Source organism: Rhodococcus sp. APC 3903 (assembly GCF_030407755.1).
In the GTDB taxonomy this organism is placed as follows: Bacteria; Actinomycetota; Actinomycetes; order Mycobacteriales; family Mycobacteriaceae; genus Rhodococcus_F; species Rhodococcus_F erythropolis.
The window spans coordinates 1-112,152 of record NZ_JASDCV010000001.1; the positions used below are offsets into that span (position 1 = coordinate 1).

The 112,152-nt window shown below is 62.7% G+C and carries 115 protein-coding genes, 4 tRNA genes, 2 pseudogenes and 1 riboswitch (1 of these 122 only partly in view); of the genes and pseudogenes, 70 read left to right on the forward strand and 51 right to left on the reverse strand.

Going from position 1 to position 112,152, the window contains the following annotated elements; genetic code table 11:
- Window positions 1-176, forward strand: a pseudogene (locus QMA15_RS00005) (HNH endonuclease); the annotation flags it as partial.
- Between the two features lie 91 nt (window positions 177-267).
- On the opposite strand, the gene QMA15_RS00010 reads toward QMA15_RS00005, so the two are convergent.
- Window positions 268-1,023, reverse strand: coding sequence for a GGDEF domain-containing protein (locus tag QMA15_RS00010; protein WP_290283525.1), 756 nt, complete (start codon window positions 1,021-1,023; stop codon window positions 268-270).
- A 384-nt stretch (window positions 1,024-1,407) separates the two neighbouring features.
- Between QMA15_RS00010 and QMA15_RS00015 the strand changes: the two genes are divergently transcribed.
- Window positions 1,408-2,676, forward strand: coding sequence for a VWA domain-containing protein (locus QMA15_RS00015; RefSeq protein WP_020970652.1), 1,269 nt, complete (start codon window positions 1,408-1,410; stop codon window positions 2,674-2,676).
- A 1-nt stretch (window position 2,677) separates the two neighbouring features.
- Here QMA15_RS00015 and QMA15_RS00020 read toward each other — a convergent pair whose 3' ends face one another.
- The 4 genes from QMA15_RS00020 to QMA15_RS00035 form a co-directional block, all read right to left on the reverse strand.
- Window positions 2,678-3,769 carry an alpha/beta fold hydrolase gene (locus tag QMA15_RS00020; RefSeq protein WP_256063084.1) on the reverse strand — a complete coding sequence of 364 codons (1,092 nt, stop codon included), beginning with the start codon at window positions 3,767-3,769 and terminating at the stop codon, window positions 2,678-2,680.
- A 156-nt stretch (window positions 3,770-3,925) separates the two neighbouring features.
- Entirely contained in the window at window positions 3,926-4,552 is a 627-nt protein-coding gene (locus tag QMA15_RS00025; protein ID WP_042952832.1) for a superoxide dismutase, read from the reverse strand.
- Window positions 4,545-5,117 carry a flavin reductase gene (locus tag QMA15_RS00030; protein ID WP_070795745.1) on the reverse strand — a complete coding sequence of 191 codons (573 nt, stop codon included), beginning with the start codon at window positions 5,115-5,117 and terminating at the stop codon, window positions 4,545-4,547. Before QMA15_RS00030 ends, QMA15_RS00025 begins: the two co-directional genes overlap by 8 nt.
- A 105-nt stretch (window positions 5,118-5,222) precedes the next feature.
- Window positions 5,223-6,068, reverse strand: a complete 846-nt coding sequence (locus tag QMA15_RS00035; protein ID WP_290283528.1) for an LLM class F420-dependent oxidoreductase — start codon at window positions 6,066-6,068, stop codon at window positions 5,223-5,225.
- A gap of 88 nt (window positions 6,069-6,156) precedes the next feature.
- Here QMA15_RS00035 and QMA15_RS00040 point away from each other — a divergent pair, with 88 nt between their 5' ends.
- From QMA15_RS00040 to QMA15_RS00060, 5 genes are all read left to right on the forward strand, one after another.
- Window positions 6,157-7,068 carry a class I SAM-dependent methyltransferase gene (locus tag QMA15_RS00040; protein WP_290283530.1) on the forward strand — a complete coding sequence of 304 codons (912 nt, stop codon included), beginning with the start codon at window positions 6,157-6,159 and terminating at the stop codon, window positions 7,066-7,068.
- 244 nt (window positions 7,069-7,312) lie between these two features.
- Window positions 7,313-8,170 carry an ABC transporter permease gene (locus QMA15_RS00045; RefSeq protein ID WP_290283531.1) on the forward strand — a complete coding sequence of 286 codons (858 nt, stop codon included), beginning with the start codon at window positions 7,313-7,315 and terminating at the stop codon, window positions 8,168-8,170.
- Window positions 8,167-9,282, forward strand: coding sequence for an aliphatic sulfonate ABC transporter substrate-binding protein (locus tag QMA15_RS00050; protein WP_290283532.1), 1,116 nt, complete (start codon window positions 8,167-8,169; stop codon window positions 9,280-9,282). Before QMA15_RS00045 ends, QMA15_RS00050 begins: the two co-directional genes overlap by 4 nt.
- Window positions 9,266-10,093, forward strand: coding sequence for an ABC transporter ATP-binding protein (locus QMA15_RS00055; RefSeq protein ID WP_019745131.1), 828 nt, complete (start codon window positions 9,266-9,268; stop codon window positions 10,091-10,093). Before QMA15_RS00050 ends, QMA15_RS00055 begins: the two co-directional genes overlap by 17 nt.
- A gap of 81 nt (window positions 10,094-10,174) precedes the next feature.
- Window positions 10,175-10,402: a hypothetical protein gene (locus QMA15_RS00060; RefSeq protein ID WP_021345436.1), complete on the forward strand. Its 228-nt coding sequence runs from the start codon at window positions 10,175-10,177 to the stop codon at window positions 10,400-10,402.
- A 23-nt stretch (window positions 10,403-10,425) separates the two neighbouring features.
- Here the strand turns inward: QMA15_RS00060 and QMA15_RS00065 are convergent, their stop codons facing one another.
- From QMA15_RS00065 to QMA15_RS00090, 6 genes are all read right to left on the reverse strand, one after another.
- Window positions 10,426-10,614 (reverse strand): helix-turn-helix transcriptional regulator, encoded by a 189-nt coding sequence (locus QMA15_RS00065; RefSeq protein WP_019745129.1) that lies wholly within the window; start codon window positions 10,612-10,614, stop codon window positions 10,426-10,428.
- Window positions 10,614-11,024 (reverse strand): hypothetical protein, encoded by a 411-nt coding sequence (locus QMA15_RS00070; protein WP_290283534.1) that lies wholly within the window; start codon window positions 11,022-11,024, stop codon window positions 10,614-10,616. The genes QMA15_RS00065 and QMA15_RS00070 overlap by 1 nt, the downstream gene beginning before the upstream one ends.
- Window positions 11,025-11,114: 90 nt before the next feature.
- The gene (locus tag QMA15_RS00075) at window positions 11,115-11,633 is read right to left on the reverse strand and encodes an N-acetyltransferase (protein WP_020908958.1); all 519 of its coding nucleotides are present in this window, start codon (window positions 11,631-11,633) and stop codon (window positions 11,115-11,117) included.
- Window positions 11,634-11,652: 19 nt separating this feature from the next.
- Window positions 11,653-12,531, reverse strand: coding sequence for an SDR family oxidoreductase (locus QMA15_RS00080; protein ID WP_070795747.1), 879 nt, complete (start codon window positions 12,529-12,531; stop codon window positions 11,653-11,655).
- Complete coding sequence (locus tag QMA15_RS00085) at window positions 12,528-14,069, reverse strand: NAD(P)/FAD-dependent oxidoreductase (RefSeq protein ID WP_070795748.1); 1,542 nt, start codon at window positions 14,067-14,069, stop codon at window positions 12,528-12,530. The genes QMA15_RS00080 and QMA15_RS00085 overlap by 4 nt, the downstream gene beginning before the upstream one ends.
- A gap of 13 nt (window positions 14,070-14,082) precedes the next feature.
- On the reverse strand, window positions 14,083-15,078 hold the full coding sequence (locus QMA15_RS00090; RefSeq protein ID WP_047889620.1) for a patatin-like phospholipase family protein: 996 nt from the start codon (window positions 15,076-15,078) through the stop codon (window positions 14,083-14,085).
- A 129-nt stretch (window positions 15,079-15,207) separates the two neighbouring features.
- Here QMA15_RS00090 and QMA15_RS00095 point away from each other — a divergent pair, with 129 nt between their 5' ends.
- The gene (locus QMA15_RS00095; protein WP_019745124.1) at window positions 15,208-15,798 is read left to right on the forward strand and encodes a TetR/AcrR family transcriptional regulator; all 591 of its coding nucleotides are present in this window, start codon (window positions 15,208-15,210) and stop codon (window positions 15,796-15,798) included.
- Here the strand turns inward: QMA15_RS00095 and QMA15_RS00100 are convergent.
- A complete protein-coding gene (locus QMA15_RS00100) occupies window positions 15,734-16,858 on the reverse strand; it encodes an alpha/beta hydrolase (RefSeq protein ID WP_279164413.1) in 1,125 nt (374 codons plus the stop codon). The two genes, QMA15_RS00095 and QMA15_RS00100, sit on opposite strands and share 65 nt — an antisense overlap.
- 19 nt (window positions 16,859-16,877) lie before the next feature.
- Between QMA15_RS00100 and QMA15_RS00105 the strand changes: the two genes are divergently transcribed.
- From QMA15_RS00105 to QMA15_RS00115, 3 genes are read left to right on the forward strand one after another with little or no spacing between them, the layout of a single operon-like run.
- Window positions 16,878-17,642 carry an MBL fold metallo-hydrolase gene (locus QMA15_RS00105; protein WP_290283535.1) on the forward strand — a complete coding sequence of 255 codons (765 nt, stop codon included), beginning with the start codon at window positions 16,878-16,880 and terminating at the stop codon, window positions 17,640-17,642.
- Complete coding sequence (locus tag QMA15_RS00110) at window positions 17,639-18,286, forward strand: alpha/beta fold hydrolase (protein ID WP_279164411.1); 648 nt, start codon at window positions 17,639-17,641, stop codon at window positions 18,284-18,286. Before QMA15_RS00105 ends, QMA15_RS00110 begins: the two co-directional genes overlap by 4 nt.
- A gap of 50 nt (window positions 18,287-18,336) precedes the next feature.
- Window positions 18,337-18,888, forward strand: coding sequence for an SRPBCC family protein (locus QMA15_RS00115; RefSeq protein WP_020970638.1), 552 nt, complete (start codon window positions 18,337-18,339; stop codon window positions 18,886-18,888).
- A gap of 4 nt (window positions 18,889-18,892) precedes the next feature.
- Here the strand turns inward: QMA15_RS00115 and QMA15_RS00120 are convergent, their stop codons facing one another.
- Entirely contained in the window at window positions 18,893-19,963 is a 1,071-nt protein-coding gene (locus tag QMA15_RS00120; protein ID WP_290283536.1) for a LacI family DNA-binding transcriptional regulator, read from the reverse strand.
- A gap of 159 nt (window positions 19,964-20,122) precedes the next feature.
- Here QMA15_RS00120 and QMA15_RS00125 point away from each other — a divergent pair, with 159 nt between their 5' ends.
- On the forward strand, window positions 20,123-21,295 hold the full coding sequence (locus QMA15_RS00125; protein WP_029256136.1) for an acyl-CoA dehydrogenase family protein: 1,173 nt from the start codon (window positions 20,123-20,125) through the stop codon (window positions 21,293-21,295).
- Window positions 21,292-22,440 (forward strand): CoA transferase, encoded by a 1,149-nt coding sequence (locus QMA15_RS00130; protein ID WP_020908949.1) that lies wholly within the window; start codon window positions 21,292-21,294, stop codon window positions 22,438-22,440. Before QMA15_RS00125 ends, QMA15_RS00130 begins: the two co-directional genes overlap by 4 nt.
- A gap of 54 nt (window positions 22,441-22,494) precedes the next feature.
- On the opposite strand, the gene QMA15_RS00135 is transcribed toward QMA15_RS00130, so the two are convergent.
- Entirely contained in the window at window positions 22,495-23,496 is a 1,002-nt protein-coding gene (locus QMA15_RS00135) for an NADP-dependent oxidoreductase (RefSeq protein WP_290283537.1), read from the reverse strand.
- A 111-nt stretch (window positions 23,497-23,607) separates the two neighbouring features.
- Here QMA15_RS00135 and QMA15_RS00140 point away from each other — a divergent pair, with 111 nt between their 5' ends.
- Together QMA15_RS00140 and QMA15_RS00145 are read left to right on the forward strand one after the other, a co-directional pair.
- Window positions 23,608-24,531 carry an alpha/beta hydrolase gene (locus QMA15_RS00140; protein ID WP_019745115.1) on the forward strand — a complete coding sequence of 308 codons (924 nt, stop codon included), beginning with the start codon at window positions 23,608-23,610 and terminating at the stop codon, window positions 24,529-24,531.
- A complete protein-coding gene (locus QMA15_RS00145) occupies window positions 24,528-24,959 on the forward strand; it encodes a nuclear transport factor 2 family protein (RefSeq protein WP_290283538.1) in 432 nt (143 codons plus the stop codon). Before QMA15_RS00140 ends, QMA15_RS00145 begins: the two co-directional genes overlap by 4 nt.
- Before the next feature lie 31 nt (window positions 24,960-24,990).
- On the opposite strand, the gene QMA15_RS00150 is transcribed toward QMA15_RS00145, so the two are convergent.
- Window positions 24,991-25,764, reverse strand: a complete 774-nt coding sequence (locus QMA15_RS00150) for an SDR family oxidoreductase (protein WP_279163546.1) — start codon at window positions 25,762-25,764, stop codon at window positions 24,991-24,993.
- Between the two features lie 213 nt (window positions 25,765-25,977).
- On the opposite strand from QMA15_RS00150, the gene QMA15_RS00155 reads away from it, so the two are divergent.
- Window positions 25,978-26,904 carry a hypothetical protein gene (locus QMA15_RS00155; RefSeq protein ID WP_197941596.1) on the forward strand — a complete coding sequence of 309 codons (927 nt, stop codon included), beginning with the start codon at window positions 25,978-25,980 and terminating at the stop codon, window positions 26,902-26,904.
- On the opposite strand, the gene QMA15_RS00160 is transcribed toward QMA15_RS00155, so the two are convergent.
- Window positions 26,892-27,503 (reverse strand): phosphoribosylanthranilate isomerase, encoded by a 612-nt coding sequence (locus QMA15_RS00160; RefSeq protein ID WP_031330853.1) that lies wholly within the window; start codon window positions 27,501-27,503, stop codon window positions 26,892-26,894. The two genes, QMA15_RS00155 and QMA15_RS00160, sit on opposite strands and share 13 nt — an antisense overlap.
- A gap of 86 nt (window positions 27,504-27,589) precedes the next feature.
- Here QMA15_RS00160 and QMA15_RS00165 point away from each other — a divergent pair, with 86 nt between their 5' ends.
- The 3 genes from QMA15_RS00165 to QMA15_RS00175 all read left to right on the forward strand — a co-directional run bounded on the left by QMA15_RS00165 (window position 27,590) and on the right by QMA15_RS00175 (window position 30,935).
- Window positions 27,590-28,891, forward strand: a complete 1,302-nt coding sequence (locus QMA15_RS00165) for an alpha/beta hydrolase-fold protein (RefSeq protein ID WP_279163547.1) — start codon at window positions 27,590-27,592, stop codon at window positions 28,889-28,891.
- A gap of 91 nt (window positions 28,892-28,982) precedes the next feature.
- A complete protein-coding gene (locus tag QMA15_RS00170) occupies window positions 28,983-30,212 on the forward strand; it encodes an acyl-CoA dehydrogenase family protein (protein ID WP_007733810.1) in 1,230 nt (409 codons plus the stop codon).
- Window positions 30,213-30,338: 126 nt separating this feature from the next.
- Window positions 30,339-30,935, forward strand: a complete 597-nt coding sequence (locus QMA15_RS00175; protein ID WP_279163548.1) for a CatB-related O-acetyltransferase — start codon at window positions 30,339-30,341, stop codon at window positions 30,933-30,935.
- A gap of 12 nt (window positions 30,936-30,947) precedes the next feature.
- Here the strand turns inward: QMA15_RS00175 and QMA15_RS00180 are convergent, their stop codons facing one another.
- Window positions 30,948-31,307 carry a hypothetical protein gene (locus QMA15_RS00180; protein ID WP_290283540.1) on the reverse strand — a complete coding sequence of 120 codons (360 nt, stop codon included), beginning with the start codon at window positions 31,305-31,307 and terminating at the stop codon, window positions 30,948-30,950.
- Window positions 31,256-31,552 carry a hypothetical protein gene (locus QMA15_RS00185; protein WP_290283541.1) on the reverse strand — a complete coding sequence of 99 codons (297 nt, stop codon included), beginning with the start codon at window positions 31,550-31,552 and terminating at the stop codon, window positions 31,256-31,258. Before QMA15_RS00185 ends, QMA15_RS00180 begins: the two co-directional genes overlap by 52 nt.
- 67 nt (window positions 31,553-31,619) lie before the next feature.
- Between QMA15_RS00185 and QMA15_RS00190 the strand changes: the two genes are divergently transcribed.
- Window positions 31,620-31,973, forward strand: coding sequence for a VOC family protein (locus tag QMA15_RS00190; protein ID WP_020970627.1), 354 nt, complete (start codon window positions 31,620-31,622; stop codon window positions 31,971-31,973).
- 88 nt (window positions 31,974-32,061) lie between these two features.
- Window positions 32,062-33,354 (forward strand): M18 family aminopeptidase, encoded by a 1,293-nt coding sequence (locus QMA15_RS00195; RefSeq protein WP_211919098.1) that lies wholly within the window; start codon window positions 32,062-32,064, stop codon window positions 33,352-33,354.
- Window positions 33,355-33,365: 11 nt separating this feature from the next.
- On the opposite strand, the gene QMA15_RS00200 is transcribed toward QMA15_RS00195, so the two are convergent.
- Window positions 33,366-34,343, reverse strand: a complete 978-nt coding sequence (locus QMA15_RS00200; protein WP_019745105.1) for a Dyp-type peroxidase — start codon at window positions 34,341-34,343, stop codon at window positions 33,366-33,368.
- A 250-nt stretch (window positions 34,344-34,593) separates the two neighbouring features.
- On the opposite strand from QMA15_RS00200, the gene purL reads away from it, so the two are divergent.
- The 9 genes from purL (at window position 34,594) to purM (ending at window position 44,906) form a co-directional block, all read left to right on the forward strand.
- Window positions 34,594-36,882 carry a phosphoribosylformylglycinamidine synthase subunit PurL gene (gene purL, locus QMA15_RS00205; protein WP_019745104.1) on the forward strand — a complete coding sequence of 763 codons (2,289 nt, stop codon included), beginning with the start codon at window positions 34,594-34,596 and terminating at the stop codon, window positions 36,880-36,882.
- Between the two features lie 3 nt (window positions 36,883-36,885).
- On the forward strand, window positions 36,886-38,670 hold the full coding sequence (locus QMA15_RS00210) for an alpha/beta hydrolase (RefSeq protein ID WP_070795754.1): 1,785 nt from the start codon (window positions 36,886-36,888) through the stop codon (window positions 38,668-38,670).
- Complete coding sequence (locus tag QMA15_RS00215; protein WP_019745102.1) at window positions 38,667-39,323, forward strand: CPBP family intramembrane glutamic endopeptidase; 657 nt, start codon at window positions 38,667-38,669, stop codon at window positions 39,321-39,323. The genes QMA15_RS00210 and QMA15_RS00215 overlap by 4 nt, the downstream gene beginning before the upstream one ends.
- A complete protein-coding gene (locus QMA15_RS00220) occupies window positions 39,323-39,712 on the forward strand; it encodes a sterol carrier family protein (RefSeq protein ID WP_003939745.1) in 390 nt (129 codons plus the stop codon). Before QMA15_RS00215 ends, QMA15_RS00220 begins: the two co-directional genes overlap by 1 nt.
- 126 nt (window positions 39,713-39,838) lie before the next feature.
- The gene (gene purF, locus QMA15_RS00225) at window positions 39,839-41,416 is read left to right on the forward strand and encodes an amidophosphoribosyltransferase (protein ID WP_003940541.1); all 1,578 of its coding nucleotides are present in this window, start codon (window positions 39,839-39,841) and stop codon (window positions 41,414-41,416) included.
- Window positions 41,417-41,569: 153 nt separating this feature from the next.
- Window positions 41,570-42,178 (forward strand): AIM24 family protein, encoded by a 609-nt coding sequence (locus QMA15_RS00230; protein WP_020970622.1) that lies wholly within the window; start codon window positions 41,570-41,572, stop codon window positions 42,176-42,178.
- Window positions 42,179-42,181: 3 nt separating this feature from the next.
- Window positions 42,182-42,859 carry an AIM24 family protein gene (locus QMA15_RS00235; RefSeq protein WP_003939918.1) on the forward strand — a complete coding sequence of 226 codons (678 nt, stop codon included), beginning with the start codon at window positions 42,182-42,184 and terminating at the stop codon, window positions 42,857-42,859.
- A gap of 13 nt (window positions 42,860-42,872) precedes the next feature.
- Window positions 42,873-43,619: an AIM24 family protein gene (locus tag QMA15_RS00240; protein WP_019745100.1), complete on the forward strand. Its 747-nt coding sequence runs from the start codon at window positions 42,873-42,875 to the stop codon at window positions 43,617-43,619.
- A 207-nt stretch (window positions 43,620-43,826) separates the two neighbouring features.
- Window positions 43,827-44,906, forward strand: coding sequence for a phosphoribosylformylglycinamidine cyclo-ligase (purM, locus tag QMA15_RS00245; protein WP_003940225.1), 1,080 nt, complete (start codon window positions 43,827-43,829; stop codon window positions 44,904-44,906).
- Window positions 44,907-45,056: 150 nt separating this feature from the next.
- On the opposite strand, the gene QMA15_RS00250 is transcribed toward purM, so the two are convergent.
- The 4 genes from QMA15_RS00250 to QMA15_RS00265 form a co-directional block, all read right to left on the reverse strand.
- Complete coding sequence (locus QMA15_RS00250; RefSeq protein WP_003940337.1) at window positions 45,057-45,260, reverse strand: DUF3073 domain-containing protein; 204 nt, start codon at window positions 45,258-45,260, stop codon at window positions 45,057-45,059.
- Between the two features lie 202 nt (window positions 45,261-45,462).
- Window positions 45,463-46,416, reverse strand: a complete 954-nt coding sequence (locus tag QMA15_RS00255; protein ID WP_003940365.1) for an asparaginase — start codon at window positions 46,414-46,416, stop codon at window positions 45,463-45,465.
- A complete protein-coding gene (locus QMA15_RS00260) occupies window positions 46,413-47,072 on the reverse strand; it encodes an MOSC domain-containing protein (protein WP_031330855.1) in 660 nt (219 codons plus the stop codon). Before QMA15_RS00260 ends, QMA15_RS00255 begins: the two co-directional genes overlap by 4 nt.
- Before the next feature lie 5 nt (window positions 47,073-47,077).
- Window positions 47,078-48,199: a folate-binding protein YgfZ gene (locus tag QMA15_RS00265; protein WP_020970619.1), complete on the reverse strand. Its 1,122-nt coding sequence runs from the start codon at window positions 48,197-48,199 to the stop codon at window positions 47,078-47,080.
- 79 nt (window positions 48,200-48,278) lie between these two features.
- On the opposite strand from QMA15_RS00265, the gene QMA15_RS00270 reads away from it, so the two are divergent.
- The 5 genes from QMA15_RS00270 to cydC all read left to right on the forward strand — a co-directional run bounded on the left by QMA15_RS00270 (window position 48,279) and on the right by cydC (window position 55,274).
- Window positions 48,279-49,142 (forward strand): aminodeoxychorismate lyase, encoded by an 864-nt coding sequence (locus QMA15_RS00270; protein ID WP_019745097.1) that lies wholly within the window; start codon window positions 48,279-48,281, stop codon window positions 49,140-49,142.
- 154 nt (window positions 49,143-49,296) lie between these two features.
- Window positions 49,297-50,796 (forward strand): cytochrome ubiquinol oxidase subunit I, encoded by a 1,500-nt coding sequence (locus QMA15_RS00275; RefSeq protein WP_020970618.1) that lies wholly within the window; start codon window positions 49,297-49,299, stop codon window positions 50,794-50,796.
- Window positions 50,797-50,805: 9 nt separating this feature from the next.
- Window positions 50,806-51,849, forward strand: coding sequence for a cytochrome d ubiquinol oxidase subunit II (gene cydB / locus QMA15_RS00280; protein WP_003939727.1), 1,044 nt, complete (start codon window positions 50,806-50,808; stop codon window positions 51,847-51,849).
- Between the two features lie 58 nt (window positions 51,850-51,907).
- Window positions 51,908-53,596, forward strand: coding sequence for a thiol reductant ABC exporter subunit CydD (gene cydD, locus QMA15_RS00285; RefSeq protein ID WP_279163550.1), 1,689 nt, complete (start codon window positions 51,908-51,910; stop codon window positions 53,594-53,596).
- Window positions 53,586-55,274 (forward strand): thiol reductant ABC exporter subunit CydC, encoded by a 1,689-nt coding sequence (gene cydC, locus QMA15_RS00290; RefSeq protein WP_279163551.1) that lies wholly within the window; start codon window positions 53,586-53,588, stop codon window positions 55,272-55,274. Before cydD ends, cydC begins: the two co-directional genes overlap by 11 nt.
- A gap of 233 nt (window positions 55,275-55,507) precedes the next feature.
- Here cydC and QMA15_RS00295 read toward each other — a convergent pair whose 3' ends face one another.
- From QMA15_RS00295 to QMA15_RS00325, 8 genes are all read right to left on the reverse strand, one after another.
- A complete protein-coding gene (locus QMA15_RS00295) occupies window positions 55,508-56,548 on the reverse strand; it encodes a type IV toxin-antitoxin system AbiEi family antitoxin domain-containing protein (protein ID WP_279163552.1) in 1,041 nt (346 codons plus the stop codon).
- Between the two features lie 144 nt (window positions 56,549-56,692).
- Window positions 56,693-57,298, reverse strand: coding sequence for an FABP family protein (locus QMA15_RS00300; RefSeq protein WP_170320401.1), 606 nt, complete (start codon window positions 57,296-57,298; stop codon window positions 56,693-56,695).
- A 291-nt stretch (window positions 57,299-57,589) separates the two neighbouring features.
- Complete coding sequence (locus QMA15_RS00305) at window positions 57,590-57,895, reverse strand: DUF1416 domain-containing protein (RefSeq protein WP_003939797.1); 306 nt, start codon at window positions 57,893-57,895, stop codon at window positions 57,590-57,592.
- A gap of 2 nt (window positions 57,896-57,897) precedes the next feature.
- Window positions 57,898-58,731 carry a sulfurtransferase gene (locus tag QMA15_RS00310; RefSeq protein WP_020908929.1) on the reverse strand — a complete coding sequence of 278 codons (834 nt, stop codon included), beginning with the start codon at window positions 58,729-58,731 and terminating at the stop codon, window positions 57,898-57,900.
- Window positions 58,732-58,805: 74 nt separating this feature from the next.
- Entirely contained in the window at window positions 58,806-59,276 is a 471-nt protein-coding gene (locus tag QMA15_RS00315) for a DUF4395 domain-containing protein (protein WP_020970613.1), read from the reverse strand.
- 130 nt (window positions 59,277-59,406) lie between these two features.
- Window positions 59,407-59,493: a putative leader peptide gene (locus tag QMA15_RS32740; RefSeq protein WP_350318872.1), complete on the reverse strand. Its 87-nt coding sequence runs from the start codon at window positions 59,491-59,493 to the stop codon at window positions 59,407-59,409.
- Window positions 59,494-59,503: 10 nt separating this feature from the next.
- Window positions 59,504-59,980: a thioredoxin family protein gene (locus QMA15_RS00320; protein ID WP_020970612.1), complete on the reverse strand. Its 477-nt coding sequence runs from the start codon at window positions 59,978-59,980 to the stop codon at window positions 59,504-59,506.
- Entirely contained in the window at window positions 59,977-60,756 is a 780-nt protein-coding gene (locus QMA15_RS00325) for an LmeA family phospholipid-binding protein (protein WP_003939847.1), read from the reverse strand. Before QMA15_RS00325 ends, QMA15_RS00320 begins: the two co-directional genes overlap by 4 nt.
- A gap of 141 nt (window positions 60,757-60,897) precedes the next feature.
- On the opposite strand from QMA15_RS00325, the gene QMA15_RS00330 reads away from it, so the two are divergent.
- The 13 genes and pseudogenes from QMA15_RS00330 to QMA15_RS00390 all read left to right on the forward strand — a co-directional run bounded on the left by QMA15_RS00330 (window position 60,898) and on the right by QMA15_RS00390 (window position 72,528).
- The gene (locus QMA15_RS00330; protein WP_003939728.1) at window positions 60,898-61,650 is read left to right on the forward strand and encodes a response regulator transcription factor; all 753 of its coding nucleotides are present in this window, start codon (window positions 60,898-60,900) and stop codon (window positions 61,648-61,650) included.
- 1 nt (window position 61,651) lies between these two features.
- Window positions 61,652-62,551 (forward strand): mycothiol synthase, encoded by a 900-nt coding sequence (gene mshD / locus QMA15_RS00335; RefSeq protein ID WP_021345410.1) that lies wholly within the window; start codon window positions 61,652-61,654, stop codon window positions 62,549-62,551.
- A gap of 193 nt (window positions 62,552-62,744) precedes the next feature.
- A complete protein-coding gene (gene pstS, locus QMA15_RS00340; protein ID WP_019745088.1) occupies window positions 62,745-63,863 on the forward strand; it encodes a phosphate ABC transporter substrate-binding protein PstS in 1,119 nt (372 codons plus the stop codon).
- A gap of 62 nt (window positions 63,864-63,925) precedes the next feature.
- Complete coding sequence (gene pstC / locus QMA15_RS00345) at window positions 63,926-65,017, forward strand: phosphate ABC transporter permease subunit PstC (RefSeq protein WP_007733846.1); 1,092 nt, start codon at window positions 63,926-63,928, stop codon at window positions 65,015-65,017.
- A 3-nt stretch (window positions 65,018-65,020) separates the two neighbouring features.
- Complete coding sequence (pstA, locus tag QMA15_RS00350) at window positions 65,021-65,929, forward strand: phosphate ABC transporter permease PstA (protein WP_003940100.1); 909 nt, start codon at window positions 65,021-65,023, stop codon at window positions 65,927-65,929.
- Window positions 65,930-65,987: 58 nt separating this feature from the next.
- Window positions 65,988-66,764, forward strand: a complete 777-nt coding sequence (gene pstB / locus QMA15_RS00355) for a phosphate ABC transporter ATP-binding protein PstB (protein ID WP_019745087.1) — start codon at window positions 65,988-65,990, stop codon at window positions 66,762-66,764.
- 281 nt (window positions 66,765-67,045) lie between these two features.
- Window positions 67,046-67,348 carry an urease subunit gamma gene (ureA, locus tag QMA15_RS00360; RefSeq protein ID WP_003939800.1) on the forward strand — a complete coding sequence of 101 codons (303 nt, stop codon included), beginning with the start codon at window positions 67,046-67,048 and terminating at the stop codon, window positions 67,346-67,348.
- Window positions 67,345-67,629 (forward strand): annotated as a pseudogene (gene ureB / locus QMA15_RS00365) (urease subunit beta); the annotation flags it as partial. The gene ureA and the pseudogene ureB, both read left to right, overlap by 4 nt.
- A 182-nt stretch (window positions 67,630-67,811) precedes the next feature.
- Window positions 67,812-69,521 (forward strand): urease subunit alpha, encoded by a 1,710-nt coding sequence (locus tag QMA15_RS00370; RefSeq protein WP_290283542.1) that lies wholly within the window; start codon window positions 67,812-67,814, stop codon window positions 69,519-69,521.
- A 4-nt stretch (window positions 69,522-69,525) separates the two neighbouring features.
- Complete coding sequence (locus QMA15_RS00375; protein WP_279163553.1) at window positions 69,526-70,215, forward strand: urease accessory UreF family protein; 690 nt, start codon at window positions 69,526-69,528, stop codon at window positions 70,213-70,215.
- Complete coding sequence (gene ureG, locus QMA15_RS00380) at window positions 70,208-70,954, forward strand: urease accessory protein UreG (RefSeq protein ID WP_279163554.1); 747 nt, start codon at window positions 70,208-70,210, stop codon at window positions 70,952-70,954. The genes QMA15_RS00375 and ureG overlap by 8 nt, the downstream gene beginning before the upstream one ends.
- Entirely contained in the window at window positions 70,954-71,691 is a 738-nt protein-coding gene (locus QMA15_RS00385; protein WP_020970608.1) for an urease accessory protein UreD, read from the forward strand. The genes ureG and QMA15_RS00385 overlap by 1 nt, the downstream gene beginning before the upstream one ends.
- 90 nt (window positions 71,692-71,781) lie before the next feature.
- Complete coding sequence (locus QMA15_RS00390; RefSeq protein WP_256063130.1) at window positions 71,782-72,528, forward strand: SDR family oxidoreductase; 747 nt, start codon at window positions 71,782-71,784, stop codon at window positions 72,526-72,528.
- Window positions 72,529-72,586: 58 nt separating this feature from the next.
- Here QMA15_RS00390 and phoU read toward each other — a convergent pair whose 3' ends face one another.
- Together phoU and QMA15_RS00400 are read right to left on the reverse strand one after the other, a co-directional pair.
- The gene (gene phoU, locus QMA15_RS00395; RefSeq protein ID WP_003940130.1) at window positions 72,587-73,282 is read right to left on the reverse strand and encodes a phosphate signaling complex protein PhoU; all 696 of its coding nucleotides are present in this window, start codon (window positions 73,280-73,282) and stop codon (window positions 72,587-72,589) included.
- Between the two features lie 72 nt (window positions 73,283-73,354).
- Complete coding sequence (locus tag QMA15_RS00400) at window positions 73,355-74,947, reverse strand: LCP family protein (RefSeq protein ID WP_019745079.1); 1,593 nt, start codon at window positions 74,945-74,947, stop codon at window positions 73,355-73,357.
- 25 nt (window positions 74,948-74,972) lie between these two features.
- Here QMA15_RS00400 and QMA15_RS00405 point away from each other — a divergent pair, with 25 nt between their 5' ends.
- Window positions 74,973-75,392 (forward strand): hypothetical protein, encoded by a 420-nt coding sequence (locus QMA15_RS00405; protein WP_128636558.1) that lies wholly within the window; start codon window positions 74,973-74,975, stop codon window positions 75,390-75,392.
- Between the two features lie 161 nt (window positions 75,393-75,553).
- Here the strand turns inward: QMA15_RS00405 and dusB are convergent, their stop codons facing one another.
- The 3 genes from dusB to QMA15_RS00420 all read right to left on the reverse strand — a co-directional run bounded on the left by dusB (window position 75,554) and on the right by QMA15_RS00420 (window position 78,744).
- Entirely contained in the window at window positions 75,554-76,696 is a 1,143-nt protein-coding gene (gene dusB / locus QMA15_RS00410; protein ID WP_003939756.1) for a tRNA dihydrouridine synthase DusB, read from the reverse strand.
- 81 nt (window positions 76,697-76,777) lie between these two features.
- The gene (locus tag QMA15_RS00415) at window positions 76,778-77,737 is read right to left on the reverse strand and encodes an acyl-ACP desaturase (RefSeq protein WP_003940492.1); all 960 of its coding nucleotides are present in this window, start codon (window positions 77,735-77,737) and stop codon (window positions 76,778-76,780) included.
- A gap of 128 nt (window positions 77,738-77,865) precedes the next feature.
- Window positions 77,866-78,744: a LysR family transcriptional regulator gene (locus QMA15_RS00420; RefSeq protein WP_019745078.1), complete on the reverse strand. Its 879-nt coding sequence runs from the start codon at window positions 78,742-78,744 to the stop codon at window positions 77,866-77,868.
- A gap of 114 nt (window positions 78,745-78,858) precedes the next feature.
- On the opposite strand from QMA15_RS00420, the gene QMA15_RS00425 reads away from it, so the two are divergent.
- A complete protein-coding gene (locus QMA15_RS00425; protein WP_182262436.1) occupies window positions 78,859-80,076 on the forward strand; it encodes an MFS transporter in 1,218 nt (405 codons plus the stop codon).
- Between the two features lie 56 nt (window positions 80,077-80,132).
- Here QMA15_RS00425 and QMA15_RS00430 read toward each other — a convergent pair whose 3' ends face one another.
- Together QMA15_RS00430 and QMA15_RS00435 are read right to left on the reverse strand one after the other, a co-directional pair.
- Entirely contained in the window at window positions 80,133-80,723 is a 591-nt protein-coding gene (locus tag QMA15_RS00430; protein WP_153211715.1) for a DUF937 domain-containing protein, read from the reverse strand.
- 99 nt (window positions 80,724-80,822) lie between these two features.
- Window positions 80,823-81,269, reverse strand: coding sequence for a hypothetical protein (locus tag QMA15_RS00435; RefSeq protein ID WP_020970602.1), 447 nt, complete (start codon window positions 81,267-81,269; stop codon window positions 80,823-80,825).
- 99 nt (window positions 81,270-81,368) lie between these two features.
- On the opposite strand from QMA15_RS00435, the gene QMA15_RS00440 reads away from it, so the two are divergent.
- Together QMA15_RS00440 and QMA15_RS00445 are read left to right on the forward strand one after the other, a co-directional pair.
- Window positions 81,369-81,746 carry an MmcQ/YjbR family DNA-binding protein gene (locus QMA15_RS00440; RefSeq protein WP_007733864.1) on the forward strand — a complete coding sequence of 126 codons (378 nt, stop codon included), beginning with the start codon at window positions 81,369-81,371 and terminating at the stop codon, window positions 81,744-81,746.
- A 45-nt stretch (window positions 81,747-81,791) separates the two neighbouring features.
- Window positions 81,792-82,376: a hypothetical protein gene (locus QMA15_RS00445; RefSeq protein ID WP_021345398.1), complete on the forward strand. Its 585-nt coding sequence runs from the start codon at window positions 81,792-81,794 to the stop codon at window positions 82,374-82,376.
- 1 nt (window position 82,377) lies between these two features.
- Here the strand turns inward: QMA15_RS00445 and QMA15_RS00450 are convergent, their stop codons facing one another.
- From QMA15_RS00450 to QMA15_RS00460, 3 genes are all read right to left on the reverse strand, one after another.
- Window positions 82,378-83,577, reverse strand: a complete 1,200-nt coding sequence (locus QMA15_RS00450) for a low temperature requirement protein A (protein WP_081671573.1) — start codon at window positions 83,575-83,577, stop codon at window positions 82,378-82,380.
- An 84-nt stretch (window positions 83,578-83,661) separates the two neighbouring features.
- Window positions 83,662-84,750 (reverse strand): NAD(P)-dependent alcohol dehydrogenase, encoded by a 1,089-nt coding sequence (locus tag QMA15_RS00455; protein ID WP_031333781.1) that lies wholly within the window; start codon window positions 84,748-84,750, stop codon window positions 83,662-83,664.
- A gap of 29 nt (window positions 84,751-84,779) precedes the next feature.
- The gene (locus QMA15_RS00460) at window positions 84,780-85,253 is read right to left on the reverse strand and encodes a DUF4334 domain-containing protein (protein WP_019745072.1); all 474 of its coding nucleotides are present in this window, start codon (window positions 85,251-85,253) and stop codon (window positions 84,780-84,782) included.
- A 120-nt stretch (window positions 85,254-85,373) separates the two neighbouring features.
- Here QMA15_RS00460 and QMA15_RS00465 point away from each other — a divergent pair, with 120 nt between their 5' ends.
- Window positions 85,374-85,916, forward strand: a complete 543-nt coding sequence (locus QMA15_RS00465) for a TetR family transcriptional regulator (RefSeq protein ID WP_029256113.1) — start codon at window positions 85,374-85,376, stop codon at window positions 85,914-85,916.
- A gap of 94 nt (window positions 85,917-86,010) precedes the next feature.
- Here the strand turns inward: QMA15_RS00465 and QMA15_RS00470 are convergent, their stop codons facing one another.
- Both QMA15_RS00470 and QMA15_RS00475 read right to left on the reverse strand, forming a co-directional pair.
- Window positions 86,011-87,204 carry a PrsW family intramembrane metalloprotease gene (locus QMA15_RS00470; protein WP_279163559.1) on the reverse strand — a complete coding sequence of 398 codons (1,194 nt, stop codon included), beginning with the start codon at window positions 87,202-87,204 and terminating at the stop codon, window positions 86,011-86,013.
- Entirely contained in the window at window positions 87,204-87,875 is a 672-nt protein-coding gene (locus tag QMA15_RS00475; RefSeq protein ID WP_046379179.1) for a hypothetical protein, read from the reverse strand. Before QMA15_RS00475 ends, QMA15_RS00470 begins: the two co-directional genes overlap by 1 nt.
- A 424-nt stretch (window positions 87,876-88,299) precedes the next feature.
- Between QMA15_RS00475 and QMA15_RS00480 the strand changes: the two genes are divergently transcribed.
- Window positions 88,300-88,566 carry a hypothetical protein gene (locus QMA15_RS00480; protein ID WP_279163560.1) on the forward strand — a complete coding sequence of 89 codons (267 nt, stop codon included), beginning with the start codon at window positions 88,300-88,302 and terminating at the stop codon, window positions 88,564-88,566.
- A gap of 62 nt (window positions 88,567-88,628) precedes the next feature.
- Window positions 88,629-89,480 (forward strand): alpha/beta fold hydrolase, encoded by an 852-nt coding sequence (locus QMA15_RS00485; protein ID WP_134999847.1) that lies wholly within the window; start codon window positions 88,629-88,631, stop codon window positions 89,478-89,480.
- Window positions 89,481-89,568: 88 nt separating this feature from the next.
- On the opposite strand, the gene QMA15_RS00490 is transcribed toward QMA15_RS00485, so the two are convergent.
- From QMA15_RS00490 to QMA15_RS00500, 3 genes are all read right to left on the reverse strand, one after another.
- Window positions 89,569-89,641, reverse strand: a tRNA-Lys gene (locus tag QMA15_RS00490).
- Window positions 89,642-89,653: 12 nt separating this feature from the next.
- Complete coding sequence (locus tag QMA15_RS00495) at window positions 89,654-91,045, reverse strand: MFS transporter (RefSeq protein ID WP_279163561.1); 1,392 nt, start codon at window positions 91,043-91,045, stop codon at window positions 89,654-89,656.
- On the reverse strand, window positions 91,042-91,533 hold the full coding sequence (locus QMA15_RS00500; protein WP_021345391.1) for a MarR family transcriptional regulator: 492 nt from the start codon (window positions 91,531-91,533) through the stop codon (window positions 91,042-91,044). The genes QMA15_RS00495 and QMA15_RS00500 overlap by 4 nt, the downstream gene beginning before the upstream one ends.
- Before the next feature lie 405 nt (window positions 91,534-91,938).
- Between QMA15_RS00500 and QMA15_RS00505 the strand changes: the two genes are divergently transcribed.
- The 10 genes from QMA15_RS00505 to QMA15_RS00550 all read left to right on the forward strand — a co-directional run bounded on the left by QMA15_RS00505 (window position 91,939) and on the right by QMA15_RS00550 (window position 101,564).
- Window positions 91,939-92,592, forward strand: a complete 654-nt coding sequence (locus tag QMA15_RS00505) for a TetR family transcriptional regulator (RefSeq protein ID WP_019745065.1) — start codon at window positions 91,939-91,941, stop codon at window positions 92,590-92,592.
- 111 nt (window positions 92,593-92,703) lie between these two features.
- Window positions 92,704-92,776 (forward strand) — tRNA-Glu (locus tag QMA15_RS00510).
- A 135-nt stretch (window positions 92,777-92,911) separates the two neighbouring features.
- A tRNA-Asp gene (locus tag QMA15_RS00515) sits at window positions 92,912-92,985 on the forward strand.
- A 70-nt stretch (window positions 92,986-93,055) separates the two neighbouring features.
- A tRNA-Phe gene (locus QMA15_RS00520) sits at window positions 93,056-93,132 on the forward strand.
- 241 nt (window positions 93,133-93,373) lie between these two features.
- Complete coding sequence (locus QMA15_RS00525) at window positions 93,374-95,002, forward strand: ABC transporter substrate-binding protein (protein WP_019745064.1); 1,629 nt, start codon at window positions 93,374-93,376, stop codon at window positions 95,000-95,002.
- A 179-nt stretch (window positions 95,003-95,181) separates the two neighbouring features.
- Window positions 95,182-95,277: riboswitch (SAM riboswitch) on the forward strand.
- Between the two features lie 4 nt (window positions 95,278-95,281).
- Entirely contained in the window at window positions 95,282-96,361 is a 1,080-nt protein-coding gene (locus QMA15_RS00530) for an LLM class flavin-dependent oxidoreductase (protein ID WP_279163562.1), read from the forward strand.
- A gap of 29 nt (window positions 96,362-96,390) precedes the next feature.
- Entirely contained in the window at window positions 96,391-97,785 is a 1,395-nt protein-coding gene (locus QMA15_RS00535; protein ID WP_021345386.1) for an NtaA/DmoA family FMN-dependent monooxygenase, read from the forward strand.
- 69 nt (window positions 97,786-97,854) lie between these two features.
- Complete coding sequence (locus QMA15_RS00540) at window positions 97,855-99,216, forward strand: MFS transporter (RefSeq protein WP_290283634.1); 1,362 nt, start codon at window positions 97,855-97,857, stop codon at window positions 99,214-99,216.
- Window positions 99,217-99,440: 224 nt separating this feature from the next.
- Window positions 99,441-100,817 carry a putative lipid II flippase FtsW gene (ftsW, locus tag QMA15_RS00545; protein WP_020908900.1) on the forward strand — a complete coding sequence of 459 codons (1,377 nt, stop codon included), beginning with the start codon at window positions 99,441-99,443 and terminating at the stop codon, window positions 100,815-100,817.
- Window positions 100,818-100,925: 108 nt separating this feature from the next.
- Window positions 100,926-101,564, forward strand: a complete 639-nt coding sequence (locus QMA15_RS00550) for a TetR family transcriptional regulator (protein ID WP_020723603.1) — start codon at window positions 100,926-100,928, stop codon at window positions 101,562-101,564.
- A 3-nt stretch (window positions 101,565-101,567) separates the two neighbouring features.
- Here QMA15_RS00550 and QMA15_RS00555 read toward each other — a convergent pair whose 3' ends face one another.
- Window positions 101,568-102,353, reverse strand: a complete 786-nt coding sequence (locus QMA15_RS00555; protein ID WP_020908898.1) for an SDR family oxidoreductase — start codon at window positions 102,351-102,353, stop codon at window positions 101,568-101,570.
- 104 nt (window positions 102,354-102,457) lie between these two features.
- Here QMA15_RS00555 and QMA15_RS00560 point away from each other — a divergent pair, with 104 nt between their 5' ends.
- On the forward strand, window positions 102,458-103,198 hold the full coding sequence (locus tag QMA15_RS00560) for a VIT family protein (protein WP_019745057.1): 741 nt from the start codon (window positions 102,458-102,460) through the stop codon (window positions 103,196-103,198).
- A gap of 54 nt (window positions 103,199-103,252) precedes the next feature.
- Here the strand turns inward: QMA15_RS00560 and QMA15_RS00565 are convergent, their stop codons facing one another.
- The 3 genes from QMA15_RS00565 to QMA15_RS00575 form a co-directional block, all read right to left on the reverse strand.
- Window positions 103,253-104,143, reverse strand: coding sequence for a universal stress protein (locus QMA15_RS00565; protein WP_019745056.1), 891 nt, complete (start codon window positions 104,141-104,143; stop codon window positions 103,253-103,255).
- 48 nt (window positions 104,144-104,191) lie between these two features.
- Entirely contained in the window at window positions 104,192-105,727 is a 1,536-nt protein-coding gene (locus QMA15_RS00570; protein ID WP_019745055.1) for a CYTH and CHAD domain-containing protein, read from the reverse strand.
- A 75-nt stretch (window positions 105,728-105,802) separates the two neighbouring features.
- A complete protein-coding gene (locus QMA15_RS00575) occupies window positions 105,803-106,726 on the reverse strand; it encodes a pseudouridine synthase (RefSeq protein WP_279163563.1) in 924 nt (307 codons plus the stop codon).
- Window positions 106,727-106,866: 140 nt separating this feature from the next.
- On the opposite strand from QMA15_RS00575, the gene QMA15_RS00580 reads away from it, so the two are divergent.
- The 4 genes from QMA15_RS00580 (at window position 106,867) to puuE (ending at window position 112,137) form a co-directional block, all read left to right on the forward strand.
- Complete coding sequence (locus tag QMA15_RS00580) at window positions 106,867-108,894, forward strand: CocE/NonD family hydrolase (protein ID WP_024487284.1); 2,028 nt, start codon at window positions 106,867-106,869, stop codon at window positions 108,892-108,894.
- 62 nt (window positions 108,895-108,956) lie between these two features.
- Entirely contained in the window at window positions 108,957-110,201 is a 1,245-nt protein-coding gene (locus QMA15_RS00585; RefSeq protein WP_279163564.1) for an aldolase/citrate lyase family protein, read from the forward strand.
- A gap of 3 nt (window positions 110,202-110,204) precedes the next feature.
- Entirely contained in the window at window positions 110,205-111,191 is a 987-nt protein-coding gene (gene alc / locus QMA15_RS00590; protein WP_060938101.1) for an allantoicase, read from the forward strand.
- A gap of 16 nt (window positions 111,192-111,207) precedes the next feature.
- Window positions 111,208-112,137, forward strand: a complete 930-nt coding sequence (puuE, locus tag QMA15_RS00595; protein ID WP_020908892.1) for an allantoinase PuuE — start codon at window positions 111,208-111,210, stop codon at window positions 112,135-112,137.
- A 7-nt stretch (window positions 112,138-112,144) separates the two neighbouring features.
- On the opposite strand, the gene QMA15_RS00600 is transcribed toward puuE, so the two are convergent.
- Window positions 112,145-112,152, reverse strand: the 3' end of a protein-coding gene (locus tag QMA15_RS00600) for a class I SAM-dependent methyltransferase (RefSeq protein WP_019745049.1). 769 nt of this gene lie beyond the right edge of the window; 8 of the gene's 777 nt are visible here — the last part of the coding sequence; its start codon lies beyond the right edge, outside the window — the gene reads right to left on this strand; it ends in the stop codon at window positions 112,145-112,147.

Consider the following 112,152-nt stretch of genomic DNA (forward strand, 5'->3'; position numbering starts at 1 on the left):
TGAACAACCTTGTCCTGCTGTGCCGTTCACATCACCGGCTGATGCACCGGAAATCGGGTTTCGTCGGGAAATGGGAAATCCGCATCGGCGTCGACAACAAACCGTGGTTCATCCCACCACCCTCGATCGACCCGCAGCAGCACCCGCGGCCCACGAACACCACCTTCAAAACCTGAGGTAGTGCTCCTCGGGCACAACAGAACACGGGCCAGCACCGCATCGAAGGGATCCTCCGATGCGGTGCCACCAGGCCGTGGGGGAGTCGAATCAGTGCTTCGAGCGCTTGTGGCGGTACATCTCGGCATCGGCCGTATCCCAAGTCTCGGAAAGGCTTTGGAACATGGAAAAGTCGGCTCGGCCGATCGAACAACAGACGTCGGCATTCCGGAACGCCTTCTCCAAACACTCGACCAGGTAGTCGACGGCGCGCGGCTGTGTATCGGGCAGAGCGATTCCGAACTCGTCTCCGGCCAACCGTGAAACCACCGCACCAGGGTGCGCGCATGCTGCCAAGATCTTGCCGGCCCGTTGAACATATTCGTCACCCGCGGCGTGACCGAGTTCGTCGTTGATGGTCTTCATGCCGTCCAGATCGACGATGATGATAGATCCCGGATCGGCGAATTGGCGGTACCGAGTTTGCTCGGCCGCGAGGATGCGGTTCCACCCGCGCCGATTGAGAAGACCTGTCAACGGGTCGGTCTCGGCATCGAGTTGCGCAGTTTCGGCCAGTCGCACTGACTGCGCGCGCTGATAGTCGACATCGAGAATCGTTCCGAGGAGTCGGCGCAGGAGAGTGAGGAGGGCCAGGTTGTCCTCGAGTACGGAGTCGCCCGTAATCGGGTCGGCGCCACACAGAGTGCCGAAGAGACTGCCGTCGTTGTGAAGGATTGGGATGCTGACGTATGCGCCTATGCCTTCCCACCTGTCATCTCGGGAAAGTGCAGGTACGAGTGCGCGATTCGATGAGACTGGCGGCGCATTTCCGAGGACTACCTCGCTGCACATAGTGTTTTTTGCCAAGTCCGGGTCTCGCCGACTTCGATGTGAAGTGGGTTGGGTGAGACGGTGAGAAAGATTTGATTCGCCCCGTCGAACCGCGTGATCGACCACAGTGCCAGCGGAAGATATTCGTCGAGGTAGGACACGACCGAGCGACTTGCGTCGTCGAAATTCGTCAGTGGTGGCAGGAGTGGCAGCATCGGGATGGTGCGCGCCTGGCCGTGCGGCATTTGGTGACCTCCTGATCGACCCTAAGATTCTGTCGATGCTCAGGCTCTCGGTCCCGCGTGCGACAAATCTTCCACGAACAGTCTGCCTCGAGAATCCTGGCGATTGCTGAAAGTGTGCTGTGATTCTTCCGACCGCGGGGCCGTTGATTCTTTGGTGGCCCGCTAATCTTCCGGTATGGAGCTGGCGCGTGGAGCGAACACAGTCGTTGACGGAACTTCGCTGAAGGTGGCGGTGAACGGTAGCGCCCCGGGCACGGTGGACCTGATGGTGTTCCAGCTCGACGAACGGAACAAGGTGCGGAACGACGCAGATTTTGTCTTCTTCAATCAGCCGGTGTCGCCCGAAGGTGCGGTGCGCTTGGAGTCCGGCGGCGTCATCGAAATCGACATTGCGAGGTTGCCCGCCGACATCCACCAGCTGAGTGTTGCCGTGGCGCTTGATGCGGCGGCAAACGGAACCCTTTCTGCTGTCGGGGGCCTTGGTGTCGTGGTGGAGCAGGCTGGTTCCACCGCTATCGTGGCTCAGGCTTTGGGTTTGACGAGTGAGAGGGCAGCGGTCCTCGTCGAGATCTATCGCCGCGGCACGGACTGGAAGGTTCGGAACGTTTCGGCGGGTTGGGACAGCGGATTGGCAGATCTGGTCACTGCCTTCGGAGTGTCGGTCGACGAGGAACCGCAGAGCCGATCCGCCGGCTCCGCTGAATCGGCAGATGGCATTCGGACCGTGCCCGACGAAGCCAAACTCTCGATGGTGAAGCGGGAAAAGCTGGACCTCCGAAAGCGCGAAGTGGCCAAGGTCCTGCTGACCAAGGGTGGCAACGGAATTCGGGCGCGAGTGGTCCTGGTGATCGACAAAACCGGAAGTATGGCCAAGCAGTACCGCACCAGAGTGGTGCATCGTGTTGTCGAACGCATGGTTCCCGTTGCGATCCAGCTCGATGACGACGGCAAGCTGGAGCCGTACTTGTATGCAGTCAGCTTCGTCAAGCTTCCCGAGATCTCTGTCCATGACGCGGAAGAGTGGTCGGATACCTACCTGCACTTGCGCGGCTCGCACGGCGGATTCAACTATGACAAGATCGGCGCCGCAAATCGTGAAGTGCCGATCATGACTGAGATTCTCTCCGGCCTGACACGTGGTTCGGCGCCGACGCTCGTCCTGTTCTTCACCGACGGAGGCTTCAGCGAGCGCAAGGAAATCACGAAATTGATGCGCGAAGCGTCTGGGCTCCCGGCCTTTTGGCAGTTCGTCGGAATCGGCAAGGCCAACTACGGAGTGCTGGAGAAGCTCGACGACCTCGACGGCAGGGTGGTCGACAATGCCGGTTTCTTCGCGCTGGACGACATCGACACCGTCGACGACGCCCAGTTGTACACCCGTTTGCTGAGTGAATTCCCGGATTGGCACAAGGCAGCTGTAGCCGCGGGCATCACGACGCCGTGATTTAGCTGGTCGAAACCAACTGCGGTGCATTCTCTTTCAAGAATTCGTCGATGTGCGCCCAGGTGGAGTCTCTCGCGGTGGGGCCGGCAACGAGCCCGAGGTGACTTCCCGGCGCCTTCTCGAACCGGACCGACGGCGCTCCGGTGAGGACCGACGTGATCGCTTCCACCGAAGCGATGGGTGCAATCACGTCAGTGGTGCCGCCGACCGCGAGAACGGGAACGCTCAGAGCTGACAGTTTGATCTCGCGTCCGGCAAGCGTGACAGCGTCGTTGTAGAGATTGTTGCCGAGCATGAGTTGTTCGCAGATCTGCTGAAATGCCTTGCCAGGGTATCCAGGCATGGCTGCCATGAACTTGTCTATCGATTCCATGCGAGCCAGAGTCTCGGTGTTGTGGAGGTTGCGCACGATGAACCATGGCTTGAGGACTTCGCGCTGCAACGCCGTCACCTTGTAACTCGCCTGAACGAGTGGAGCAGGCAGTCCGCCGACCAGATTGGTCGCGGACGTGAGCGGGGTGTCGCCCGTGTATTTGCCGATCAGCCTCAACGGGCTGATAGCGGGAATCTTCGTGTAATCGATTGGCGTGCCGATTGCCGTGATCGATGCGATCGGAAGGTCGGAGTGAGCGGAGCCCGTGAGCAGAGACATGGTCCCGCCGAGGCTCCACCCGATCAGCGAAACAGGTGCGCCGTCATGTAAGTCCGAGATCGTACGGATCGCTTCCGGGATGATGTCGTCGACCCAGGCCTCGAAACCCATTCCGCGGTCGGAGTACCGCATGGTCCCGTAGTCGAGGAGGTAGGGCGTGTTTGCGCCATCCAGTAGGTGTGCGGCGAGGCTCTGGCCTGCACGAAGGTCGTAGCAGTCGGCTGAAACCGCGAGGGGAGGTACGAGGAGGACCGGGTTGCCTCTGGGCGTCCACAATGCGCCGAAGCGATACAGATCGCGGTGTGGACCTTCGCTGATCAGTACCGACGGCGTGCGTTCGGCCTTCTCGACACCGTCGCCGAACGAGAGTCCCCATGCATTGCGCGCTGCGGTGTCCAGCGTCGGACGCCACGTCGCGATCAAACCACTGATATCGAGCACTGGTTCCCCTTGGAGTCGAATCGGCGGACGGCCGAGTCGGCCGCGCTCGGTGTATGTTACCTGCCTTCACATACATCGATCTCGGGGGTGCAAAAACCCAGCTCGGCAACGGAGCCACCGTGCCGAGCTGGGCTGATCGGGATGATGCGGCAGTGATCAGGCGGGGACGATCAAGCCGGTCGAGGCTGTGGCCGCCGCGTATCGCTGTGCAACGTCTTCCCAGTTGATGACGTTCCAGTAAGCCTTTACGTAGTCGGCCTTGACGTTCTTGTACTGCAGGTAGAAAGCGTGCTCCCACATGTCGAGCATGAGCAGCGGAACGATACCGATGCTGATGTTGCCTTGCTGGTCGGTGAGTTGCTCGATGACCAGGCGCTGCCCGACCGTGTCGTAGGCCAGTACCGCCCAGCCGGACCCCTGCAAAGTCGTTGCTACAGCGGAGAAGTGGTTGACGAATGCGTCGAAGGTACCGAAGTGCTCGTCGATCGCGGCTGCCAACTCGCCTTCTGGTCGCTCACCGCCGTTGGGGGAGAGGTTCTTCCAGAAGATCGAGTGATTGGTGTGGCCGCCGAGGTGGAAGGCGAGGTTCTTACTGAGCAGCGGCGCCTTCGCGGTGATCGTGCCGTCTTCGCGTGCAGCAGCCAACTGCTCGATTGCGCTGTTGGCGCCCGCCACGTACGTGGCGTGGTGCTTGCTGTGGTGCAGTTCCATGATCTCGCCGGAGATGTGCGGTTCGAGTGCGGCGTAGTCGTAGTCCAGCTCGGGGAGAACGTATTCAGTCATGTGACATGCCTTCCTTTGAGGAAATGTTGTGAGACGAGAGATTTCGATAGGTTCGATCGTGATAGACGAGCGGCGCTGACACGTGCTGCGGATCGATGACGTCGACGACGCGGGCGGTGACAATCACTGCGGAGCCACACGTCGTGGCATTCAAGGGAACCGCCCGCAAGGCGTGGCCCGTGCCGTGCAGGAATGGTTCACCCGTCGACAGAAACGACCAGCGCATGTCGTCTCCGAAGCGGACAGCGCCGCGGGTCGCGAACGTGGCCGCCAGTCGCGCGTTCGCCGAATTTGCCAGGTGAACAACAAAACTGCTTGCGGAAGCAATGACGCTCGCAGAACCACGCAACGACTGCAGTGAGAACGCCAGAACTGCCGGATCGGCGCTGATCGAGATCACCGAAGACGACGTGATGCCGGCCGGGCCGTCATCGCCCGTCGCGGTGATGATCGAGACGCCGGCGGGATGATTTCGGAATGCCTCGACGAATGCGCTTCGGATGGACGGCGCCGAATCAACAGCGACGTCCGAAACAGGTTGGGTGCCAACCAGTTTTGTCGTCACACTTAGCACCTCTTCTGACTCGGGATTTGCTGTCGTTGCACTGTCTTGTGCAATACCGACGTTAAAACCTCGAGTGCAGTTGAGGTCAAGGTGCTGTGGCGGACCTCACCGTCCGAGCTTGGCTGCCAGACGTTCCATGTATCCGACCACCTCTTCGGGGCTCTTGTCCGGAGTGCCGAACATCGCCTCCGTGACACCGATATCTACCCAGTGGGCGAGCTTCTCCGGATCGGGTTTGCCTGCCAGGACGGTTATTTCAGGCTCGCCGACTCTACCTGCTTCGGCCCAGATCTTTCGGAGCAGTTCCACGTTTCCGTCGATCTCCTGCTCGATGGGTGTGGTGATCCACCCGTCGGCAGACTTTGCGATCCACTTGAAAGTCTTCTCGTTACCGCCACCGCCCAAGAGGATGGGCGGACGGGGCTTCTGAACTGGCTTGGGCCAGGCCCAACTTGGCCCGTACTTCACGAATTGGCCGTCGTACGAAGCTTCTTCCTTCGACCACAGTTCACCCATGGCTTCGAGATACTCGCGGAGTGCGGTCCGGCGTTTGTTGGGCGGTACGCCGTGGTCGGCGAGTTCCTCTGCATTCCAGCCGAATCCGACGCCGAAAACCACGCGTCCGCCGGAAAGATGGTCCAGCGATGCGATGGTTTTCGCGAGAGTGATCGGATCGTGCTCGAGGGGGAGGGCCACCGAGGTGCCCAATCGGATGGTGCTCGTGACCGACGCGGCGGTGCCGAGGGCAACCCAGGGGTCGAGTGTGCGCATGTAACGGTCGTCGGGCAATTCTGCCGACTGGGTTCCGGGGTGATCGGAATCCCTCGATACGGGGATGTGAGTGTGCTCCGGAACGTAGAAGGCGTCGAATCCATTCGCCTCCGCAGCCTTTGCTGCATCGGCAGGGCGGATGCCGCGATCACTGGTGAACAGGCTGAGTCCGTAGCGCACTGGTTCTCCTTCGATGGTCCGTCGAAAAACTGTAACCTGTTGCATCTTCGTTCGGATAGGTTTCCAGCCCAGTAAATCGATTGCCGACGTGACCGGGGGCGTGGTGAACTCGGGCGGAGTTGTTGTGGGCCGAGAGGTGGATGCAGTAGAGATGGACGCAGTGGAGATGAATCGGTTGTCGTGGAATGCGGCGACCGTCGCTCACAACAGTCACAAAGGTGACCAAGCACAGTTCTTTCGCAACGGCGGGTCGACCTTGTTTCCGGAAGAAGTGGCGCTGCTCGGCGAAATCGACGGCTCCTCGATTCTTCATCTGCAGTGCAATTCCGGTCAGGATTCGTTGAGTTTGGCTGCTCTCGGTGCCGCGGTGACCGGCGTCGACATCTCGGATTCTGCGATCGACTTCGCGCGAACATTGTCTGCGGAATCCGGCATTGCCGCTGATTTCGAGCGAGCGGATGTATCTGCGTGGCTCCGAGATGCCGGCGCTACCGGGAGGAAGTTCGATCGAGTCTTCTCTTCGTACGGAACGGTGATCTGGTTATCCGATCTCGACGAGTGGGCCGAGGGGATTGCCGGTGTTCTGGCGCCGAACGGTCGATTCGTTCTGGTGGAGTTTCATCCGTTTGCCATGTGTTTCGACGAGAAGTGGTCGCTGACATACCCGTACGGAGGCGGGACTCCCGTGACCGAACCCGGTGGCGTTGGCGACTACGTGGCAGATTCAGCCGATCTCGTCTTGCCGGGCGCTCAGGGAGACGGAGTCGAGAACTTCGAAAATCCCTTCCCTTCATGTGAATTCAACTGGTCCATTGCCGAGGTGCTCGGCGCCCTGCGGCGTGCCGGATTGACGCTCGAGTCCTTCGACGAGTACCCGTACGCCAACGGTTGGCAAGGATTCGAGGAGATGGCAGAACTCGGCGGCAAGCGTTGGGGAGTCCCGGCCGGACGACCAGAGATACCGCTGATGTATTCGCTGTCTGTTCGCTTGGCCGACTGACGCCTATTTCCCCCGCATTTGCGGGTAATTGCAGACACAGGTAGTAATTACCCCCATGCCCACGACGCCACTGACACGACGCATCGCCGTCGACCTGTGCCGTCTTGGTGCCAACTACTGTTGCTGTTGATTCCTTCCGACTCTCCTGAGTGAGAACGGCGCCGCTCTGTGCGCCTTCGCCCCTGCATATGCGCTCGTTGCTGCATGTGTGCCGGAATTTTCCGTACGTCGAGGAAGAACAGCGATGTCGACTCCTGTCGAAGCAATAGAACCAACATCAGTCGCGGAACCGAACCGTGAGCCGCGTCGGCCGTGGACTTCGAGTGTGACCACTGTCGGACTGCCGGTGCTTTCCGTGATCGCATTCTTGGCCTTGTGGCAGGTCGCCGCGGCGAGCGGCACCTGGAGTGAGACCTTCGTGCCCTTTCCGAGCACGGTCTGGCATGCCTTCGTCAACACGATGACCACGCACGACGGAGTGCGTGGCTACCAGGGGTATTTGCTCTGGGAGCACCTCTACATGACGCTGCGACGGGTGCTGGTCGGTGTGATCATCGGCGTCGGCTTGGGCGTGATCTTAGGTTTGGCAATGGGATCGGTGACGTGGCTGCGGAGCCTGCTCGAACCGTGGTTGACCTTCCTGCGGGCACTGCCGCCCTTGGCGTACTTCTTCCTGCTGGTGATCTGGCTGGGAATCGACGAGGCGCCGAAGATCACGCTTCTGGCGCTGGCTGCCCTCCCGCCGGCAGCAGTGGCCACCACAGCTGCTGTTGTCGCGGCACCCGTCGGGCTGGTCGAAGCTGTCAGGGCGCTGGGAGCCTCACGGGCACAAGTGATCCGAGACGTGGTTGTCCCGTCGGCGCTGCCTGAAACTTTCACGGGCATTCGCTTGTCGGTGGGTATGGCGTACTCGTCAGTTGTCGCGGCCGAATTGTTCAACGGCATCCCCGGAATCGGCGGAATGGTCAAGGATGCAAGCAATTACAACAACACTCCGGTAGTGCTGGTGGGGATCTTCGCCATCGGATTCTCCGGTTTGATCATCGACGGACTGTTGCGGGCTGCTGAGCGCCGCGCCGTTCCCTGGAGGGGAAAAGTATGACCGACAATGAGATATATGGCAGCATTTCCGAGCCCAGCGGCAATCTGAAGCGCAACAGCAATCCGAACCGCAACGAGGGAAGGGCTTCCCGGACGGCGTTCACGGTGCTGATCGGCGTTCTTGCCCTTGTTCTCGGTGCGTGCTCGGTGGATCATTCGGGCCAGGATTCGTCCAAGGAAACGATCCGTATCGCTTACCAGTCGTTCCCGAGCGGCGACTTGATAGTCAAGAACAATCGCTGGCTCGAAGACGCACTGCCCGAGTACAACGTGAAGTGGACGAAGTTCGATTCGGGAGCCGACATCAACACCGCCTTCATCGCCGGTGAAATCGATTTCGGCGCAATCGGTTCGAGTCCGGTTGCTCGTGGCCTCTCGGCACCGCTGAACATTCCGTACCAGGTCGCGTTTGTTCTCGACGTGGCCGGCGACAACGAAGCCCTGGTGGCGCGCAACGCAACCGGAATCAAGACCGTCGCAGATCTGCGTGGCAAGAAAGTGGCCACGGCATTCGCCTCGACCGCGCACTACAGTCTGCTGGCAGCACTGAACCAGGCCGGACTCAGTGCCGACGACGTCCAGTTGGTGGATCTCCAGCCGCAAGCATCCCTCGCTGCCTGGCAGCGAGGTGACATCGATGCCGTCTACACCTGGTTGCCCACGCTCGACGAACTCCGTAAGGACGGAACACAGTTGATCGCCAGCCGCGAGCTCGCGACGGCTGGAAAGCCGACACTCGATCTTGGTGTGGTGTCGACCGCGTTTGCCAAGGACCACCCCGAGATCGTCGACACCTGGCGAAAGGTTCAGGCCCGCGCGCTCACGACAATCGCCACAGACCCGGACGCGGCAGCGGAAGCTGTTGCCGCGCAATTGGGTGCCTCGAAGGAAGACGCGGCAGCGCAGCTGAAGCAGGGAGTGTTCCTCACTCCCGAGCAGATCTCCTCGCCGGAATGGCTGGGCACCGAAGGCGCTCCCGGGAATCTTGCAATGAACCTGCAGAGTGCAGCGCAATTCCTGGCCGAGCAGAAGCAGATCGACAGTGTGCCTGATCTGGCGGTCTTTCAGAATGCTCTCTATGTGAAGGGGCTTCCCGATGTCCTTGACCAGTAGCGAGACCGCACAGCAGGCCGCGGGAGGATTCGCTGCCGACCGCCCGGGCGCGATCCGAATCGACACCGTCTCGCACAAGTACGGCCACGGTCGAGAGTCCGTCACAGCACTCGGGCCGGTATCGATCGACGTCGCCCCTGGTGAGTTTCTGGTCCTCGTCGGAGCGTCGGGTTGCGGCAAGAGCACGTTGCTGCGGCTGATTGCGGGTTTCGAAAATCCTTCCAGTGGAACAGTTCAGGTATCAGGATCCGACCCGATTCCCGGGTCGAGTGCCGGCGTGGTGTTTCAGCAACCACGACTGTTTCCGTGGAAATCGGTGGGCGGCAACATCGATCTGGCACTCAAATATGCCGGGGTGACGAAGAGCGAACGCGGGCGAAGGCGCGACGAGCTTCTCGACCGCGTCGGTCTGGGCGGCACAGCGGACCGGCGTATCTGGGAAATATCCGGCGGGCAGCAGCAGCGGGTGGCAATTGCCCGGGCCTTGGCGGCCGAAACGTCGTTGCTGTTGCTGGACGAGCCCTTTGCCGCATTGGACGCCCTCACTCGCGAGCGTCTGCAGGAGGACCTCCGCAGTGTCAGTGCCGAATCGGGGCGAACAAGTGTCTTCGTCACTCACAGTGCCGACGAGGCGGCCTTTCTCGGCTCCCGCGTCGTAGTTCTGACAAGCCGGCCCGGCAAGGTCGCGCTGGACCTGAAAATCGATCTGCCACGAACCGGCGTCGATCCCGACGATCTCCGAGGCTCACCCGAATACGCGGCATTCCGAGCCGAAGTCGGCCATGCGGTCAAGGTTGCTGCTGCAGCGTAGGTACCCTGCGCGTCGACTACCAGGTGGCCGCGTCGATAATAGGAAGGAGAACGTGCAGGACACGACGAACAAGGAGTGGTCATGGCAACTGAGGTGGAGTCCGGTGACCTCGTGCAGGCAGCCGGCCATGCGGGTCCGTGGACGGTAGTCGAAGTTCGCCAGGGCATGGCGTTGCTCGAACACAGTGACGGGCACAGGTTGTCGCGTCGAACGACGACGTTGACCGTCGTCCGCAAGGGCTCGGGCAAGAAGACGACGGCGGTCGACGACGGGAAAGACGAAAACGGGTCGCCTACCCTGTTCGACTGATCTTCTGTCAGCCCGAGAAGACGTCAGCTGGAGAAGACGTCGTCGACGCGTTTGTCGAAGTACTCGGCGATTCGGAACGCCAGTGACAGACGCGGGTCGAAGTGGCCCTTCTCGATCGAGATGACGGTTTGGCGCGTGATTCCGAGTGCGTCGGCGCACGCTTGCTGTGACAATCCGGCTGCCGTACGAAGTTCTTGAAGGTTGTTGCGCATCAGATCTCGATCGTGGGGGAGCGGTCCCTCGACACCGCCCAGTACCGAATTCCGAAGTCGACCAGGCCGAGGGCAGTGAAGATCAGGAGCGGCAGTTCGGGAGCGCCGAAGACATTGTGCGCGATCAGCGCGATTCCCATGGCAGTGATCAAGTCTGTGAACGCGCCGAATCCGGCCTTGCGACTCCATTCTGTTTCGACGGTGTCCTCGGGATAGGCGGGAGCCTTGTTCTTTTCCGATGGGAAAAGGGCCCATACCGATCCGATGCAAGCCGGCGCCATGACGATTGCGAAGACGACGAAGGTCAACGTCTTCTGGTCGCCGGCGGTCAGTGCTGCGAAAAAGCCGAGGGTCAGCGTTACTGCGACGCCGATGCCGATAACCAGGCTCCACCGTGCCGTGGTGCTCATGAAGCCTCCCGGATGTAAGAGTTCTTTGACAGGGTTGAGCGTAGATTCACGCACGCCGTATGTCAAAGAACTCTTACATCGCGCTCCGGGTCACGCGATTCCGAAAGGCGCTGCGTATGAAAACTTCCCCGTCTGATCAGCGCGATGTGTGGTGAGCGTTCTGATCTGAAAGTGAGCGCCCCACTCAGCTTCCGGAGACTCCACTCCGACGTCCGTGCTGGTGACGAATCCGAACCGCGGGTAGTACTCGGTGCTGCCCAAGAGTGCGATCAGCGGCACGTCCAGGGCGTCGCACGCGCCGACCACCGCGTGCATCAGTGCCGAACCAACCCCGCTGCGCTGGTTACCCGGGGTGACAGCCAGCGGGCCGAGGCCAACAGCCTCCACGGGACCGACCCATCCGCGTGTCCCGATCACGAAGCCGACGATCTCACCGCCGGCTACGGCGACCAGCGACAACTTCGGTAAGTAGTCGTCCGAGGCGAAGAGTTGGCGTGTCAGTTCGATCTCGTAGGGAGTCTCGCCGGGCGGTGCCTGGTCGGCAAACGCCGCCCCGAGCAGTGAATAGATGGCGTCACGGTCGGAAGAAGTTTCGCGGCGGATGTACATGGCCACGAAACTACCCGGTTCACTTCGGATTGTGCTCCCCGTTTTCGGCCTGACGTGCCACTCGCTTTTCGTAGTCCGCACGCCCGTTCGGATCTACCGATGTCAGTGCGCGGCGATCGTCGATCACCCGGCGGCCGATGTTGATGATCCATTCGGGGGCCAGTGCGTCGACGAGATCCCAGCCCGCAAGGTAACGGGGAACTGCAGTTTCGGCTCGCCGATGCGCGACCGTGTCGACGACGGCCTTGGCCACTACCTCGGGCTCAACCGTCGGCAGTCCCTTTCCGAGTGGCACGCCTGACGAGAGGCCGGTCCGCACCGCGCTGGGCAGGATCGCGCTGACGCTGACCCCGGAATCTGCGAATTCGACACGGGCAGAAGCCGAAAGACCCACTGCGCCGAACTTGCTGGCGTTGTACACGGCCATCCCGGGTACCGGAAGTTTGCCTGCCATCGATGCGATGTTGACGACGTGCCCGCGTCGTCGATCCACCATGCCGGGCAACACGGCGCGCATCCCGTGAATAGGCCCCCAGATGTTGACGTCGAGGGTGACTCGACTGGTGGCGTCGGACTCGTCGAGGAAGCTGCCGAGCGGCATCACTCCCGCGTTGTTGACGAGAATGTCGATGTGGCCGAATTCGCCGATCACCTTGGAGACGAACATATCCCAGGAATCGCGCGAGGTGACGTCCAGCAGGTAACCGCGGGCACGTGGGCCGATGGACTCCGCTGTGTCGACGGCCGTCTCCTCGTCGAGATCGCCGACGCATACGAGTGCACCGCGAGCAGCGAACAACTTGGCTGTCGCCCTGCCGATTCCGCGGCCACCGCCCGAGATGACGACGACCGCTCCGTCGAGATCGATCGGCGGGTAGGTGGTGCCGAAGAGGCTCATGCGGTGTACTCCGGTTCCGGACTGGTGGTGGGTTCAGACGGCGTGGGTTCAGGGGGCGTGTTGTCTGACTCAGGGTTCGACGTGTGGTTGTAGGCATACGGATCGAAGTCCCGTAGCCGTCGACGCATGGCGCCGGACGACCACGGCCAGTTGAAACTGTTGCGGCCGTTGACGTCGAAGAAATAGCTTTCGCAACCACCGGCGTTGTAGACCGTGGTCCCCAATGCCTCCTGAACCTGAGAGTTGAAGGCTGCCTGAACTTCCTCTCGCACGTCGATGGTCTGCCAGCCGTGACGACGGGCGTGGCCGATTGCCTGCGCCACATAGTTCAGTTGGGCTTCCAAGATCATGAACGCCGATGTGTGCCCGGTGCCGAGGCTGGGGCCCAGCAGAATGAACGCGTTGGGGAATCCACTGACGGCGGAACCGAAGTACGCCTGCGGGCTTCCCTGCCAATGATCGTCGAGTGATCGACCTTCTCCGTCGAATACCTTGGATGCGATGGGCATGTCGAGGATGTGGAAGCCCGTTCCGAAGATGATGGCGTCCACCTCCGCCTCCACTCCGTCGGCGCCGATCACGGTGTTACCGCGGATCTGCTCGACGGCGTTGGCATGGACGCTGACGTTGGGTTTGCCGAGGGCCGGATAGTACGAGTTCGACATGAGCAGTCGCTTGCAACCGAGGGTGTAGTCGGGAGTCAATGCCTTGCGCAGCTTCGGATCGCGTACCTGCAGGCGCAATTGGGCTGACCCGAGTTTCTGCACGATTCGCAGGATCCACGGATTACGGAATCCCAATCCGAGCGCTTCCATGATTCCGTATTCGATGCTGCGCAAGGCTTTCTGTGCTCCCGGCACGAATCGCATGACGGACCTTTCGATCCGCGGTACGTAGTGATCGGGTTTGGGAAGAACCCATTGAGCGGTTCGCTGGTAGAGGTGAAGGGCGGAGACCTGGGAAACGATGCGCGGAACGAACTGGACTGCCGAGGCTCCGGTTCCTACGACGGCGACGCGTTTTCCGGTCAGGTCGTAGTCGTGATTCCACTGCGAGGAATGAAACACCTCTCCCTCGAACGCTTCCAGTCCGGGTATCGCCGGTGTCAGGGGCTCGTTCCATGGGCCGGCAGCGGCTATCACGAAGCGAGCAGTCAGTTCGCCGCTGGAAGTTGTTATCTTCCACAGTGATTGCGACGCATCCCATCGCGCGGAGAGCATTTCGACCCCGAAGCGAACGTGTTTGTCCACTCCGTGCGTGCCCGCCGTGTTCTCGATGTATTCGCGGATCTCCGGTTGCTCCGCGAACAAGCGCGTCCAATCCGGATTGGCGGCAAAGGAGTACGAGTACAGACCGGATGGAACGTCGCAGGCGCACCCGGGATAGGTGTTGGCGCGCCAGGTTCCACCGAGGGAGTCGGCCTTCTCGAGGAGTGCGAAGTTGTCGATTCCGAGACGCTGCAGGTGGATAGCCGCGCCGATTCCGGAAATTCCACCGCCGATGATCACGACCTCGAAGTGGTCAGATTCGTTGTTCACTGAGTCTGCGCTTTCACTGGTGGGAACGAGTGGGCTGGAACGGGTGCACATCGAGTTCGCGCTTGACACTCGCACGTGTTGTACGCAGCGATGATTCGAAGGTGGCGAGCCGTCGGCGGCCGTCCATGAAGTTGGCGCCCATCACGGCAAGGTCGTCGTCGGTGGCATCGATTCGTATGACTCTGGTACCCGCGGAGCGGACCAGTTCGATCTCCTGATCGAGCCCCTTGGACATGGCATTGCGCAGGGCACTGCGTTCGATACGGGCGGCGCCGCGCGCCGGCCTCAGGGTTCGAGAAGCCATGGGCGCCAGTACAACCAGCTCGTCCAGTTGAAGGGGGAGCAGAAGGTCTACCGAAGCCGTGGATGCGGCGCCGCCGTCGATGTACCTGACGCCGTCGATCGTGACGGGTGGAAACCAGCCGGGAATCGCCCATGACGCTCGGAGCGCTTCACCGACGGTCACTTTCGGAGCCCCCTGTGCCCCGAATGCGACCCGTCGCCCCGTTCTGTAGTCCATGGATACCATGTACGCGTTCGGATGTGGGAGCCACGAATCGCCCGGAGCAAGTGATTCGGCGAGCGTAGTGAGCCAGGACGGGTCGCCGCCACCAACCGGTGCGATGCCGCTCATCCGGCTCAGAACCGGAAGGTCTCGACGCGTGAGGAGTCGTGGATTGCCGACGCCCAGTCTCGGAAGTGGCGGGAGCTTTCCGGGCGCCGACGCGATGTGGGTGAGGAGCTCGGGGCGTGCGGCGGCGTTGCCGAGTTGCATGGCAACCAACTCGTCGACACCGACTCCGCTGCCGAGCATCGTCACGAACTCGGCGCCGGCGGACGTCCCGATGATGGCTGTGGCTTCCCGTGGGTCCCAGTCGAGTGCATCCCGGACCGAGGCGAGCGCGGCAACGGTCCAGGCAAAACCGAGAGTGCCGCCGCAGCCGATGGCCAAGCCGCGTCTCGGTGCACTGTTTTGGCGCACGGTGGTACCGGTCACATCTGAAGTCATGTTTCGGAGACTATCAGTATCCGAATAACGTTGGTACCCCAAAATTGGTTTCAGTACTCCACTCGACAACCGTTCGCGGTATTCGGCTACCGTGGGAATCTCGATACCGAGGACCACTGGGAGGTTCCGATGGCGCGATTGACCAGGCAGGAAGCGCAGGCGCTGACCCGCGAGACCCTGTTGGCGACGGCCGTCGAGCACTTTCTCGATCGCGGATACGCCGCGGCCTCTCTCGATCAGATCGCCGAGGACGCCGGGTACTCCAAGGGGGCGGTGTACTCGAATTTCAAGAACAAGGATGAATTGTGTGCCGAAGTTCTCGGCCGGATCAGGCTGACCAAGGTCGGTGAGATCACTGCGCAACTCGGGGCGAAATCGACCCTCGACGATGCGGTGGCTGAATTCGCGCGGTGGGCCGAGCGAACAATCGGGGACCAGAGGTGGACGCTGCTCGAGGTCGAGTTCTCGGTGAGATCGCGGCACAGCGAGGACATTCGGGAGAAGATCGCGGCGGGTGCAGACCAGGTGCGGGGACTGATCGCCGGATTGGTCCAACACCTCACGGAATCCAACGGGGTGACGCCGACGCTGGATCCGGACGCAGCCGCGCTGCGAATGCTCAGCGTCGGAATCGGTTTGGGGCTACAGCGCGCAATCAGCCCAGAGCTTCCCGTCGATCCGCTGGTGGATACGGTGCGGGAGATTCTGTCGGGCGGCTGAGGAGTGCGCGGAGCATGCCGCCGATCTCGGCGACCGCTGCACGGGATCCGGCACTGGGCCCCAGAATGTTGACGAAGCCGTGGATGAAGCCGGGATAGCGTCGATCCGTGACATGAACACCGTTGTCTCGCAATCGTGCTGCGTACGCTTCGCCTTCGTCTCGGAGTGGATCGAATCCCGCCGTGATCACGATGGCTGGTGGCAGTCCGGCCACGTCGGGGGCGCGTAGCGGCGACACCAACGGGTCGAGTCGATCGGCATCCTTGCCGAGGAAGCTGGACTCGTAGAAGTTCATATTGGCCTCGGTCAGGAAGAAGCCTTCACCGAACGTCGTTCTCGAGGGAGCCTTCTCGTGAAAGTCGGTCGCGGGGTAGATCAACAGCTGTGCTGCCGGTGGGGTCTTGCCGTCGTCGCGGGCACGCAACGCCACCGTCGCGGACAGGTGCCCGCCCGCACTGTCTCCTCCGACAGCGATGCGTGTCGGGTCTGCCCCGAACTCTTCGGCGCGGTCGACGATATCCTGGTACGCGGAATAGGCGTCGTTTACCGGTGTGGGGAAAGCGAATTCGGGTGAAAGCCGGTAGTCGACCGAGATGACCCGTGCGCCGGAGGTCTCGGCCAACAGGCGACACGGAGCGTCGTGGGATTCGATGCCGCCCTGTACCCAGCCGCCGCCGTGGAAGTAGGCGAGCAGAGCGCCGGTGTCGGCAGTCGGAACGTAGAGCCGGGCGCGGAGCGGGCCGTCGGCACCCGAAACGGAGATCTCTTCGGTGCGGACCTGCGCGGGCCTGCCACCCATCATGATCGCGGTTCGGGTGAGATTGGCGCGAGCAGCGGCGAGTGACTGGGGATCGGTGGAATGTGAGGGGAGTGGCCGCGTCTTCGCGAGCGTGAGCAGCAGGTGTGCGTCGGCGTCGAGCGTGTTGCCCTCGATGACGACGGGTGGCCCGGTGATTCGACGTTTCACCGCGCTGGGCAGCGCGAATGCGGCTGCTACCAACGACGCTTCGGCGCGATCTCGAATGCTGCGGCTGCTGGCCTGCTTCACGGATTCCGACACGTGGCGCAGACTACCAAGCATGACTACTGCGGCACTGTCGATCACGCAGATCGAGAACACACATCTGGTTCGGTGCGGTCACGCCAATTGGGTCCTGGTCGAAGAGGGGTCCGATCTGACGTTGATCGACGGCGGATACCCGGCCAACGGCGCCGACGTCGAACGCTCGATCGAGCAGATCGGTCACCAGCTCGGGGATGTTCGGGCAATCCTCGTCACTCACGCGCATATCGATCACATCGGTGGAATCGCGGACATCGTGACTCGGCTCGAGGTTCCGGTCCTGATGGATCCGTTGGAAGTGCCCCACGCGAAGCGGGAGTACCTGCAGCAGTTGTCGCCGGCCAAAGTTCCGTTGCTGTTGTGGCGGCGAGGCGCTCCGAAGTGGCTACGCGACGTGATCGGAGCAGGCGCGTTGAAAGGCGCGGAACTGCCTCGAGCACAGGCCTTTGCGCCAGATGGTGCGCTGGACGTTCCCGGTCGGATCGTGCCGATTCCTACCCACGGGCATACCGACGGCCACAGCGCTTACCTTGTTCCCGACGCAGGAGTCATCGCGTCGGGTGACGCTCTGGTGACCGGGCACGCGACCTCGAGTGTCGCCGGACCACAATTTCTGGTGTGCCCCTTCAACCATGACCGTGGAGTGACGGACCAGGCGTTGGACAATATCGCCGCTGCGCCCGCCGGCGCGCTGTTTCCCGGACACGGGCCGGTCTACGAAGGCAGCTTGGCTGCCGCAGTCGAACAGGCCCGAGCGGGCCGGACAAGGATGCGTCCATGAGTACTGTCGAAGCGGTCGACGAAGGCGCGCTGCACGGTTTCCTGCACCGCCCCGAGTCAGTGCCCGTCGCAACCCTGGCATTGACCCACGGCGCCGGAAGTAATTGCGACACTGTGCTGTTGCGTGCTGTCGCCGACGGCTTTGCTGCAGCAGGAGTGCAAGTTCTGCGCTTCGATCTCGCGTTTCGGGTGCGTCGAGCTTCGGGGCCGCCGCATCCGTCGCGTGCTGCGGAGGATCGTGCGGGCATTGCCGAGGTGATTGCCGCTGTTCGCTCGGACTACTCGGTGCCCGGACCCGTTCTGCTCGGCGGACATTCGTACGGCGGTCGGCAGGCGTCGATGATGGCAGCGGAGAACCCGGGACTTGTCGACGGCCTGGTCCTGCTGTCCTATCCACTGCATCCACCGAAGAAGCCCGAGAAGCTCAGAACCGAACACCTGCCCGACCTGAACACACCGACCGTTGTCGTCCACGGATCGAAGGACGAGTTCGCGACGACGGAGGAGATACAGGCAGCACTCGACCTGGTTCCCGCCGCGACACGTCTGGTGGAGTTCGAAGGAGCGCGACACGACTTGTCCGTGGTGAAGTTTCCGGTGGTGGAGGCGACAGTCGCGGCCGCATCGGCTTTGTTCGTGTTCTGAACGCCGAGCGGGCAGTTGCCCGTGTCGGTGGTTCCTGGTGAGATCGGATCATGAGTGCCCAGCCGTATCAGCCCAGTGCCCTGTCCGACGTCACGGTGAGCGTCGACGGGGACGACACAGTCGTCAGCTTCCCTCGGGTGCTGCCGTATCCCGTCGAGAAGGTGTGGGAGGCGATCACCGACCCGGAGATGTTGGCGCAATGGACGCCGTACACCGCCGATCGGAATCTGAGCCGTACCGGTGACGCCGTGATCACCATGCTCACCGAGGACGGAGCCCCCGAAATGTCGCTGCCGGTCACCGTTCACGTTGTGGAGACCACTCGGCGGCTCGAACACGAGTGGGGCCCGGACGAATTGGTGTGGGATCTGACCTCGGTCGAGGGCGGCACCCGCGTCGTACTTACGCAGAGGTCGCGCGCCGAGGGGATGGCGTCGGCACTCGCTGCCGGGTGGCATTTGTGCTTCGACGTACTCGATGCCCTTCTGGCAGGCGAGCCCTTCGGACCGATCGTGGGCGAACGGGCGCGCGAGTACGGCTGGGACGCACTCAACTCCGGTTACGCGCGACAGTTGGGCATCGACGAATCTCAGGTTTGGTAGCTGCTCAGAGTTTGCGACTGGCAGGCTTTCTGGTGGAGGCTCGCACGATCAGTTCGACGGGAAGTTTCACGGATTCGACGTTCTTGCCGGAGATAAGTGCGAGTAGGTGCTCGAGCCCGGTCGCGCCGATCTTTCGGGCGGGGGACCTCACCGTTGTCAGGGGCACCGGGAGTTGCGAGACAACCGGAATGTCGTTGTAGCCGACCAGCGCAAGATCGTCGGGAATGCTTAACCCGAGATCACGGGCCACACCGAGTACGCCGATCGCGATGGTGTCGCTCACCGTGAAGACGGCGTCGGGGCGTGAATCTCCACCGAGCAATGTCGCCGCCGCATCGACACCCCCTTGAACTTCGAACTCGGACGCCACTATTCGGTTCGGCGGCAGTGCTAGACCGGCTTCGGTCAGGGCATCGCGGAAACCCGCGACGCGTTCCCTCGACGTGCTGGCGTGATCCGGCCCCGCGATCACTCCGAGATCGCGATAGCCGCAGTCCAGTAGATGCTTCCCCGCGAGGTAGCCGCCGAGTCGGTCGTCGCCGCTGACAAAGGGAAGACCTCGGTTCTGAGACGACGTCGCCGAGTCGATGTGCCGGTTCAGCAGCAGGATCGGCAGTGAGCGCAGGGGGAGCGAGTCGACGAAATCGGTACCCGGGAGGTGGATGCTGCTCAGCATGAGACCGTCGACCTGTCGGCTGACCAGGAACTCGACCGCTTTGCGCTGCGCGTCCAGATCGTCGGGTGGGCTGGAGAGCAGGACGGAGTACCCGGCTGCGGTGGCGGCTTCCTCGATGCCTTGGAACATCGTGGCCACCACGACGTCCGTCAGCCTCGGCATCACGACGCCGATGGTGGTGGTCTTGCGGGTACGCAGGCTGGCCGCCCACAGGTTCGGTTGGTAACCGAGTTCCTCGGCAACCTGACGAACTCGGAGTGCGGAGTCGGACCAACCGTCGGCGGGCTCGGGCTGACGGAGGACCCGCGACGCCGTCGAGATGTGGACCCCGGCCTGGTCGGCGATTTCGCGCAGCGTTGGCGGACGGCCGTTGCTGCGGTTCGACGGATCGGGCGTCATCTGCGTCGGGGCTCCTGGTGTGCGTCGGTTCTGAGCTGGTTCTGAGTCGGTTGGCCGTCCGGGGATTGACGGGTGTGCAACCGGGCCCTACTCTAGGCGATGCAAACGATTGCGCAATCGTTCTCGCAAAGGATTGCGCCCGAGAACACTGGAGGCCCCGTGACCACGCCGCAGTCCCTGTCCGAGCTTTTTGCCATCGACACCCTGCTGGACGCCGAGGAGATCGCGATCCGCGACACGGTCCGCAAGATGGTCGACGATCGCATTCGCCCGCACATAGGTGAATGGTTCGAAGCGGCAGCACTGCCGGCGCGTGAGCTGGCCAAGGAACTGGGCGCGCTCGGCGTTCTGGGCATGCACCTCGAGGGCTATGGCTGTGCCGGAATGAGTGCCACGGCGTACGGGTTGGCCTGCCAGGAACTCGAAGCTGTCGATTCGGGCATTCGCAGCCTCGTCTCGGTCCAGGGCTCACTGGCCATGTTCGCGATCCACCACAACGGAAGTGAAGAGCAGAAGGAAGAATGGCTCCCGCGGATGGCGGCGGGTGAAGCCATCGGCTGCTTCGGTCTCACGGAACCCGATTTCGGATCCAACCCCGGCGGTATGCGAACCAACGCCAAGCGCGACGGCGACGACTGGATCCTCAACGGAACCAAGATGTGGATCACCAACGGCTCCATCGCGGACGTCGCCGTGGTCTGGGCGCGAACCGAAGACGGCGTGCGCGGATTTGTCGTTCCCACCGACACTCCGGGATTCTCCGCCCCCGAGATCAAGAACAAGATGTCGCTGCGCGCGTCGGTCACCTCGGAACTGGTGCTCGAGGACGTGCGTCTTCCTGCCTCGGCGATGCTGCCCAAGGCACGCGGACTTTCCGGCCCGCTCGGCTGCCTCAACGAGGCACGCTTCGGCATCATCTTCGGCGCGATGGGCGCCGCACGTGACTGCCTCGAGACCGCGATTTCCTACGCGCGTGATCGCAAGGTCTTCGACAAGTCGCTCGCCGCGTACCAGATCACCCAGGCCAAGATCGCCGACATGGCAGTTGAATTGGGCAAGGGGCAGTTGCTCGCCATCCACCTCGGACGCCTCAAGGACGCCGGGACGGTTCGCCCCGAGCAGGTCAGTACCGGCAAGCTCAACAATGTCCGCGAGGCCATCAAGATCGCCCGTGAATGCCGCACCATTTTGGGCGCCAACGGCATCACGCTCGAGTACCCCGTGATTCGGCACGCCAACAACCTCGAATCCGTTCTCACCTACGAGGGCACCTCCGAGGTTCACCAGCTCGTGATCGGTCGCGCTCTCACCGGTGAAGAAGCGTTCCGGTGACGGTCGACGCTGTCGGAGCACTCGACGGGCTGGTGATCGCTGATTTCGGTCGCGTCCTCGCCGGCCCGTACGCCACGATGATTCTCGCCGACCTCGGCGCGGAGGTAGTCAAGATCGAACGTCCGGGTGTCGGCGACGACACTCGTAGTTGGGGTCCGCCATGGGTCGGGGACGAGTCGAGTTACTTCCTGTCGGTGAACCGCAACAAGAAGTCGGTCACTCTGGATCTGCGCGAGCAGGAGGATCTGGAGAGTGCGCGTGAGTTGGTTCGCGGCGCGGATGTAGTGGTTCAGAACTTCCTGCCGGGAACGATGGACCGGCTGGGATTGGGTTACGACTCTGTGCGAGAAATGAATCCGCGTGCGGTCTACTGCTCGATCAGCGGCTTCGGTGGCAACAACTCTTTGCCGGGATACGACCTGTTGATCCAGGCGGTGGGCGGATTGATGAGTATCACCGGCCCCGATTCCAAGACTCCCACCAAGGTCGGCGTCGCGGTGGTCGACGTCATCACGGGCCTACACGCCAGCGTGGGAATCCTTGCAGCGCTGCGCCATCGCGATCGAACGGGCGAAGGACAGCACGTCGAGGTCAATCTGTTGTCCTCGTTGCTCTCCGCGCTCGCCAACCAGTCGTCCGGCTATGTTGCCGCGGGCGTGGTGCCTCAGGCAATGGGCAATCGACATCCGAGCATCGCACCATATGAGGTATTCGACACCGCGGACCGTCCGCTGGTCCTCGCTGTCGGCAATGACCGGCAATTCGGTTCGTTGACAGAGGTTCTCGGAGTTCCCGAACTTGCCGCGGATGTGCGGTTCATCTCGAACCGGGATCGGGTCGCGCATCGAGAAGAGTTGTTCGATGCCGTCACTGCTGCGTTGGCCAAGGGCACTGCAGACTCGTGGTTCGAGGCGCTGACCGAGCGAGGTGTCCCGTGTGGACCTCTCAACGACATCGCCGACGCGATAGCGCTGGCGGAGCGTCTGAATCTCGATCCGGTGGTGTCCATCGACGACCCGCGTCGCGATGCACCGACCCGGCAGGTAGCCAATCCGATTCGGATGAGCGGCACGCCGGCAACCTATCGGTCGGCCCCGCCGCGGTTGGGGGAGGACAGCGTTCCCACTCCGTCGGGAGTCAGTTGACCCAAGCGAATCGGCCACCGGAATACCGGTGGCCGATCTGCGTGTGTGGGTGACTCAGCTGACCTTCAGGACCAGCTTTCCGGTGTTCGCACCGGCGAAGAGAAGGTTGAGGCTGTCGCCGAACGCGTCGATACCCCCGTCGACGACGTGCCCGCGGGCAGTCAATTCGCCACTCTTGATCCACTTTCCGATCTGCTCCTGCGCTTCTGCGTAGCGATCGAGGTAGTCGAAGACCACGAAGCCGGCCATCGTGGCCCGATTGACGAGAAGTGACAGGTAGTGCGCGGGGCCTGGCTGAGGCTCGGTGGCGTTGTAACCCGCGATGGCGCCGCAGATGACCACCCGAGCGCCCAGGCGCAAACGGGAGAGAGCAGCGTCGAGAATTTCTCCGCCGACGTTGTCGAAGTACACGTCGATACCGTCGGGAGCGTTGGACTTGAGCGCCTTGTAGACGGATTCGTTCTTGTAGTCGATGGCGACATCGAAGCCGAGGTCCTCGGTGAGCCACGCGCACTTCTCCGGACCGCCGGCGATGCCGATGACCTTGCATCCGTGGAGCTTTGCGATCTGACCGACCAGGCTGCCGACCGCGCCCGCAGCACCGGATACGACGACGGTGTCACCGTCTTTCAGCTTTCCGACGTCGAGCAGTCCGAAATATGCGGTGACGCCGGGGAATCCGAGAGCTCCGAGCCAGGTCGGTAGGGGAGCGATCGATTCGTCGACCCGGGTCACATCTGTTCCGTCGGACACTCCGTACTCGGAAGCGCCGAACGATCCCGCCACGATGTCCCCGACCTGGTAATCGGGGTGTTGGGATTCGGTGATGCGTCCGACGCCGTGGGCGCGCATGACGGAACCGAGCTTGACCGGCGGAACGTACGACTTGACGTCGTTGAGCCAACCGCGCATCGCGGGGTCGAGGGAGAGGTATTCGACCTTGACGACAAACTCACCCGGCCCGGCGGACGGGATCTCGGCGTCGACATATTCCCAGGTGGAAGCGTCGGGAAGTCCTGTCGGGCGGGCGGCGAGGCGTACTTGGCGGTTGGTCATCTCTCCCCTTCGGCGAAACGAATTGAACTTGAGGCCGGATTCAATATAGGTGATGGATCACGAACTGGGAAGAGTTGGATGAACCGATTGACGACTATGTATGTTCGATCGATGAGCAATGTCGTCGAAGACGCGCCTGGTTGGTTCACTCGGGCGCTGGAAGCGCCGGTCGAGACGGGGTCGGTGGAGGTCGAGGGCGCTTCGGTGCACTTTCGGGCTTGGGGGTCGGCGGGGCCGGGAATTGTGCTGATCCACGGCGGCGCAGCCCACAGTCGCTGGTGGGATCACATCGCGCCGCAGTTCGCCGAGGGGCGGCGCGTCGTCGCTCTCGACTTGACGGGCCACGGAGACAGTGACACTCGCGATGCCTACGCGATATCCCAGTGGGCTCGCGAGGTGCTGGCGGCGGCCGAGGCCGGGGGAATCGACGGCAAGCCGATTCTGGTGGGGCACAGTATGGGTGGGATTGTTTCCTTCGTGGCCTCGCATCTGCACGGTGAACTGTTGGACGGCGTTGTCATCATCGATTCGCCACTCAAGGCGCGGACGCCCGAAGAGGAGGCAGCTCGACGCCAGAATGCGTTCGGCCCCAAGAAGGTTTACCCCACCAGGGAAGACGCGATGGGTCGATTCCGCTTCGTTCCGCCCCAGGATTCGGGACTGCCTGCGGTGCGTGACCATGTGGCAGCCACGTCCATGGAGGAAGTCGATGGCGGTTGGTCATGGAAATTCGATCCGAACTTCTTTCTCCGAGTTGGCGCCGAAGATGTTCTCGACAGTGAACCGCGTTGCCGCGTAGCCTATTTCCGAGCTGAGAACGGTATCGTGTCCGATCGACTCATGGAGCACATGCGCGGACTGTTCGGACCGGAGGCCATCGTGGCGGAGATTCCCGAAGCCGGCCATCACGTCATGATCGATCAGCCGTTGCAACTCGTGACCGGGGTGCGAACTGTGTTGAGTGCGTGGGCCGTCGCAAGTCAAGTGCCGGTAAATCAAGCGGCAGGTAACATCGAGGAAAGGGTAGAAGCATGAGCACGGAATTGACGCTCGAACCGAAAGTCGAAGCTGCACTGCAGTTGTGGCATACCATGATCGAAACCGGTGACCTGTCGGCACTACCGACCATTGTCGCGCCCGACGCGCAGTTCCGATCGCCCTCCGGATTCAAGCCGTACCAGTCCGCGGATGCCGTTGTGCTCATTCTCAATACGGTGATCCAGGTGTTCGAGAATTTCGAGTACCACCGTCAGTTCGCCGGAGCCAACGGTCGGCAGGTCGTTCTCGAATTCAGTGCGAACATCGGAGACAAGAGCCTCAAGGGAATCGACATGGTCGAATTCGACGAGGACGGCAAGATCGTCGATTTCGAGGTCATGGTGCGTCCGGCCAGCGGGCTCGCCGCATTGGCTGCCGAGATGGGCCGCAGGCTCGGGCAGACGCTACCGACCTACAAGGCCTGACCTGAGTCCGGGCGCGGCCCAGTCTGCCTGCTCAGCTGGTGCGGAATCCACCGTTGGAGTGAAGGAGTTGTCCTGTTATCCAGCCTCCGGCGTCGGACATCAGAAATCGAACGAGGTCTGCAGTGTCGCCGGGAGTACCCAGCCGGCCGGCAGGGGTCTGGAGGGTTGCGGCCTGTCTGATCTCCGGTGTCATCCACCCTGTGTCGATCGGTCCTGGGTTGATGACGTTTGCCCTCACGCCGCGTGATCCAAGTTCGACTGCGGCGGCGATGACGATGCGGTCGAGAGCGCCCTTGCTGGCCCCGTACGGAAGATTGTGGGCCGCATGGTCGCTGGTGAGTGCGATGATCCGCCCGGTCACCTGACTGACGTCGCGCTGCTCCGGAAGGCGTTCAGCGAACGCTTTGATCAGCAGCCAAGAGGCGCGGGCGTTGACCGCGAAATGTCGTTCCCAGCTCTCGACGGTGGTATCGAGGATCGAGCTGTCGACGCTTTCGCAATGCGAGAGAACCAGCCCACGAAGGTCATTCCGCGATGCGGCAGCGTCAACGAGCTGTGCGGCCGCATCCGGCGAGGCCAGATCTCCGGGAACCAGGTCGACACGGCTCCCGAGTGCGCGACACTTCTCGGCAACGTCCTGCGGATCGTGCGCTCCGCGGACGAACCCGACGCGTTCGTGATAAGGCGCCCAGTAGCCGATCGTCAGATCCCAACCATCCTCGGCGAGACCCAATGCGAGGCTTGCTCCGATCGACTTGCTCCGGCCGACGCCGGTGATCAACACGGTCCCGCGCCTGTCAGACACTGCTCGCCTCCAGAGATGTCCTGCAATTCAAATGGGGTGAGGTCACTTCAGTTGGAAGCATCACTGTAGCGGGCGAGCTGTCGACTGTATCGAGCGAGCTGTCGCCGTAGGTGCCTCGACCTGACCAGTGTCTTGACACGGCGCTGGTCACAGCGTTTGACTGAGATGCAAGCTCGAGTTGATTCGCCGGACTGTGTCCCGGGAGGTTGACCTATGCGCGGCAATGGAATTGCAGGCAAGGCTTTCTCAGGCGAGGGCTGTAGACGTGGACAAGAATCTCACCGAGCAAGATCTCATCGCGGGACGGTCTCGGTTCTGGCTTTGGTTGGGGTGTGCGTACTTTCGTTTGCCACCACTCAGATGGCCGGCGCTCAACCGGTTGCAGAGAATGTCGATACCGGGTTCGTGATCCCTTTTGCCGGGGCACCGGTCTACGAGAGCGTAGCGCCCACGCAGATGACTACTCCGGATCAACTCAACCAGCCACTCGGTCAGCAGACTGCGGAAGAGATTGCCGCGCAGATCGGACTCGAGCCAGCCGACGCTTTGACCGAGGACCAGTATCGCGACCTCATGACCGGCGGTGGGGTCGGTGGCAATCTCGAGGATGCCGAGGTGATCGACGAATGCGCTCGGATTCTCACCAATACGAACGGGCGGCCCCTCTATTCCGGCACTACGCCGTCGGTTCTGGCCAGTTACGGGTTGTACGTGAATCCCGACGGATTGCTGGAGAGTCCGGCCAACGCGGATGCGCCGACGCGACAGGTGAATACGCTGATCGCCCCTGGCGGTTTCGTGGGCACCTGGTTGCGCAACAACGGTGCGACGCACACTCTGATTGCGCTCTATCAGTCGGCATACACGGTGCAGGCAGTCTACGGATTCGCAGCGCAACAGATTTCGGGAGAAGCACAGCTGGTGACCAACACCAAAGGCGATGTGAGTTCGGAAGTCGGCATGTCGATGGCGCCGCCGCTCTGGATAGTGAACTTCGCACTGCTCTACATCTTGAAGCCGTCACTGGCGGCGGCCATGCCTGCGCACTGGGCTCCCATTCCGCCTGCCGTTGCCGACGCCGTGAAGGCGAGTCCCACCGGTCAAATCGCCTTCAGTGACTATGCGTCCTATTTCGAGTGATCGGTCTGCCGGATAGCGCTGACGAACTTCTCGATCAAAGCGTGGTCCTTGACGCCGCGGGAAGACTCGACGCCGCTGGAGACATCGACGCCCCAGGCGCCGGTGGCATCCAGCGCGTCGCGCACGTTCTCCGGGGACAGTCCGCCCGCCAGGATCCACTGGCCTTGGGGGCGCGATTGCTGTTGTGCCCAGTCCCACGGCACCCCGGATCCGGCGTCGGCGCCGTCGATCAGAAGTTCGTCCTCGCCGAGGTCGAGGTTGTAACCGTCGCGGACGTTGCTGGAGACAACAGCGCGGATGACAGTGAGGCCGGCGTCGTGCAGCCGCTGCACTTGCTCGGCGTCGACCAGATCGTGAATCTGCACGGTACGAAGACCGGTGATCTCGGCGATCTCGAGGACCTGATCGATCGGGTTCCCGAGAAATACTCCGATTGCCCGGATGTGTTCGGGGATTCGTGCAAGAAGATCGACTGCGAGTGCGGGGTCGACTTTGCGGACGCTCTCGGCGAAGACGAAACCGATGGCGTCGACGCCCAGGCCCACCGCGAGGTCGACCGTGTCAGCGTCCCGCAGCCCACAGACCTTGATGAATGTCACCTGATACACAGTACTAGCGTCGTCGCCGTATCAGCGTGGTCGTCTAGCCTCGTGCGTGCGACATTTCTACGTGCGAGAGGCTTGACGTGGACTGGCTCTACCGAATCAGTTTGATCTCGGGACCACTGCCGGTGATCCTGACTGTGCTCGGGGTCCTGGGTGGTGTGTGGCTGCTCGGTTCGAGCGTTCGCTGGTACTACCGCAGAGCGGTACCGATCGCGGGGCTGATCGCACTGGTGATCATGATCGCCGTCTGGATCACCGTCGAAAAGGTGATCGTGCCGTTCCCGGATCCCATCGAGATGTCGATCTACGTGTGGATCGGAATCGGTATCTACGCGGTGCTACTTCTCGGGCCGCGAATCAAGGCGGGCGGAACGATCGCGAAGGCGGTGGTGTCCGTCGTTGCGACCGTTCTGGTCATCGTCACCGCCGCGACGCAGATCAATCTGGTCTTTGCTGCCTACCCGACGGTGGGAATTGCCTTCGGACACGATGATTTCGACCGCATTTCACTCAGCGAAGTTCCCGGTCCGACGGATCCTGTTGTCACCGGCGATCCCACCGACACGGTGTGGAAAGCGCAGGAAGGCATGCCGATTCGCGGACGAGTCACGACTTTGCCTGTTCCCGGAACGATTTCGGGATTCTCCGCACGTGACGCCCAGGTGTATCTGCCGCCGTCGTACTTCACCAATCCGCGTCCACTACTGCCCGTCCTGGTGCTCATGGCCGGTCAGCCTGGCAAGCCCGAGGACTGGCTCCAGGGCGGAAAGCTCACCGCGACAATGGATGCTTTTGCCCGGGATCACGAGGGGTTGGCGCCGGTCGTCGTGATAGCCGATGGAACAGGCTCGCAGATGGCCAATCCGCTGTGCACCGACTCGTCGCAGGGCAAGGTCGGCACGTACCTGGCAAAGGATTTGCCCGCTGCAGTGGCGAATGCGTTCCAGATCGACACGAACCCGAGGGCGTGGGCCATCGGCGGACTCTCTTACGGCGGTACCTGCTCGCTGCAGATGGCTACCAACTACCCCGACGTGTATCCGACGTTCCTCGATCTCTCCGGTCAGTTGGAGCCCTCGCTCGGTGACCGACAGCGAACCGTCGACGAGATATTCGGCGGCGACGAGGCGGCATTCGTGAAGGTGAATCCGATGGACCTGCTGGCGACCCGGAAGTTCCCGAACTCGGGCGGAGTGTTTGTGGTCGGAACAGATGACAACGAGTTCAAGCCCGGCCAGCAAAAGGTGTACGAAGCGGCCAAAGCGGCCGGAATGGACGCCAGATATCTCGAGCTTCCCGGTGGTCACAGCTTTTCGGTGTGGTCGGCCGGCGTCGAGCAGGAGCTGACGTGGATCTCGCAGCGAATGGGTCTGATCAGCTGAATCCTGTTCCGGTTTTGGAACGTGTTCTATATTCGGTGTGTGGCTGCCGTTCGGCAGTCTCTCGATCGTTCACCGACTGGAGTTCAGGCACATGTACGAGTGGTCCGACACCGACCTGATGTTCCGCGACGCCTTGCGGGGCTTTATCGACAAAGAGGTGCGACCTCACGTCGACGAGCTCGAAAGTGGTGCGCTACCGCCGTTCGACATCATTCGCAAGCTGTACTCGACCTTCGGTCTGGCCGACATGGCACGCGAGGGCCTCGAGAAGTCGCTCGCACGCGAGCGCGGCGATGCTCCGTCCGGTGACGGTGAGAAGTCGAGCGCCTTCAGTGGCGCCGGCAGCATGGGCGTTGTGCTCAACAGCGAATTGGCCGGCGTCAGCCTCGGTCTTGTCGCGTCGTTGGGCGTCAGCCTCGGATTGGCCGCTGGAACTATCCGCAGCCGCGGCACACTCGCGCAGAAGGAACGCTGGCTCCCCGGCTTGGTGACATTCGAAACCGTCGGTGCATGGGCGATCACCGAACCGGACTCCGGCTCGGATGCCTTCGGCGGTATGAAGTCCTACGTACGCCGCGACGGTGACGACTACATCCTCAACGGCAACAAGACCTTCATCACCAACGGTCCGTACGCCGACGTGATGATCGTCTACGCAAAGCTCGACGAGGGGGACGCTTCGGTTGATCGTCGTGACCGCAAGGTGCTCGCCTTCATCCTCGACAAGGGCATGGAGGGGCTCACGCAGAGCCCGCCGTTCAAGAAGATGGGAATGAACTCCTCGCCCACCGGTGAGCTGTTCTTCGACAACGTCCGCATCACCAAGGATCGTCTGCTCGGCGAAACCGAGGACAGCGGAAAGTCCGACGGAAAGTCCAGCGCCAAGGAGAGCTTTGCCGCCGAACGCATCGGCATCGCGTCGCTCTCGCTGGGCATCATCAACGAATGTCACCGTCTGAGCATCGAATACGCGAAGTCCCGCAAACTGTGGGGACGTGAGATCGGGCAGTTCCAGCTCATCCAGCTCAAGCTCGCCGAGATGGAGGTCGCTCGAATCAACGTGCAGAACATGGTCTTCAACGCGATCGAGCGCACCGCGGCCGGAGACAAAGTGAGCCTGGCGGAGGCGTCGGCGATGAAGCTGTACTCGTCGCGCGCAGCGACCGAGGTCGCGATGGAAGCCGTACAGCTGTTCGGTGGAAACGGCTACATGGCCGAATACCGAGTCGAGCAGTTGGCGCGTGATGCCAAGTCGCTCATGATCTATGCGGGCAGCAACGAAATTCAGGTCACCCATATCGCCAAGGGCCTCCTGGGCTGACACCGGAACGTTTTCGCTGGTCGGTCGACCGCAGCAGGAACCGGATAGTCTTGCTGCGGTCGGCGACACCGCGCCGGCGGATCGGAGTAAGCAGTGAACGCGCCAGATCCCACAAATGTTCATCCGATGGCCGGGCAACCACGAGTGGTGTTGCTGAAGCCGTTGATCGACAACCCGTTGATCGAGGTAGGGGAGTACACCTACTACGACGATCCGGAGTTCGCCGAAGAGTTCGAGACTCGAAACGTGTTGCATCACTACGGTCCCGACAAACTGGTGATCGGAAAGTTCTGCGCCCTGGCCACCGGTGTCACCTTCATCATGAACGGCGCGAACCATCGTATGAACGGTGTCTCCACTTACCCGTTCCCGATCATGGGCGGCGATTGGGCCCGGCACATGGATTTGGTGCAGGATCTGCCGTCGCGCGGTGACACCGTCGTGGGGAACGACGTGTGGTTCGGCGGGAACGTGACAGTCATGCCCGGTGTCCGGATCGGCCACGGGTCGATCGTGTCCACCGGCGCAGTCGTAACACGCGACGTCCCGGACTACGCAATTGTCGGCGGCAACCCGGCAACGGAGATCAAGCGCCGCTTCAGCGCTGAAGACATCGAGAAGTTGGTGCGAATTGCGTGGTGGGACTGGCCGATCGAGAAGATCACCCGCCACGTCCGGTTGATCTCGGACGGGAGCGTCGCGGAACTCGAAGCGGTCGAGTGATCTCCGCGCCCGCTAGTTCGTTCGTGTGAGCGAGTAGTTCCGGACATAAAGCAGGGCGGCCGCGAGAAGGCCGACGGCGAGACCTGTTGCGGTGAACGTGATCAGGTTCGGCTCGAGGTCGAAGTGGATAACGGCCGATGGCGGGTAGGGGTTCTGCTGGTCGCGCGGTTCGGGGAGGACCACCGAATAGAAGGTGGGCGGCCAGATTCGTCCGACAACGGCAACCGCGAGTCCGTAGGCTGCGCCGAAAGCTGAAAGTGCAAGCGGAAGAGCAAATTTTCTACCGTGCGCGTCGCGGGCCAGTCGCCATCCCGTCGCGTTCAGTATCGCCGAGACGACAACGGCGACAGCCGTCCGACCATCAGGAACCAAGCGGCCGCGGGGAACCAATGTGGTGCGTCGGAGTAGCTGTAGCCGTCGATAACCCACATGTACCCCGTCTTGCCGTCCTCCATCGGCGGCGGTGGTGGAGGTTGGATGCCGATATGTTCTGTCCGCGTGGATGGCGTGGCAAATCGCCAGGCGAGCACTCCGAGGACGCTCAGGAGTAATCCGGTCGCGATGAAGACTGCGAAGAGTGGTTCTGCAACACGGTCGCGCAGCGTTGTGAATCGCATTCGAGGATCGTCTCATCTCAGCCCGAGATCGAGACTCTTTGTCGGTGGCTTGTATTAGCTTGTGCGCATGACTCTCACACTCGGCATGATCACTTTCGACAGTCTCGATCCCGGTCCGCTCGCAACGTGGTGGGCGGCGCAGTTGGGCGGAAACATCGTCGAGGAGAACGACGGTTGGTTCTACATCGTCGCGGTCCCTGACAGCGCCACCAACTTCGCATTCCAGAAGGTCCCGGACCCCACTGCCGGCAAGAATCGCATCCATCTCGATTTGGGGAGTCCGGATCTCGACGCCGAGGTGGCGCGGCTCGTCGAGGCCGGAGCAACCGAGCACCACCGGGAGAACATGGACGGTTTCCGTTGGGTGACGCTCCTCGATCCTGATGGGAACCAGTTCTGCGTGTCCGGTCCTCACGCCTGAGCTGACAGGTTCTGAGCTCACCCGATTCGCGCCCACTGATTTCGTGCCCACTGATTTCGCGGACACCGATTCGGGCATGATGAGGGGCATGACTTCTCAGACTTCTCGGACCGGGGCCGACGCAGACGGCCTGTGCAGCTTCGTCGATTCGTCACCGTCGCCGTTCCATGTGTGCGCGACGGTGGCGACCGAGCTGACGGCCGGCGGGTTCGTCGAAGTCCACGAAACGCAGTCGTGGCCAGCCGAGCCCGGACGGTACTTCCTCGTGCGCGGTGGTTCGCTGATTGCCTGGAGCACCGAGGGCGTGGAAAACGCCGCTCCGTTCCGGATCGTCGGAGGTCACACCGACAGCCCGAATCTGCGGGTCAAACAGCATCCCGACCTCACTTCGGCCGGGTGGCAGATGGTGGGCCTCGAACCGTATGGCGGGGCGTGGCTGAACTCCTGGCTCGACCGCGATCTCGGTATCTCCGGACGATTGAGTGTCCGGGTGGGAAACACGGTGGAGCAGAAGCTGGTTCGCATCGACGACCCGATTCTGCGTGTTCCGCAGCTGGCTATCCACCTGTCCGAAGATCGCAAGGGCGTGACGCTGGATCCGCAGCGGCACGTCAACGGAATCTGGGGCGTGGGTTCGAAACCCAAGTCGTTCATCGGATTTGTCGCCGAGCGTGCGGGTGTAGCCGCGTCGTCGGTTCTCGGCTGGGAATTGATGACATACGATCTTGCGCCCAGCGCAGTCGTGGGGGTGGACAAGGAATTGGTCAGCGCCCCTCGGCTGGACAATCAGGGCACGTGTTATGCAGGGACACAAGCACTTCTGGCCGCAGTCGAGTCGCCCGGTCAGCAGGTCCCGGTGCTCGCACTCTTCGATCATGAAGAGGTCGGCAGCATGTCCGACCGTGGAGCTTTCTCAGATCTGCTGAACACCGTGCTCGAACGGATCGTGTTGGGGCGCGGTGGTGGCCGCGAAGAATTCCTGCAGGCGATGGCGGGCTCGGTGTGCGCGTCGGGCGACATGGCTCACGCGACGCACCCCAACTACCCGGACCGCCATGAGCCCGCTCATCGGATCGAGATCAACGGTGGGCCTGTACTCAAGGTGAACCAGAACCTGCGATACGCCACCGATGCGGCCGGTGCAGGCGAATTCGCGCTCGCGTGTGATCAGGCGGGAGTGCCGATGCAGCGCTACGTCCACCGCGCCGATCTGCCGTGCGGCTCCACCATCGGACCCATCACGGCATCACGGACCGGACTGTCCACCGTCGACGTCGGCGCACCCCAGCTCGCGATGCACTCGGCCCGCGAGTTGATGGGCGCGTCAGACGTCCGCATGTATGCCGACGCGCTCGGTGCCTTCCTCACGCCTCGAAGTTAGAGGGCGCGTGGTCAAAGTGCTGAGAGCCCGGCGGGTGCGGCCGGGAGACCCTCGAAGAAGTCGGCGCTCGGTGTGAAGAACATCGAGCCCGTCACAGCCGTCGAGAAGTCGAGTAGTCGGTCGTAGTTGCCGCGGGGGTCGCCGAGAAACATGTTCTCCAGCATCCGTTCGGTGATCGCAGGCGTGCGGCAGTAGCCGATGAAAAAGGTGCCGATCTTGTCGTCACCGAGGCGCCCGTACGGCATGTTGGCACGCAGGATCTCGAGAGCCTTGCCGTTCTCGTCCTTGATCGCGTTGAGCGCGACGTGCGAGTTGGCCGGCTTCACGTCGGACGTCATCTCGATGTCCTCGAGCTTGCTGCGCCCGATCACACGCTCCTGCTCGTCGACGGTGATTGCTTCCCAATCGCGCATCTTGTGGATGTAGCGCTGGATATGGACGTAGCTGCCGCCGGTGAACGCAGGATCCTCGTCGCCGACCGTCACTGCGGCGACGGCGTCGCGGCCGACCGGATTCTCGGTGCCGTCGACGAAGCCGATGAGGTCGCGGTTCTCGAAGTACTGGAAGCCGTGAACCTCGTCGACCACCGTGGCCGCGCCGTGCAGTCGCTTCGTGATCTGCCGAGCCACCTCGAAACACGCGTCCATGCTCATCGCGCGGATGTGGAAGAGCAGATCACCGGGAGTCGACGGCGCCGAGTGAACGTCACCCTGCAAAGCGGTGAACGGGTGCAGCAGCGCAGGGCGCTGACCGGCGAACAGTCGATCCCAGGCCAGCGAACCGATGCTCGTCACGACGTCCAAACCCGATCCAGGGACACGCAGCCCCACAGCCCGCTGCAGACCGGCGACATCGGCGAGCAGTTCTCGTGTGGTGTTCTCGCCACCCGGATTCACGGTCGCGACCAGGAAAATTGCAGCCGGAGTGAGGGGAGTGGTCACCGACTGGGACTGTGCCGTGAGGTCGGCTTGACGAACATCCTGGGGCATGCGAGACCTTTCGAGGGAAAGAATGAACCGGCCTGACCTTAAGAAAACCGACCGGATTACCCAAACCGGGGCGGGTGTGACGGGCGATACTTCGCAGGCCCGGAGGTGTTGCGGGTGCTGCCGTCTGCGGAAGTCGTCGGCCCACACCGATAGACTGTCCCCCGGCACGTTCTTTCGTTGGGCACATTCGTGGTGTCCCGCTCCGCGCCGGCTTGCCTCTTGACTCCCGTAGGGAAGGGACCACTCTCCAGTGTCTGCTCACCAGGTCGATACCGTCACGCACGCATCGGCTGATCCCGATGCCGCTCAGCCGTTCAAGGAGCTCGGTCTCAAGGACGACGAATACGCACGCATCAAGGAGATCCTGGGCCGCCGTCCCACGGACGCCGAACTGGCGATGTACTCGGTGATGTGGAGCGAGCACTGCTCGTACAAGTCCTCGAAGGTCCACCTCGGATACTTCGGCAAGACCACCACCGACGAGATGCGCGCCAACATGTTGGCCGGTATCGGCGAGAACGCCGGCGTCGTCGACATCGGTGACGGCTGGGCAGTCACGTTCAAGGTCGAGAGCCACAACCACCCCTCGTACGTCGAGCCCTACCAGGGTGCGGCAACCGGTGTCGGTGGCATCGTCCGCGACATCATGGCCATGGGTGCTCGTCCGATCGCCGTCATGGATCAGCTTCGGTTCGGTGCTGCCGACGCCCCCGATACCCGTCGCGTCGTCGACGGTGTCGTGCGTGGTGTCGGTGGATACGGAAACTCCCTCGGCCTGCCGAACATCGGCGGCGAGACGGTCTTCGACGAGTCCTACGCAGGCAACCCGCTGGTCAACGCACTGGCAGCCGGCGTCATGCGCGTCGAGGATCTGCATCTGGCCTTCGCTTCGGGTGCAGGCAACAAGATCATCCTGTTCGGCGCACGCACCGGTCTCGACGGCATCGGCGGCGTCTCGGTCCTCGCGTCGGCGACGTTCGACGACGAGGGTGGAGACACCGGCGGACGTAAGAAGCTCCCTGCGGTTCAGGTTGGCGACCCCTTCACCGAGAAGGTGCTCATCGAGTGCTGTCTCGACCTCTACAAGGCCGGCCTCGTTGTCGGCATCCAGGACCTCGGCGGCGCCGGGCTGTCCTGCGCCACCTCCGAGCTGGCTGCAGCCGGTGACGGCGGCATGCACATCAACCTCGAGAAGGTTCCGATGCGCGCCACCGGCATGACCCCCGCCGAGGTGCTCTCCAGCGAATCGCAGGAGCGCATGTGCGCCGTGGTCACGCCCGAGAACGTCGATGCGTTCATGGAGGTCTGCAAGAAGTGGGACGTCCTGGCCACCGACATCGGCGAGGTCACCGACGGTGAGCACCTCACCATCTCCTGGCACGGCGAGACCGTCGTCGACGTTCCCCCGCGCACCGTCGCTCACGAAGGCCCGGTCTACAACCGTCCCGTCGAGCGCCCGGCAAGCCAGGACGCGTTGATCGCGAACACGACCGCCGGACTGAAGCGTCCCGAAACCGACGCCGAGCTCGAAGCGACCCTGCTGAAGATGATCGCCTCGCCTGCCCTGTGCAGCCGCAAGTGGATCACCGAGCAGTACGACCGCTACGTCCGCGGTAACACCGTCCTGGCCGAGAACGCCGACGGCGGTGTCATCCGCATCGACGAGAAGACCGGACGCGGAATCGCACTGTCCACCGACGCTTCGGGCCGCTACACCGCGCTCGATCCGTACACCGGTGCGCAGCTCGCATTGGCCGAGGCTTTCCGCAACGTGGCAGTCACGGGCGCAACGCCCAAGGCCGTCTCCAACTGCCTGAACTTCGGTTCTCCCGAGGACCCGGGTGTCATGTGGCAGTTCCAGCAGGCCGTTCGCGGCCTCGCCGACGGCTGCGCCACCCTCGGCATCCCCGTCACCGGCGGCAACGTCAGCTTCTACAACCAGACCGGATCCACGGCCATCCTGCCGACGCCGGTGGTTGCCGTCCTCGGTGTGATCGACGACGTTCACCGCCGTATCCCGACGGGCCTCGGACTCGAGCCTGGCGAGACGCTGATCCTGCTCGGCGACACCCACGACGAGTTCGACGGTTCCATCTGGTCGCAGGTCGAGCACGGTCACCTCGGTGGCGTGCCGCCGAAGGTCGACCTCGCCCGTGAGCAGCTGCTTGCGGACATCCTGCTCGCCTCCTCGCGTGACGGACTGGTCACCGCAGCTCACGACCTCTCCGAGGGTGGACTGGCCCAGGCTGTCGTCGAAGCCGCGCTGGCCGGCGAAACCGGTTGCCGCATCCTGATTCCCGAGGGCGCAGATCCGTTCGTGACCCTGTTCTCGGAATCGTCCGGACGCGTCCTGGTTGCGGTTCCTCGCACCGAGGAGACCCGCTTCACCGGTATGTGCACCGCTCGCGGCTTGCCGTGGACGCGTATCGGGGTCGTCGACGAGGGCAGCGACTCCGTCGAGGTCCAGGGACACTTCTCCGTCACGATGGCCAAGCTCCGTGAGGCCTTCGAGGGAACGCTGCCCGCACTGTTCGGGTGATAGATGGTCGATTCCGGAGAACTGACTTCTTCTGACAGCCAGCCGCAGGAACACCACCTGCGGCTGGCTGTTCCCGCATCTCTCGAGAAGTTCGACAACCGCTTCACCGAGTGGGCGTGGGGGCTCCTCAAACTCGACTTCACCGGCATCGCGTTTGCCGCGTTCTTCTTCTGCTGGTCTCTGACGCCGTCGTTGCTGCCGCGCGATTGGCTCTTCCAGGGTCTGATCGGCGGCATCAACTCGGCCATCGGCTACGGCGTCGGCACCGCGATCGGTTGGGCTGTGGAGCGATACCTGCTCAGCGGTCGACGGTGGTGGCCCCTGCCCGAGCCGGTGCCTTCCGCGATCAAGGTCTTCGTACCGGTCGCATCCATCGTCGCGGCGATCATCATGTTGGTCTACGCCGCCGGGTGGCAACGCGAAATTGCGGCGCTGACCGACGCCGAAGGCACGACCACCTCCGGCTACATCCGAACCCTCGGATTGAGCCTCTTCATCGGCGGCCTGCTCATCTCGATCTGGCGGGTCCTCCACGATCTGGTGAAACTGATTGCCCGACAGCTGATGCGGCGGTTCCACTGGTCGCGGTCTGTGGCCAATGGTGTCGGCGTCCTGGTTGTCACCGTCCTGTTCTTCATGTTGGTCGACGGCGTCCTCGTCCGCGGAATCTATGCCGCGACCAACTCGATCTTCAGTCTGCAGAACTCGACCACTCGAGACGGCGTCGTCGAACCGCAGGATCCGATGAAATCGGGTAGCCCCGAATCTGCTGCTCCCTGGGACACATTGGGGTTCGAGGGACGAAACTTCGTCTCGCGTGGACTGGACGCCCAGGAACTCGAAGCGGCAACCGGTAAGCCTGCGATGGATCCGATTCGCGTGTATGCCGGACTCGAAAGCGCCGAAGATCCCGAAGAGCGCATGGATCTGGTCATCAAGGAACTGGAGCGAACCGGCGCCTTCCAACGCAAGGTCCTCGTGGTCATTCCGACGACAGGTACGGGGTGGGTCAATCCCACTGCGGCACAGGCAATCGAGCTTGTACATGGCGGCGACACTGCTCTCGTCGCCAGCCAGTACTCGTACCTGCCGAGTTGGATCTCGTTCCTCGCAGACCAGGAGAAGGCGCAAGCTGCCGGTCGCCTGTTGATCGAGCGGGTACACGAAAGATGGCTTCAGGAACCGGAAGCCACCAGGCCGAAGTTCATGGTCTACGGCGAGAGCCTCGGCGTCATGGCCGGCGCGGGGGCATTCGACACACTGCAAGCGGCGCGCGATACCGCCGACGGAATTCTGTGGGTAGGTCCACCGAACGCGACGCAGTTGTGGCGTTCGATCGAGAAGAGGCGCGATCCCGGCACTCCCGAAGTGGCGCCCGTGTACGCGGACGGTCTGGCCGGAGTCCGGTTCGCGGATCGCTCCGCAGACATTCCGACCGACGGTATGACGTGGCCGCAGCCGCGAGTTCTGTTTGTCCAGCATCCTTCCGATCCGGTGGTGTGGTGGTCACCCGACCTCATGTTCAACCGGCCCGAGTGGCTCAAGGAAGTACCGGGATTCGACCGCTCACCGTCGATGAAATGGTTCCCGGTCGTGACGTTCTGGCAGGTGTCTGCAGACCTCGGTAACGCCGCGGGAGTTCCGGACGGTCACGGTCACAATTACGGAACCTCCGTTCTGGACGCCTGGATCAGCGTCGCCCAGCCCGAGGGATGGACGGCCGCAGAAACCGAGCGGGTGCGGTCGGCGTTGGTTGTCGCCGTGAAATCCGAGGGCCCAGAGAAGTGAGGGGAGTCGCCTCGATCGCGCTCTCCGCCGCCGCGATCACCTGGAGCAACGTCGTGCTTCCGGCATTCGGTCTTTCGCCTCGCGCTCGCGCCGTGGTCAACACCGCGGCCGGTCTGTCGGCCATCGGAGTCTTACTCGCACGTGGTTACACCCGCGAGGAACTCGGATTGGCACACACCGGAATTCGTGGTGGTGCCCAGTTCGGCGGAGCCGCGGCCGGGGCGGTCCTCACCGGTTACAGCGCCGCTCTGGTTGTCCCGTCCTTGCGTGCGACACTCGCTGCCGACGAGCGAGCAGACGGCCGTGAGGACTTCCTCGAATGGATCATCTTGCACATCCCCTTCGGCACGGTGCTTTCCGAGGAACTGTTGTTCCGTAGCGCGATGTCCGCAGTCTGGAATCGTGAGCTGAACCGTCCCACCGCGCAGGCTGTTCATGCACTGACTTTCGGGTTGTGGCACGTCGCCCCCGCCCGCGGTGCCGGCGACAACGTTCCCGCTGCAGTGGCATTCACCGGCGCGTCGGCACTGCTGTTCGAGTGGCTGCATCGCAGGGGTGGCAGCGTCCTCGCACCGGCATTGCTGCACCTCGCGACCAATGCCGGTGGCGCACTTGCCGTTCGTATCGCTACTCGAAGACAAGGAGTGAACTGATGCCGCCCCGCCGCGCCGTCGACCCCGCCGAATTCCGTGCCGCAGTCCTGGCTGTCGGCCCGTGGCTTCGCGATCCGGAACTTCCGAAGCCTTCTCGCGCTGAACTCGGCGCCGCAGTGAAGATGAGTGCGCGCACTCTCGAACAGATCGCCCCCGGATCGAGCGTCGAGGTGCGGGTGCCGCCGTTTGTCGCCGTGCAATGCATCGAAGGTCCACGTCATACGCGCGGAACCCCGCCAAACGTCGTCGAGACGGACGCTCGCACGTGGTTGCAGATGGTCACCGGACTGCTCGAGTTCTCCGAGGCCGCAGGTGACGGACGAGTCGACGCATCAGGTAGCCGCGCCCCCGAAATTGCGCACTGGCTCCCACTGCTCCGGTTGGCGTAGTGACAGAGACCATCCGGTTCGCTTCGGCGTGATCTGAGGCCCAAGGCTGCCCTCAGGGGAAGTGTGTCCCAAAATGGCCGTAGACTGTGTATGCCCCCCAACCCCTGCCCACAAAGGGAGCGCCCGGTGACTCGTGCCGATCTGTCGGTCAACAGTCCAAATCTCCTCGCTTCGAACCCGTCCGACGAGGACGAGAACGAGCCCCGCGAAGAATGCGGTGTATTCGGCGTCTGGGCGCCGGGAGAGGATGTGGCGAAGCTCACTTATTACGGCCTGTACGCACTTCAGCACCGTGGTCAAGAAGCTGCCGGCATTGCGGTAGCCGACGGCTCCCAGGTGTTGGTGTTCAAGGATCTCGGCCTGGTCAGCCAGGTATTCGACGAGCAGACTCTCGCAGCGATGCCAGGACATGTCGCCGTCGGACATTGCCGTTACTCCACCACCGGTTCCACGACGTGGGAGAACGCGCAGCCCATCTTCCGTACGACCACTGCCGGTACCGGCATCGCGCTCGGCCACAACGGCAACCTGGTCAACACCGCTGAACTCGCGAGCCGCACCCGTGCAGCCGGCCTGGTCAACGACAAGCGCCCCAATGCCGCGACTTCCGACTCCGACCTCATCGGTGGTCTCCTGGCACACGCTGCCGGCGACAGCACCATCGAACAGGCCGCGATGGAATTGCTTCCCACGTTGGAGGGCGCGTTCTGCCTCACCTTCATGGACGAGCACACGCTGTACGCAGCGCGCGATCCGCACGGCATCCGCCCGCTCTGCCTCGGTCGACTCGACCGCGGTTGGGTAGTCGCCAGCGAGACCGCAGCCCTCGACATCGTCGGCGCGTCGTTCGTTCGCGACATCGAGCCCGGTGAGCTACTCGCGATCGACGCAGACGGCGTCCGCTCCTCGCGTTTCGCGAACCCGACTCCCAAGGGTTGTGTCTTCGAGTACGTCTACCTCGCGCGTCCCGACAGCGTCATCGGTGGCCGTTCGGTCCACTCGACCCGCGTCGAGATCGGCCGTCTGCTCGCCAGCGAGCACCCCGCCGAAGGCGATCTGGTCATCCCCGTTCCCGAGTCCGGCACCCCCGCCGCCGTCGGGTATGCCCAGGGTTCGGGCATTCCTTACGGCCAGGGTTTGATGAAGAACGCCTACGTCGGCCGTACCTTCATCCAGCCGTCGCAGACGATCCGTCAGCTCGGTATCAGGCTCAAGCTCAACCCGCTCAAGGAAGTCATCCGCGGCAAGCGGCTTGTGGTGGTGGACGATTCGATCGTCCGCGGTAACACTCAGCGTGCGCTCATCCGGATGCTCCGCGAAGCCGGAGCCCTCGAAATTCACGTCCGTATCGCCTCGCCGCCGGTCAAGTGGCCCTGCTTCTACGGCATCGACTTCGCCTCACCGGCCGAATTGATTGCCAACGGAGCAGGCGGACAGGATGCGACGTTCGAGGAAATGCTCGACGGTGTGCGTCGTTCCATCGGAGCGGACACGCTCGGATACATCTCCACCGAAGGCATGATCGCCGCGACCGAGCAGCCGGCCAGCCGTCTGTGCGCCGCATGCTTCGACGGGACCTACCCGATCGCGCTTCCCAAGGAAACGTCGATCGGCAAGAACGTCCTCGAGGGGATGCTCGAGAGCACCGCAGGTTCGACGGCCACTCGCGACAACGACAACGCGAGCGCGCTCAGCCGCCCCTGAACACCGAAAGCTGCAGAGCACCGAAAATCGATAGCCGAGAATCTGCCGTCCACAACATGTGGGCGGCAGATTTTCTGTTCCACGACTTTCCGTTCGACGACACGGCATACGTCGTGAGCATCTGGCATAGTGCCCTCCGTGGCGCAACTGAGAATGGATGGGCACCGGGTACTGGTCGCAGACCTGGTGGGGGACACCATCAAAGCGATCAACGGTTCGATGGTGGCGTACGAGGGTGCGATCACCTTCAAGAACGCCGGTATGGGCGGTGGCGGAGGGTTACGTGCCGCGCTGAAACAGAAGGCGGCAGGTGAATCACTGTCCCTGATGGAAGTCAGCGGACAAGGCACCGTCTACTTCGCGGTCGACGCCCAGGACATCACGATCATCGAACTCGACAACGACGCTCTGCACGTGGAAGCCTCACAGTTGCTCGCACTGGTCGGACAGCTGCGAACCGATGTGAAATTTGCCGGCCTCCGCGGCGCAGGTTCCGGACAGGGCTTGTTCACGACGGTCGTCAGCGGCACCGGTCTGGTGGCCGTGCTGTCGAAGGGCGGACCGATCATCGCGCTCGAAGTCAGCCCGCAGTATCCGCTGGTTGCCGATCCCGATGCATTCGTCGCTCACCGTGGCCAGCTCAACCAGAGCTTCGTCACCGACGTCACCTGGCGCTCCGCGATCGGCGGTGGCAGCGGTGAAGCGTTCTCGCTGCGATTCGACGGATCCGGAGTCGTCTACATCCAGCCCGAGGAGCGCTGAACCATGCCGTTGGAATTGGTGAACAGCAAGGTCGTCAAGTCGACCCTCGCGCCTGGCCAGAACGTGCTCGCCCGCACCGGGTCGATGCTCTACTACACCGGTGACGTCCGCTTCATCCCGCACAGCATGGGCGGTGGGCCAGGCGCCATGCCGAACATGGGCGGTATCGCCGGGATGGCCGGCCGCATGATGTCCGGCGAGCATGCACGCATGATGGCGGCCGAGGGAAACGGTGAGGTCTTCTACGGGCACGCCGGTTTGTATGTCGAGGTCATCCACCTCGACGGTTCGTCGATGCTCACGGTCGAAGCCGACCGACTCCTCGCACACGACGGTTACCTCCAGAGTTCGATAGTCGCTCTCACGTCGCAGGGCGGTGTGCGCGGAGCGGTACGTGGAGCCATGACCGGTCAAGGACTGTTCACGACGCAGTTGCACGGACAGGGAAGCGTCGCGGTTCTCTCGCACGGGGGCGCGATTCCGTTGCAGGTCGGTCCGAACAATCCTCAGGTTGTCGTCGACCCGCAGGCATACGTGTGCCACATCGGTCAGATCAACGTCGACATCTCCGCGAACGTCGGGTGGCGCGAGGCCGTCGGCAAGGGCTCGGGGGAGTCCATCCAGCTGAAGATGACCGGCGCCGGCACCGTCTGGGTCCAGGCGTCCGAGCAGAAGTTCTGAGAGGGCAAAGAGCATGGGTATCGAAATTCACAATCCGGCGACTCTGCCCGCCAACGACAACGTCCCGGGCAACGACTACGCCTTCTGCGTCGAGATGGCCGGACAACCGTGGTTCACGTCCAAGGGCGCGATGATCGCGTACTACGGAAACATCAACTTCGAGCCGCTCGGGCGCACGAGCATGACGGCGATCGTCGCGGCCAGATTCTCTTCGCCGCTCTACGCGGACGACTGGGTGCTCGCCCAGGGGCAGGGCAAGTTGATCCTCGGCGACCGCGGATTCAACATCAATTCCTACGACCTCGACGACGGCAACCTCACGATTCGCGCGGCCAATCTCCTCGCCTTCGAGACGAGCCTGGACCTCAAACAGTCCATCGTCCCAGGCTTTTTGACGCTGCTGGGAACAGGCAAGTTCCTGGCGTCCTCCAACGGCCCGGTCATGTTCGCGGAGCCGCCGTTGCGCATCGACCCGCAGGCGTTGGTGGGTTGGGCCGACTGCCCGTCGCCGTCCCATCACTTCGATGCGGACTGGATGCAGAGCTTCCTGGGCGCGGTTCGCGGAAGCATGTTCGGCGCAAATACCGGTGAAGAACGCCAGTTCGATTTCACCGGAGCCGGCACGGTGCTGATCCAGTCGAGCGAGAAGGTCGTCCACGACGGGCACCTCCTCAAACACATTGAATCCGAGACCGTTGCACTCGGGCAGAACAGTCTGCGAGCGCTGCACTCCTCGATCGGTGCGCGGCTGCAGAACTGACGTCTCGGGGTACGCGAGGTCTCACCGAGGGGGCCGGTCCGGTAGCGTATGGGCGTAATCGTCGGTATTTGTGTGCGCGCTCTGGGTCTCGAGTCGAACGATCCATCTCGCGTCACGAGGATTGCAAACACTTCACATTGCAAGACCACTTACCTGTGCACGAGCAATACGTGCTCGCGAGAAATACAAGGCTGGAGTAGTAACCCGATGACCGAGGACAGTCACCGCACCGCAGGCGCCTCCTACGCGGCAGCAGGAGTCGATATCGCCGCAGGCGACCGGGCGGTGGAACTCTTCGCCCCTCTGGCCAAGAAGGCCAGCCGCCCCGAGGTCATGGGTGGCCTCGGTGGTTTCGCCGGCTTGTTCTCCCTCAAGGGTGACTACAAGGAGCCGCTGCTCGCCGCATCGACCGACGGCGTCGGAACCAAGCTCGCTGTCGCGCAGGCGATGGACAAGCACGACACGGTCGGACTCGACCTCGTCGCCATGGTTGTCGACGACCTCGTCGTCTGTGGCGCCGAGCCGCTGTTCCTTCAGGACTACATCGCTGTCGGCCGAGTCATCCCCGAGCGCGTCGCGGAATTGGTCAGCGGCATCGCCGAGGGCTGCATCCAGGCCGGTTGCGCTCTCCTCGGAGGCGAGACCGCCGAGCACCCCGGCATCATGGCCGACGGTGACTACGACCTCTCCGCCACCGGCGTCGGTGTCGTGGAGGCCGAGAAGCTGCTCGGACCGGACCGCGTTCGCCCCGGCGACGTCGTCATCGCCATGGGCTCGTCGGGACTTCACTCCAACGGTTACTCGCTGGCCCGCAAGGTCCTGCTCGAGATCGACCGCATGAACCTGAGCGCACACGTCGACGAGTTCGGCCGCACCCTCGGTGAGGAACTGCTCGAGCCCACCAAGATCTACGCCAAGGACTGCCTGGCACTCGCTGCCGAGACCGACGTGCGCACGTTCTGCCACGTCACGGGTGGTGGCCTTGCCAACAACCTCGCGCGCGTCATGCCCAAGGGCTTGGTCGCCGAACTCGATCGCGGAACCTGGAGCCCCGCTCCGGTGTTCGCGATGATCGCGCAGCGCGGACGCGTCGAGCGCGCCGAGATGGAGCAGACCTTCAACATGGGTGTCGGCATGGTTGCCGTCGTGGCGCCCGAGGACGTCGACCGCGCACTTGCCGTCCTGACTGCACGCCACATCGACTGCTGGACGCTCGGTAGCGTCAAGAAGGCGTCGGACGCCGCTGCAGAGCGTGCGTTCCTGGCCGGAGACCACCCGCGCTTCTAGACCGCAACGTCAGCTGCCCCATCGGAGAGATCCGGTGGGGCAGTTTTGTGTGTCCGTACAAGCAGGCGCGAGGCAGAAAATGGAACGCAAAAATGAGGAAGAGCGATCAGCTCTTCCTCATTTCACAGTCTGCGCGGTGGCAGTGCGCGGTCAACGCCGCCAGTCGTCGTAGTCGTCCTCTCGCGCATGCCCTTCCCTATCGGAAGTCTGGTCCGATCGGACACTGCTCCGATGCGAGTTGGTCGATCCACCTGCGAGCTCTCTTTGCAGGCTGTCGAAATCCGTGGTCGGTACGCTGTACTTCAATTCGCGTGCAACCTTGGTCTGCTTTGCCTTAGCCCGGCCGCGGCCCATGGCTGACCCCCTCGCGCTTTCGCGGGGCGGCCTGGGGAATTTGGCGGCCCCGTTTGAGTGTGTAAGTTTCCTGACACACACTCTAGCGTGGAAAAGTCGCTTCCGCTTCCACGAACGCCTCACCGCCGTGTCTGATTGCTCTCACTATGGCCGCGAGCTGCCAGGATGCTGAAAGAACTCGTCAGAACTTTGTGAGAACTGCTCAGAAGTTTCCGGGAATTGCGCGAATCGTCCCCACTCGGGCGTCCCCGCCGAAGACCGGAGCGGATGCGAGAGCCGCCAATTCCTCGGTCCACTCGGTGTTCATTCGCTTGAGCAGAGCTGCCGCCAATGGCAGGAGCGCCCGCTCGTGGCCGTCGTCGATCTTGAGGGCGAAAGCGGAACCGTCGGGAAGCGCTCCGGCGTAGATGCCGTCGTATCCGGTCTTGGAGAACAGACCCGGCACGGCGGACATCAGGCGCTGATCGTTGCGGCCCGTGCCCGAGACGAGGAAGGGGTTTTCGCGGACCGCGTCGGCCACAGCCCGTTCAGGGGAGTCCGGCTCAGCCGAGGGCAGGCGTCCGAATGCCCGAGCCAGGTTCGTGAGCGAAAGCGGGACGATCGGGAGACCACAACCGTCGATGCCGAGTTCCTGCTCTTCCTCGCCGCTGAGATCGAAGATCGTCTCCTGGATCGCGAGTTGGAGGGGATGGGTCGGCTCCATGTACGTCTCGAGCGGCCAGTCGTTCACGACGCACGTCGCGAGCATCGCGGAGTGCTTGCCCGAGCAGGTCATGTAGATCGGACTGGGAAGCTCGCCCGCTGCGATCAGTTCGGCTCGGGCCAGTTCGTTGCCCGGCAGATCGGAGGGGCACTGCAACTGGTCGACACCGAGTTGGTAGCGAGCGAGAAGCGCGGCGACCAGTTCGATGTGATCGGCCTCGCCCGCATGTGAGGACGACGCGACGGCCAACTCTTCCGGACTGGTGGGTGCAAAGCCGTTACGAAGCGCAGCGACGGCTTGCAGCGGCTTGTTCGCCGAGCGCGGGTAGATGGGTGTGTGAATCTCCCCGAGTCCGACAACGACCTCGCCGTCGGCGCCGAGAATGACGGCCGATCCGCGATGCACGCATTCGCGGAATCCCGAGCGGACCACTTCCACCAATTCGATACTCACGAGTGCACCTGCGCTTCTGCTTGTTCGATGAACCTCTGGACGCGCGCGGCGACGTTCGGTGCAAGATCGGTGTGTTCTGCGAGGAGCCGTCGGAGTCTCTCGGGGTCGGTTCCGGCGAAGACCTCTCGAACAGTCACGCCGTGATCCGGTACGTGGACTCGGGTGACCGAGTCGCCCGCGGCGATCGTGCCGGTCCGGTTGACGCGAAGGTAGGCGCCGACGTCGGTCCGCTCGGTGAATCTTTTGACCCAGCCCTTTTCCGCGGCCCAGATGCCGAAGGTGCCGCACGGGACGCGGGGAGCGGTTACCTCGAGTTCGAGAACGTCCGACGCCTCGGCTCCGGTGATGTGCCAACGCTCGCCGATCACGGCGTCCGTGACGAGCATTCCGCTGATGTGGAGGTTCTCGCCGAACCACCCCGGGGCGAGCGGTCGGCCCAACTCGTCCGACCATCGCTGCGCTTCGTCGCGCTGATACGCGTAGACAGCTTGGAAGGCGCCGCCGTGGAATTCGGTGTCGCAGACGTAGTCGCCACCCAGGCCGAGTCGGCCGACCGCTACGCGGCCGTCGACGGGACGCTTGTCGATCGCGGTTCGGGGGACTCGCCTGACGCCACTGTCACGTTCGGTGTGGACGACGCAGACCGCGTCGACCATGCCCGTCACTTTCCGCGCAATCGGTTGACAGCCTCACGTCCGGCCTGGGGTGCGTCGTCCGCGACGATCGAATCCGGATCGATGGACGCAGCGCTGGGGCCGGCCATCAGTTCGGTGTCGACCGGAATGTTGCGCTTGATCAGAGCGAGCGCGATGGGGCCGAGTTCGTGATGATTGACGACGGTCCCGACACGTCCGACTGCTCGTCCGCCCGCCGTGATCGGGTCACCCGGTTCCGGGACCGCTTCGGCGCTGCCGTCGAGGTGCAACATGACGAGATGGCGCGGGGGCTTGCCGAGATTGTGAACCCGGGCGACGGTTTCCTGACCGCGGTAGCAGCCCTTGTCGAGGTGGACGGCGCCGTGTTCGGCCGGCCCGCCGATCCAGTGGACCTCGTGCGGGATCGTCCGCTCGTCGGTGTCCAGTCCGAGGCGAGGCCTCCTCGCTTCGACGCGGAGCGCCTCGAACGCCCAACTTCCGGCGGGCTTGGCACCGGCATCGGTCAGCTTGGTCCACCACACCGCCAGTTGCTCCCGTGGGACGAGCAGATCGAAAGAGTCCTCGGTGGGCCACGGCATGCGGCGGACGAACCCGCCGTCGGCCAGCGCGAGAGCGTCGTAGGCATCGGTTGGTGTCTGCACGCCGATCGCGGAGAGGACAGCCGGGGATTCGGGACCGACCAGGCTCAATACCGCGAGTTCGTTGCCGTCCCGAGGCTCGGCCTTGGACCAGAACACCATCTTCTTCAAGAAGGAGAGGAGGTCGGGTCCGCGATCGGCTTCGGTGTCGATCCAGGTGACACCGGCCAGGTCCGTCTGCACGAAGTGGTGCTCGACGCGTCCGTTGACATCCAAGCTCAGGTTCTCGGCACTCTTGCCGTCGGGGAGCGCGGCGATGTGCTGGCTCGAAATCGTGTGCAGCCACGTGAGGCGTTCGTCGCCGGGAATGGCGATCACGAATCTGTGACTGCGGTCGACCACCACTGCTGCGCGCTGCGCGGTTCGCTGTTCACCGAGGGGATCGCCGTAGTGCCATGCGACACCGATGTCGGCCGAACCGTCCGGTGCGGTGACCGCGCCGGGGGAAGTCAGAAGTGGGCTGTTGGGCACAAGAGCGTTGTCGACCACAAGACCAGTCTAGGAGTGTGGGCGGGATCGCGGTTACAGGGCGGCCCCGGCGGCTTGGCGGATCGTTAGGGTTGATGGCATGCCTGATCGCGTATTGGTGACTCTCGACCATGAGGTGCTCGATGCTGACGCACCGTTTCTGCACGCCGACGACCTGGCGGTGGTGCGCGGCGACGGAGTCTTCGAGACGCTGTTGGTACGCGACGGTAGGGCGCGGGTGGTCGAGGGACATCTGAGTCGACTGGTTCTGAGCGCGCGGGCACTGGGTCTGCCCGCCCCCGTTCTCGATGACTGGCGTCTGGCGATCGAGATGGCAGCCGAGGAGTGGGGGACAGAGAAGGAAGGCGCTCTTCGTCTTGTTCTGACCCGCGGCCGTGAGAGCGGCGACAAGCCGACAGCCTTCGTGATGGTCGGTCCGGTGGCCGATCGGGTCAGACAGGTCCGCGAATCGGGGCTGTCGGTGATGACTCTCGAGCGAGGTTTCTCGGTCGATCTCTCTGCCCGGGCACCCTGGCAGCTACTGGGCGCGAAGACGTTGTCCTACGCAACCAACATGGCAGCGCTCCGATATGCGGCGAATTTGGGTGCCGACGATGTGATCTTCGTCAGTTCCGAGGGCAATGTGTTGGAGGGGCCACGCTCGACGGTGGTGATCGTTCGGGACAGGACTTTGATCACACCGCCTCCCGCACAGGGCATTTTGATGGGTACGACGCAGCGTGCCCTCTTCGACGTTGCCGGCAGTGCTCGCTTCGATTGCCGATACGAAACCCTCCGACCTGCGGATTTGATTGCAGCCGACGGAGTGTGGATGGTTTCGAGCGTCACGCTGGCCGCACGCGTCCATACACTCGACGGGCTCGCATTGCCAGAGCCGAAGGTCTCCGAGGAATTCGCGGAATTAGTTGAACGTGCAATTGATTCGGATTCAGCAGGGCGATAGGCGAATAGGAATCGCGACAGGTCTCTACTACATTTGGTAGTAGCAAAGTCCTGCGGTCCAAACCGGACAGCAGTACCGTGTCCGCAGGGGCCGAGCGACTGCCCGCGTCTCGAACCCCGAAGCCTGTCCCAGGGCCCTACTCTCGGAGTAGCCAATGGATACTTTGGACGTCTCCAGGTGGCAGTTCGGTATCACTACCGTCTACCACTTCATCCTTGTTCCGCTGACCATCGGACTTGCACCGATGATCGCGATCATGCAGACGATGTGGGTGGTCACCAAAAAGGACCACTGGTATCGGCTCACCAAGTTTTTCGGCAAGCTCTTTCTCATCAACTTCGCACTCGGTGTAGCCACCGGCATCGTGCAGGAGTTCCAGTTCGGAATGAACTGGAGCGAGTACTCGCGATTCGTCGGCGACGTCTTCGGAGCTCCGCTCGCATTGGAAGGTCTGGTCGCCTTCTTCATGGAGTCCGTCTTCATCGGACTCTGGATCTTCGGTTGGGGCAGGCTGCCCAAACTTGTACACCTGGCGTGCATTTGGCTCGTGGCGATCGGCGTCAACGCGTCGGCGTTCTTCATCATCGCGGCCAACTCGTTCATGCAGCATCCGGTCGGTGCGACGTACAACCCTGAGACGGGTCGTGCCGAACTCACCAGCATCTGGGAGTTGTTGACCAACAACACCGCTCTCGCTGCCTTCCCGCACGCGGTTGCCGGCGCCTTCCTGACGGCGGCGACGTTTGTTGCCGGCATCAGTGGTTGGTGGATGGTGCGGAACATGCGCCGCGCCAAGCAGGCTGAGGCCGCCGAGGCCGAGCGTCTCGAAACCGACGCACGAACGATGTACCGCCCGGCAACACGATTCGCCTTGCTCGTCATGATCGTGGCCGGGATCGGCATCATCTACACCGGTGACGTTCAAGGCAAGCTCATGTTCCAGCAACAACCCATGAAGATGGCGTCGGCAGAATCGCTGTGCGACACCGAGATGGATCCGGATTTCTCGATTCTCACCATCGGTACACACAACAACTGTGACAGCGTGACGCACGTTCTGAAGGTGCCGTTCGTTCTACCGTGGTTGGCCGAGGGCAAGTTCACCGGCGTCGAACTGCAAGGCGTGAACCAACTGCAGGAGCAGGCGGAGCAGGACTTCGGACCGGGCAACTACCGACCGAATCTCTTTGTCACGTACTGGTCTTTCCGCGCCATGATCGGCCTCGCCGCCGGTTCGGCAGCACTGGCTCTCGCGGGACTGTGGGTCACACGTAAGGGGCGGGTCCCGGACCAGAAGTGGTTCGGAATCCTCAGTCTCGTCGCGATTCCCACTCCGTTCATGGCGAACAGCGCGGGCTGGATCTTCACCGAGATGGGCCGTCAGCCCTGGGTGGTGCATCCCAATCCAACCGGCGTCGACATGATCAGACTGACTGTCGACCAAGGTGTTTCGGACCATGCGTCGGCTACCGTCTGGGCTTCGCTGATCACCTTCACCCTCCTGTACGGAGCGCTGGGTGTGGTCTGGTTCAAGCTGATCGTGCGGTACGCGAAGGAAGGTCCGTTGGAACACGACATGCATCCGCCGGGCGATACGGATCATGACGAGCCGGAAGATCCGGACAAGCCCAAACAACTGTCGTTCGCGTACTAGGAGGCGATCATGGGACTTCAAGAAGTATGGTTCGTGCTCGTCGCAGTACTGTTCATCGGTTACTTCGTCCTCGAAGGATTCGACTTCGGTGTCGGAATGCTTATGCCGATCGTCGGCAGAGGCAGTGACCTCCCGGCAGATACGCGTCGACGGGTGGCGCTCAACACGATCGGCCCGGTGTGGGACGGCAACGAGGTGTGGCTGATCACCGCCGGTGGCGCGATGTTCGCGGCATTCCCGGAGTGGTACGCGACATTGTTCTCCGGGTTCTATCTGCCGCTGCTGATCATCCTGGTGGCCTTGATCGTTCGAATCTGTGCCATCGAATGGCGAAGCAAGATCGACGACGACAAATGGCGTCAGCGCTGCGACTGGGGCATCATCTTCGGCTCCTGGGTCCCGGCAGTTCTCTGGGGCGTGGCTTTCGCGAACATCGTTCGGGGCGTGGCGATCAACGCCGACAAGCAGGTCGAGTCGGGATTCTTCGATCTGCTCAACCCGTACGCACTGCTCGGCGGTCTGACCACCGCGCTGGTGTTCGCTCTCCACGGCGCTGTGTTCCTGGCACTCAAGAGTGCCGACGAGGTTCGTGAAGACGCAGTGAAAATTGCTGCACGACTCGCAATTCCGGCTATTCCCGTCGCCGGCGGATTCGTCCTGTGGACGCAGCTCGCCTACGGCAAGGGATGGACGTGGATTCTGGTAGCCGCAGCTGCTGCTGCACTGATCGGCGTCGTCTTCCTGACGCGGGCCGAGCGAGAAGGCTGGGCTTTCGTTCTCACCTGTGTGGCCGTCATCGCCACCGTCGTGCTGCTGTTCGCCTCGCTGTTCCCGAACGTCATGCCGTCGACGCTCGATCCGGCGTACAGCCTGACCATCGAGAACGCGTCGTCGAGTCCGTACACGCTCAAGGTGATGACGTGGGCCGCGGCATTCATGACGCCGGTGGTGATCATCTACCAGGGTTGGACGTACTGGGTGTTCCGACAGCGCATCTCCTCCAAGCAGATTCCGGCGTCGATCGGTCTGCGATTCAAGGAGAAGACGTGGTAGTCACCAACCTTGAATCACGGAACATTCGAATGACGAAAGAACTGACGGTCGAATTCACGTGACTATCGAAGTAGGCGACGCTCCCACCACTCGGGAGCGTCGCCGGGGGCCGATCGACCCGCGGCTGTGGCGACATTCCGCTTCTGCGCGCGGCTATCTGATCCTGACGGTCGCTCTGTCGATGGTGAACGTCGTGATGGTCATCGTCGCGGCGCTCATGATCGGCCGAGTGCTGGCCGGAGTGATCACCACTCGAACTGTGGATGTTTCTTCGTGGACGACCGAATTGGTTGTTCTGGCCGCAGCTGTTGCGGTCAGGGTTCTGGGGACCTGGCTGCAGACCAGGTATGCGCACCGGGCGTCGACTCGTGTCGTTGCCGAGATCAAGAACGGCGTGCTGACGTCGGCGACGGCGATGAGTCCGCGCGATCTGGATCCTCGGCGTGACGAGATCGCGACCGTGGTCACCCGCGGTGTCGACGGCCTCGGTCCGTACCTGACTGGATACCTTCCGGCTCTGGTCCTGTCGGTGACACTGACGCCTATCACCCTGATAGTCATTGCGGTGCAGGACATGACGTCCGCGGTCATCATTTTCGTGACGCTGCCGCTGATCCCGATCTTCATGATTCTGATCGGCTTGCTGACGAAGGGTAAGTCGGAGAAGACACTGGCCGCGATGACCACGCTGTCTTCGCAACTGCTCGATCTACTTGCCGGACTGCCGACGCTACGAGCGCTCGGTCGTCAGCAAGGCCCTGCCGAGCGTGTCCGTGAACTCGGTGACGCCCATCGACGGACGACCATGTCTGCTCTGCGCGTTGCGTTCCTGTCCTCGATGGTGCTTGAACTGCTCGCAACACTCTGCGTCGCATTGGTGGCCGTGAGCATCGGCTTGCGACTCGTGTACGGGGACATGTCACTCGAGCCGGGGATAGTCGCGTTGATCCTCGCACCCGAGGTGTATCTGCCACTTCGGATGGTGGGAACCCAGTTCCACGCCGCCGAGGACGGAATGGCAGCAGCCGACAAGGCATTCGAGGTGATCGAGGCGGATTCTGCCGCACCGGAGGGTGGTAGCACGACGGTGGTCGCTTGCGGCGCCGACATCGTCTTCGACGGACTCGGCGTGACCTCTCGTGGGGGAGTCGCACCGTCTCAACTTTCCGCCGTGGCGTTGCCAGGGGCGATCACCGTGCTCACCGGTCCCAACGGCTGCGGCAAGTCGACGGCAGTGCACGCGCTACTCGGACTGATCGAACCGAGCAGTGGCCGCGTGACGGTCGCCGGCGTCGATGTCCGAGACCTGGACGAGCACGCGTGGTGGAGTCAGTTGGCATGGCTTCCCCAGCATCCGGTCCTCCTACCTGGCACCGTTCGTGAAAATCTCGATCTCACCGGGGTCGTCGATGCGCAAGCATTGGCTCGCGCCGCTGCTGCGACGGGATTCGACGCGGTATTGGCCGAGCTGCCTGCGGGTGTCGAGACCGTTATCGGCGTCGGCGGCACAGGTTTGTCGCTGGGGCAGCGACAACGACTGGCGCTGACACGCGTGCTCGCCTCCGACCGCGCAGTTCTTGTCCTGGACGAACCCACCGCTCACCTCGATTCCGATTCTGAAGGGACAGTGTTGGCTTCTCTGAGAGCACGGGCGGAGCTCGGCGACACTGTTGTCGTGATCGGCCACCGTCCAAGTGTGCTCGCCGCAGCTGACCGGATCGTCGAGGTGCGCGCTCATGAGAAGTGACGCTCACGATCCGCTTCTGCGTGCTCTTCGGCTACTGGAACTTCGACCACGACGCGTACTGACGGCGGTGGCCGCCGGTGTGGCAACACTCGGTAGCGCACTCGCCTTGGCCGCGCTGTCCGCATGGTTGATCACGCGCGCGTGGGAGATGCCTCCCGTTCTCGATCTCAGCGTCGCTGTGGTTGCCGTGCGTGCACTGGGAATCTCGCGTGGCGTCTTCCGCTATCTCGAGCGATTGACGACGCACGACGTCGCATTGCGCGGCACCACCGCAGCGCGGTCGAGGATCTACCAGCAGTTGGCAGCGGGAGATCCCGCGGCCGCCGCCGGACTACGACGCGGTGACCTGCTCTCCCGTACGGGCTCCGACGTGGACGCGCTGGGCGACGTCGTCGTCAAAGCGCTGATCCCGATTGCTGTTTCGGTTGTCCTCGCCTTCGCCGCGGTGGGAATCCTGTTGTTCATCTCGGTTCCGGCCGCACTCATTCTGGCTGTTGCGCTGGCGGTGTCCGGGATTGCGGCGCCCTGGCTGTCGGCGCGAGCTGCTCGACTTGCGGAGGCCGACAGTTCAGCTGCCGCAGCGCGATTCAGTGAGTCGGCGGTGACCGCGCTCGACCATTCCGCTGAGCTTCGAGTATCAGGTCGCTTGGATCAGGCGGTGAGCGAGGCTGTGTCCGCCGAGAACGAGGTGGTCGATGCAACCGATCGCGCGGCGGTACCGAGTGCCTTTGCCGCCGCTGCGACGCCCCTGGCAATCGGTGTGAGCGTCCTCGGTGCCCTGTTGATCGGAATTACGCTGTACGGAACCACCGACATGTCACCGATGTCCATGGGAATCCTTGTACTGCTTCCGCTGTCGGCTTTCGAGGGAACCGCGATACTGCCCAGCGCGGCGGTGGCGTTGACCAAGGCGCGGCTGGCGTCGGCTCGCATCATGGCGGTACTCGATCGAGCCGACGCGGAACACGTCGAAGGAAATCGTGCGTGGCCGGAGAACGGGATTCTCAGCGTGCATGCATTGCAGGCGGGTTGGCCCGGGGGAAAGGTGACCGAACCGCTCTCCGTGGATCTTCCTCGCGGTGCCCGCGTTGCCGTCGTCGGGGAGAGTGGATCCGGAAAGACCACCGCACTGATGACGACGGCGGGGTTGCTGCCGCCCGTCGCGGGAACAGTTCGCGTTGGCGCAGTGGATATTTCGGATATCGATCCGGCCGAACTGCGCAGGCACGTGGGGTACTTCGCCGAAGATGCACACCTCTTCGAGACGTCGGTACTCGAGAATCTGCGCGTTGCGCGGGGTGACCTCACCGCCGAGGACGCGGAGAAGGCACTTGCCGCAGTTGGTCTCGGCGACTGGCTGTCGGAACTGCCGGAAGGGCTCGACACCTACCTGGTCGGCGGTATGCGAGCGGTTTCGGGCGGTGAGCGTCGTCGGTTGCTGTTGGCACGCGCGATCGTCTCGCCTGCGGAGGTGCTGCTGCTCGACGAGCCGACCGAGCACATGGACGCGGAGGCCGGTGCTCAGTTGCTCCGCGAGTTGCTCGCTCGCGACGCAACGCTGGTCGATTCTTCGCGAACCGTTGTTGTCGTCACCCACCAACTTCCGGACGGCACAGCAGCTGACCAGGTGATATGCGTCGGAAAAGTTTCTGTGGAAAATACGTTGCCGTCGTCGTGAAGTGGGCGTACTTTCTCCTTTACACAAGGAAGGAGGTGGTCTGAAATTGAAGTACAGACGGACGCGTGAGGTGGCTGCCAGCTAGCCGCAATCGCTGATGGAATTCACTTACCGCGTGAGCGGCCGGCGAATCCCAGGCAGCCACCCGACCCCCGAGCCCCCGATCAGTCCGACCGGGATCCGCGCGAAAGCGTGGGTGTGGCTCGGGGGTCGCTTCGTGCTGTGCGCCTTTATTAACCCCCGGCGGTTAATAAAGGCGCACAGCGTGGACAAGGATTAGGCCCCCACCATCCACCGCGCTCGAGGATCGCTCTGACCTCGGCTGCAGTTCGGCACGAGGCCCCCTCCACCTCCTCCCAACCGAAGACCAGTGTGGCGTTGCCTGACAGTTCGGATGCGTTACCTCGCCGCCGATCCCGCAGTGCAGTCGCCCGAGAAGAGTGGAAGGCAAAACCGTCGAGTCGAACGATCAGTGCGACACCGCAATTGCGGTAGTCGACGTCCTCGTAGAGAGTTCTCCCATCGACGAGGACCGGCGATTGCCGTCGCGCTTCCGGTAAACCGTGTGCTCGCTCGACTTCGATTGCATAGCGATGCTCGAGTACCGACTGGACGCCGCGATCCAAGAGGTCCAACGTCGAGGACAGCGCTTTGACATATCGCCTCGGCCGGCGGCATTCCATTCGGGTGCGTAGTTCCATCCGGGACACCTTGCACGCCGTGGCCGATCGGACCAGAGAACGAGCGGCGTCGCGAGCCGACGGCTCTGCAACCGCCAGGTCAATTGCGGTGTCAGCCAGCGAAGTACGAGCAGGCTGAGTGGCAACGCCGATGTGGGCCTGAGCGCGTGAACGATGAACGATCACTCCGGGATGGGCAGTGGACCACCCCAACGGAACGGGGCGCGCCGGGGAGCGTTCGGGTCTGACCGTCGGCCTCTGACAGCGTGAGGATCTGCCGTATCGGACAGTGATGTGGACCGGCAGTTCGGACTCGATGTCCGTGAGCCCCCACTCTTCAGCAGCAGTCCGGTGACTCAGGTAGGTCTCTCCGCCGCCGAACAGAAGGGCGGCCTCGAGAATCATTGCTCGGTTGAGTGGGCCGTTGGTGCTGGATTGAACGCCGTGGAGGACGGAAGTCCATTGACCCGATTCGACCAGATGTTGGATGCGCCGCGGTGAATAGCCGAAAGGGCGTAGTTGTTTATTGGTCGCGAGTCCGTGTTGGAAGTCGAAGAGTCTTCGGAGATCAGGATCGATGTAGTCGCAGTTCATGCGAATACCGTGAGATCGCGGTCCGACAGGAATCGGTCGAAACTGCCGCTCCAGAGCCCACCTGTGGAATTTGTCGGTGCCTGTGGATGGATCTGCTGTGCGCCTTTATTAACCGCCGGGGGTTAATAAAGGCGCACAGCAGAACTAGCCGATGTAGCGGGTCAGCCGCGCCGAGAGGCGCGGTTCCAGGCCACCGTCAGACATGATCCGCTCTTCGACGTACGCGAGGTCGCCGCCTTCGACGATGCCGTAGAGGCGCTTCGCGCCGCCGTACAGTGCACCGGACTGGCTGCGGATCACCACGTCGGTGGCAAGTTCCCACGACGCCTGGGTAAGCGCACGGCCGTAGTACATTTCGACGACGCCGGAGCTGTGGCTGAGCAGGAGCTCGACGACTTCCTGGTTGACGCTGCCCGGGATGCCGTCGCCGCCCATGCGCCAGTAACCGCTCTCGCGCAGATCAGGGCTCACGTACTTGCCCTCGGCGTCGAGACGCCAAGATCGGGACTCCCAATTGAGGTAGGGGCCACCGTCGTGAGAGATGACGATCTGCTGACCGAAGGCGTAGTCGCCGGTCTCGTCGTGCCCTTCACCTTCGCCGCGCCAGACGCCGACGAGGGGGAGCAGTGCGAGGAGTTCGGGATTGATGTCCGGGCCGAGGCGCAGGTTTGCGGTGTCCTCGGGCAACGGAAGGTCCGGCAGGGTCGGAATGTTGAGCGACGCCGTCGACTTGGAGCGCTCGACGGCGATGGCGACAGCTTCGTCCCCGCTGCCGCGCCTTACGGCACCTGCAGCGGCGGAATCGTCAGCGGTCGCGTCGGACCCTGAATCCGGAGCCTGACTCACGACTCGTCGGTGACCAAGCGGTACACGACGTACACGGAGAACCAAGCGATCATGACGGATGCGAGTGCGAGGAGTACCTCGAAGAAAATGACCACGGGTACATCTTAGACCGCGGCGACCGACCGGAAAAATCGGGAGCCGGAATGCAGAAGGCCCCGCACCGAAGGGGTGCGGGGCCGCCTGAAAAAGCAGGAATTACTTGCTGACGGTCACGTCCACGTTGTGCACGCCCGAGCCCTCGGGAGCGACGGTGGATGTGCCGTTGCCCGAGCTGGACAGTGCACGCACGGTCCACTCGCCCGGAGCGGCGAAGAAGCGGAAATCGCCGGTTCCCGATGCCACGACCTCGGCCGTGAACTCTCCGGAGCCGTCGAGCAGGCGCACGAATGCGCCGCCGATGGGCTGGCCGTCAGCGGCGAGAACGCGGCCGGTGATGACCGTTTCCTTCTCGACGTCGACGCCGGCAGGCAGGGTCTGCCCCTGGGTAGGTGCTCCACACATGATCAGGCTCCCAATTCGATCGGTGCGCCGACGAGTGAGCCGTATTCGACCCAGCTGCCGTCGTAGTTCTTGACGTTGTTCTTGCCGAGGATCTCCTGCAGTACGAACCAGGTGTGGCTCGAGCGCTCGCCGATGCGGCAGTAGGCGATCGTTTCCTTGGTGTCGTCGAAGCCCTTCTCCGCGTACAGCTTGGTGAGGTCGTCGTCCGACTTGAAGGTGCCGTCCTCGTTGGCGGTGGTGCTCCACGGGATGTTGATGGCTCCGGGGACGTGGCCACGCTGCTGCGCCTGCTCCTGCGGAAGGTGGGCGGGAGCGAGGATCTTGCCGGAGAACTCGTCAGGGCTGCGAACGTCGACGAGGTTCTTGCTGCCGATGGCGTCGATGACCTCGTCGCGGAATGCGCGGATCGAGAAGTCGGGGGTCTCGGCCTTGTACTGCGTGGCTTCGCGGTTGACTGCGTCCTTGGAGAGCGGGCGTCCGTCGAGTTCCCACTTCTTGCGGCCGCCGTCGATCAGCTTGATGTCCTGGTGGCCGTACAGCTTGAAGTACCAGTACGCGTAAGCGGCGAACCAGTTGTTGTTGCCACCGTAGAGAACGACGGTGTCGTCGTTCGCAATACCCTTGGCGGAGAGCAGGTCCGAGAACTGCTCCTGGTTCAGGAAGTCGCGTCGGACGCCGTCCTGGAGGTCCTTGCGCCAGTCGAGCTTGACTGCACCCTCGATGTGGCCGCCGTCGTATGCGCTGGTGTCCTCGTCCACCTCGACAAAAACGGTCTTGGGGGTGTTGAGGTTCTGCTCAGCCCAGTCAGCGGAGACTAGGACGTCGGAGCGAGCCATGGTGTTCCTTTCGATGTGGTCTTGCATCGGTCGATATCTAGCAGGGGTTCAGCGGGGTTGTGTGGCAAGCGTTTTCACGCGGTGGTCGCGCGGCCGGTATTTCGCAGCCTGGCGACGAGTGGGTAGATCTGGCAGCCGAGGCAGATGCCGAACGCGGCGTTGAGCAGGGCCGCGAACAGGGCGAAGCCGGTGGCAACGGTGCCGACGATCGTCGACCCGGCCAGGAAACCGACCGTGCCTGCCAACGCGAAGACGAAGCCGACGAACTGAGCGAAGCGCAACGGCGCCACGGGTTCGCGTTCGCTGACCGGCGAGAGTCGCGGGGCGACGAGCTTGCCGAAGATCTGGCCGTACGGGCTGCGCTTGGGGCCGAGTACCGCTCCGACTGCGAAGACGATCGCCTGCAATGCGAGAACGACGGTGGCGGCGGGCAGAGAGAAGGTCGAGAGGATGAGCGTGAGAACGAGAACGCCGGTGGTGACCCACGCGGCGAACCGAGGTCCGCGGACGTCGACTTGCTCGAGCTGGGCTGTGGTTGTGGACATCGGGAGTGCTCCTGCGCTGGATTGCATGGTGCTTGCCTGGACCGAGAAAAGGGGACGCAAAAGTCCCACTCGGTGGATTGATCACGTGAGCGAAAGCTCGAAGGTCAGAGAGATCTGACGGATGTGGTGATCAGCAACAGGTACAGCAACAGCCCCCGAGGCGGCACAGGTCTACTGCGCGGCGTCGGGTGAGCATCAGCTCGTGGCGGGTTTGCACGTCGGCGAGTTTACCCCGAATTCTCGGATTTTGGCTCGTGGGGTCCGGATAGTGGTACGAGCGCAGCTTTCAGATCGGCTGCGGACGGCACTCCGGACACTCGGAACTGTTCCTCCAGGCCACCGTCGAGGATGAACGTGGTGGGCAGCGACAGGACGCTCATTTCGCGTGCCAGGGCCGGTTCTTTGTCGATGTCGAGTTCGATCTCCACCGGCGGACGGGGAGCGTCCGCCATCGAAACCACAACCTGGCCGACGACGCGGCGTACTGCCGCGCACGGTCCGCACCAGTCGGCAGAGAAATGCAGTACGACGGGTCCGCCGTTCGGCGAAGAGACTCCGGCAGAACTCAGCAGTTCGAGGCGACTGTCAGCGGCGCCGGCTGCGGCAGGCGTGGTGACTCGGACCTTCCCGTTGCGTGACTTGAGAAAGAGCCCGACCGCGACGACGGCGACAAGCGCGACCAGCAGAATTGTGATCCCGGTCATCGGTTCTGCAGCTCTGCGAGATCGATCGTCGTGTTTTCGGCGCTGCCTTCGATCACGATTCTTCCGCCTTCCGCGTAGACCAGGCTCGGCTGAATTCCGTAGGGGAGTGCCTGCGGATCGATCGTGTAGCTGAACAATCCGAGGACCACGGGTTCGAGTGCTGCGGGGATCGAGAAATCGGCTTTGCCCTCCGGACCGAAGTACAGGTTGCTTGCGACGATCTTGACCTGCCCACCTTCCAGAACCAGGTTGGCCTGGACGCTCACTGCAGTCTCGACCGGACCGACGGCAACCGTTCCGGTCAGCACGACGGCCCCCGCGGTGCTCGCGCCCGTTCCACCGCTGCCCCCGGTGCCATCCGACTTGTTGGCCGGCGGCGAAGATACCTGCAGGTCAGGGATGTTGAGCAGCTTTCCGAGGTCGGTGGCGTTGATTCCCATCCGGCCGTCGAGTTTGTCGACGGGGAGCTGGGTGACATTGCCGTTCACGATGTCGGAGAAGGGAACGGTGACCCCGCGCAGGTCGGCTTCGACGGTCACTTCGCCGACCACGTCGCTCTGGACGCCGGTAGCTCTGACGTAGACGTCCTTGTATTTCCCGCCGAGTGCTTGGGTGAGGAAGGGGAACCCGTTGAAGGTGACCTCCGGATCCGACTCGAGTGATGCGCCGGTTCGGAGCTCGCGGGAAACCCGGTACTCGGCGTACGCGGCAGCGCCGAAATCGGCCACCAGTCCGAGGCCGAGGAGAAAGACGATGCCGATGATCAGTTTGCGCACCGCACCATTGTGACGGACTCCGGTCGGGGTTCGATGCGACGGCCCCGGTACCAGGCACGCTAATGTAGGGACCGACCAAAAGCGTCGAACTACTCGAGCGTTGCCCTCACGGGTTGCGCGGGCTACTAGATAGGAGGCCGTGTGGAACTGCTCCTCCTCACCTCCGACCCCAACCCGGAAGCTGTACTACCGGCGTTGGCGTTGCTGGCGCACTCGGTTCGGCCTGCCCCCACAGAGGTTTCCTCGCTACTCGAGGCAAGTTCCGCGGACGTGGCATTGGTGGATGCGCGCACTGATCTAGCTGCCGCACGCGGGTTGTGTCGATTGCTCGGAAGCACAGGATCCGCAGTACCTGTGGTCGCCGTCCTCACCGAAGGCGGACTCGTTGCCGTCAACGCCGACTGGGGGTTGGACGACATCCTGCTTCCCGGTACCGGTCCGGCTGAGGTGGACGCCCGATTGCGGTTGTTGGTCGCCCGCAGCGGCGGTGTTGCCAGTCCGGAAGCGTCGGGAAAGATCACGCTGGGCGAACTGGTTATCGACGAGGGGACGTACACGGCACGACTGCGTGGACGGCCCCTTGATTTGACTTACAAGGAATTCGAGCTGCTCAAGTACCTCGCGCAGCATGCCGGTCGGGTATTCACCCGGGCACAGCTGTTGCAGGAAGTGTGGGGCTACGACTTCTTCGGCGGCACCAGGACGGTCGACGTCCACGTGCGTCGTCTGCGGGCGAAACTCGGCACCGAATACGAGTCCTTGATCGGTACAGTCCGAAATGTCGGATACAAGGCAGTGCGTCCGACGAGGGCCAAGGGCGGCGCAGCTGCTCCCGTTCAGTTCGAGGACGATGAAGACGTCGACTACGACGCGGCCGACGGATCGGTGGTCTGACGTGGGTTGGACAGATTCACTGCCGGCCGGATCCGCCGAGCAGGTTTCCGCGCTTCTCGATCGCGCGACCGAGTTCGACGGCAAGGCGCCCGTGTCGGAACAGGGGCGCCATGCCGTTGCCGGGCGTGGCGCAGCACGACACTTTGTCGAACTCGACGGCGATACGGTCGTCGGTTATGCACAGCTGCAAGCCGGTTCGGACGAGCATCCCGACATGGCCGAGTTGGTGGTCGACCCGCAGGCGCGGCGCCGCGGTATCGGAACCAGGCTTGCCGCAGCGGTATTCGACGAAGGTCGGCCGGGCACGCGAGTCTGGGCGCACGGAAACGTCGACGCCGCAGTGGAATTCGCCAAGAGCCTCGATCTGGTCAGCGTTCGTGAACTCCTCCAGCTGCGTCGACCGCTCGATGCTCCGCAGCTTCCGGAAATCGTTGTGCCCGAAGGTATAACGATGCGGACGTACCGTGGGCCCGAAGACGATTCCGAGATCCTTCGCGTCAACAATGCGGCCTTCTCCTGGCATCCCGAGCAGGGTGGCTGGACCCAGGCGGAGATCGACGAGAGAACGGCCGAAGGCTGGTTCGACCCGGCCGGTCTGTTCATGGCGTTCGCGGACACCGATCCCGATACTCTTCTCGGCTTTCACTGGACCAAGGTGCACGCACCCGAAGGTGACGATCCGGAGTTGGGGGAGGTGTACGTCGTGGGTATCGATCCCGCGGCGCAGGGACGTGGTCTCGGCCGAGTGCTGACTCTCGCAGGCATGCATTACCTGCGAGATCGCGGCCTCGGAACGGTCCTTCTGTACGTCGAAGGTGACAACACTGCCGCCCTCCACACGTACGAGCGACTCGGCTTCGATCGGTTCCACGTGGACATGGCTTACGCTCGCGCGCTCTGACGTCACAGTCGAACACGCAGAAATGTCCAGTCTGTTCATTCTCTGTTAACCATGTGTGGTCCAACCGGACACCGCGCCCGCCTACTTTTCTCTGTGGGCAGCGCCGTGTTGCCTGATGCAGATTTCAATCATTTTGCATCTCATGTCGCCGCCCGATCGTGGGCGTGGCGGTAGCGATTTCCGGAGGATCTTGGTGAATCTCAAGCGCAGTGGTGCCCTGCTCGGTGTAGTGGCCGTGGGCGCCATGACCTTGGCCGCATGTGGCAGCGACAACAACTCGTCGTCGACGGGTGTGGACGCGTCCGCATCGAACGCAACGTGCGAAGGCAAGAGCAACCTCTCTGCCGCTGGTTCCTCGGCACAGAAGAATGCCATGGACCAGTTCGTCGCCACCTACATCTCCGTGTGCCAGGAAAAGGGCAAGACCGTCAACGTCGCCTACAACCCCAGCGGTTCGGGCGACGGTCGCACGCAGTTCATCGCCGGCCAGATCGACTTCGCCGGCTCCGACTCGGCCATCAAGGACGAGCAGGCCGACAAGGCCAAGGAGCGTTGCGTCGGCGGCGAAGCCTGGAACCTTCCCCTCGTCTTCGGCCCGATCGCGGTTGCATACAACCTCGACGGCGTCGACAAGCTCGTTCTCAACGCAGAAGTTCTCGCGAAGATCTTCAACGGTGGCATCACCAAGTGGAACGATCCGGCAATCGCCGCGCTCAACTCCGGTGCTTCGCTTCCCGACGAGAAGATCACCACCGTGATCCGCTCCGATTCCTCGGGCACCACCGACAACTTCCAGAAGTACCTCGACGCGGCATCGAACGGTGCTTGGACGTCGGGCGCAGGGTCCGACTTCACCGGTGGCGTCGGTGAGGGCGCCAAGGGTTCGGCGGGCGTTGCACAGGCAGTTGCCACGGCACCGGGTTCGATCACCTACGTCGAGAAGTCGTTCGCCGATCAGAACAAGCTCTCGGTTGCAGAAATCAACACCGGCTCCGAGGCAGTCGCACTGACCAACGACTCGGCCGCAAAGTCGATCGCAGGCGCGAAGTTCAAGTCCGACGCAACCGGCGACCTGACGCTCGACCTCGCGTCGATCTTCAAGACCAACGAAGCCGGCGCATACCCGCTGGTTCTCGCCACGTACTCGATCGTCTGCTCCAAGGGCTACGACGCGGACACCACCGCGGCAGTGAAGTCGTTCCTGACGAGCGCGGCCAACGAGGGTCAGGCCAACCTGGCCGAGCAGGGTTACGTCCCGCTGCCGGCCAACGTCCAGGATCGCCTCAACGCGTCCATCACGGCAATCAGCTGACCTAGAGACTCGTGCGGACAAGCTCATGGATCTACATTCAGACGTGAAGGAAGTGAGCGCACATGAGTGACGCGCCCATCACCTCGACATCTCGTTCTCCCGGCCCCGCAACCAGCGGGGCCGGGGTGGGCGGTCCGAACGGCACCACGGAGGACACGATTACTTCCACCAAGGCTCCAGAAACCGAGCATCCTCCGAAGGGTGACGGTCCGGGAAGCGGCAACAGCAAGACGGTGACCCGTCCGGGTGACCGCATCTTCAGCTCGCTCGCATCCGGTTCGGCAATCTTCATCACGGTTGTCATCGCGGCGATCGGCGCGTTCCTGATCTGGCGTGCTGTTCCTGCTTTGAGCCGGAACCAGGTCAACTTCCTGACCAGCCGTGAATGGGTGACGCAGAACATCAACGCGATGGCGTTCGGTGTCCTCGATCTTTTCCAGGTCACGGTGTTGGTCTCGCTGTTCGCACTGGTGCTCGCGATGCCGATCGCACTGGGCATCGCGATCTTCCTGACTTCGTACTCACCCAAGTGGCTCACGCGGCCACTGTCGTACACGATCGACCTTCTCGCGGCCGTGCCGTCCATCGTCTACGGCCTGTGGGGACTTCTCGTGTTCGCTCCGGCGATCACCCCGGTCGCGGTGTGGCTCAACGACACTCTCGGCTGGTTCCCGCTCTTCGCCGACGGCAGCGGATCGATCACCGGCGGCGGCACCATCTTCACCGCAGGCATCGTCCTCGCCGTGATGATCCTTCCGGTCATCACCGCAGTGACCCGCGAGGTGTTCATCCAGACCCCGCGCTCACAGATCGAAGCTGCACTCGCTCTCGGCGCCACGCGCTGGGAAGTTGTGCGCACCACGGTCATCCCGTTCGGTAAGTCCGGCTACATCAGCGGCTCGATGCTCGGTCTCGGACGCGCACTCGGCGAGACGATGGCGCTGTACCTGATCCTGCGCACCACCTCTCAGGCCTTCGGCTGGTCGCTGTTCGACGGCGGCTCGACCATCGCCTCCAAGATCGCCCTCGGCTACGCGGAGTTCAACAACGACATCCAGGCAGGCGCGTACATCGCGGCCGGACTGGTGCTGTTCGTACTGACCTTCGTCGTCAACGCGGCTGCCCGCGCAGTGATCGCCGGAAAGAAGGACTGACCCATGACCTCCACTCTGGACCGGCCGGTCAAGGCCCCCACTTTCCAAGGCGTCGGCGCCCGTCGTCGTGCCAAGGACGTCATCGCGACCATCCTGGTGAGCCTGGCAGTCGTCATCGCGCTCATCCCGTTGGTCTGGGTGCTCTTCACGGTCATCGCAAAGGGCCTGCCCGCTCTGACGTCGCCCACGTGGTTCACCAACTCACTGAGCGGATTGACGGCGTCGGCCGACGGCGGCGGTATCTATCACGCATTGATCGGCACCCTGCTGCAAGGCATCGTGTGTGCGGTCTTCTCCATCCCGCTCGGTATCTTCGTCGCGATCTACCTGGTGGAGTACGCCGACCGGAAGTCGAAGCTTGGCAAGCTCACCACGTTCATGGTCGACATCCTCAGCGGTGTTCCGTCGATCGTGGCCGCGCTGTTCATCTACGCACTGTGGATCGCGACCTTCGGCTTCCCCAAGTCCGCGTTCGCCGTGTCGCTGGCTCTGGTCCTTCTCATGGTCCCGGTCGTCATCCGCTCCACCGAGGAAATGCTGCGCATCGTCCCGATGGATCTGCGCGAGGCGTCGTACGCGCTCGGTGTGCCGAAGTGGAAGACCATCTCGAAAATCGTTCTGCCGACGGCGCTTCCCGGCATCATCACCGGCGTCATGCTGGCCCTGGCCCGCGTGCTCGGTGAGACCGCGCCGCTGCTGATCCTCGTCGGCTACGCGCCGTTCATCAACTTCGACCTGTTCAACGGCGAAATGGGCACTCTGCCTTCCGTCATGGTCGCCGAGATGAACAACCCCACCGATGCAGGCACCAACCGCATCTGGGGCGCAGCACTGACCCTGATCCTGCTGATCGCGATCCTCAACATCGTCGCGAAGCTGATCGGTCACTTCTCACAGGTCAGAAGCAAGTGATGCGGCCTCGGAACATGTTCGTACTCAACAGCGTCAACAACTCAGTAGGGAGCCGGTAATGGCCAAGCGTCTGGATCTCAAGGACGTCAACATCTACTACGGCAAGTTCCACGCCGTCGCCGATGTGGGCCTGTCCGTCCCGCCCCGGAGCGTCACCGCCTTCATCGGCCCGTCCGGTTGCGGCAAGTCCACCGTTCTCCGTTCACTCAACCGCATGCACGAAGTGATTCCCGGTGCGCGCGTCGAGGGTTCGGTCCTGCTCGACGGCGAGGACATCTACGGCTCGAACGTCGATCCTGTCGGCGTCCGCAAGACCATCGGCATGGTGTTCCAGCGACCCAACCCCTTCCCGACCATGTCCATCAAGGACAACGTCGTCGCGGGCTTGAAGTTGCAGGGCGAGCGCAGCAAGAAGAAGCTCGACGAGGTGGCCGAGCGTTCGCTGCGCGGTGCCAACCTGTGGACCGAGGTCAAGGATCGCCTCGACAAGCCCGGTGGCGGCCTCTCAGGCGGTCAGCAGCAGCGTCTGTGCATCGCGCGTGCCATCGCCGTCTCGCCCGACGTTCTGCTCATGGACGAGCCGTGCTCCGCGCTCGACCCGATCTCGACTCTCGCGATCGAGGACCTGATCACCGAGCTGAAGAAGGACTTCACGATCGTCATCGTCACGCACAACATGCAGCAGGCTGCGCGTGTGAGTGACCAGACGGCATTCTTCAACCTCGAGGCAACCGGTAAGCCCGGTCAACTCGTCGAGATCGACGACACCGAGAAGATCTTCTCGAACCCGACGCAGAAGGCCACCGAGGACTATATCTCCGGCCGCTTCGGATAGCCCCTGGGATTGCACACTGCACGATCATGTTTCACCCCCGTTTCCAACAGGAGACGGGGGTGAAACTTTTTGGTTGTGGTGATAGTTCCCACTCCGGGGCGCAGAGCTGAGCGTCGTTGGGCGCCCGAATAATTCGATGAGCAGCGTAAGTGCGCCGAGTGGGCGCTGAAGTAGCCGCCGATGTGAATCTCGTGGATACTGACGACGCTTCGGGCAATGCTAATCTCGGCCCGACAGCACGCTGTCGATCGATGTCGTTTCACAACCGGAAGGGCTTGTCAGTGCACCTCACCCCTTCAGATACCGAAAAGCTCCTCCTGAGCGTTGCGGGCATGGTAGCCCGCGACCGCCGCGAGCGCGGGGTACTGCTGAACTACCCCGAAGCGATGGCCCTGATCTCGTGTTGGATTCTCGAGCGTGCGCGTGACGGAATGACGGTTGCGGAACTGATGAACGCCGGTCGGCAAGTGCTCACCCGCGACGACGTGATGGAAGGGGTACCCGAGATGATTGCAAATGTCCAGGTGGAGGCCACTTTCCCGGACGGTCGCAAGCTGGTCACCGTGACGGAGCCCATTCGATGATCCCCGGTGAGGTACGTGTGTCCACCGAACCGCTCGAGTTCGGTACTGACGCGGAAAAGATCACGATGGTCGTCGTCAACGACGGCGACCGCCCCATTCAGATCGGTTCACATCTCCACCTTCCAGCGGCCAACCCGGCGCTGACCTTCGATCGCGAAGCGGCAGACGGCTTCCGGCTCGACATCCCCTCGGGAACGTCGGTTCGGTTCGAACCCGGGGTAAGCAGGACGGTGACACTGATCGCGCTCGGCGGACTCAAAAGGGTTCCGGGCCTGCAGATCGTGCGGGACGAAGACTTACCGACGCATGCGCGTGAGCCCAAGACCGTGATGCCGTTCGGCACGCCCGGTGTCGAGGTCGAAGAACCTTTGCGAGCGTCCTCGGTGAACGTTCGTGTGAGTGATGTTCCAGTCGAGGCGGATTCACCGGATGACGCCGCGACGCCAGTTGAGAGGACAGCCGAATGAGCAGGATCGATCGACGCGGTTACGCCTCCTTGTACGGCCCGACCGCGGGCGACCAGATCCGTTTGGCCGACACAGATCTGTGGATCGAGATCGAGCACGACTACACCGCGACCGGCGACGAGATGGTCTTCGGCGGCGGTAAGAGCATCCGCGAGTCGATGGGCCAGGGCCTGACCACTCGCGATCAGGGCGCTCTCGACGTCGTCATCACCAACACGGTGATCCTCGATCACTGGGGAATCGTCCGGGCAGACGTCGGAATTCGCGACGGACGCATCGTTGCGATCGGCAAGTCCGGTAACCCCGACATCATGGATGGCGTGCACCCCAAGTTGCTCATCGGGCCGAGCACCGACGTGATCGCCGGCGAGGGGAAGATCCTCACCGCGGGTGCGATCGACACTCACGTGCACTTCCTCAGTGAAATCGAGATGATGGAAGCGCTCGCGACCGGTACGACGACGGTGGCGGGCGGCGGAACGGGCCCAACCGAGGGAAGCAAGGCAACCACCGTCACGCCCGGTGCCTGGTCGCTGACGATGATGCACCGGGCCCTCGACCACATCCCGCTCAACGTTCTTCTCCTCGGCAAGGGCAGCACCGTCAGCCATGAGGCCATGCGTCAGGAAGCTCTCGCCGGCGCAGGTGGATTCAAGGTCCACGAGGACTGGGGTTCCACTCCGGCAGCGATCGACGCAGCTCTGCGAGCAGCCGACGAGTTCGGGCTCCAGGTGGCGCTGCACGCCGACAGCCTCAACGAAACCGGCTACGTACAGCACACTTTGGACGCGATCGCCGGACGCGGGATCCACGTGTTCCATGCGGAAGGCGCCGGCGGCGGGCACGCTCCGGACATCATCGTGACGGCAGGTGAGCCGAACGTTCTTCCGGCATCGACCAATCCGACGTTGCCGCACACCGTCAACACGGTTGCCGAGCACCTCGACATGCTCATCGTGTGTCATGCGCTCAATCCCCGGGTTCCGGAGGATCTTGCCTTTGCCGAGTCCCGGATCCGGCCGACAACTATTGCAGCGGAAGACTTTCTGCACGACATCGGTGCCATCTCCATCGCCTCGTCCGACGCCCAGGCGATGGGCCGTATCGGTGAGGTGACCCTGCGGACATGGCAGGTCGCCCACGTCATGAAGGCCCAGTACGGCAAGCTGGGCACCAGCATGCCGGCCGACAACGAGCGTGCGCGGCGTTACGTCGCCAAGTACACGATCTGCCCCGCGGTGGCTCACGGTATCGATCACGAGATCGGATCGGTCGAGGCCGGGAAGATGGCGGACCTGGTGCTGTGGGATCCCGCGTTCTTCGGTGTCCGTCCTTCTGCCGTGATCAAGGGTGGGGCGATAGTTGCTGCGCCGCTGGGTGATCCGAATGCTGCTATCCCGACCCCGCAGCCGGTGTTCGTTCGGCCGGCCATCGCGGCAACTCCGGGATCAGCCCCGCACCTGTCCACGACGTTCGTCTCGCCGATGGCCATCGAGGACGGTCTGGCCGGTCGTCTCGGTCTCACGCGCACCCTTACCGGTGTTCGTCCGACGAGGCACCTCACCAAGGCGGATATGCCGAACAACACGGCACTGCCGTCCATCGACGTCGATCCGGAGACGTTTGCCATCAAGGTCAACGGCGACCTGATCGCTCCCAACCCCGTTGACGTAGTGCCGATGGCTCAGCGCTACATGCTGTTCTGAAACCATGTCAATCGAGATGGCGTCTGCCGAGATAGCATCGATGCTCTTGGCAGACGGGCGTCTGCCTACCGGTGGTCACGCGCACTCGTCGGGGTTGGAACCGGCACTGGCGGGCGGACTCCTACAGAGTCAGGTCCCTGACTTCATTCGCGGTCGACTCGAAACAGTGGGACTTGTCGAGGCCGCTGCAACGGTGATCACGCGCCGCTGGGCCGTAAGTGCCGGTGGTGCAGGCGAACTCGAGGAGATCTCAAGGGAACTGCTCGCTCGGACGCCCAGCGCACCGCTGCGTGAGGCGTCTATTCAGCTCGGACGTGGACTGGCCAGGCTGGCGTCGCGATTGTGGCCGCAGCACCCCGCGGTCCAGATGCTCATGGCGCTGCCTGGGCATCCGATGCGTCCGCTCGCGTTGGGAGTCTTCACGGCGATCTCCGGGATGGACGACCTGCAGGCAGCCAGATCTTGTTTGTACGACGACGCTCAAACAGTGGCGTCGGCGGCACTGAAGCTACTGCCGGTGGATCCGGCAGAACCGGTCGAATGGTTGCTCCGAGCAGCCCCGACCATCGAAACCGTCGCCGCGGCTGCCGTAGCAGTCGAGGGCGTCACAGATATACCCGCAACAACAGGACCGTTGGTCGAACAATGGTCACTCGAACACCACGCTCGATCCAGGAGGATTTTCCGTGCTTGACAACCTGAACAACAACACCACCACTGCTGCAAGAGGTTTGAGGCTCGGCGTTGCCGGCCCCGTCGGCACCGGCAAAAGTACCCTCATCGCCACCATCTGCCGCGAGCTCGCGTCGGAGTACGAGATCGCGGTGGTCACCAACGACATCTACACCGACGAGGACGCGCGACTGTTGCGCGCGGCCAACGTACTTCCGATCGAGCGCATCGTCGCAGTCGAGACCGGAGCGTGCCCGCACACGGCCATCCGTGACGACGTGACGCCGAACCTCATTGCGGTCGAAGACCTCGAGCGTCAGTTCCATCCCCTCGACATGGTGATCGTGGAAAGCGGCGGTGACAACCTGACCGCCACGTTCAGCCCGGCACTGGTCGACGCCCAGATCTTCTGCATCGATGTCGCCGGCGGTGGAGACGTCGCACGTAAGGGTGGTCCCGGCATCGAGCGGGCAGATCTGTTGGTGGTCAACAAGATCGACCTGGCCCCGTACGTCGACGTCGACGCGGTCCAGATGGTTGCCGATGCCACGGCCGCGCGAGACGGACTTCCTGTTCTCGCGCTCAGCCAGAAGGATCACGCGACGATCGACCAGCTCAGTGCGTGGCTTCGCCAGGTCATCGCAGCTCACCGCGCGGGTAGTCACACCCCGCAGGATCCGGGGCCGATGGCGCCGCACTTCCATGCCGATGAAGAAGACCACGGACACGGTCACGGGCACAGCCACTCTCACGCTCACTGATGCGCACCGGAGCTACGCGGGTCGTCGTCGAGAGAGTGGGTGACACCGCTGTTGCGCGAGAGCTGATCTCGGGCGACTTCCTGGCCCCGCGGTTCGTCGACGCTCGCGGGCTCACCGTGCGAATTGCCTTGGTAGGGCACAGTGCAACGCTGCTGGCCGGCGACGACCTGCGTATCGAATTCGTAGTCGCTCCGGGTACGTGCCTCGAGGTGATCGAGCCGTCGGGGACCGTCGCGTACAACGCGCGTGGCGGCCGGGCGTCGTGGTCGGCTTCGGCGAGCGTCGGCGCCGGTGCGGCGCTGATCTGGCGCGCGGCACCGTTTGTCGTCGCGGGCGGCGCGGATGTGACCAGGCGCGTGGATATTTCACTGGAATCCGATGCGGTTGCGCTGCTCGACGAGATGATCGTGTTCGGCCGGACCGGCGAAACCGGCGGTGCCCTTCGCTCGGATCAGCGCATTACCGTCGACGGTGACGCGCTGCTCGTGGAAACACTCGACCTGCGTAGCGTGCCGGGCCGTTCGCTGCCGGGAATTCTCGGTGGCCATCGCGTGCTCGGTACGACCATGCTGTTGGGGATCAAGACTTCCGACGTGGTCGAAGGGCACGTGACGCCGCTGGCGGGAGCAGGGATGCTGGCACGGGCCGTGGCCGATCACGCACACGAGGCGAGCGCAGCGTTGGATCCGATCTGGTCGCAGTGGCGTGGGCGGGTTTCGCAGAAGTACAGCGACTGATTCGCCCGACCGTCACACTTCGGGAGGCTGCGTCGTCCAGTATGTGACCAGGCCGAAGAGAGCCGGGCGCACGGGTTTGACGGAGGCATCATGCAGATTGTTGTTCTGGGCGGAACCGGCCAGATGGGAAAGCTGCTCGTCGAGCAGGCGAAAATCGGGGGCCATGACGTCGTCGCCGCCGCTCGATCGACGGGAGTCGACATCTCCACGGGTGCGGGGTTGGACGAAGCATTTGTCGGTGCCGACGTTGTCATCGACGTGAGTGATCACGTCACCAACAGTGCCAAGAAGGCGATCGAGTTCTTCGAGACGGCAGCGAAGAACATCGCCGCGGCCGAAGCCAGAGCAGGCGTGAAGCATCACGTGCTGCTCTCGATCGTGAACTGCGACGATCCGCAGTTGAAGTCCTTCGGGTACTACCAGGGAAAGGCCGCGCAGGAACGCGCGGTGGAAGCGTCGGGCATTCCCTTCACGATCCTGCGATCCACTCAGTGGTTCGAGTTCGGCGAGAAGACCATCGCGCTCTTCGGACTGGGGCCGGTCGCGATGGTTCCCCGGATGCGCTCCCAACCGATAGCGGCGAAGACCGTCGCCGAGGCTCTGGTGACATGCGCTCAGAACGGTCCGACCGGGAGGGCTCCAGATCTCGCCGGGCCTGAGGTCCTCGAGATCCCGTCCATGACGCGTGAGATTTTGAAATACCGTGGCCGGCGCAAGTGGCTGATCCCGATCTCGATGCCGGGAGCGGGTAAGGCGATGAAGGGTGGGGCGCTGCTGCCCGGGCCGGGATCCACAACTGCAGGACCCACGTTGAAGACCTGGTTACACGAGAACTGAATAGGAAAGGCGGCCGCGCAAGTGCGCGGCCGCCTTTTACTCACGTGGACGGTTGGGTTCAGAGATCCGGGTACGAGGTGAGGTTGTCGACCTTCTCGGTGGTTTCCGGCTCTTCGGGCAGCTTGCCGGTCACCAGGAAGATGACGCGTCGGCCGACCTCGACGGCGTGGTCGGCGAACCGCTCGTAGAAGCGGCCGAGCAGCGTGACGTCGACTGCGGCGGCAACGCCGTGCTTCCACTCGCGGTCCATGAGGACGGTGAAGAGGTGGCGGTGGAGGTCGTCCATCGCTTCGTCTTCTTCGCGCAGGCGGGCAGCGCGCTCGGGGTCGCGGGTCTCGAGGACGACCTTGGCGGCCGCACCGATGGAGACAGCGATGCGTCCCATCTCGGCGAAGTAGCCGTTGACCTCTTCGGGAAGCACGTGGTTGGGATGTCGGCGGCGCGCGATCTTCGCGACGTGCAGGGCGAGTGCACCCATGCGGTCGATGTCGGCGACGATCTGGATTCCACTGACCACCGAGCGCAGATCTCCGGCAACGGGAGCCTGCAGGGCGAGCAGCGCAAACGCGCGCTCCTCGCAAATGGTGCTGAGTTCGGTGATCTTGTCGTGTTCGCCGATTACTTGTTCTGCCAGGGACAGGTCTGCCTGGAGCAGGGACTGGGTGGCGCGCTCCATAGCGGCACCTGCCAGTCCTGCCATCTCGCCGAGCGTGTCTGCAAGCTCGGTCATCTGTTCGTTGTAAGCCACGCGCATGAGGTCAGAGCCTACGTGCCGTGAAAGACCAAGTCACAAGCACCAGGTGAACGCAAGGTGAATGAACGCGTGTCAGTCGCAGGTGGTGTCGCCTGCGTTGACGCTGGCGATGTCGGCGGGCAGAGCCGTCGAGGTGCTGGTGTCGACCGATGTCGGATTTGCCGCCAGGATGGTCCCCGGGTCCGCGGGGGCGACGACGGTGCCGGCGAAATTGCTTCCGACGACGACCTCGATCATGTCTCCCATGCTCGGAGCGAGAACGAGAACCGCACCGGGAATCGACGACGCGACAGTGACCGCTTCAGCCTCGTAACCTGCTGCGTAACGCACGACGGTGGTCGAGGCTTGAGCATTCGCCAGGCCGGTGGCTGCGCTGAAGTTGCCGACCGTGGAGATCTGGAAACCGTAGGCAGCGAGGCTGTCGGCGATCGTCGCGGCCTGCCCGGCGATTCCCGACGCGTTGGAGACGTCGACCGAGATGTTGTAGGCGCTCATCGCTTCGACGGAAGTGGCGGCGGGCGGCGTGCTGGACGTAGGAGCGGTTGTCGTGGAACTGGTCGACGACGGTGTGGTGTCCTCGCGCTCTTCACCCGGAAGCGGTTCGTCGTCGATGATCGCCTGGAAGAGGGACTTGATCTCGTCGGTGCGAGGAATCTCGTTGCCCCAGTCGTTGGTGCCGTCCGTGGGGACCGTCAAGAACGTGACCGCGCCCGCGTCGACGTTCTGCAGCGAACGGCCGAGGGTGACCAGCGACTTCGTGTCGATGTTCTCGACGAACGTGTCGCTGGTGAAGGCGTTGATGAATCCGTTGAGCTTGCTCGGATTCAGGAGGACCTGGTTGGACAGGGCCGAGCGGAGCAGCGCCGACAGGAACTTCTGCTGACGGGTGATGCGTCCGTAGTCGCCGTTACCCTCGGCTTCGACGTGGCGCGCACGCACATAGTTGAGGGCGGTACGGCCGTCGAGCATCTGCGTTCCGCCGGATGCGAGGACGGTTCCGAGGATGCCGTCCTCGATCGGTCCGGGGGAGCAGACGTTCACGCCGCCGACGGTGTCGACCATGCGCTCGAAACCGGCGAAGTCCATTCCGACGAAGTGCCCGATTTTCAGGCCGGACATCTTCTGGATGACCTTGACCAGGCACTTGGGACCACCGAGTGCGTACGTCGCATTGAGCTTGTCGCCACTGGCGGCCGGGAAGGTTTCGCTGGTGTACTTGCCGGCGTCGTTGTCCCAGCCCTGGCAGATCGGACGTTCGACGTCGAGGTCACGCGGGAAGGAGACGGCGACGACGCGGCTTCGGTCGGCGGGAATGTTCACCAGCATGACCGTGTCGGCTCGGGCGCCTTCGGCGTCTTCGACGGTTCCGGCGCCGATCTCACCGCTCGCACCGGCGCGGGTATCGGTGCCGATGATCAAGTACGTCTCGTCGCCGAGCTGGCCGCCGGCGTCGATGATGTCGTCGGACTCGGTGTCGAGTGCCGCAATCTGATCGAAACCGCCTTCGACTGACCGCAGATAACCCCAGACGACGCCGGTCAACGCGAGAGACATGACGGCCAGGAACGCTACTGCCGATCGGCCGATCACTTTTGCGCGATGGCGGCGGCGAATCTTGCTTTGTGCCAGACGGGTAGCGCCGGTGTCACCGACTACCCGCGGCACTGCGGAGGTCACGGGATGTTCTTCGGTGATCCAGTCCGCAGCGGCGGGCGGGACTGTCGGACGCGCGGGAATCGGCCGGGCCGGGGGCGGCGCGGACGCTGATGGAGGTGGAGTCCTGGGTGGCACGGATTTGGTCGGCGCCGGCTTGGGCGGCGCAGCCGGGGCAGGTGGCGGCTTCTTGTCGCCTACCCGACGGACCAACTCGGCGACCGAAACAGAGTCGTCGGTCGGAGGCGAATCCCGGCGGCCGGTCCGTCCACTGCTGCGACGCTCCGGGGGACTGGGTGGTTGCGGTGCTGGTCGCTGGGGTGTGGCAGGACGCTGGGGTGTGGCAGGACGCTGGGGAGCTGCCGGTTGGTCCGGGCGGGCGTTGCGGAACCGCTTGTCTGCGAGCGGACGTTCCCAGGGGGCGCGGCTCTCGGGCGGAGGTGGGCCCGAATCGTGATCATCACCCACCGATGCAACCTGTCCCGTCGTCGACTGTCAGTAACTCGTCATTCAGATGCCGGCGTCAACCGGTTGTCGACGAAGCTGGAGCCATATTACTGGTGAATCCTGAGTGCTTCACTCAGAAAGTGATCAGAGTAATCCGACGGCGTGTTCTCGCTAGCCACCGGAGTGCATCATGTCAGCCCCCACCGGCACAAGATCGTCCTCGGGATCGTCGAGCCAACCTTCCGGAAGTGCTACCTGACCGGGCGAGCCTTGGCGACCCCGCGGACCTTCGGCGTCCTTGGGGAACGGGACGTCGTGATCGAGCTGTCCGAGCAGGTCGTCCAGTTCGGACAACGTGCTGACCAACGCCATCGAGACCCGCAGATCCGATCCGACCGGGAACCCACGCATGTACCAGGAGACGTGCTTGCGAAGTTCGCGCAAGCCCTTCATCTCACCGTGGTGTGCGGCGAGCAGCTGGGCGTGACGGGCGATGATCTTGGTGACTTCGCCGAGCGTCGGCGGCGTGGCGATCTGTTGTCCGTTGAGAGCTGCGCTGAGTTCCGCGAACAGCCATGGCCGTCCGAGGCAGCCACGCCCGACGACGACGCCGTCGCAGCCGGTCTCGTTCATCATCCGGGCAGCATCCGAAGCATCGAAGATGTCGCCGTTGCCGAGGATCGGAACGTCGGTGACGTGTTCCTTGAGACGCGTGATCTCGTTCCAGTCAGCAGTGCCGGAGTAGCGCTGCGACGCCGTACGTGCGTGAAGTGCGACGGCAGCAGCGCCTTCAGCTGCGGCGATCCGGCCGGCGTCGAGGTGCGTGTGATGTTCGGGGTCGATGCCGACGCGCATCTTCACGGTGACCGGAATATCGGTGCCCTCGGTGGCGCGCACAGCAGCCGCGACGATCTGTCCGAACAGCCGACGCTTGTACGGCAGCGCGGAGCCACCGCCCTTGCGGGTCACCTTCGGGACGGGGCAGCCGAAGTTCATGTCGATGTGATCGGCCATGTTCTCGTCGACGATCATCTTGGCCGCGGCGTAGGTCGTATCCGGGTCGACTGTGTAGAGCTGCAGCGACCGGGGTGTTTCGGTCGGGCCGAACGTGGTCATGTGCATCGTGGCCGGCTGGCGCTCGACGAGCGCACGTGCCGTGACCATCTCGCAGACGTAGAGGCCGGACGTGCTGCCTGCACGTTCGAGTTCGAGTTCACGGCACAGCGTGCGGAAGGCGACGTTGGTGACGCCCGCCATGGGGGCGAGGACCACGGGGCTGTGCAGCTCGAGTGAACCGATACGTAGGGATGACATGTCTACCTCTGAACAAATACTTGTGACAATTGGAAGTGCCCGGTACCGAATCCGGTACCGGGCACAGAATAGCTGGTGAAACTAAGAAGCCTGCTGTTCGCGCTTGGCGGCTTCGCGTGCGAGCATGCGATCGCGCTGTTCCTCGAACTTCGTCGCGTTGGCGGCGAGGGTCTCGAGGAAGGCCGCCAACTCTTCGCGCGTGTTCTCGCCTTCGGCGCTGAAATCGTTGCGCTCGAAGATGTTCCACTTGCGCAAGACGGGCCAGACGACCTCGTCGAGGTGCTGGCGAAGGTCGTAGATGCCGTGCTTGGCCATGAGAGCGCCGTTACGACGGAAGTTCGGCATGCCGGCGCCCGGCATCTGGAAGTTCTGGACGATGTTCGCCACAGCCTTGAGAGCCTGATCGGGAGCAAGATCGAGCGCGGCGGCGCAGATGTTGCGGTAGAAGATCATGTGCAGGTTCTCATCAGCGGCGATGCGCTGAAGCATCTTGTCGGCAATCGGCTCGTCGCAAGCCTTGCCGGTGTTGCGGTGGCTGACGCGCGTCGCGAGTTCCTGGAAGGTCACGTAGGCGACCGAGTGCAGCAGGCCGGCGTCGCCCTCGTCGATGGGTGCGCTGTAACCGTTTGTCATGTGTTCCATGCGGAAGCGCTCGAGCTCGACGGGGTCGACTGCGCGCGTGACGACGAGGTAGTCACGCATCACGATGCCGTGACGGTTCTCCTCGGCGGTCCACCGGCCGACCCACGTTCCCCAGGCGCCGTCCTGCGAAAAGTTTTCGGCGATCTCGCGGTGGTACGAGGGCAGGTTGTCCTCGGTGAGCAGGTTGGTGATCATCGCGGCGCGAGCTACCTCGCCGAGCTGTGACTGCTCGAGGCTCCAGTCTTCGCCGCCCATGGCTGCGAAGTTACGGCCCTCGTCCCACGGAACGTAGTCGTGTGGATGCCATTCCTTGGCCATGGAGATGTGGCGGTTGACGTTCTCCTCGGCAACCGGCTGCAGCTCTTGTAGCAGCTCCAGCTGCGTCAGAATCCTCGTCATTTCTTGCCTCCATGTTGAGTGAATGCGCGACTTCGCCCCAGCCTACGGCACCGTAGGTTTGAAAAGAATGGCATGAAAATTGCTCCCCTCGAGGGATGTTACCGATCCGTAGTTATCCGGGGGCACTTTCACGACCAAGTCGTTCTTTCGACGTAGTCGCGGAACGTCCGGGCGGGATCGGACAGCTCGCGGCTCTTCGACCAGATCAGCCCTATTTTTCGCTGTGCTCCTTCGATCGGTACGTAGACGACTCCTTCGGCCCAGATCGGTGGATCCTGCACCGGCATGACCGAGACACCGAAGGACGCGGAGACCAGTCCGCCGACCGTTGCCAGCTCGCTGCTCTCGAAGACGAAATTCGGCGTGAATCCTGCGGCCGCGCACAGTTCATCGAGAATTCTTCGCATCCCGAAGTTCGGATGCATACCGATGAACGGTTCGTCGGCCGCGTCCGCGAGCTCGACCGAATGCAACTTCGCAAAGCGATGATCAGCCGGAACAGCCAATGCCAGTGACTGCTGGGCGATCTGCATCCATGCCACCTGCGGATCACGCGGCTGCGGCGAGACGACGGCCAGGTCGGACGTGCCGGCGGCAATTCTGTCGACCAGGAACTGCGCACTGTCCTGATGCAGTTCGAATCGCACTCCGGGATGCTCGACGCGGTATCCGCGCAGCATGTGCGGCACCAACCAGGTGCCGAACGAGTGGAGGAAGTCGAGCCGGACCGTGCCGCTTTCGGGGCTCGCCAGCGACTGGATTTCGCTCTGCGCCGCGTCGAGTGAGTGAAGAGCGGTGCGAGCGTGTCGGTAGAGGATCTCGCCGTACCGGTTCAGTTCGAGTCGGCGTCCCTGACGGTCGAAGAGCGTCACTCCGATCTGTCGTTCGAGGCGTGCAAGTTTGCGCGAGAGTGTCGGCTGCGACAGGTGAGTCAGATCCGCGGTAGCGGTCACCTGTTGGGTTTCGGCGAGAACGACAAACCATTCGAGGTCTTCGGTCAGCATCACGAACCCAATCTATATACCTCTGACGCATATAGAACTCCAAGTTTATGCATTTTCTTTTGTCGAAGCTCGGCGGGAGGATTCTTACCGGAGGTAAGTGATGCCTGGAGGTATGTGGTGACTGTCGAGAATGTGATCGAATCCGAAGTGGTGCCGCTTCGCCGCGGGACATCGGGGTATCGCACGGTGACCGTTGCGTTGTTCGCGGCCGGGCTGTCGACATTCATCTCGATGTACGCGGCACAGGCATTGCTGCCTGCGTTCGCCGAAGGCTTCGACGTCTCGCCCGCGGTGTCTGCACTTTCGGTCTCGGCGACGACGGGCATGTTGGCGTTGGCGATCATTCCGGCCAGTGCGCTCTCCGAGCGGTTCGGTCGCACACGGGTGATGATCGCGTCGGCGTCGGCATCCTGTGTGATCGGTTTGCTTCTGCCGCTCAGTCCGACGATCGAGGTTCTGCTGATCGGACGCGCGGCGCAAGGCTTGGCTCTGGCGGGGGTCCCGGCGGTGGCGATGGCCTATCTGGCCGAGGAGGTCGATCGCAAGGACCTCGGTGCAGCGATGGGAAGGTACGTAGCCGGCACGACGATCGGTGGGCTGATCGGACGGCTGGTTCCGTCGGCCGTCGTCGATTTCAGTACGTGGCGCTGGGCATTGGTGACTGCGGCCTTGCTGTCAGCGTTGTTCGCGCTCAACATGATCCGGAAGCTTCCCGCGTCGAAGTTCTTTCGCCCGCAGCCGGTGTCGGTGCGTGCGATCGCATCGAATCTACGACGCCACCTTGCGAACCCGTCGCTGCGCACGCTTTTCGCCTTGGGGTTCATCCTCATGGGCGGATTCGTCTCGATCTACAACTTCCTCGGGTTTCGGCTCACGGCAGCACCTTTCGGACTTCCCGAAGCACTTGTCGGCCTGGTCTTTCTTTTCTACCTCGCCGGAACTTTCACCTCAGCGGTAGCCGGCGGGGCCTCGGACCGGCTGGGTAGGCGCAGTGTTCTGCTCGGCTCGGTTGTTGTCATCGGTATCGGTCTGGCACTGACCGTTCCGGACAATCTGGCGTTGACTCTCGTGGGGATGCTGCTCTTCACCGGAGGATTCTTCGCGGCACATTCGGTGGCCAGCGGTTGGGTGGGGCTGATCGCGACCGATCACCGGGCCGAGGCGTCGGCGTTGTATCTGTTTGCCTACTACGCGGGTTCGTCCGTGGCGGGCGCCCTCGCTGGTCTCGCGTACGCGGGCGGCGGTTGGGGTGGGGTCAGTGCCTTTGTGGGCGCGCTGCTGTTGGTTGCGTTTGCATTGTCGCTGAAGATGTTTCGATCTTCGACGGTCGAATGACAGAGCACTGCGGCGACCCCGAACGGGATCGCCGCAGTGCGAATCTGTCGAGCGTCTTACTTCTTGCCGCCGCCGAGGAGGCCGCCGAGCAGGTCACCGAGGCCGCCGCCACTGGATCCACCCAGGATGCCGCCGAGTGCGCCGCCGATGCCGCCGCCGGAATTGCCGCCACTGCCGAGAATTCCGCCGAGGAGATCCCCGAGCCCGCCGCCACCGGAGGCCTGGGTCTGCGCGCCGGCGCCGCCACCGGTGAACTGCTTGGCGAGGTAGGCCAGGACGATGGGAGCGAGGATCGGCAGCAACTGCTTCACCAGATCGTTTCCACCGCCGCCACCGACACCGCCCAGTGCGCTGGCGACCTGATCGGTGTTGCCGCCGAAGATGTTCGAGACGATCTTCTGACCGTCAGCGGTGTCGACTTTGCTGATGTCGACGCCGTCGTCGAGAAGGCTGGTGTCGGCGTGCGACTGCAGCGCACTTTCGAGTGAGGCTGCGCCTGCGGGATCCTGAGCGTTGGCGCCGAGGCCACCGACGAGGGTCGGAAGTGCAGTCTTGACCGCCGATTCGGCAGTTGCCTGGTCCACGCCGAGTTGCTGCGCGATCTGGTCGATGGGGATCTGGGATAGAAGGTCGTCAAGCGATGCCATTGATGCCCTACCTCTTCTGGGGTACTACTCGTCAGTACCCGGCTGTTGCAGACACTAGTGAATGTCGGCGTCGACGGTAACCCTCCGGTTGCCGAGCGGTCAGGCTCGGGTCTTCTCGCGGGGGACCAGACACGCTAGGAGAGCGAGAATCAGTCCGCCGGCCGTCAAGATGAATCCTGTCTGATTTGTCAGGATCGTGGAGTAGTTTTCCCTGATGACATTGTCGAATTGATCGTTCACTCGGTAGTAGAACGTGCCCAGAGTTCCCAATCCCACGATGATTCCGATCCACGCTGAAATACGAGAACCGAACAAAGCGGCGATCAGAATCAATACGGCTGCAGCGAGCAGAAGTATCGCCATCGAACGGTAGAAGGTCACGGACTGATCGCCGAGTTGCTCGATTGCCCACCCGGCCGGAAAACCGTCCCGCAGGTCCTCGAGGCGAACGTTGTTGGGTTTGACCCCGGCCAGTACGTACATGAACGAGCCGACGGCAACGGCGATTCCACAAATGAGCAGAACCAGATGAACTAACGTGCGCATGCCACTCTCCCTGTGTTCGGAGTTCGGTAACGCGGTCGTCGCCGAGCCTAGCTGTGTCGCGGGTGTCAAGCTCGGTATCGAGCGTGCAGAATCGTCTCCATGCCCGACAACATGCGTCGACTCGAAGAGATCTCGTTGTCCCTGCCGGAGGCGGAGCGCGTCGACATCGAAGCGTGGGACGGTCACCCGACCTTCCGGGTCCGCGGCAAGAACTTCGTGTTCTGCAACGTCGAAGCCACCTCCTTGACCGTCAAGTTGAGCAAGGAGGAAGCCGAAGCGGTGGTTGCCACCGAACCAGGCGCAAGCGCTGCCGGCTACGGTCTCGGTCGACACGGGTGGGTTGCGCTCGACATCGGCACCGACGTTTCCGAGGAGAAATGGTCGCAACTGGAGGAGTGGATCTACACCTCGTTCACCCTCGTTGCTCCGAAGCGGCTTGCCCGGATCGTTCTCGATGCGGATGAGGAACGCCCGTAACGGATAGATTCGTCAGTACAGACGCCGACTAGACGAGGATTTGTCATGACGACACCGGAAACTTCACCGGCCACCGAAAAACCGGGCATGCCGCCGTGGGCGAAGAAGGCCATCGGGATCGCAGTGATGGCGGTGGTCCTGGTCATCGCTTACTTCATCCTTGCCGCCTTCCTTCCGCGTTGGTGGGCGCAGCGAATTGCGTCGTTGTCGAACGGCAGCTTCAGCGCCGGAATCGCGTGGGGACTGCTGTTCGGTCTCGTCTGCACCCTGGTCCCGCTCATCTTCTTCCGAGCGGTCTGGCAGGTGCGCAAGCGCAAGCATGCTCGAATCATCCAGATCACGGCTCTCGCGTTGGGTGTGATCTTCGCGCTGCCGAATCTGCTCTCTCTGACAGTTGTTCTCGGCAACAACAATGCAGCGCATGCGGGCGAGCGGATCCTCGACGTCGACGGCCCCGGTTTCCGCGGAGCCTCCGTTGTCGGTGCAGTCCTGGGCGTCGCGTTGTTCCTGGGTCTTGTTGCGCTCGGCTATATGTACAAAAAGCGTGGCAAGGATCTCGACAAGATGCGCGGTGAGCTCAAGCAACACGAGCCGCAGAGTAAGGGCGAGGCTCCAGCCCCGGAAATCTGAGTCAGCTCTTCGACCGAGTACTCAGGCCGACACCGACTCCGACGGTTCCCGCCGCCACCAGTCCGGCGAGCGGGACCGCCCAGTGTTCGGCAAATGTGCAGGCGAGAACCAGGATTGCGCTCACCGGTAGAACAGCCTGCTCGATCCTGTCACGCTTGAAGTGTCGTGAGTGCATGAGCCACACGAAGATCAGGAACATCGCGGCGGGGATCGTGACCGCGGCAGATGCTGCGAACGTCGAAATGTGCGCCTCGCCAACTGCTTCCTCGACGGCTACTTCGATGCCGGCGCCGATGGCCGCAGCGGATCCGAATACGAAGTAGTGCCCGTATCCCCACAACAAGACGGCGCGATTGCCCTGGTCTGCGAGGTACTCGTGGATCGGGACGGCGAAGTAGATCCACAACGCGGAGAACACGATCAGAACTCCGCCGACAGCAATCGGAATCAATAGGTCGGCGGCGTCGAAATCACGAATGCCGGATTGGACCGCGATGGTGGCGGCAGCAATGGTTTCGCCGAGCATGATGATGGTGAAGAGGCCGTAGCGTTCGGCGATGTGTTGCGGGTGCCACGGCGTCTGGTGGTTGCGCTCGGCGATTGCCGGCACCGCGAGTTCGGCGATCATGAGAACGAAGAAGCCCGGAATCCACGCCGACGCCGGCATCAGGAGCAGCACGATCCAGCCGGCCTGGACGATCACGAGCCCGGCGGCATATTGCAAAGCAGTGGTTCGCGCTGCACCGGATTCACCGCTGGCGGCTCGAAGCCATTGGCAGGTGAGCGCAATTCGCATGATGAGGTAGCCGACGATGGCCGTCGTACGGTCGGTTCCGTCGAATGCGTCGGGGATTCCGGCGGCGAAGACGAGCACGCCACAAATCTGTACGAAGGTCGCGATCCGGTAGGGGACGTCGTCCGTGTCGTAGGCAGACGCGAACCAGGTGAAGTTCACCCACGCCCACCACAGCGCGAAGAAGACGAACATATAACCGGCGATGCCGTCGACGTAGTGGCCCTCGGCAACAGCATGCACCAGTTGAACTCCGGCCTGTGCGGCCGCAACCACGAAACACAGGTCGAAGAACAGTTCGAGTGGCGTCGATGCGCGATGGTTCTCGTCGCGGCTGCGTGCGCGCATCCGGATGATCGGCATAACGGCCCGGCCGTGGCCCGCGCCTGTACTGGTGTGTTCTGTCATCGTCCCCACCTTGCTCCGACGTCTAGTGCAGGAGCGCAGTCTAGGGCGAATTCCGTCGGGTCGACGAATGAGACATTTCGCCCCTCACCACACGAGAACGGGTTTGATGACGCGCCCCGACGCTTGATCTTCGACGGCTTTGTTGATGTCGGCGAATGCGTAGCGCGTCACCAAGCGGTCGATCGGAAACCGGCCACCAGTGAAGAGTTCGACGAGTTCGGGGATGAACGTCGAGACTTCCGACTCTCCTTCGATGCATCCTCGAATTGTCTTTCCGCTCAGCATGATGTCGGCCATGTTCACCTCGACCGTGGATGCTCCGAGTCCGACTACCGCCAGTGTTCCCCGTGCTCGAAGTGATGTGACGGCTTGATTGATCACGGAGCCGATTCCGGTGGTGTCGAGGGAATGCGTCGAACCTCCGTCGGTGGCGGCGCGGACCGCGTCGAGCGCATCTTCATTCGAGGGATCGACAGTGACGGCGCCGAATTCCTCGGCGAGTTCGCGCCGCTGCGCAACGGGGTCCACGGCGACCAGGGTGGAAACGCCGGCAGCCCTCGCCGCCAGCAGCGCTGCGAGTCCGACGCTGCCTGCCCCGAAAACGACAAACGTCGAGTCGGGCTCGGGGCGAAGTAGATTCAGCACGGCACCCGCGCCGGTTTGAAACCCGCAGCCGAGCGGAGCCGCGACGGTCAGGTCCACCGCAGGATCGACGACGACGGTGTTGTCGGCAGAGGCGATGACGTATTCCGCGAAGCTGGACTGGCCGAAGAATGCGGACCGTATCGGAGTTCCGTTTCGCCGGACCGGCGTCGAGCCGTCGGTGCGTGCGCCAGAGCTGTTGAGCCCGTGTGAGCTTTCGCAGTACGCCCGATGGCCGCTGAGACATTGCCTGCATACACCGCAACTGCGGTAGCTCAGCAATACGTGATCACCAGCCGCGATGTTGTCGATCGACGAGCCAACGGCTTGCACGACGCCGGCGCCTTCGTGTCCGAACACGCAGGGCCCGAGCTTTTCCGGTAGCACCGTCTTCGTGAACAGATCCGTGTGGCACAGGCCTGTCGCGACGATGCGAACCAGGATCTCGTCTGCGCGGGGTTCGTCGATCTCGACGGTGTCGAGTGTGAAGGGGGAGTGCGGGCCGTGTGAGAGCGCCGCTGTCATCTGCATGGCGGACGTCGAATTCTGTTCGGCGCGAATCACGCTCGCTCGAGCAGGAAGTAGTAGTGCTGTCCGCCGTCGAGAACCAACGCCGATTTGCCGTTCATGATGCCCATGAGCGTCGAATCGTCGACTTTCTTGAAGTGGTCGAAGATCGGCGCGCCGTCGTAGACCATCGTCGCCGTGACTTCGCCACGAAACTCGATGTTCCACAGGCTTGCCTCGCCATTGCCGCTCTTGACGTCGGAGTAGAGGTTGCCGTCTTCGTCTCGGCAGATCAACGGCTTTGCATCCTCGACGGAATTGAAAGTCTTGCCGTACCAGCGGCTCGCGAACAGTTTTTCGTGCAGACGATGACCGGTGGCGAAGTCGTCGCCCTTCCATTCCCCGAGGATTTCTTCGGCGGCAACGGTTTCCAGCGCGGCCCACACTTCGTCGAGTTCTGCTGGTGAAACACCACTTTCCGATCCACGGAGCCGGGTGAATGCGGTTCGAGCGTCATCGAGATTCATGTCTCTCCTTGCGTCGGCGGGTGAGTTGGCCGAAGTTCGCGAACCAAATTGTTCGTCAACTCTGCACGCTACGCCGAACCGGATGGTTCGGCAACGGTCGATTCGTTCTAGGCTGTGAACATGCGCTCAGCAGGGGAAGCCACGAGAGACCGCATTCTGGCGGCCGCAAAGGACGAATTTGCGACGTACGGCCTGGCCGGCGCGCGGATCAATCGGATCGCCGCGCAAGCGCGTGCCAGCAAGGACCGTCTCTACGCGTACTTCGCGAGCAAGGAAGAGTTGTTTTCTGCCGTCACTGAGCAATGGACGTCCGAAACCACAGCGGAGACAGCGCTACGAGGTGATGATCTGCCGGGGTATGCAGGTCGACTTTTCGACAACTACGTCGCGCATCCCGAGAACGCTCGATTGCAGCAATGGGCGGATCTCGAAGCACCGGACGTCATGAGCGAGGACGACATACGAAGCAAGACGTTCCGGCCGAAGGTAGCCGAGATTCGCAAAGGTCAACTCGAGGGACACATCGACCCCGAGTGGAATCCCGCGGAGTTGATTCTGTTGATCACCGACATCGCCCGGATGTTCGCGCTCAAGTCGTCCCGTCCCGTCGCTCAGCGTCGCGAGGCTGCGGTCGGGGCGGTTCAGCGGTTGATCGCGACGTGACGAACCGGATGTGCAACGTGATCAATGGCCAACGCCGCGTTCCCTTGTGCTCTCGCACGAGGGGACGCGGCGTTGAATTCCAGTTCGGAGCGGGTCAGAGCTTGACCGACGGCTGACCACTCCTGATACGACTTACCTCGGATCGAGCGAATTCGACTCGGCCGGTGTTGGTTCCGTGGGAGTCTGCCAGAGCGTCGGCGAGGTCTGCCGCGGCTTCGAGGACGTATTCGGCGCGTTTACGGGCCGCGTGTCCGCCTGCAGATTTGCGGAAAGCCCTGCGTGCCTTGTGGTCGCCGCACAGAGCGACGAATTCTTCGTCCGTGATGACACCACGGTCGACTTCCGGTGCCAGGATGTCGCTCAGGAACTGGCGTTCACGTGGAACCGTCATTCGAAACACGCGGACCACGAGGGTCAATGCAGCGGCGACCATGACAAAGAAGAGCGAAAAGAGGAGTGCATTCTTGCCTTGTGTCAAGGCACCGGCGGAATCCCACAGGCCGTGGAGCAGCATCGCGGTCGCCATCAGCGCGAGTCCGCGCCCCACACGACGCGGTTCCGCCGGCCGTCCCAGTAGATAGACGAGTCCGGCACCGAAGATCGCACTGTACAGAGTGTGTGCGGCCACTCCGAATACCATGCGGAGGATGATCGTCGGCATCGCAGCGCCGACCGGATCGGCTCCGAACTGCGACGCGGCCGAGTTCAAGGCGTACAGAACGTCTTCGAAGATCTGGAAGCCGAGTCCGATGAAGGCGCCGAGGATGAATCCGTCGAATGCGGTGCGCACCAATCGAGATGCCAGTGCGATGAGCAGGAGCAACCCGATGCCCTTGGCGATTTCTTCGGTGAACGGAGCTGTCAGGCCGGGGCCCCAGTCCGATGCCCACGCCTGTCCGAATGTCTTGGCGTACAAGGACAAGATGGCGTCGTTGGCGTTTGCGGCCATCACCCATGTAGCGGCGAAGCTGCCCCACAGGAACGCAACGACGATCAGTTTGACCGGTTGGCGCGCGTACCTGTCGATGTGCTGCGTGAACCACCAGAAGATGGCGCCGTACACACCGAACAGCACCAGCGAAAGCGCGATGGCTTCTCCGTAAGCGCCGGCGGACGACGACAGCAGCGAGAAGAATTTGAAGGCGCCGCTCACCACCAAAGCGAGGTAAACCCAGAAAGCGGCGTTGCGCGGCTGGTAGAACGTGAACGACCTACCCCAACCGGAGTTCTCGATCGCACCGGCGCGGGTGAGGAGATCGTTTGCGGGTTGTGTTGTGGGAGTGCTCATCAGGAACCCTCTCCGGCTCGGTGGCTGATGCTCACGATCATGTGAGCAATGTCGTCCGTGATGGTCGGAGCCACATCGCTCGGCCCGGTGGAGACAACTTCGATGCCTTTTCCGTCGACGACAAATGCTGCGATCACGCCGTCGGCAGTCGAGTTCGAGTAGCTGGTGATGACACCACGAATGCCGCTCGCCGTGGTGATCGAGGAAGAGTCGCCGCTGACGCGCAAAGACTCTGCTGTTGCCAGGGCGTCCGAGGTCTTCTTGATCTGTTCGAGTAGAGCGTTCGCGTCACCGGCGAAGGGTGCCGTGTAGACGGTGAACAGTGCACCGCTGTTCACCAGAGTTGCGCGCTGCGGGAACGAACCGGAGACGGGAGCATCAGTTTCGCGGACCCCGTCTGTGATTCCCCAGCCGACGGCGGGAACGAAGGTGATGCCGTCTTTGAGTTCCATGACATCCCCGGCCACGACTTCGTCGTCGTAGGCGACAGAGTTGTTGACGGCCGGGATGAGGATGCTCATGACTATCGCAACGGCCAGCACTATCGCTGCCGGGATGATGGTCGCTCGGTCCAGGCCGAACCATCTACGGTCGACGGGAACCCAGCGATCCTCGGGTTCGAATGGCGTCCGCGGCGGGTCGTCCCGCACTGTGGTTTCCGTTTCGGTCATGTTTGCCCGGGCTTTCGTGAGTGCTTGGTAAGGCGTTCGCGGGCCGCAGTATCCGATTTGTACTGCACGCCGTTTGTGCTGGGTCGACAGCGAATCTGAGGAGTGCGCCTCAGGGGGTAAAAGTACCAAACAGAACGATTCAGGCAGGACGTGAACCTGGACATCGCTTGGGGGAGTTTCGAAAGGCGCCGGCCCCGGCGTCTGCACGATGTTTACGTGATTCTCAGTATTGGTGCGTAGCTTGGTCGTTGGCTCGTTGACGCCCTCGGGATGTTGACGTGCCGCCCAAACTTTTGTTGTCGACTGTTCAGATACTGGTGAGCTAAAGGATCGCGGCCGGCCACCCGTACTGAATATCGTCGACACTCAGCGTGTTCCTTAGACGCGCGCACCTGTTCAGTATCTGGAGTGGAACCGTGTCTCAGTGGCCGTGCCAATGAAGATCTCGAAGAAGGTAGCCCTGGTGCTGGTGGCTGCATTCGCGTTGGCGTTGGGTTCGGGGGAAGTCGGAACCGCCCGCGCAGACACGTCTGTCCGGGTGAGTGTGGCCGGTCATGTTGTGAGCGCCGGACACTTCGAGCAAGTGCGGCGCCCCAACCGGTGTGTGAAGGCTGGGCCGGGGAAGTCGAAACCGAGCGAGCAGAAGTCCACGAATCGCAGTGGGCGTCGAGGTAGCGGGGGATGCTTCTGACGGTGGTTGTGAAGTTCCGCAATCAGCCGTCCTGAATCTGTAACACGTTCTAATCTTGCGTGATGGACGTGACCTATGAGGGGACCAAACGCGAAGTCGCTACCGACAAGGGGACTTTGCGCTTTCACGAGGCGGGCGATGGTCCGCCGTTGATCCTGTTGCACGGCTCAGGGATCGGTGTGAGTGGTTGGCGGAACTATCGGGGGAACCTCGAGGTATTCGCGAAGCATTTCCACTGCTACATCCTCGAGTTCCCGGGTTTCGGCGTGAGCGATCCCGTCGACGGCCATCCGGTGATCACGGCAGCGTCGTCGGTGATCCGATTCATGGACGCGCTGGGAATCGAATCGGCTGCGATGATCGGCAATTCGATGGGTGGGGTAGTCGGCGTCAACGTCGCGATGAGGTTCCCGGAGCGTGTCTGCAGGCTGGTCACCATCGGTGGCGTCGGCCCGAACATCTTCAGTCAGAATCCAAGTGAAGGTACCCGTCTCCTGCAGGACTTCGCCGACGCTCCCAGCCGTGAGAAGTTGGTTCGATGGCTCGAATGCATGGTGTACGACAAGACTGTCGTCACCGAGGCGCGGATCGAGGAACGATGGGAAACGGCCAACGATCCGGCCTCGCACCAGGCATTGACCGCGATGTACGGATCCAAAGCCTTTGCCGCTCAGCAGCAGATGATGTCCAACTCGGATGTGCCGCCGTACTGGTCGATGATGCACAAGGTGCAATGCCCGACCTTGCTGACATGGGGGCTCGACGACAGGCAGTGTCCACCGGACATGCCGATGATTCCGATGCGACTGATTCCGAACGCCGAACTGCATGTATTCCCGAACTGCGGGCACTGGGTGATGATCGAAGCCAAGGAGGCATTCGAGCGCGTGACCCTCGAGTTCCTGCTTCGATGACCTGCTGATGCATTCACGTGGCACGGATTGATGTGGCACGAACGCACAAGACCCGGCGCCTCCGAATGAGGCGCCGGGTCTGTGTTTGTGCCCCCAGTAGGACTCGAACCTACGACCTGCGGATTAAAAGTCCGTAGCTCTACCAACTGAGCTATAGGGGCGCGGCGCAGAGTCTAACGGGACCGCAGAGTCCGTGAAAACACCACCCCCACCAGAAGGGCGATTCCGATGACGGCGATGGTCCCGCCCGTGCGATGCAGACCCGCGTCGTCGATGGTTCCGCGCATGGTCAGCTCGATGACGACGGCCGCAAGGTTGGCGCCGATGTACTGGATTGTTCGGTACAGGCCGATCGCGGTCCCGACGTCGGCGGAGGTGGTCACCGAGTTGATCAGGTTCTGGTTTCCCATGTTGTTGAAGCCGTTGGGGATGCCCAGGATCGCCGCTATCAGCAGGAGTGCCACAAGGGGAGTCGAACTGGATTCGACAAAGGCGATCAGAATCCCGCCGACAGCCAACGCGGCGGTGCCGATCAGGAGGGTGATTCGTGCGCCGAATTTCCCGTACACCCTGGACGCGGACATGGTCGCGAAGATCCCGACCGCAGCGACGGGCAGCATGAAGAGCCCGGCGCTGATCGGTGACATTCCGCGGGCTACCTGTAGCCACTGGGGGAGTCCGAAGAAGATGCAGTAGAACGCTGTGTAAGTCAGCAGGGTCCGGCCGAGAGTCATGCTCAGTGCGCGGTTTCGGGCGACGGCACGGACGTCGATGAACGCCGAAGCGGTTCGACGTTCCCACCAGACGAACAGGAACGCGAAGAGGGCCGTCGACGGGACGAGATACCACTTCGCGTGCTCGGCGAGAGACAGGAGAAAAAGCATCGTCGACGTCGTCAGGGCCAGGAACAGCGTGATACCGAGTGGGTCGAGAGACTTGAACACCGCAGCGGCGCCGGCCCGGTCGGGCAGTGCGGAGTCGCTCGGAGCGGCGAAGAAGACCCATACGGCAGTGACGACGACAAGCGGGAGGTTCACCCACATGATCGACTGCCAACCGAGTGTGCCGACCAGCAACCCGCCGAGAGTAGGCCCCAGCGCGACGACCGATTGAGCGCAAATGGTGAGTGTTGCTATAGCTGAACGGGTTTGAGCCCGGTGGCGGTCAGCGTATTCGCGGATGACGGTCATCGCGTTCGGATACTGTGTCGCCGTGCCGATTCCGAGCAGGATTCGCGCCGCGATAAGCCAACCCAGCGACGGGGCGAGCGAGCCGAGGATCGATCCGGCAGCGATCAGACCCAATCCCGCCAGATAGACGCGTTTGGCGCCGAGGATCGATCCGAGTCGCCCCGCCGCCGGTGCCGTGACTGCAGTCGCGATGTAGAGAGCCGAGATGACCCACGCTGTGCCCGAACTGGAACCGAAGTATGTGGCGATCGGGACGATTGCCACCGCAATCATCGACGAGTTCAGTGCCTGAAGAACGGTTCCCGAACCGAGAGCAAGACTCAGTTTCAGAGGAACGGAGGCTTGGGGTGTCGACGTTTCGGCGACGGCGGTCACGGGTTCATCAGTGACTCCTCTGATATCGATGTCGATGCTGGGGACGCGCCCTGGCCTAGTCTGCGCAGGATGCGGCCGGCGATCAGCAGCAAGTCACGCTCGGCTTCGGTGCACTCGGCGTCGATGACCTCGGCCAGCCACTGCGTGCGTTTCGTTCGGTCTTCGTGAAGGGTCGATGTGCCTAGTTCGGTCATCGTGACCAGGGCCGCGCGGCCGTCCGATGGATCCGCCCTTCGCGTCACCATGCCCTGTTCCTCGAGCGCGGCCACGGTCTTTGCGATGGATTGCGGTGTGACGCGCTCGAATTTCGCCAACTCTTTTGCGGTCAACGGACCTTGTCGGTCGAGGTGGCCGAGAGCTTGGATCTGGCTCGGCGTGAGTTTGTGGTCGTGGCGTTTGGTGCGGAGACGCCGGACGAAGGCACCCAGATCGTCCCAAAGTACGTCGATCTCGTCCCGAGTCTTGCTGCGACCCTCGCCATCGTTCATTTAGACAGTCTAACTGTGTTATTTCGATGCTGCCAGCATGGTTTCGACAAAAACTGGGGAATAAACAATCGCATTAGTTGTTTAAAACCTTGGGATTGCCGTTCATCCGTCGGCGAAGCAGGTCCGTCTGCGAGGTCGGATTATCGGAATCTCGGACACGAAAAAGCTCGGATGCGCACCCCCTGCAGCGCACCCGAGCGGCCAAAACCATACCACTTGGTGTCTTTTGGGCATAAAGTCGGTTGTTGTCCCCCGAACAGCCGATTGCCTCTAGTACTTTTGGCGGGTATCGCTCTAGTCCTTACGTAGGGTGTGTTGGAGGGGATATTGTGAGGTTTCGGGGGATGACAGGCGCCGATCACGGCGATTCTGCGTACCAACTCTGCGAGAGGCACAACACCGTAAATGGCACGTCAACAAGAGCGTGCGCGGCGTACCCGCGCCGCCCTGGTCGAAGCGGCTGCAGTCGAATTCGCCAAGCGCGGCTATGCAGCTGCGTCGGTGAACACGATCCTCGAGGGCTCCCGCGCCACCAAAGGCGCCATGTATTTCCATTTCCAGTCCAAGGAAGAGTTGGCGCGAGCGGTTCTGACCTCGGCTATCGAAACCTTCACTGGAATCACTGATCGTTGGGCCAAGAGAACAGACCTCGATCCATTCGTCGCTTTGCACGGGCTTGTGCTCGACATTGCCGAGGTCTTCCGTACCGAGGTAATCGTGCAGGCGGAATTCCGGCTGATCATCGAGCCGGAGTTCTACAAGGATGTGCAATCGGGTGGCGGGCAGGTCTGGGGAAAGACCGCCTACGAGTTGGCATTGCGCGCCAAGGACGACGGTTTGCTCCGCGAAGACGTGGACCCGGAGAAATTCACGCGCGTACTGGCAGCGAGCCTTGCCGGCCAGCGGTACATGGCGGACCTGATTGCCTCGAGTGGTGATCTGGGTGTGTGGTTCGAGGAGTCCCTCGAAGTGGTGCTCGAAGCCATGGCCACACCGGAGTGGTTGGAGAAGTTTCATCGCGACGGCTGGCCACAAGTGGAGTTCCCCGACGCGGAATAGTCCATTTTTCGCCCATGACCAGGCGATTTGTGATTTCCGAACGCTGTGCCATAAGCTATCCAAGCTCCCAACGGAACGCCGTTGGGGTACTAGTTCGGAGAGATCCGGCGGGCCCCCTTCGTCTAGCGGCCTAGGACGCCGCCCTTTCAAGGCGGTAGCGCGGGTTCGAATCCCGTAGGGGGTACGTTTTGCGAAAGCGAAACGATGCAGTATGGTTTGACCCGCACGACACGCTTTGAGATGCACAAATGCCAGGCCAGGACAGTGGTTTGGGAGCGGCTCGAAGATGTAGTACGGTTTCACAGCAAGGAAAAAGCAAGGCCCTGTGGCGCAGTTGGTTAGCGCGCCGCCCTGTCACGGCGGAGGTCGCGGGTTCGAGTCCCGTCAGGGTCGCAAAGCTTTGTTCTCAATCAATTGGTTGAGAACAAAGCAATGCGATAGGCATTCGGTTCGGGTGCCGTCCGGCCAGGTAGCTCAGTTGGTACGAGCGTCCGCCTGAAAAGCGGAAGGTCGCCGGTTCGATCCCGGCCCTGGCCACCATAATTCTTATCGACAAGCTCCAATCTCATGTTCTTCGAACATAAGGTTGGAGCTTTTTCGTGTTCGGATGTCAGTCGCCGTCAACCACTCGGCCCGATCATCTCAGTTGTGCGCATCCTTTGTCTCCGTGAATGTTTCCGGTCACCGGGAACGTGCTGGGCGTCACTCCACAGAGGACATCACTATTAGCCGATTGCGGCCGATCCGTGGCTGCGTCTACTGGAAGTGAGGTGGAATCTCCGTGTCGCACTCGAGATCTTGGCGCATCGGGAAAGTCAGCCGGGTCGCCGTCGCGTTGCTCGGTACCGGGGTTCTGTTGGTGGGCTGCGCGAGCAACGGTGACGACAGCGGGACCGATACGACGAACACGTCGGGGGACGTCGTGACCGGCATGGTCAACGAGCAACCGGACCCAGGCGACGCGGTCGCCGGCGGGACCATGACGTACGGCGTGCAGGTTCTCGTTCCCTCACTTGACCCGACCAAGACGGCAGCGCGCGGCGGTTCCGGCGGTGAGGCCTTCGCTGCGGTGTACGACGTCCTGATGAGTTACGACACTGCGAGCGGCGAGTTCGAGCCCAAGTTGGCTGAATCGCTCGATACCAGCGACGACGGAAGCACGTGGACGTTGAAACTTCGCGACGGTGTGAAGTTCAGCGACGGTTCCGCGCTCGACGCCAACGCCGTGATTGCAAGCATCGATCGGTACAACGCGGGCAAGGGCAATGGCGCCGAGTTGTGGCTGGCTTCGGTGGAATCGGCGCAGGCAAGCGGCCCCACGACAGTCGACTTCAAGCTGAAGACGCCGTGGATGCGCTTTCCGTCGATGCTCGCTCTCGGGCACGGGATGATCGTCGCCCCGAGTTCGCAGCAAGGCGACAAGTTCACCGCGGTGGGTGCCGGACCCTTTACCGAAGATCTCTTCACGCCGAGCGTCGAGCGAATCTTCAAGGCCAACCCGTCCTACTACGGCGGCGCTCCCAAGCTGGACAAACTGCGGATGGTTGCACTTAACGGTCCGCAGGCCAATCTCGAATCATTGAACAGTGGTCAGCTCGATGTTGCCTACATTCGCGGCCTTACTTCGGCGATCAATTCCGCCAAGTCCGCTGGTTACCCCGGTTACATCGACGTGCTCAACGCCGGTAGTGCCGAGATTGTCAACAATCGTGAAGGCCGACCGGGCTCGGATGTTCGCGTTCGCCAGGCTATCGGCTACGCGCTGGACACGACATTGATCGATCAGCGCGTGGAAAACGGTGAGGGACTGCCTGGCTCGGAGTTGTTCGGTCCGACGTCGCAATGGCACGTAGACACACCGGGTATTGCCTACGACCCCGAAAAGGCCAAGGAACTTCTGAATCAGGCGAAGGCAGACGGATACGACGGCACTCTCGACTACGTCGTGCTCAGTGAGCCCAAGGACCACGCGATCGGCCTCGCCGTGCAGTCACTGTTGCAGGCCGTCGGGTTCGAGGTGAACTTGATCTTGGCCAACAACGCCGGCGACATCGTGCAGAACGTCTACGTCAAGCACGATTTCGACCTGGCGCACGCGGGCATCGGAATGTACGAGTCGATTCTCGATCTCGGATTGTTCTCCACGACCAACAGCACCTCGATGGCGAATACTGCTGGATATGCGAACCCGGCGATGGATCAGCTGATCGCAGATCTACAACAAGCCAAGGATAATTCGTCGACCCTGGCGATCATCGGCAAGATTCAGACGCTGTGGAACGAGACGGTTCCGTCGGCGCCGATCGGCGGGCTCACGTCGTTCTGGGCTTGGCAGAAGAACGTGCACGGTGTGGTTCCGACTGCAACCGGCATCATGCTGTTCGATCAGGCATGGATGGGCGCGAAGTAGCGTTCCAGCGCACACCGAGAGCCCCGTCCGACGCGAGTCGGGCGGGGCTCTTTGGTGTCTACGTCGGCTAGCGTTGCGCAACCCTTTCGATCAGGATGATTGTATTGAAATATGTTGTAGGTCAATATGATTCGTAAAGTGCGATTTGACTTGTTCAGCGTCGCCCGCATAGATTGCATCCACCATCCAGAGTGGCTGAGAGACCTGGCTCGATGATGCCGCAGCAACCCGCTACCTAACCGCAGTGTGGGTGCTACCGCCAGGACCGATGGAGGACACATGACTGTATTTGCCGTGGGTATCGAACTGGACGGCGAGGGCACTCACCCCGCTGCCTGGCGCCGAAGCTCACATCGCCCGGATCAGTTGCTCACGGGTAAGGCTGTGCGCGATCGCGTCGCGGCTGCCGAGAATGCGGGCTTCACCTTCGCGACGTTCGACGATTCCATCCTCCCTCCGAGTGGTGACGTTGTCGGCCGCATCGATGCCGTCTCCAGGGCGTCATACGTGGCGGCGACGACCAGCACGATCGGACTGGTCCCCGTCGTCGGGACCACGTACGCCGAACCGTTCCACACCTCTTCGCAATTGGCGACATTGGACTACTCCTCGCGTGGGCGTGGCGGCTGGCTTGCTGTTCCGGTCGAAGACGATGCCGCGGCGAGGGCGTGGGGGAGGGCTCCGGTAACGACGGAGTCGGCGCGTCAGCAGGAGCAGCGGGATTCGGTTACCGTCGTGACAGATCTCTGGGATTCGTGGGAGGACGACGCCGTCGTCCGTGACTATCTCAGTGGGCGTTTCCTCGAGCGTGATCGTCTGCATTACGTCAATTTCGAGGGCGACACCTTCTCGGTGAAGGGGCCGTCAATCGTTCCGCGGCCGCCGCAAGGCCAGTTGGTGGTGTTCGGCCGCTACGGCGCCATCGAACCACACCAGGCCGATGTTGTTCTCGTTTCCGGTGATTCGGTGGAGGTCATTGCACAGTCGGCTGCCAAGGCGCGCGATGAGGGCGCGTCATTGGTGGTCGCCGAGGTCGATGTGGCATTCGATACGCCGAATCTGTCTGCGGCGCAGCGGTTGATCGAGCTGAACTCGTACGGGAATGCCGTCGTCACTGGCCGACTGCACCTGGCTGCAGATCCGGGGGAAGCGGCCGCAGTTGTCGAAGAGCTGGGCCGGCACCTCGACGGTGTTCATTTTCACCCTCTCGTGATCGACGAGGACCTTCCGGTGCTGGCCAAATTCGTGCTTCCGGCGCTGTCGAAGTCCGGGTTGACGCGACGCCCGGTTCCGGGATCGACTCTGAGGGGCAACCTCGGCCTGCAGCGGCCCGCAAATCGATTCGTCCACTCCTCCTGACTTGACTTCGCGCTAAGGACATTTCGGCTATGACTGCATCACGCTCCGCCGTACCTCGACCCGACGCTCACGTTCACTTCGGCGTCTTCTTCCAAGGGGTCAACCACACCACCATCTGGTCCGATTCCTCGAGCGGATCCCAGATCGACTTCGAGACGTTTCGGCGGTTGGTACTCACCGCCGAGCGAGGCCTGTTCGACGCCTTCTTCCTCGGTGAGGGCCTTCGCCTTCGCGAGCAGAACGGCAAGATTCTCGATCTGGATATCGCCGGCCGCCCCGACGCCATTGCGCAGTTGGCCGCCCTCGCCGGTATCACCGACAAGATCGGGCTGGTCGCGACACAGAACACCACGTACAACGAACCGGCCGACCTCGCCCGTCGACTCTCCGGCCTCGATCTACTTTCCGACGGACGGGCCGGCTGGAACGCGGTGACCACCGACAACGCTTGGACGGGAGAGAATTTCCGTCGCGGTGGTTTCCTCGACCACGCCCTGCGCTACGAGCGTGCCGGGCAGTTCATCGAAACCGCGCGGGCACTGTGGGATTCGTGGGCCGACGACGCGATCTCGGACTCTCGCACGTCCGAGAACTGGTCGACTCCGGGAGCCGTGAGCGACGTACGCCGCCAGACTTCGCAGTTCGACATCACCGTGACGCCGACGCTTCCCCGCAGCAGACAGGGACATCCGGTCATCTTTCAAGCGGGCGATTCGCCGACTGGACGCGATTTCGCGGCGACGCACGCCGACGTCATCTTCTCGCGACACGGGACGCATTTCGACGGCGCGCTCGACTTCGCCGACGACATTCGGGCTCGGTTGCGTAGCGTCGGGCGACCGGAGGACGACGTCAAGATCCTGCCCAGCACACAGATCGTGTTGGCGGAGAACGAGTCCGAGGTCGAGGAAAAGGCGCGGTGGGTCCTCGAAGGTCAGTTCACCGGCCAAACCGCACTGTCCCTCGTCGGATTGGTGTGGGGGAAGGACCTTTCCGACCGAGACCCGGACGGTCCACTACCGGAGGAAGATCCGGTTGCCCGCCCCGTGTCCGAGACGCGCGGTTCCGCACGAGACGGCAACGACCCCATTGCGATCGCACGTGAATGGCGGGCTCTCGCCGAGGCAAAGAATCTGTCCCTGCGTCAGGTCGCCATCGAGACCTCGCAGCGTTCGGGTTTTGCGGGCACTCCAGGGCAGGTCGCAGATCAGTTGGTCCATTGGGTGCGCAACGGAGCTTCGGACGGCTTCAACATCTCGCCGTACCTGGTGCCGACCGGCCTCGACGAGATCGTGGACTGGTTGATCCCGGAACTGCAGGAGCGTGGGGCGTACCGCACCGAGTACTCCACGTCGACGCTGCGAGAGCACTTGGGGTTGCGACCGCCGCTCACGCGTCGGGCCGCGTCTGAAGCTGCGGGGTAACGGGTCCTGTCCCACACGGTCACGGCGGCGGCCGAATCCACCAAGCTCGATTCGGCCGTCCGCTGGGAGATCATCGTCTGCGTAGCCGCGGGCTTCACCACCCTTCTCGATTCGGCGGTGCTCGGAATCGGGGTTCCGTCGATCCGGGCGTCGCTGGGCGCGTCGACCTCCGAGGTGCAGTGGATCCTTGCGAGCTATTCGCTGACTTTCGGCTTGGCCCTTGTGCCGGCGGGCCGACTCGGTGACGTCGTCGGGCGTCGACGCTTGTTCTTGGCGGGGCTGAGCATTTTCGCTGTGATGGGAATCCTCGGAGCATGTGCGTCGGATCCGTCGATGATCGTGTTGGCTCGTCTTGGGCAGGGGATCGGCGCAGGCACCATCAGTTCGCAGGTGCTCGGCATCATCACCGACCGGGTGTCCGGAACGGCTCGGGCGAAGGCGTTAGGCGCGTACAGCACCGCGGGTGGTCTGGCCGGCGTTTCCGGACCGATCCTCGGTGGCGTTCTGCTGAAGTATTCTGACGCCGACTTCGGATGGCGGTTGCTTCTCGTTCTCAACGTGCCGTTTGCCGTGATCACTCTGATTTTGGCGTTTCGCTTTCTGCGCCGTGATCGAACTACCCGATCGGGCGCATCGATCGATCCGGTTGGGCTGTGTCTGCTGGCGACTACGACCGGGCTCCTGTTGTGGCCCATCGTGACCCGAACCAGTGTCACTGTGGCTGCGGCTTTCCTGATCGGTGCGTTCGGCGCTGCCGTTGCCTTCTGGTTCTGGGAACGTCGGTACGCCGAGCGCGGCGGGACGCCGGTACTGCTTCCGTCGTTGATCGCCTCGAGGGGCTTCCGGTTGGGTACGACGGTTGCACTCTTCTGGTTCGGATCCATCCTCGCCGTCAACGCGGTGCTCAGCCTCTATCTGATCGAGGGTTTGGGCTTCGCCCCGCTGAGTGCGGCGTTGATCATGACCGGTAGCTCACTCGCGATGGCATTGACGTCGGCTATCGGATGGCGGCTGGTTGCCAGGTTCGGCCGAAGTGCGGTGGTTTTTGCCATAGTCGGCGAGATCCTTGTCATCCTCGGCTACATCGCAGCGGTCAATCTGATTCCGCGGGAACATCTGATCCCGGTGCTGGTGGTCCTGGCGGTGTTGTCGGGAGTTGCCAGCGGTTTGGTCGACGCGCCCAATCGGGTGCTGACTCTCGAATATGCACCGCCGGGCGCGAACGGTGTTGCGGCGGGTTTCCTTCAACTGTCTCAGCGCCTGTCAGCGACCATCTCGCTGGCCGCGGTATCGGGGTTGTATCTCGGTGTGCTCGGATCGTCGCCCGACGGATACGGACGTGCGTTCGGGATCGCGCTTGCCGTCTGCGTGGTCATGTTGACGCTCTCGTTGGCGGGAGCGGTGGCAGACCGACGCCGGCGAAGGACGTGACCTGGTATTTCGTGGGTCTACATGGACCTCGGGAGGCCGAGCCCGTGTGACTCATGGGACTTGTGTTACCCATGGGTTAGGAGTCGTGGGACGATACTTGTGTGGTGACCGGTCGCAGTGAAGACAAGCCCAACGGTCGCGGGAGTGGAGAGCCAGTTAACTCACCCCGTGGATCGTCGGACAAACGTGACCGCACATCGACACCCTTCCGCGCTCGAACGGCGATGTGGACGAATCGGCCACTGTTCGATTTCCATATGATCGTCGGTCTGGTCGTGCTGATCGTGGCGTTCGGGCTGCTGATGGTGCTGTCGTCTTCGGGCGTCGAATCCTATGTTCTGTCCGGGACGTCCTACGCCCGCTTCTGGCCGCAGTGCATGTTCGCAGCGATCGGTTTGGTGATGTTCGTGGCGGTCGTGCGGTTGCCGACCGAAACGATGCGTAGAGCCTCACCATGGCTGCTGATCCTGTGTCTTGTTCTGCTTGTCCTGGTGCTGATTCCAGGTATCGGCTCGGAACAGATGGGTGCTCGCAGCTGGTTTGTGATCGCGGGTATTTCCTTCCAGCCTTCGGAGCTGGCCAAACTTGCTCTGGCGATCTGGTCCGCGGCGACGGTTGCGTCGTTCATGAACGCGCGGATGGATGTCAACCGTGCGCTGCCAGTGATCGGCGGGACGACGCTGCTGGTTCTGGTTCTGGTGGTGTTGGAGAAGGACCTCGGAACCACGATCACCATCGGCATCATCTTCATGTCGGTGCTGTGGTTCGGGCTGTTCCGGATGAAGACGTTCATCAGCCTCACGCTCGGTTCCGCAGTCGCATTTCTCGTGCTCGGGCTTACTGCTGGTTACCGCTCGGATCGCATCAAGGCTTTCCTCAATCCTGATCTCGACCCGCAAGGCTTGAACTTCCAGAGCACTCAGGCCAAGTACGCATTGGCGAACGGCGGCATCTTCGGTCGCGGTCTGGGGCAGTCCGACGCCAAATGGAGTTACCTCCCTCAGGCGCACAACGACTTCATTTTTGCCGTGATCGGTGAAGAATTGGGTCTGGTCGGTGCGCTGATCGTCGTTGCTCTCTTCGCCGCGGTTCTGATCGTCGGACTGCGAATCGCGAAGCGGTCGACCGATCCGTTCCTCAAGGTCATGACGGCGACAGCAACGACGTTGATCGTCGTGCAGGCGTTCATCAACATCGCCTACGTCGTTGGCCTGATCCCGGTGACCGGTCTGCAACTACCGCTCATCTCGGCGGGCGGAACGTCGATGATCACCACCTTGCTGATGTTCGGGCTCATCGCGCACGCAGCCTTCCGTGAGCCCGAGGCTGTCGCCTCGGCCGAGAGCAGCGGTCGCGGTTGGATTCCGCTGGTCTTCGGCAAGCCTCGGTTCGGCATTGCCAAGAAGCCACAGACTGACCGACGTCGGCCGCCTGCTCGCCGCGCCCAGCCGGCCCCTACTGGTCAACGCCGACCGGAGCGACGGGCGCCGCAACCCGACAGGCGCCGGACTCAAGCGCCGGGCCGACGCGCACCGTCGCGCGACTGGTCGGAAGATCCACGTAGACGCGGCCGATCCGATCGGCCGCGGCGCGCTTCCTGATCTCGGCCAGCCCTACTGGCGGCCAGCTCGGAAGCGGGCAGTCATGCACCCGACGATTGCGTTGGGCGGCTACATTGGGAGTCGGCAAAACGACGTCTAATTAGGGTTGTGGACATGGCAGGTGGCGACAAGGCAGACCAGTCGGTGGTCGAACGTAGCTCGGTGACCGGACGTCGTACGACGCCGTCGCAACGAGCGCGTTTTCGCCGGATTGTCGACGCCGCAATGGAATCCGCCTCCGAAGGCGGCTACGACGCGGTGCAGATGCGATCGGTGGCCGATCGCGCCGGCGTCGCGATCGGCACTGTTTACCGGTATTTCCCGTCCAAGAACCACATGCTTGTCGTCGCATTGTTGTGGATGTTCGAGGGTTTGCGTGACAGATTCCAAGACTTTGTAATCCCGGGGGAGACTCCGTCGGACCGGATTCTGTTTGTGCTGCGCAAGAATACGGAGGTCCTCGAGACCGATCACCTCCGTTACGAAGCGTTGGTTCGGGCGTACATGTTCGCGGACGCGTCGGCGACTCCGGAACTCAACGCGCTCGGTGGGGTCGTGACCGAGATGTTCGCGAAGGCGATCGGCGTCGAGGAAGTCTCGCAACAGCAGATGGATGCGGTGAAGGTCATCGACGACGTCTGGATGTCGAGTCTGGTCTCGTGGGTTGCCGGCCGGATGACGACGGACGAGGTGATGGCGCACCTCGAACTTGCCGTGCGACTGGTCTTTCGCAAGTTGGGTGGATAGCGCTCAGACGGTGTAGCCGCCGTCGACGTTGAGCTTTTGACCGCTGATGAATCCGGCCGCGTCGCTTGCGAGGAAACATACTGCTTCGGCGATGTCGGCAGCTGATCCGAAGCGCTTCAACGGAATTCGGCTCATTGTCACGTCGAGTGCGCTCTGGTCGAGTTCGGCGGAGTTGATCAGTCGCTCCGCCATTCCGTCCGTCAACATGCCTGGTCCTACCGCGTTGAACCGAACGCCGTAGCGTCCTTCCTCTGCGGCGAATCCGCGAACAAGTTGTTCGACAGCCCCTTTGGTGCCTGCGGAGAGTCCGTCACGCACGGGAAAACGATCCGTTGCCGCGGTTGTTACCGCTACCACCGAACCCGAGGATGCACGCAGCGCAGGCAGGGCGGTGTGGACGAGCGTGAAGAACGCCGCGGCTTCCTGGTTCAGTTGTTCGGTGAAGAACGCCGGAGTCACACGTGAGAGGTGCGTCATCGGGACGTGCGGTCCCGCAGCGTGGACGAGGGTCGTCAATGCGCCCAGATCGCTGACCGCATCGCGGACGGCGACGCTGATCGACAACTCGTCGGTCAAGTCGAGAGAGTACGAGTGGGCGAGCACGCCATGCGCTCGAATCTGCTCGCTCAGTTGCTCGGCAGCGTCCTTGTTGTTTCGGTAGGTGAAGGCGACGTCGTGCCCGCGTTCGGCGAGAGTCAGGGCGATCGCCGACCCGATTCCACCGGTTCCGCCGCTGACAAAAGCGGTGCGTGCTGCGCTCACAATGCCTCCAGAGGTGTGCCGTTTCATAACCTAGCAAATGCTTGGTTGGGTTCTGTCTGGGAATATATCAGTACGCGAAGGACAGGCTCAGATTGCTATCGCAACCGGACTGATCGTCCTAATCTGTTGCCATGTCCGGAGACAGTGTGCAGTTGACCGACGGGGCGCCCGGTGGGGAATCGGAACCTCACGCACCGAGTTTGAACAATCGCCTGAATTGGCTGCGTGCAGGTGTTCTGGGGGCAAACGACGGAATCGTCTCGACCGCAGGCCTCGTGGTCGGTGTCGCGGCAGCCACAACCGAGCGCTCCGCGATCTTCACGGCCGGTTTCGCTGGTCTGGTTGCCGGTGCTGTGTCCATGGCGTTGGGTGAGTACGTCTCGGTCAGCGCTCAGCGAGACACCGAACGCGCACTCCTGCAGAAGGAGAAGAAGGAACTCCTCGAGACACCGGAGGCGGAACTCCAGGAACTGACCGAGATCTACGAGAACAAGGGATTGAGTCCGGAGACGGCCCGCCGCGTCGCCGAAGAATTGACCGAGCACGATGCTTTTGCGGCACACGTCGAAGTCGAATTGGGTATCGACCCGGACGATCTCACCAATCCATGGCATGCGGCGATTTCGTCGGCAATCTCGTTCACGATCGGTGCGGCGATCCCGTTGGTCGCAATTCTGTTGCCGCCGACGGGTATCCGCGTCCCCATCGCCTTCTTTGCAGTGCTGATCGCACTTGCACTGACGGGGACGATCAGCGCGACGCTCGGCGGAGCCCGCAAGACCAGAGCGGTGCTGAGAGTGGTGATCGGCGGCGCGCTCGCGATGGCTGTGACGTACGGAGTAGGTCAGCTGGTGGGGACGGGCCTCGCCTGACCCCTGCTGTGCGCCTTTATTAACCGCGGGGGGTTAATAAAGGCGCACAGCAATTCAGGCGCGACAGATCATGACCGGCCCTGGCGCATGGTGCAGCAGATTCTGGCTGGTCGAGCCCATCACGGCGGCGGCCATCGCACTGCGGCCGTGGCTTCCGACAACTATCAACTGCGCATCGTCGGCGTACTTGAGCATGACGGGGGCGGCGGCGCCGGGTTCACTGATGCGGGTGACCGGCACGTCCGGGTACTGATCGGCCATGCCGGCCAGGTTCTCTGCCAGCAGTGCTGATTCCTCCTGCTCGACGGCCTCCCAGTCGATGAGGATTCCCGCTCCGCCTTCGCGGAAGGTGGACGAGCCCTGCCAGGTGTGGACCGCGATAAGCGGCGCGTCGAACTGATCGGCATAACGAAACGCGTACTCGACGGCCTTCTTGCTCAACGCACTTCCGTCGACTCCGACGATGACGGGACGTTGATCCGGACCGGGATTCTCCGCCGAACCACGCCAGACGGTGACCGGACAGGTTGCGTGATTTGCCACCTTCAGTGCGGTCGATCCGAGCAGCCGCGAGCGCAGTGCACCGGATCCGGTCGACCCCATCACGATCAGGCGTGCGGTACCCGAGGATTCGAGGATGTGCGTCGACGCCGGGCCCGGTGCGATCTCGGATTCGATGGTCAGTTCCGGGAATTCAGCTGAAATCACCGCGGCGGCGGCATCGATGATCGCTTCGCCGTCTTCGCGGATCTGGCTGAGGAACTGCGACTGCAACATCACTGCAGCGGGACTGTAGATCGGGCCCTCCTGCGGCAGGGCATGCGCCAGAATCAGTCGTGAGTTCACCGCGTTCGCGACCGAGGCTGCCCACCGGGCCGCCGCCGTCGAGGCCTCGGATCCGTCGATACCGGCGACGACGTCCTGGTGTCCTGCAAGTGTGTTCATGTCTACTCCTCTGAAATGATCGAGATCGGTCGACTGGTTGCAGCCTGGTCACCAGAGTGACGACGCTGATTTGACGGCTTCCTTCCACGTCTTGCGGAGCAGTGTTGATTGCCCGTCGGCGATTTCCAGTTCTCGTCGGTAGGCCATGCCCAATCCGAAACTGGTGAGCGAGGTGTGCTCCTGCTCCGCAGCAATTTCGAGCAGGTGATGTTGGGCTACAACGGAATCCTGATGCTCGCCGAGAACATCCTGGAAGTGGCTGAAATGCTTCAAGGCGCGCTTGGCCCGGCTCTTCGACACCGGTTCCATGACCTCGATCGCGTACTTCATCCGCTTGGCGCCCTTGCGTGCGCGGTGCATTCGCTCGTCACGCTCGGTGCGGGTATCGGCATCGAAGACGTGATCGACTCGCTTACCGACCTTGTGAGCTAGATGGCGCAGGGTATGCGCCAGCTCTCGTGCCGACGCCTTTTTTCCTACACGGTGGGCGGCAGTGTCGAATTCGAGGTCGCCGACGTACTCGTCGAGTCGATCGAGCAGTGTGGTGTAGCGCTCGGAATCGAGCGCTTCGAGGGCGGTTTCCTGCGCGGTTTCACCGCGGGCCGAGAAGTACTCGTCGATTCGAGCGCGCACTGCTTCTCGCTCGGGCATCTCGTCGATTTCACCGAGTCGTTCCACAAGACGCTCCCACTGGACCTCGACGTCGCGGGCGTCACCGAACTTTCCACCGATCCACCGAAGATCCGTGATGAGATCGTCGGTCTTGGGGGAGTGACCGGCGTACGACTGTAGAGCGCTGCGGATACGACGTGCTGCGACCCGGAAGTCGTGAACGGCTTCGTCGTCGGCGCGGCGCGTTCCGAGATCCGCGGCGACCAGTGCGCGCAGTTGTTCGATGAGGTAATTACGCAACAGAATTCGCGGATTCGACGCTTTGCCAGTGGTTACCTCGTGGCCGACGTATGGAGTGACCGAAGTGCCCAGTGCTCGTTTGAGTTTGGACGGACTCGCAGAACGCTCGAGCCCCGCGTCCAGTAGAACCGACTCGATTGCATCGGCCAGGGCCTGCCCGCCTGCGCCTTGTTCGACCTCGACTTCCTGCCACGTCGACTCACCGGAACCGTCTGCCTTGCAGGCGATGACGGTGTCGGAGACCACTTCGGCAAGCAGAACACCGTTTTCGCCGTTGAGTCTGGTGCGCTCCCGATCGGTGATGATCAGGGCGACCGGCACCAGATCGTGACCGCGGATGACCGCCCGGATCAGACTCGCCAGCGGCGAGGGCACATCGGTGCTCTCGTCCGGGGGAAGCTGGATTTCGGTTCTAGTGTCCTCGCCTGCGGGAAGTTTCATGTGCCACCCCGCGTCGTCGCCGCCCTCACGCTTGCGCAGCGTGATCTTCTCGGCGAGTAACCGGTAGTCGGCGGTGTCGAAGTAGGTGGCAGAGAGCTGTATCGAGTCGTGGACCGGTTCGCCGACGACACCGGGAAGTCCACCCAGCGCGGGAACTTCCTGCTCGGCCGGCGCCTCGTACTTGCGCTCGATCTCCCGTACGGCTTCGGGTACGACGGCGGTCTTGCTCATCTGGTCTCCTCTTGCGGTGCGGTCTGCGCTTCCATCCTCCCGGTATCGGAGGCGCAGTGGAAGGGTCCGGGGTCCCTACGGCGAGTCGCCACGGCCTGATTCGTCCGGCCAGGACAGTGTCCGCCGACTTTCGAACCGTTGCAGCCGGCCGGTCGTGGGATCCTCGAACTCGAGAACCTTCGACAGCAGGCGCAGCGGGTTCGAATAATCCTCTGCGGCAACGTCGTAGAAGTCGGGATAGAAGTTGTCGCCGTGGATCGGTAGCCCGAGCGAGGTCATGTGCAGGCGAAGTTGATGGGTCTTGCCGGTATGGGGAATCAACCGGTACCGCGCGAAGCCGTCTCGCGTCTCGATCAGTTCGATCCGCGACTCGCTGTTGGGTTCACCCTCGATCTCCGCGGCCTTGAGCACGCCGCGTTCTTTCACGATGCGACTGCGCACGACCACGGGAGTGCTCACCTGCGCGTCGTAACGCGCGATGGCCTCGTATTCCTTGGTGACGCGGCGCTCGGCGAACATGGTCTGATAGCCGCGCCGGGCCGCCTGATGCACGGTGAACAGCAGCAGTCCTGCCGTGACGCGGTCGAGGCGATGCGCTGGACTCAACTCCGGCAGATCGAGATCTCGACGCAACCGCACCAAGGCCGATTCGGCGATGTATCGCCCGCGGGGCGTGCTCGCGAGAAAGTGCGGCTTGTCCACGACCAGGATGTTTTCGTCCCGATAGAGGATGTCGATCTCGAACGGCACCCGCGCTTCGACCGGAGCGTCGCGGTGCAGGTAGACGAAACGCCGGGGGGCGAAACCGCTCGTCTCGGTGATCGCGACGCCCTTCTCGTCGACGACCTCCCCGGCTGCGACTTTCTCCCGTAGGCGGACGGCGTCCTGGGGAAACCGTTCGAGCAGGTAGTCGAGCGTCGTCGCCCACATGCCGTCGTCTGGCTGACGGATGCGACTCGGGTTCAGGCCGTCGCGGACGGGAAGGGGAGATCGTGACACATCTTCAAAGCTAGCCGTCCGGGCGGCATCGAGACCTATTGACGACATATGGGACGGAAGTTACTATCCGGTAAGTTCGTGACGCCGGTCACTGTCGTGGGGGCAGGGCTGGGTCATCACAACAGAAAATTGGGGTTTTCGTGAGGACACGACTTCTACGTCGAAGGTCGACAACGATTGCGGTGGGGCTGTGCGTCGTGGGATTGACGGTGCCGAGCGCCGTCGCTTCCGCGGATCCGACGGGAGGGTCGGACGGACAGACCTGGCTCGCGGCCACGGAGACTGCGCCGCAGTATCCGGGCGTCTCCGTCGAGTGGGACGTACCCATCACGATGAGTGACGGCACGGTTCTGCAGGCAAATGTGTACCGACCGGCGGATGCGTCCGGGCGCGCTGTGGAATCGAAGGCGCCTTCGGTTCTCAACATAACTCCGTACACGAAACTGCTGGACACGTTGGTGGATTCAGCTCTGTCGATCCCGCAGGTGGGTGAGACGTTGATGGACGTGGCGAACTCGCTCGACCTCGCGGCGCCGTTCGACGGAGTCTCGGAGTTGACGGGCGTCATAGCCGGCGGAGGCGCCAGGGTTCTCGGCGTCAACCGTGATCTGGTCCAGAACGGATACACGCAGGTAGTGGTCGACGCACGTGGAACCGGCTTCTCCCAAGGTAATTGGGACGTGCTCGGCAAGCGCGAGCAACAGGATTCGGTCGAAGTCATAGATTGGATGAGCAAGCAGGGGTGGTCCGACGGCAAAGTGGGGATGGCCGGAATCTCGTACTCCGCGATCAACTCCGTACAGGCCGCGAGTAACAATCCGCCTGCGTTGAAGGCAATCTTCCCGGTCGAACCAGGCAACGATCTGCTACGCGACATCGTCGGAACCGGTGGCGGACTCGGAGTCGGGTTCATGCCGTTGTGGCTGACCGCGGTCAACGGGCTCAAACTCATTCCGAACGTTCAGGACATCCTGCAAGGCAACTTCGATCCACTGTGGTTGGCGAGCCGCCTCGAGGATCCCGGCACCCTGATTCCTGAACTGGTACAAGCGATGACGGCCCAGAGAATCGAGGACGTGTCACCGTCGACTCTGCAAGTCGCACAGGACGGTCAGTTCTATCAGGACCGATCCGCTGACGTCGGCAACATCACTGTTCCGACGATGGTCTACGGCGGTTGGCACGACATCTTCGCCAACAGCGAGCCGCGGATCTACAACGGAATCGATCTGCCGGCCGGGCAGAAGCAGTTGATCATGGGCAACGGCTATCACGTCACTCCCGGTGGAGGATTCGGCAAGGACGGTGCGCCGCCTCGCCTCGACGTACTCGAACGCGCGTGGTTCGACAAGTGGCTCAAGGGCATCGACAACGGAATCGAGCGATACGGTCCGGTGACGATGTTCCAGCAAGGTGGCGGATGGATCACGGATGATCAGTTCCCGCGAGCGGGCGCGACGTACGAACGTATGTATCTGAACTCCGCGCCCAGCGGAACTGCCGCACACGCGGCCTACGACGGTTCACTGACCAGTGACCAGCCCAGTGCCGCAGCGCGATTGACAGTCGCACCCGGACTGCGAGGCTTCTGCTCCGGTGACGGAACTCAGGGCACTGCCGGGATCTCCGTGGTGCTCGGTGCGTCGTGTTCCAAGGATTCCCGATTCCAGGAAGCGGAGGGTCTGACGTTCACCGGTGAGGCAGTCACGGAGCCGACCTCACTCTCGGGCCCGATCAACGTCCACCTCGAGACAGTCCTGGACGTGACGGACGGATTCTGGGCAGCGACGGTCAACGACGTAGCGCCGGACGGAACATCGACACCGATCACGAACGGCGCTCTGACTGCGTCGCTCCGGGCGGTCGACGATTCCAAGAGCACTCGCTCGGCCAACGGTGACTACAGTGAACCGCACCACTATCTGACGATCGACACGCGTCAGCCGGTGGTTCCCGGTGAGGTCACCGCCGTCGACATCAACATGCTCCCGACCGACGCAGTGCTACAACCCGGTCACCGGCTCCGCGTCGACGTCTACGCTGCCAGCGTGCCGCGATACCTGGCGCTCGGGCCGATGCTTGCCGACAGCCAACTGAAGCCGCAGCACATCGAATTGGCTGCGGATCGGCCGAGCTTCGTCAACGTTCCGTTCGTAGGGGGTCGCTGACCCGGACTGGATCGGCGGCGTGAGAACCTGCGGGCTCGCGGACGTTCTGCGAAGATCGTCCGATGACAGAATCCCGACTCTCCGCCGCCGTCCACGATCGTCTGGACGGACTTCTGGATCCGGTGGACGAGCGGCTCGCGGCGCAGTACCCGGGAAACCGTGACGAGATCCAGCCCGTGCACACGATTTACGTCAGTGCCGCGGATGCAACCGTCGACACCCCTCGTCTCTGGGGTGAGCAGGCGATCGCGCTTCTCGATTCCCATGCGCATGTGTTCGCCGATCTCGACACGGAGAATGCGCTCGCAGATGTGCGAGTTCAACTCGGCCGCAAGCCGGTCCAAGACTTTCGGATCGATTTCGAGGACGGGTACGGACGCCGCAGCGACGAAGAAGAAGACGCAGCAGCGACGTCGGCCGGGCGGACACTTGCAGCGTTGAGCGCTGATCCTGCCGGGCCGAACTGGGGCGGCATCAGGTTCAAAGGGCTGCCGGCCGGTGAGCGTCGACGCTCGATCAGGACGCTCGAGCTTGTGCTCGACGCGGCAGGCGGAGTGCCGGACGGATTTGTCTTCACCGTTCCCAAACTGCGCGCGGTGGAGCAGGTCACGGCGACGGTGGTGCTCTGCGAAGAACTGGAGAAGGCGCACGGACTCGAGACCGGTTCGCTTCGGTTCGAGCTGCAGATCGAGAGCCCGCAGGCGGTCATCGCTGCCGACGGAACTGTGGCAGTTGCTCAGGCCATCCATCGCGGTGCCGGCCGTCTGACCGGTTTGCATTACGGCACTTACGATTACAGTGCGGCTTGCGGAATTGCATCGCGTCATCAGTCGCTCGAACATCCGGTGGCAGACCACGCAAAGGCTCTCATGTTGGCTGCTGCCGCGCAGACCGGCGTCTGGGTGTGCGACGGGTCAACTCAGGTCGCGCCCGTCGGGAGCGCCACGGCGATCCGCGACGCGATCACTCGGCACCATCGCCTCGTCACGCGGTCCCTTGAACGCGGTTACTACCAGGGGTGGGACATGCACCCCGGGCATCTGGTCACCCGCTGGCTCGCCACGTTCGGCTTCTACCGCAACGCGCTCGGCGCCGCTGCCCCGCGCATCCAGTCGTACCTGGGGCGCCAAGGTGGCGACGTGATGGACGAACCTGCAACTGCCCAGGCGCTGGCAGCGGTGGTACTGCGTGGGCTCGACGCGGGGGCTTATCCAGAATCCGACGTTCTCCGGCTCGCCCCGAGCGCGGACACCAACGCACTCCACCACCTCGTAGGACGCACCACACCGATCACAGGAGAACACTGACCGATGAGCACCACCGAATTCACCTTGCTGCCCGACCTGGCACTGCGCACCCTCGGCGGAGCCGTCATCTGGGCGAACGACGAGGCATTCGCCGAGCGCGAGGCCCTGATCCGACCAGGTAAAGCCGGATACCAGCCGGCGACGTTCGGACACAAGGGGCAGGTGTACGACGGTTGGGAGACGCGTCGTCGCCGTGTGGCAGGCCATGACGAGGCGATCGTGCGCCTCGGTGTTCCTGGAGTGGTGCGAGGCGTCGTGGTCGACACCGCGTGGTTCAAGGGCAATTACCCGCCCGAGATCTCGGTGGAAGCAATCTCCGTCGACGGGTATCCGGATCCCGTCGACCTGGCCGGATCCGGCGAGTGGACAACCATCGTCGAACGCTCGACCGTGCACGGTGACTCGGAGAATCCGTTCTCGGTGGTTTCGGAGGATCGATGGACGCACGTCAAGCTGACCATTTATCCGGACGGCGGCGTTGCGAGATTCCGTGTTCACGGTGAAGCACGGCCAGACCCGCGTTTCCTCGATGCCGGGCCGTTGGACCTTGCAGCACTCGAAAACGGTGGCCGCGTGACCGATTGCTCCAACATGTTCTACAGCTCACCGCAGAACATTCTGTTCCCCGGACGCGCTGCTTCGATGGGGGACGGGTGGGAGACCGCCAGGCGCCGCGACGACGGAAACGACTGGGTGCAAGTACAACTCGCGGGTGAAGGCGTGTTGAGTTTCGTCGAGATCGACACCTCGTACTTCCTCGGAAACAGTCCAGGTGAGGGCGCTCTGACCGGCCGAACTCCGGAAGGGGAGTGGTTCGAACTGTTGCCGCGTACGACGCTGCGTCCGGACACGCGCCATCGCTTTCCGATCGATTCCGAAGTTCCGGTCACCGATGTTCGTCTGGACATCTTCCCGGACGGTGGCCTGGCGCGGCTGAGAGTATTCGGCGTACTCACCGACGCTGCTCGCGCTGTGATCTCCGGGCGCTGACGGTAAAGTTGTTGCCATGAGCGACTATCCGCGCGACGACTATCCCCGGGACATGGTGGGGTACGGCCCTCATCCGCCGCATCCGCACTGGCCCGGCGACGCGCGGATAGCGGTTCAGTTCGTACTCAACTACGAAGAGGGAGCCGAGAACAACGTCCTCGACGGGGACGCGGCTTCGGAGACTTTTCTGTCGGAAATGACTCCGGCGGAAGCATTTCCGAATCGACACATGAGCATGGAATCGCTGTACGAGTACGGCTCCCGGGCCGGGTTGTGGCGTGTCCTGCGGACCTTCGAGCGGCGAAACCTGCCTCTCACAGTCTTTGCGGTGGCGCGGGCAATGCAGCGTAACCCGGAAGCAGTCAGTGCTTTTCAGGAGTTGGGTCACGAGATCGCGTGTCACGGATTACGTTGGAAGTCTTACCAATCCGTGGACATCGAGCGTGAACGCGCCGACATGGCCGAGGCAGTCCAGATTCTGCAAGATCTGACGGGTTCGGCGCCTCTCGGTTGGTATACCGGACGCGATTCACCGAACACCCGCGAATTGGTGGTCGAGCACGGCGGCTTCGTCTACGACTCCGATTCGTACGCCGACGATCTGCCGTACTGGGTAGACGTTCCGCGTGGCACAGAGTCGGTGAAGCATCTCGTCGTTCCGTACACGCTCGATACCAACGACATGCGTTTCGCCTCTCCAGCAGGATTTCCCAGCGGCGATCAGTTCTTTGCGCACCTACGTGACGCCTTCGACGTGCTGTATGCGGAGGGAACGGCCGGATCACCGAAGATGCTCTCCGTCGGGTTGCACTGCCGCATAGTCGGACGCCCTGCCCGAGCTGCCGCCCTCGAGCGTTTCCTGGACCATGTGCAGTCACACGAAAAGGTCTGGATCTCGCGGCGAATCGACATCGCCGAGCACTGGAAGACCATTCACCCCGCGTAATGCGGGGCTATTTGC

Excerpts from the sequence above, each read along its gene's own strand:
- QMA15_RS00585 (WP_279163564.1), top strand. The coding sequence starts at position 108,957 with ATGACAGAATCCCGACTCTCCGCCGCCGTCCACGATCGTCTGGACGGA.
- QMA15_RS00230 (WP_020970622.1), top strand. The coding sequence starts at position 41,570 with ATGGATGGGCACCGGGTACTGGTCGCAGACCTGGTGGGGGACACCATC.
- QMA15_RS00045 (WP_290283531.1), top strand. The coding sequence starts at position 7,313 with ATGTCGACTCCTGTCGAAGCAATAGAACCAACATCAGTCGCGGAACCG.
- QMA15_RS00430 (WP_153211715.1), bottom strand. The coding sequence starts at position 80,723 with ATGGCATCGCTTGACGACCTTCTATCCCAGATCCCCATCGACCAGATC.
- QMA15_RS00050 (WP_290283532.1), top strand. The coding sequence starts at position 8,167 with ATGACCGACAATGAGATATATGGCAGCATTTCCGAGCCCAGCGGCAAT.
- QMA15_RS00095 (WP_019745124.1), top strand. The coding sequence starts at position 15,208 with ATGGCGCGATTGACCAGGCAGGAAGCGCAGGCGCTGACCCGCGAGACC.
- QMA15_RS00320 (WP_020970612.1), bottom strand. The coding sequence starts at position 59,980 with ATGACCGGGATCACAATTCTGCTGGTCGCGCTTGTCGCCGTCGTCGCG.
- ftsW (WP_020908900.1), top strand. The coding sequence starts at position 99,441 with ATGTGGACGAATCGGCCACTGTTCGATTTCCATATGATCGTCGGTCTG.
- QMA15_RS00190 (WP_020970627.1), top strand. The coding sequence starts at position 31,620 with ATGACTCTCACACTCGGCATGATCACTTTCGACAGTCTCGATCCCGGT.
- QMA15_RS00260 (WP_031330855.1), bottom strand. The coding sequence starts at position 47,072 with ATGGTCGACGCGGTCTGCGTCGTCCACACCGAACGTGACAGTGGCGTC.
- QMA15_RS00375 (WP_279163553.1), top strand. The coding sequence starts at position 69,526 with ATGTCAATCGAGATGGCGTCTGCCGAGATAGCATCGATGCTCTTGGCA.
- QMA15_RS00295 (WP_279163552.1), bottom strand. The coding sequence starts at position 56,548 with ATGAACTGCGACTACATCGATCCTGATCTCCGAAGACTCTTCGACTTC.
- QMA15_RS00275 (WP_020970618.1), top strand. The coding sequence starts at position 49,297 with ATGGATACTTTGGACGTCTCCAGGTGGCAGTTCGGTATCACTACCGTC.
- QMA15_RS00175 (WP_279163548.1), top strand. The coding sequence starts at position 30,339 with ATGGCCGGGCAACCACGAGTGGTGTTGCTGAAGCCGTTGATCGACAAC.
- QMA15_RS00435 (WP_020970602.1), bottom strand. The coding sequence starts at position 81,269 with ATGCGCACGTTAGTTCATCTGGTTCTGCTCATTTGTGGAATCGCCGTT.
- QMA15_RS00440 (WP_007733864.1), top strand. The coding sequence starts at position 81,369 with ATGCCCGACAACATGCGTCGACTCGAAGAGATCTCGTTGTCCCTGCCG.
- QMA15_RS00060 (WP_021345436.1), top strand. The coding sequence starts at position 10,175 with ATGGCAACTGAGGTGGAGTCCGGTGACCTCGTGCAGGCAGCCGGCCAT.
- pstB (WP_019745087.1), top strand. The coding sequence starts at position 65,988 with ATGGCCAAGCGTCTGGATCTCAAGGACGTCAACATCTACTACGGCAAG.
- QMA15_RS00465 (WP_029256113.1), top strand. The coding sequence starts at position 85,374 with ATGCGCTCAGCAGGGGAAGCCACGAGAGACCGCATTCTGGCGGCCGCA.
- QMA15_RS00570 (WP_019745055.1), bottom strand. The coding sequence starts at position 105,727 with ATGAGCAAGACCGCCGTCGTACCCGAAGCCGTACGGGAGATCGAGCGC.
- QMA15_RS00145 (WP_290283538.1), top strand. The coding sequence starts at position 24,528 with ATGAGCACGGAATTGACGCTCGAACCGAAAGTCGAAGCTGCACTGCAG.
- QMA15_RS00445 (WP_021345398.1), top strand. The coding sequence starts at position 81,792 with ATGACGACACCGGAAACTTCACCGGCCACCGAAAAACCGGGCATGCCG.
- QMA15_RS00075 (WP_020908958.1), bottom strand. The coding sequence starts at position 11,633 with ATGTACATCCGCCGCGAAACTTCTTCCGACCGTGACGCCATCTATTCA.
- purM (WP_003940225.1), top strand. The coding sequence starts at position 43,827 with ATGACCGAGGACAGTCACCGCACCGCAGGCGCCTCCTACGCGGCAGCA.
- QMA15_RS00135 (WP_290283537.1), bottom strand. The coding sequence starts at position 23,496 with ATGACCAACCGCCAAGTACGCCTCGCCGCCCGCCCGACAGGACTTCCC.
- QMA15_RS00485 (WP_134999847.1), top strand. The coding sequence starts at position 88,629 with ATGGACGTGACCTATGAGGGGACCAAACGCGAAGTCGCTACCGACAAG.
- QMA15_RS00015 (WP_020970652.1), top strand. The coding sequence starts at position 1,408 with ATGGAGCTGGCGCGTGGAGCGAACACAGTCGTTGACGGAACTTCGCTG.
- QMA15_RS00240 (WP_019745100.1), top strand. The coding sequence starts at position 42,873 with ATGGGTATCGAAATTCACAATCCGGCGACTCTGCCCGCCAACGACAAC.
- QMA15_RS00390 (WP_256063130.1), top strand. The coding sequence starts at position 71,782 with ATGCAGATTGTTGTTCTGGGCGGAACCGGCCAGATGGGAAAGCTGCTC.
- QMA15_RS00310 (WP_020908929.1), bottom strand. The coding sequence starts at position 58,731 with ATGGCTCGCTCCGACGTCCTAGTCTCCGCTGACTGGGCTGAGCAGAAC.
- QMA15_RS00105 (WP_290283535.1), top strand. The coding sequence starts at position 16,878 with ATGACTACTGCGGCACTGTCGATCACGCAGATCGAGAACACACATCTG.
- QMA15_RS00475 (WP_046379179.1), bottom strand. The coding sequence starts at position 87,875 with ATGACCGAAACGGAAACCACAGTGCGGGACGACCCGCCGCGGACGCCA.
- cydB (WP_003939727.1), top strand. The coding sequence starts at position 50,806 with ATGGGACTTCAAGAAGTATGGTTCGTGCTCGTCGCAGTACTGTTCATC.
- QMA15_RS00120 (WP_290283536.1), bottom strand. The coding sequence starts at position 19,963 with ATGACGCCCGATCCGTCGAACCGCAGCAACGGCCGTCCGCCAACGCTG.
- QMA15_RS00200 (WP_019745105.1), bottom strand. The coding sequence starts at position 34,343 with ATGCCCCAGGATGTTCGTCAAGCCGACCTCACGGCACAGTCCCAGTCG.
- QMA15_RS00115 (WP_020970638.1), top strand. The coding sequence starts at position 18,337 with ATGAGTGCCCAGCCGTATCAGCCCAGTGCCCTGTCCGACGTCACGGTG.
- puuE (WP_020908892.1), top strand. The coding sequence starts at position 111,208 with ATGAGCGACTATCCGCGCGACGACTATCCCCGGGACATGGTGGGGTAC.
- QMA15_RS00455 (WP_031333781.1), bottom strand. The coding sequence starts at position 84,750 with ATGCAGATGACAGCGGCGCTCTCACACGGCCCGCACTCCCCCTTCACA.
- alc (WP_060938101.1), top strand. The coding sequence starts at position 110,205 with ATGAGCACCACCGAATTCACCTTGCTGCCCGACCTGGCACTGCGCACC.
- cydC (WP_279163551.1), top strand. The coding sequence starts at position 53,586 with ATGAGAAGTGACGCTCACGATCCGCTTCTGCGTGCTCTTCGGCTACTG.
- QMA15_RS00560 (WP_019745057.1), top strand. The coding sequence starts at position 102,458 with ATGTCCGGAGACAGTGTGCAGTTGACCGACGGGGCGCCCGGTGGGGAA.
- QMA15_RS00565 (WP_019745056.1), bottom strand. The coding sequence starts at position 104,143 with ATGAACACACTTGCAGGACACCAGGACGTCGTCGCCGGTATCGACGGA.
- QMA15_RS00385 (WP_020970608.1), top strand. The coding sequence starts at position 70,954 with ATGCGCACCGGAGCTACGCGGGTCGTCGTCGAGAGAGTGGGTGACACC.
- QMA15_RS00470 (WP_279163559.1), bottom strand. The coding sequence starts at position 87,204 with ATGAGCACTCCCACAACACAACCCGCAAACGATCTCCTCACCCGCGCC.
- QMA15_RS00235 (WP_003939918.1), top strand. The coding sequence starts at position 42,182 with ATGCCGTTGGAATTGGTGAACAGCAAGGTCGTCAAGTCGACCCTCGCG.
- QMA15_RS00220 (WP_003939745.1), top strand. The coding sequence starts at position 39,323 with ATGCCGCCCCGCCGCGCCGTCGACCCCGCCGAATTCCGTGCCGCAGTC.
- QMA15_RS00055 (WP_019745131.1), top strand. The coding sequence starts at position 9,266 with ATGTCCTTGACCAGTAGCGAGACCGCACAGCAGGCCGCGGGAGGATTC.
- QMA15_RS00155 (WP_197941596.1), top strand. The coding sequence starts at position 25,978 with ATGCGCGGCAATGGAATTGCAGGCAAGGCTTTCTCAGGCGAGGGCTGT.
- QMA15_RS00505 (WP_019745065.1), top strand. The coding sequence starts at position 91,939 with ATGGCACGTCAACAAGAGCGTGCGCGGCGTACCCGCGCCGCCCTGGTC.
- QMA15_RS00415 (WP_003940492.1), bottom strand. The coding sequence starts at position 77,737 with ATGACGAGGATTCTGACGCAGCTGGAGCTGCTACAAGAGCTGCAGCCG.
- QMA15_RS00500 (WP_021345391.1), bottom strand. The coding sequence starts at position 91,533 with ATGAACGATGGCGAGGGTCGCAGCAAGACTCGGGACGAGATCGACGTA.
- QMA15_RS00170 (WP_007733810.1), top strand. The coding sequence starts at position 28,983 with ATGTACGAGTGGTCCGACACCGACCTGATGTTCCGCGACGCCTTGCGG.
- QMA15_RS00140 (WP_019745115.1), top strand. The coding sequence starts at position 23,608 with ATGAGCAATGTCGTCGAAGACGCGCCTGGTTGGTTCACTCGGGCGCTG.
- QMA15_RS00070 (WP_290283534.1), bottom strand. The coding sequence starts at position 11,024 with ATGAGCACCACGGCACGGTGGAGCCTGGTTATCGGCATCGGCGTCGCA.
- QMA15_RS00110 (WP_279164411.1), top strand. The coding sequence starts at position 17,639 with ATGAGTACTGTCGAAGCGGTCGACGAAGGCGCGCTGCACGGTTTCCTG.
- QMA15_RS00250 (WP_003940337.1), bottom strand. The coding sequence starts at position 45,260 with ATGGGCCGCGGCCGGGCTAAGGCAAAGCAGACCAAGGTTGCACGCGAA.
- QMA15_RS00555 (WP_020908898.1), bottom strand. The coding sequence starts at position 102,353 with ATGAAACGGCACACCTCTGGAGGCATTGTGAGCGCAGCACGCACCGCT.
- QMA15_RS00025 (WP_042952832.1), bottom strand. The coding sequence starts at position 4,552 with ATGACTGAATACGTTCTCCCCGAGCTGGACTACGACTACGCCGCACTC.
- pstA (WP_003940100.1), top strand. The coding sequence starts at position 65,021 with ATGACCTCCACTCTGGACCGGCCGGTCAAGGCCCCCACTTTCCAAGGC.
- QMA15_RS00535 (WP_021345386.1), top strand. The coding sequence starts at position 96,391 with ATGACTGCATCACGCTCCGCCGTACCTCGACCCGACGCTCACGTTCAC.
- QMA15_RS00080 (WP_070795747.1), bottom strand. The coding sequence starts at position 12,531 with ATGAGCCTCTTCGGCACCACCTACCCGCCGATCGATCTCGACGGAGCG.
- QMA15_RS00210 (WP_070795754.1), top strand. The coding sequence starts at position 36,886 with ATGGTCGATTCCGGAGAACTGACTTCTTCTGACAGCCAGCCGCAGGAA.
- QMA15_RS00450 (WP_081671573.1), bottom strand. The coding sequence starts at position 83,577 with ATGACAGAACACACCAGTACAGGCGCGGGCCACGGCCGGGCCGTTATG.
- QMA15_RS00315 (WP_020970613.1), bottom strand. The coding sequence starts at position 59,276 with ATGTCCACAACCACAGCCCAGCTCGAGCAAGTCGACGTCCGCGGACCT.
- dusB (WP_003939756.1), bottom strand. The coding sequence starts at position 76,696 with ATGTCATCCCTACGTATCGGTTCACTCGAGCTGCACAGCCCCGTGGTC.
- QMA15_RS00195 (WP_211919098.1), top strand. The coding sequence starts at position 32,062 with ATGACTTCTCAGACTTCTCGGACCGGGGCCGACGCAGACGGCCTGTGC.
- QMA15_RS00065 (WP_019745129.1), bottom strand. The coding sequence starts at position 10,614 with ATGCGCAACAACCTTCAAGAACTTCGTACGGCAGCCGGATTGTCACAG.
- phoU (WP_003940130.1), bottom strand. The coding sequence starts at position 73,282 with ATGCGCGTGGCTTACAACGAACAGATGACCGAGCTTGCAGACACGCTC.
- QMA15_RS00460 (WP_019745072.1), bottom strand. The coding sequence starts at position 85,253 with ATGAATCTCGATGACGCTCGAACCGCATTCACCCGGCTCCGTGGATCG.
- QMA15_RS00370 (WP_290283542.1), top strand. The coding sequence starts at position 67,812 with ATGAGCAGGATCGATCGACGCGGTTACGCCTCCTTGTACGGCCCGACC.
- QMA15_RS00270 (WP_019745097.1), top strand. The coding sequence starts at position 48,279 with ATGCCTGATCGCGTATTGGTGACTCTCGACCATGAGGTGCTCGATGCT.
- QMA15_RS00305 (WP_003939797.1), bottom strand. The coding sequence starts at position 57,895 with ATGTGTGGAGCACCTACCCAGGGGCAGACCCTGCCTGCCGGCGTCGAC.
- QMA15_RS00090 (WP_047889620.1), bottom strand. The coding sequence starts at position 15,078 with ATGACTTCAGATGTGACCGGTACCACCGTGCGCCAAAACAGTGCACCG.
- QMA15_RS00530 (WP_279163562.1), top strand. The coding sequence starts at position 95,282 with ATGACTGTATTTGCCGTGGGTATCGAACTGGACGGCGAGGGCACTCAC.
- QMA15_RS00185 (WP_290283541.1), bottom strand. The coding sequence starts at position 31,552 with ATGCGATTCACAACGCTGCGCGACCGTGTTGCAGAACCACTCTTCGCA.
- pstC (WP_007733846.1), top strand. The coding sequence starts at position 63,926 with ATGAGTGACGCGCCCATCACCTCGACATCTCGTTCTCCCGGCCCCGCA.